The organism is Azospirillum sp. UENF 112521, assembly GCF_058780665.1.
On sequence record NZ_JBSNCI010000008.1, the window covers coordinates 173,015 to 288,357 of the forward strand.

At 66.7% G+C, this 115,343-nt stretch carries 83 protein-coding genes and 1 pseudogene (1 of these 84 cut by a window edge); 41 read left to right on the forward strand and 43 right to left on the reverse strand.

Annotated elements, in window-relative coordinates; translation table 11 throughout:
* The 4 genes from ACWPN8_RS31090 to ACWPN8_RS31105 form a co-directional block, all read right to left on the reverse strand.
* Positions 1 to 10,896 carry the 5' portion of an Ig-like domain-containing protein gene (locus ACWPN8_RS31090; RefSeq protein ID WP_492243593.1) on the reverse strand. It extends 942 nt beyond the left edge of the window, so the window shows 10,896 of its 11,838 coding nt (coding positions 1-10,896); its start codon is at positions 10,894 to 10,896; its stop codon lies off the left edge, out of view.
* A gap of 532 nt (positions 10,897 to 11,428) precedes the next feature.
* Positions 11,429 to 12,115 (reverse strand): phage tail protein, encoded by a 687-nt coding sequence (locus ACWPN8_RS31095; RefSeq protein WP_492243594.1) that lies wholly within the window; start codon positions 12,113 to 12,115, stop codon positions 11,429 to 11,431.
* Positions 12,116 to 12,192: 77 nt separating this feature from the next.
* On the reverse strand, positions 12,193 to 12,513 hold the full coding sequence (locus ACWPN8_RS31100) for a DUF6916 family protein (RefSeq protein ID WP_109095380.1): 321 nt from the start codon (positions 12,511 to 12,513) through the stop codon (positions 12,193 to 12,195).
* 110 nt (positions 12,514 to 12,623) lie between these two features.
* Positions 12,624 to 13,295, reverse strand: coding sequence for a phage tail protein (locus ACWPN8_RS31105; protein ID WP_492243595.1), 672 nt, complete (start codon positions 13,293 to 13,295; stop codon positions 12,624 to 12,626).
* Between the two features lie 421 nt (positions 13,296 to 13,716).
* Between ACWPN8_RS31105 and ACWPN8_RS31110 the strand changes: the two genes are divergently transcribed.
* The 3 genes from ACWPN8_RS31110 to ACWPN8_RS31120 all read left to right on the forward strand — a co-directional run bounded on the left by ACWPN8_RS31110 (position 13,717) and on the right by ACWPN8_RS31120 (position 17,477).
* Positions 13,717 to 14,286: a GNAT family N-acetyltransferase gene (locus ACWPN8_RS31110; RefSeq protein WP_492243596.1), complete on the forward strand. Its 570-nt coding sequence runs from the start codon at positions 13,717 to 13,719 to the stop codon at positions 14,284 to 14,286.
* A gap of 217 nt (positions 14,287 to 14,503) precedes the next feature.
* Positions 14,504 to 14,995, forward strand: a complete 492-nt coding sequence (locus ACWPN8_RS31115; RefSeq protein WP_492243597.1) for an RT0821/Lpp0805 family surface protein — start codon at positions 14,504 to 14,506, stop codon at positions 14,993 to 14,995.
* Positions 14,996 to 15,110: 115 nt separating this feature from the next.
* Positions 15,111 to 17,477, forward strand: a complete 2,367-nt coding sequence (locus ACWPN8_RS31120) for an HAD family hydrolase (protein WP_492243598.1) — start codon at positions 15,111 to 15,113, stop codon at positions 17,475 to 17,477.
* On the opposite strand, the gene ACWPN8_RS31125 is transcribed toward ACWPN8_RS31120, so the two are convergent.
* The 4 genes from ACWPN8_RS31125 to ACWPN8_RS31140 form a co-directional block, all read right to left on the reverse strand.
* Positions 17,478 to 18,833 (reverse strand): nucleotide sugar dehydrogenase, encoded by a 1,356-nt coding sequence (locus ACWPN8_RS31125; RefSeq protein WP_492243599.1) that lies wholly within the window; start codon positions 18,831 to 18,833, stop codon positions 17,478 to 17,480.
* Positions 18,834 to 18,904: 71 nt separating this feature from the next.
* Positions 18,905 to 20,029 carry a DegT/DnrJ/EryC1/StrS family aminotransferase gene (locus ACWPN8_RS31130; protein WP_492243600.1) on the reverse strand — a complete coding sequence of 375 codons (1,125 nt, stop codon included), beginning with the start codon at positions 20,027 to 20,029 and terminating at the stop codon, positions 18,905 to 18,907.
* Positions 20,026 to 20,610 carry an acyltransferase gene (locus tag ACWPN8_RS31135; protein ID WP_492243601.1) on the reverse strand — a complete coding sequence of 195 codons (585 nt, stop codon included), beginning with the start codon at positions 20,608 to 20,610 and terminating at the stop codon, positions 20,026 to 20,028. Before ACWPN8_RS31135 ends, ACWPN8_RS31130 begins: the two co-directional genes overlap by 4 nt.
* Before the next feature lie 13 nt (positions 20,611 to 20,623).
* On the reverse strand, positions 20,624 to 21,568 hold the full coding sequence (locus ACWPN8_RS31140; RefSeq protein WP_492243602.1) for a Gfo/Idh/MocA family protein: 945 nt from the start codon (positions 21,566 to 21,568) through the stop codon (positions 20,624 to 20,626).
* Between the two features lie 257 nt (positions 21,569 to 21,825).
* On the opposite strand from ACWPN8_RS31140, the gene ACWPN8_RS31145 reads away from it, so the two are divergent.
* Genes ACWPN8_RS31145 through ACWPN8_RS31170 form a run of 6 tightly spaced genes read left to right on the forward strand, consistent with a single transcriptional unit; the run spans position 21,826 to position 30,331 of the window.
* Entirely contained in the window at positions 21,826 to 23,592 is a 1,767-nt protein-coding gene (locus tag ACWPN8_RS31145; protein ID WP_492243603.1) for a glycosyltransferase, read from the forward strand.
* Positions 23,580 to 24,878: an adenylyl-sulfate kinase gene (locus tag ACWPN8_RS31150; protein WP_492243604.1), complete on the forward strand. Its 1,299-nt coding sequence runs from the start codon at positions 23,580 to 23,582 to the stop codon at positions 24,876 to 24,878. Before ACWPN8_RS31145 ends, ACWPN8_RS31150 begins: the two co-directional genes overlap by 13 nt.
* 8 nt (positions 24,879 to 24,886) lie before the next feature.
* Positions 24,887 to 27,241: a PEP-utilizing enzyme gene (locus ACWPN8_RS31155; RefSeq protein WP_492243605.1), complete on the forward strand. Its 2,355-nt coding sequence runs from the start codon at positions 24,887 to 24,889 to the stop codon at positions 27,239 to 27,241.
* A complete protein-coding gene (locus ACWPN8_RS31160) occupies positions 27,238 to 27,840 on the forward strand; it encodes a gamma-glutamyl-gamma-aminobutyrate hydrolase family protein (protein WP_492243606.1) in 603 nt (200 codons plus the stop codon). The genes ACWPN8_RS31155 and ACWPN8_RS31160 overlap by 4 nt, the downstream gene beginning before the upstream one ends.
* Positions 27,840 to 28,619, forward strand: a complete 780-nt coding sequence (locus ACWPN8_RS31165; protein WP_492243607.1) for a phosphocholine cytidylyltransferase family protein — start codon at positions 27,840 to 27,842, stop codon at positions 28,617 to 28,619. Before ACWPN8_RS31160 ends, ACWPN8_RS31165 begins: the two co-directional genes overlap by 1 nt.
* The gene (locus tag ACWPN8_RS31170; protein WP_492243608.1) at positions 28,616 to 30,331 is read left to right on the forward strand and encodes a hypothetical protein; all 1,716 of its coding nucleotides are present in this window, start codon (positions 28,616 to 28,618) and stop codon (positions 30,329 to 30,331) included. Before ACWPN8_RS31165 ends, ACWPN8_RS31170 begins: the two co-directional genes overlap by 4 nt.
* A gap of 12 nt (positions 30,332 to 30,343) precedes the next feature.
* Here the strand turns inward: ACWPN8_RS31170 and ACWPN8_RS31175 are convergent, their stop codons facing one another.
* From ACWPN8_RS31175 to ACWPN8_RS31185, 3 genes are all read right to left on the reverse strand, one after another.
* Positions 30,344 to 31,579: a tetratricopeptide repeat protein gene (locus ACWPN8_RS31175; protein WP_492243609.1), complete on the reverse strand. Its 1,236-nt coding sequence runs from the start codon at positions 31,577 to 31,579 to the stop codon at positions 30,344 to 30,346.
* Positions 31,580 to 31,956: 377 nt separating this feature from the next.
* A protein-coding gene (locus ACWPN8_RS31180; RefSeq protein ID WP_492243610.1) for an IS5 family transposase occupies positions 31,957 to 32,714 on the reverse strand; the annotation gives its coding sequence in 2 pieces (ribosomal slippage) (positions 31,957 to 32,381 and positions 32,381 to 32,714; 759 coding nt in all).
* Positions 32,715 to 32,823: 109 nt separating this feature from the next.
* Positions 32,824 to 33,606 (reverse strand): polysaccharide deacetylase family protein, encoded by a 783-nt coding sequence (locus ACWPN8_RS31185; RefSeq protein WP_492243611.1) that lies wholly within the window; start codon positions 33,604 to 33,606, stop codon positions 32,824 to 32,826.
* 244 nt (positions 33,607 to 33,850) lie between these two features.
* Between ACWPN8_RS31185 and ACWPN8_RS31190 the strand changes: the two are divergent.
* Positions 33,851 to 34,659, forward strand: a pseudogene (locus ACWPN8_RS31190) (IS5 family transposase).
* 142 nt (positions 34,660 to 34,801) lie between these two features.
* On the opposite strand, the gene ACWPN8_RS31195 reads toward ACWPN8_RS31190, so the two are convergent.
* Positions 34,802 to 36,142: an IS1380 family transposase gene (locus ACWPN8_RS31195; protein WP_492243612.1), complete on the reverse strand. Its 1,341-nt coding sequence runs from the start codon at positions 36,140 to 36,142 to the stop codon at positions 34,802 to 34,804.
* Positions 36,143 to 36,503: 361 nt separating this feature from the next.
* Between ACWPN8_RS31195 and ACWPN8_RS31200 the strand changes: the two genes are divergently transcribed.
* The gene (locus ACWPN8_RS31200) at positions 36,504 to 37,463 is read left to right on the forward strand and encodes a UDP-3-O-(3-hydroxymyristoyl)glucosamine N-acyltransferase (RefSeq protein ID WP_492243613.1); all 960 of its coding nucleotides are present in this window, start codon (positions 36,504 to 36,506) and stop codon (positions 37,461 to 37,463) included.
* Positions 37,464 to 37,539: 76 nt separating this feature from the next.
* Here ACWPN8_RS31200 and asnB read toward each other — a convergent pair whose 3' ends face one another.
* Complete coding sequence (asnB, locus tag ACWPN8_RS31205) at positions 37,540 to 39,447, reverse strand: asparagine synthase (glutamine-hydrolyzing) (RefSeq protein ID WP_492243614.1); 1,908 nt, start codon at positions 39,445 to 39,447, stop codon at positions 37,540 to 37,542.
* A gap of 444 nt (positions 39,448 to 39,891) precedes the next feature.
* Here asnB and ACWPN8_RS31210 point away from each other — a divergent pair, with 444 nt between their 5' ends.
* On the forward strand, positions 39,892 to 40,620 hold the full coding sequence (locus ACWPN8_RS31210) for a class I SAM-dependent methyltransferase (RefSeq protein WP_492243615.1): 729 nt from the start codon (positions 39,892 to 39,894) through the stop codon (positions 40,618 to 40,620).
* On the forward strand, positions 40,595 to 41,845 hold the full coding sequence (locus ACWPN8_RS31215) for a glycosyltransferase family protein (RefSeq protein ID WP_492243616.1): 1,251 nt from the start codon (positions 40,595 to 40,597) through the stop codon (positions 41,843 to 41,845). The genes ACWPN8_RS31210 and ACWPN8_RS31215 overlap by 26 nt, the downstream gene beginning before the upstream one ends.
* A 142-nt stretch (positions 41,846 to 41,987) precedes the next feature.
* Here ACWPN8_RS31215 and ACWPN8_RS31220 read toward each other — a convergent pair.
* Together ACWPN8_RS31220 and ACWPN8_RS31225 are read right to left on the reverse strand one after the other, a co-directional pair.
* A protein-coding gene (locus tag ACWPN8_RS31220; protein WP_492243617.1) for an IS5 family transposase occupies positions 41,988 to 42,751 on the reverse strand; the annotation gives its coding sequence in 2 pieces (ribosomal slippage) (positions 41,988 to 42,421 and positions 42,421 to 42,751; 765 coding nt in all).
* 243 nt (positions 42,752 to 42,994) lie between these two features.
* Complete coding sequence (locus ACWPN8_RS31225) at positions 42,995 to 44,083, reverse strand: 3-oxoacyl-ACP synthase III family protein (protein ID WP_492243618.1); 1,089 nt, start codon at positions 44,081 to 44,083, stop codon at positions 42,995 to 42,997.
* Positions 44,084 to 44,344: 261 nt separating this feature from the next.
* On the opposite strand from ACWPN8_RS31225, the gene ACWPN8_RS31230 reads away from it, so the two are divergent.
* The 6 genes from ACWPN8_RS31230 (at position 44,345) to ACWPN8_RS31255 (ending at position 48,083) form a co-directional block, all read left to right on the forward strand.
* Complete coding sequence (locus ACWPN8_RS31230; RefSeq protein WP_492243619.1) at positions 44,345 to 45,121, forward strand: SDR family NAD(P)-dependent oxidoreductase; 777 nt, start codon at positions 44,345 to 44,347, stop codon at positions 45,119 to 45,121.
* Between the two features lie 9 nt (positions 45,122 to 45,130).
* Entirely contained in the window at positions 45,131 to 45,799 is a 669-nt protein-coding gene (locus ACWPN8_RS31235) for a Rieske 2Fe-2S domain-containing protein (RefSeq protein WP_492243620.1), read from the forward strand.
* Positions 45,796 to 46,785, forward strand: a complete 990-nt coding sequence (locus ACWPN8_RS31240; protein ID WP_492243621.1) for an RHO alpha subunit C-terminal catalytic domain-containing protein — start codon at positions 45,796 to 45,798, stop codon at positions 46,783 to 46,785. Before ACWPN8_RS31235 ends, ACWPN8_RS31240 begins: the two co-directional genes overlap by 4 nt.
* Positions 46,782 to 47,345, forward strand: a complete 564-nt coding sequence (locus tag ACWPN8_RS31245; protein WP_109095190.1) for a GNAT family N-acetyltransferase — start codon at positions 46,782 to 46,784, stop codon at positions 47,343 to 47,345. Before ACWPN8_RS31240 ends, ACWPN8_RS31245 begins: the two co-directional genes overlap by 4 nt.
* A 73-nt stretch (positions 47,346 to 47,418) precedes the next feature.
* The gene (locus ACWPN8_RS31250; RefSeq protein WP_109095191.1) at positions 47,419 to 47,664 is read left to right on the forward strand and encodes a FitA-like ribbon-helix-helix domain-containing protein; all 246 of its coding nucleotides are present in this window, start codon (positions 47,419 to 47,421) and stop codon (positions 47,662 to 47,664) included.
* A complete protein-coding gene (locus ACWPN8_RS31255; protein WP_492243622.1) occupies positions 47,664 to 48,083 on the forward strand; it encodes a type II toxin-antitoxin system VapC family toxin in 420 nt (139 codons plus the stop codon). Before ACWPN8_RS31250 ends, ACWPN8_RS31255 begins: the two co-directional genes overlap by 1 nt.
* A gap of 139 nt (positions 48,084 to 48,222) precedes the next feature.
* On the opposite strand, the gene ACWPN8_RS31260 is transcribed toward ACWPN8_RS31255, so the two are convergent.
* From ACWPN8_RS31260 to ACWPN8_RS31275, 4 genes are all read right to left on the reverse strand, one after another.
* The gene (locus ACWPN8_RS31260; RefSeq protein ID WP_492243623.1) at positions 48,223 to 49,506 is read right to left on the reverse strand and encodes a DUF1501 domain-containing protein; all 1,284 of its coding nucleotides are present in this window, start codon (positions 49,504 to 49,506) and stop codon (positions 48,223 to 48,225) included.
* A 14-nt stretch (positions 49,507 to 49,520) separates the two neighbouring features.
* A complete protein-coding gene (locus tag ACWPN8_RS31265; protein ID WP_492243624.1) occupies positions 49,521 to 51,137 on the reverse strand; it encodes a DUF1800 domain-containing protein in 1,617 nt (538 codons plus the stop codon).
* 98 nt (positions 51,138 to 51,235) lie between these two features.
* Positions 51,236 to 52,354: an aromatic ring-hydroxylating oxygenase subunit alpha gene (locus tag ACWPN8_RS31270; RefSeq protein ID WP_492243625.1), complete on the reverse strand. Its 1,119-nt coding sequence runs from the start codon at positions 52,352 to 52,354 to the stop codon at positions 51,236 to 51,238.
* 70 nt (positions 52,355 to 52,424) lie between these two features.
* Positions 52,425 to 53,399 carry a sialidase family protein gene (locus tag ACWPN8_RS31275; RefSeq protein WP_492243626.1) on the reverse strand — a complete coding sequence of 325 codons (975 nt, stop codon included), beginning with the start codon at positions 53,397 to 53,399 and terminating at the stop codon, positions 52,425 to 52,427.
* 474 nt (positions 53,400 to 53,873) lie between these two features.
* On the opposite strand from ACWPN8_RS31275, the gene ACWPN8_RS31280 reads away from it, so the two are divergent.
* From ACWPN8_RS31280 to ACWPN8_RS31300, 5 genes are all read left to right on the forward strand, one after another.
* Positions 53,874 to 54,488, forward strand: a complete 615-nt coding sequence (locus ACWPN8_RS31280; protein ID WP_492243627.1) for an NUDIX hydrolase — start codon at positions 53,874 to 53,876, stop codon at positions 54,486 to 54,488.
* Positions 54,489 to 54,494: 6 nt separating this feature from the next.
* Positions 54,495 to 54,788 (forward strand): hypothetical protein, encoded by a 294-nt coding sequence (locus ACWPN8_RS31285; protein ID WP_109095198.1) that lies wholly within the window; start codon positions 54,495 to 54,497, stop codon positions 54,786 to 54,788.
* Positions 54,789 to 54,924: 136 nt separating this feature from the next.
* On the forward strand, positions 54,925 to 56,853 hold the full coding sequence (locus ACWPN8_RS31290; RefSeq protein WP_109095199.1) for a PhoX family protein: 1,929 nt from the start codon (positions 54,925 to 54,927) through the stop codon (positions 56,851 to 56,853).
* Between the two features lie 277 nt (positions 56,854 to 57,130).
* Complete coding sequence (locus tag ACWPN8_RS31295) at positions 57,131 to 57,355, forward strand: hypothetical protein (RefSeq protein WP_492243628.1); 225 nt, start codon at positions 57,131 to 57,133, stop codon at positions 57,353 to 57,355.
* A 57-nt stretch (positions 57,356 to 57,412) separates the two neighbouring features.
* Complete coding sequence (locus tag ACWPN8_RS31300; RefSeq protein WP_109095201.1) at positions 57,413 to 57,646, forward strand: hypothetical protein; 234 nt, start codon at positions 57,413 to 57,415, stop codon at positions 57,644 to 57,646.
* 4 nt (positions 57,647 to 57,650) lie between these two features.
* Here the strand turns inward: ACWPN8_RS31300 and ACWPN8_RS31305 are convergent, their stop codons facing one another.
* From ACWPN8_RS31305 to ACWPN8_RS31320, 4 genes are all read right to left on the reverse strand, one after another.
* A complete protein-coding gene (locus tag ACWPN8_RS31305; RefSeq protein ID WP_492243629.1) occupies positions 57,651 to 59,195 on the reverse strand; it encodes a glycosyltransferase in 1,545 nt (514 codons plus the stop codon).
* On the reverse strand, positions 59,192 to 60,226 hold the full coding sequence (locus tag ACWPN8_RS31310) for a lysylphosphatidylglycerol synthase transmembrane domain-containing protein (protein WP_492243630.1): 1,035 nt from the start codon (positions 60,224 to 60,226) through the stop codon (positions 59,192 to 59,194). Before ACWPN8_RS31310 ends, ACWPN8_RS31305 begins: the two co-directional genes overlap by 4 nt.
* Positions 60,227 to 60,526: 300 nt before the next feature.
* Positions 60,527 to 61,465, reverse strand: a complete 939-nt coding sequence (locus tag ACWPN8_RS31315) for a hypothetical protein (RefSeq protein ID WP_492243631.1) — start codon at positions 61,463 to 61,465, stop codon at positions 60,527 to 60,529.
* Between the two features lie 164 nt (positions 61,466 to 61,629).
* Complete coding sequence (locus ACWPN8_RS31320) at positions 61,630 to 63,513, reverse strand: right-handed parallel beta-helix repeat-containing protein (RefSeq protein ID WP_492243632.1); 1,884 nt, start codon at positions 63,511 to 63,513, stop codon at positions 61,630 to 61,632.
* 161 nt (positions 63,514 to 63,674) lie between these two features.
* Here ACWPN8_RS31320 and ACWPN8_RS31325 point away from each other — a divergent pair, with 161 nt between their 5' ends.
* Positions 63,675 to 63,932 carry a hypothetical protein gene (locus ACWPN8_RS31325; protein ID WP_492243633.1) on the forward strand — a complete coding sequence of 86 codons (258 nt, stop codon included), beginning with the start codon at positions 63,675 to 63,677 and terminating at the stop codon, positions 63,930 to 63,932.
* A gap of 494 nt (positions 63,933 to 64,426) precedes the next feature.
* Here ACWPN8_RS31325 and ACWPN8_RS31330 read toward each other — a convergent pair whose 3' ends face one another.
* The gene (locus tag ACWPN8_RS31330) at positions 64,427 to 65,479 is read right to left on the reverse strand and encodes a M23 family metallopeptidase (protein WP_492243634.1); all 1,053 of its coding nucleotides are present in this window, start codon (positions 65,477 to 65,479) and stop codon (positions 64,427 to 64,429) included.
* A 29-nt stretch (positions 65,480 to 65,508) separates the two neighbouring features.
* Between ACWPN8_RS31330 and ACWPN8_RS31335 the strand changes: the two genes are divergently transcribed.
* The 3 genes from ACWPN8_RS31335 (at position 65,509) to ACWPN8_RS31345 (ending at position 67,808) form a co-directional block, all read left to right on the forward strand.
* A complete protein-coding gene (locus tag ACWPN8_RS31335) occupies positions 65,509 to 65,862 on the forward strand; it encodes a type II toxin-antitoxin system RelE family toxin (RefSeq protein ID WP_492243635.1) in 354 nt (117 codons plus the stop codon).
* The gene (locus ACWPN8_RS31340; RefSeq protein WP_109095206.1) at positions 65,855 to 66,223 is read left to right on the forward strand and encodes a helix-turn-helix domain-containing protein; all 369 of its coding nucleotides are present in this window, start codon (positions 65,855 to 65,857) and stop codon (positions 66,221 to 66,223) included. Before ACWPN8_RS31335 ends, ACWPN8_RS31340 begins: the two co-directional genes overlap by 8 nt.
* 145 nt (positions 66,224 to 66,368) lie before the next feature.
* The gene (locus tag ACWPN8_RS31345; RefSeq protein ID WP_492243636.1) at positions 66,369 to 67,808 is read left to right on the forward strand and encodes a carbohydrate-binding domain-containing protein; all 1,440 of its coding nucleotides are present in this window, start codon (positions 66,369 to 66,371) and stop codon (positions 67,806 to 67,808) included.
* 68 nt (positions 67,809 to 67,876) lie between these two features.
* On the opposite strand, the gene ACWPN8_RS31350 is transcribed toward ACWPN8_RS31345, so the two are convergent.
* Together ACWPN8_RS31350 and ACWPN8_RS31355 are read right to left on the reverse strand one after the other, a co-directional pair.
* A complete protein-coding gene (locus ACWPN8_RS31350; protein WP_109095277.1) occupies positions 67,877 to 69,391 on the reverse strand; it encodes an HlyD family type I secretion periplasmic adaptor subunit in 1,515 nt (504 codons plus the stop codon).
* A 16-nt stretch (positions 69,392 to 69,407) separates the two neighbouring features.
* Positions 69,408 to 71,699 carry a type I secretion system permease/ATPase gene (locus tag ACWPN8_RS31355; RefSeq protein ID WP_492243637.1) on the reverse strand — a complete coding sequence of 764 codons (2,292 nt, stop codon included), beginning with the start codon at positions 71,697 to 71,699 and terminating at the stop codon, positions 69,408 to 69,410.
* Between the two features lie 288 nt (positions 71,700 to 71,987).
* Here ACWPN8_RS31355 and ACWPN8_RS31360 point away from each other — a divergent pair, with 288 nt between their 5' ends.
* From ACWPN8_RS31360 to ACWPN8_RS31370, 3 genes are all read left to right on the forward strand, one after another.
* Positions 71,988 to 72,980 carry a hypothetical protein gene (locus tag ACWPN8_RS31360; RefSeq protein WP_492243638.1) on the forward strand — a complete coding sequence of 331 codons (993 nt, stop codon included), beginning with the start codon at positions 71,988 to 71,990 and terminating at the stop codon, positions 72,978 to 72,980.
* A gap of 223 nt (positions 72,981 to 73,203) precedes the next feature.
* Positions 73,204 to 74,460, forward strand: a complete 1,257-nt coding sequence (locus tag ACWPN8_RS31365) for an arabinose transporter (protein WP_492243639.1) — start codon at positions 73,204 to 73,206, stop codon at positions 74,458 to 74,460.
* Positions 74,461 to 74,639: 179 nt separating this feature from the next.
* A complete protein-coding gene (locus ACWPN8_RS31370; RefSeq protein WP_492243640.1) occupies positions 74,640 to 75,878 on the forward strand; it encodes a glycosyltransferase in 1,239 nt (412 codons plus the stop codon).
* A gap of 240 nt (positions 75,879 to 76,118) precedes the next feature.
* On the opposite strand, the gene ACWPN8_RS31375 is transcribed toward ACWPN8_RS31370, so the two are convergent.
* Complete coding sequence (locus tag ACWPN8_RS31375) at positions 76,119 to 80,795, reverse strand: Ig-like domain-containing protein (RefSeq protein ID WP_492243641.1); 4,677 nt, start codon at positions 80,793 to 80,795, stop codon at positions 76,119 to 76,121.
* Positions 80,796 to 81,370: 575 nt separating this feature from the next.
* Here ACWPN8_RS31375 and ACWPN8_RS31380 point away from each other — a divergent pair.
* Positions 81,371 to 82,033, forward strand: coding sequence for an SGNH/GDSL hydrolase family protein (locus ACWPN8_RS31380; RefSeq protein WP_492243642.1), 663 nt, complete (start codon positions 81,371 to 81,373; stop codon positions 82,031 to 82,033).
* Positions 82,034 to 82,053: 20 nt separating this feature from the next.
* Here the strand turns inward: ACWPN8_RS31380 and ACWPN8_RS31385 are convergent, their stop codons facing one another.
* The 9 genes from ACWPN8_RS31385 to ACWPN8_RS31425 all read right to left on the reverse strand — a co-directional run bounded on the left by ACWPN8_RS31385 (position 82,054) and on the right by ACWPN8_RS31425 (position 92,774).
* On the reverse strand, positions 82,054 to 82,779 hold the full coding sequence (locus ACWPN8_RS31385; protein ID WP_492243643.1) for a hypothetical protein: 726 nt from the start codon (positions 82,777 to 82,779) through the stop codon (positions 82,054 to 82,056).
* A gap of 164 nt (positions 82,780 to 82,943) precedes the next feature.
* On the reverse strand, positions 82,944 to 83,537 hold the full coding sequence (locus tag ACWPN8_RS31390) for an IMPACT family protein (RefSeq protein WP_492243644.1): 594 nt from the start codon (positions 83,535 to 83,537) through the stop codon (positions 82,944 to 82,946).
* A gap of 16 nt (positions 83,538 to 83,553) precedes the next feature.
* Positions 83,554 to 85,962 (reverse strand): calcium-binding protein, encoded by a 2,409-nt coding sequence (locus tag ACWPN8_RS31395; protein WP_492243645.1) that lies wholly within the window; start codon positions 85,960 to 85,962, stop codon positions 83,554 to 83,556.
* Positions 85,963 to 86,061: 99 nt separating this feature from the next.
* Positions 86,062 to 86,358 carry a hypothetical protein gene (locus ACWPN8_RS31400; RefSeq protein ID WP_098734685.1) on the reverse strand — a complete coding sequence of 99 codons (297 nt, stop codon included), beginning with the start codon at positions 86,356 to 86,358 and terminating at the stop codon, positions 86,062 to 86,064.
* 140 nt (positions 86,359 to 86,498) lie between these two features.
* A complete protein-coding gene (locus tag ACWPN8_RS31405; RefSeq protein WP_109095215.1) occupies positions 86,499 to 88,064 on the reverse strand; it encodes a flippase in 1,566 nt (521 codons plus the stop codon).
* A 220-nt stretch (positions 88,065 to 88,284) separates the two neighbouring features.
* Positions 88,285 to 89,532, reverse strand: coding sequence for an aminotransferase class I/II-fold pyridoxal phosphate-dependent enzyme (locus ACWPN8_RS31410; protein ID WP_492243646.1), 1,248 nt, complete (start codon positions 89,530 to 89,532; stop codon positions 88,285 to 88,287).
* Positions 89,532 to 90,557 (reverse strand): UDP-N-acetylglucosamine 4,6-dehydratase (inverting), encoded by a 1,026-nt coding sequence (pseB, locus tag ACWPN8_RS31415; protein ID WP_109095217.1) that lies wholly within the window; start codon positions 90,555 to 90,557, stop codon positions 89,532 to 89,534. The genes ACWPN8_RS31410 and pseB overlap by 1 nt, the downstream gene beginning before the upstream one ends.
* Positions 90,558 to 90,796: 239 nt before the next feature.
* A complete protein-coding gene (locus ACWPN8_RS31420; protein ID WP_492243647.1) occupies positions 90,797 to 92,050 on the reverse strand; it encodes a glycosyltransferase family 4 protein in 1,254 nt (417 codons plus the stop codon).
* Positions 92,051 to 92,156: 106 nt separating this feature from the next.
* A complete protein-coding gene (locus tag ACWPN8_RS31425; RefSeq protein ID WP_492243648.1) occupies positions 92,157 to 92,774 on the reverse strand; it encodes a hypothetical protein in 618 nt (205 codons plus the stop codon).
* Between the two features lie 241 nt (positions 92,775 to 93,015).
* Here ACWPN8_RS31425 and ACWPN8_RS31430 point away from each other — a divergent pair, with 241 nt between their 5' ends.
* Positions 93,016 to 94,878 carry an ABC transporter ATP-binding protein gene (locus ACWPN8_RS31430; RefSeq protein WP_492243649.1) on the forward strand — a complete coding sequence of 621 codons (1,863 nt, stop codon included), beginning with the start codon at positions 93,016 to 93,018 and terminating at the stop codon, positions 94,876 to 94,878.
* Positions 94,875 to 95,402 carry a hypothetical protein gene (locus tag ACWPN8_RS31435; RefSeq protein ID WP_492243650.1) on the forward strand — a complete coding sequence of 176 codons (528 nt, stop codon included), beginning with the start codon at positions 94,875 to 94,877 and terminating at the stop codon, positions 95,400 to 95,402. Before ACWPN8_RS31430 ends, ACWPN8_RS31435 begins: the two co-directional genes overlap by 4 nt.
* A gap of 188 nt (positions 95,403 to 95,590) precedes the next feature.
* On the opposite strand, the gene ACWPN8_RS31440 is transcribed toward ACWPN8_RS31435, so the two are convergent.
* Positions 95,591 to 96,619 carry a replication protein RepA gene (locus tag ACWPN8_RS31440; protein WP_492243651.1) on the reverse strand — a complete coding sequence of 343 codons (1,029 nt, stop codon included), beginning with the start codon at positions 96,617 to 96,619 and terminating at the stop codon, positions 95,591 to 95,593.
* A 623-nt stretch (positions 96,620 to 97,242) separates the two neighbouring features.
* Between ACWPN8_RS31440 and ACWPN8_RS31445 the strand changes: the two genes are divergently transcribed.
* From ACWPN8_RS31445 to galE, 7 genes are all read left to right on the forward strand, one after another.
* Positions 97,243 to 98,730 (forward strand): mannose-1-phosphate guanylyltransferase/mannose-6-phosphate isomerase, encoded by a 1,488-nt coding sequence (locus tag ACWPN8_RS31445; RefSeq protein ID WP_492243652.1) that lies wholly within the window; start codon positions 97,243 to 97,245, stop codon positions 98,728 to 98,730.
* Between the two features lie 455 nt (positions 98,731 to 99,185).
* The gene (locus ACWPN8_RS31450; RefSeq protein WP_492243653.1) at positions 99,186 to 100,307 is read left to right on the forward strand and encodes a pre-peptidase C-terminal domain-containing protein; all 1,122 of its coding nucleotides are present in this window, start codon (positions 99,186 to 99,188) and stop codon (positions 100,305 to 100,307) included.
* A gap of 203 nt (positions 100,308 to 100,510) precedes the next feature.
* On the forward strand, positions 100,511 to 100,954 hold the full coding sequence (locus ACWPN8_RS31455) for a hypothetical protein (protein WP_492243654.1): 444 nt from the start codon (positions 100,511 to 100,513) through the stop codon (positions 100,952 to 100,954).
* A gap of 3 nt (positions 100,955 to 100,957) precedes the next feature.
* Positions 100,958 to 103,162, forward strand: a complete 2,205-nt coding sequence (locus tag ACWPN8_RS31460) for a peptidase domain-containing ABC transporter (RefSeq protein WP_492243655.1) — start codon at positions 100,958 to 100,960, stop codon at positions 103,160 to 103,162.
* Between the two features lie 4 nt (positions 103,163 to 103,166).
* Positions 103,167 to 104,675 carry an HlyD family type I secretion periplasmic adaptor subunit gene (locus ACWPN8_RS31465; RefSeq protein WP_109095225.1) on the forward strand — a complete coding sequence of 503 codons (1,509 nt, stop codon included), beginning with the start codon at positions 103,167 to 103,169 and terminating at the stop codon, positions 104,673 to 104,675.
* A 140-nt stretch (positions 104,676 to 104,815) separates the two neighbouring features.
* Positions 104,816 to 106,186 (forward strand): DUF2142 domain-containing protein, encoded by a 1,371-nt coding sequence (locus ACWPN8_RS31470; protein WP_492243656.1) that lies wholly within the window; start codon positions 104,816 to 104,818, stop codon positions 106,184 to 106,186.
* 165 nt (positions 106,187 to 106,351) lie between these two features.
* Positions 106,352 to 107,347 (forward strand): UDP-glucose 4-epimerase GalE, encoded by a 996-nt coding sequence (gene galE / locus ACWPN8_RS31475; protein WP_492243657.1) that lies wholly within the window; start codon positions 106,352 to 106,354, stop codon positions 107,345 to 107,347.
* A gap of 39 nt (positions 107,348 to 107,386) precedes the next feature.
* On the opposite strand, the gene ACWPN8_RS31480 is transcribed toward galE, so the two are convergent.
* The 6 genes from ACWPN8_RS31480 to ACWPN8_RS31505 form a co-directional block, all read right to left on the reverse strand.
* Positions 107,387 to 108,343, reverse strand: coding sequence for a UDP-glucuronic acid decarboxylase family protein (locus ACWPN8_RS31480; RefSeq protein ID WP_492243658.1), 957 nt, complete (start codon positions 108,341 to 108,343; stop codon positions 107,387 to 107,389).
* A 46-nt stretch (positions 108,344 to 108,389) separates the two neighbouring features.
* Entirely contained in the window at positions 108,390 to 109,253 is an 864-nt protein-coding gene (rfbA, locus tag ACWPN8_RS31485; protein WP_492243659.1) for a glucose-1-phosphate thymidylyltransferase RfbA, read from the reverse strand.
* A 12-nt stretch (positions 109,254 to 109,265) separates the two neighbouring features.
* On the reverse strand, positions 109,266 to 110,156 hold the full coding sequence (gene rfbD, locus ACWPN8_RS31490; RefSeq protein ID WP_492243660.1) for a dTDP-4-dehydrorhamnose reductase: 891 nt from the start codon (positions 110,154 to 110,156) through the stop codon (positions 109,266 to 109,268).
* Complete coding sequence (gene rfbB, locus ACWPN8_RS31495; RefSeq protein WP_492243661.1) at positions 110,153 to 111,220, reverse strand: dTDP-glucose 4,6-dehydratase; 1,068 nt, start codon at positions 111,218 to 111,220, stop codon at positions 110,153 to 110,155. Before rfbB ends, rfbD begins: the two co-directional genes overlap by 4 nt.
* Positions 111,221 to 111,302: 82 nt before the next feature.
* A complete protein-coding gene (gene rfbC, locus ACWPN8_RS31500; protein ID WP_109095231.1) occupies positions 111,303 to 111,854 on the reverse strand; it encodes a dTDP-4-dehydrorhamnose 3,5-epimerase in 552 nt (183 codons plus the stop codon).
* Positions 111,855 to 111,857: 3 nt separating this feature from the next.
* On the reverse strand, positions 111,858 to 115,292 hold the full coding sequence (locus ACWPN8_RS31505; protein ID WP_492243662.1) for a glycosyltransferase family 2 protein: 3,435 nt from the start codon (positions 115,290 to 115,292) through the stop codon (positions 111,858 to 111,860).
* Between the last annotated feature and the right edge of the window lie 51 nt (positions 115,293 to 115,343).

Here is a 115,343-nt window from a genome sequence, read left to right on the forward strand (position 1 = left end):
GCCCGAGGACGAGCCGTTGGAGGACGGGCCGTTCGACGAGGAACCGAGCGCCGAGCTGCCGGACTGTGACGGACCGTTGCCGCTGCCGGTGACCGGCGTGGTGATCGCCGGGCTGTTGGTCGTGTTGACGGTGGGGGTGGTCGTCGTGGTGGTGGTGGTGACGCGGGCCACCGCGACCGTCACCGTGGTCGCGGTGGAGCTGTTGCCGACGAGGTCGCGGGCCTGGATGCTGATCGACCGGCTGGTCGCCGTGCCGGTGAAGCTCGGGTCGCTGGCGCTCGACCGCAGCCCGATCGCCCGCACCGCCGCCTGATAGTCGGCGGCCGACGCCACGCCGGTCAGCACGATGCCGGCGCCGTCGCGGGTCGCGGTGATGCCGGCCGGCAGGGCGCCGATCACCAGCTCGTCGCCGCTGCGGGCGTCGGTCAGGGTGACCGTCACCCGGTTCAGCGAGCTGGCGTCCGACAGCGACACCGCGGTTCCCAGCGTCGCCGTGCCGCCGGCGGTCAGCGTCGGGGCAGAGCCGCCGGACACCGTCGGGGCCTGGGTGTCGACCGTCAGGCTCAGCGTGCCCGAACGGCCGATGTTGCCGGCGCGGTCGGTGGCGGTGGTGACCACGTTGTGGCTGCCATCGGCCAGCGGGGCGGTGACCGCGAAGCTCCAGCGCCCGTCGCTGCCAGTCGTGACTGTGCCGACGGTGACGCCGTCGACGATGACCGTGACCGTGCTGTTCGGATCGGCGCTTCCGGTCAGGGTCGGACGGCCGGTGGCGATGACGTTGGCCGAATTGTCGATACCGGAGATCGCCGGGGTCGACAGCACCGGCGCCGTGGCATCGATGGTCAGCGTCAGCGCCGCCGAGGTGCCGCTGCTGTTGCCGGCCCGGTCGGTCGCCCGGCTGGTGACGGCATGGGTGCCGTCGGCCAGCGGGGTGGCCGGCGTGAAGCTCCAGCTGCCGTCGGAGCCGGCGATGGTGGTGCCGACCGCCACGCCGTCGACCAGGACGGTGACGGTGGCCCCGGCTTCCGCCGTGCCGCCCAGGGTCGGGCGGTTGAGGCTGGTCACCCCGTCGGTGGCGGAGCTGCCGGTGTCCTGCCCGGGCGCCAGCACCGGGGCCGGGGGGGTGTCCGGCGCCACGGTGTCGACCAGGACGTTCTGCAGGCCCGGCAGGCCGGTCAGCGCCGTGGGCAGCGGGAGGCCGGCCTTGTCGGCGATGCCGCCGCCGTTGAGGTTCAGCCCGGTGACGGCGATGCCGTCGGCGTCGCTGTCGCCCGCCTGCACCACATAGTCGAAACGCAGGATCGTCCCGCTGCTGCCCGCGGGGGTGTAGACCGCCTGGCGGGTCTGGCCGCCGATGTCCAGCGTGATCGTCGGGGTGCCGTTGACGATCACCACCTCGCTGGCCTGGATGTAGAAGCTCAGCGTCTTGCCGAGGCCGTACACGCCGTCGTTGGGCACGACGACGCTGCGGATCGCCGGCGCCGTGGTGTCGATGGCGATGTCCTTGTTCAGCCCCAGCGACCGCGCGTCACCCGGCATCGTCAGGGTCAGGATGCCGGCGTTGCCGGCAATGTCCGTGATCGATCCCGCCAGGGCCGAGGTGCCGATGGCATCCAGGTCGGCGGCGGTGTCGCCGGCCTGCACCGTGTAGGTGAAGGTCAGCGTGCTGGTCCCGGCCCCGCTGCTGTAGACGGCGGTGCGGCCGGTGTTCAGCGCCAGCGTCGGCGTGCCGCTGACGGCCACCGCCTCGCTGAAGCTCACCTGGATCGAGATGGTCTGGCCGGTGGTGTAGGTGCCGTTGTCGGTGCTGGAGGTGACGTTGGTGACGGTGGGAGGGACGCTGTCGATGCGGGCGCCGCCGGTATCGGCGACGTTGCCCGGCGTCCGCACCGCGGCGTTGCCGGCCAGGTCGGTGATCGTGCCGCCGGTCAGGGCGGAGACCAGGCGGACGCCGTCGCTGTCGCTCAAGCCCGCCTGCACCGTGTAGCGGAAGGTCAGGCTGGTGCCGCCCGACCCCGACACGTAGGCCGCCTGCACCACCGTGCCGTCGTCCAGCGTGATCGGCAGGATCGGGCTGCCCGTCACCGTCACCGCCTCGTTGAAGGCGACGGTGAACTCCATCACATCCCCGGCCTTGTAGATGCCGCCGGTCGGCACCGACACCGAGGACACCGTCGGCGCCGTGGTGTCGATGACGATGTTCTTGGTGCCGCCCAGCGACGATCCGCCGCCGACCGCCGGCAGGGTCGTCGCCGCGTCATTGCCGGCGGTGTCGGTGATCGTGCCGCCGTTCAGCGCCAGCGCGCCGGTGGAGGCGTAGTCGAGGTCGGCGGCGGTGTCGCCGGCCTGCACCGTGTAGGTGAAGGTCAGTGTGCCGGTCCCCGAGCCGCCGCTGTAGGTGGCGGTCCGCCCGTTGCTCAGCGTGATGGTCGGGGTGCCGTTGACGATCACCGTCTCGGACAGGCTGACCTGGATCGAGATGGTGTCGCCGGCCTTGTAGCTGCCGTCGGCGGTGGAGGAGGTGACGCCCGTCACCGTCGGCGCCGTGCTGTCCACCGTCACCGACAGCCCGCCCGAGGCGGGGGAGACGTTGCCGGCTGCGTCCGTCGCCTTGACGGTGAGGGTGTGCGGCCCGGTCGACAGGGCGGTGGCGACGGTGACCGAATAATTGCCGGAGCCGTCCGCCGTGCCGGTGCCCAGCACCGTGGTGCCGTCGGTGTCGTACAGCGTCACCGTGCTGTTGGGCTCCGCCGTGCCGGTGATCGTCGGGGTGGTGGTCCTGGTGATGCCGTCGCTGGCGGAGATGCCGGTGTCGCTCGCCGCCGGCAGGACCGGCGTGCCCGGTGTCGCCGGCGCGCTGGTGTCGATGGTGACCGACAGCCCGCCCGAGACGCTGGAGACGTTGCCGGCCGCGTCCGTCGCCTTGACGGTGAGGGTGTGGGTTCCCGGCGTCAGCGCCGTGGTGGCGGTGACCGAATAGTTGCCGGAACCGTCGGTGGTGCCGGTGCCCAGCACCGTGGTGCCGTCGGTGTCGTACAGCGTCACCGTGCTGTTGGGCTCCGCCGTGCCGGTGAAGGTCGGCGTGGTGTTGCTGGTGACGTTGTCGGTGCTCGAGCCGCCGCTGTCGGTGCCCGCCGTCATGTCCGGGGCGGTCGGCGCGCCCGGCGCCGTGGTGTCGACGATGATCGCCTTGTTGGCGCCCAGCGAGTTCGCCGCCCCCGGCGCCGCCAGGGTGAGGATGGCCGCCAGGCTGGTGGAGCTGTCGGCGATCGTGCCGCCGTTCAGCGTCAGCGCAGCGGTGGAGGCGCAGTCGAGGTCGGCCGACGTATCGCCGGCCTGCACCGTGTAGGTGAAGGTCAGGGTCGTGCCGCCCGACCCGCTGGAATAGGTGGCCGTCCGCCCGGTGCCGAGCGCCAGGGTCGGCGTGCCGGTCACCGTCACCGCCCGGTTGAAGGTGATGGTGATCGAGATGGTGTCGCCGGCCTTGTAGCTGCCGTCGGCGGTGCTGGCGCTGACCGACGAGACGGTCGGGTTGACGATGCCGTTCAGCACCAGGTCGTTGCCGGTGCCGCCGGCATAGTCGACCGTATAGAGGTCGCCGTTGCTGGTCATGGTGGCGCCCTGCGCCAACCCCGACAGCGTGTTGGACAGCGTGCCGGCGCCGGTCTGGTCGATCACCCTGTAGCTGGCGTTGGTCGCGGCGAAGCCGTTGACGCGGGTGACGGTGATGGCGCTGGAGCCGCTGGACAGCGTGACGCCGCCGCTGACGATCACCTGGTCGTAGTCGGTGCCGGCGGTGGTGGTGCCGGCGATCTCGACCGCCAGGGTGCCGCTCAGCGACAGGTTGCCGTTGACGGTCAGGCTGCCGACGCCGTTGTTGGTCCCGGCGATACCGGGCGCCAGGGTGGCGCCGGACGCGACCGTCAGCGTGTTGGACGAGCTGGCGGCGAAGATCGAGCCGGTGCCTCCCAGCGTCGCCCCCGACGCCACCGAGACGGCGCTGGTGCCGCCGAGCGCCCCGGTCACCAGCAGGGTGCCCACCGACACGGTGGTCGGTCCGGCGTAGCTGCTGGTGCCCGACAGGGTCAGCGTGCCGCTGCCCGTCTTGGTCAGTCCGTCGTTGCCGCCGATGGCGCCAGACAGCGTCACGGCGACGCCGGTGTCGATGGTGGCACCGTTGACCCCGGTGTCGAAGGCGTTGTCGATGGTGCCAGCCCCGGTCACCGTCAGCGTGCCGCCGTTCAGCGTCACCGTGCCGGCGCCCAGGTTGTCGTCGCCGGCCACGCTCAGCGTGCCGCCGCTCCGCACCCTCATCTCTCCGCTGAAGCCGCCGCTGTTGGAGCCCGACAGCGTCATCGTGCCGCTGCCGTCGAGACTGAAGGCACCGCTGCCGGTCAGGGTGCCGGAGAAGGTGGTCGAGCTGTTGTTCACCCCGGTGGTCAGGGTGTTGGCGCCGATCGCCACCGTGCCGGATCCGCTCAGCGAACCGATGGTCTCGTCGCTCGACAGGGTCAGGGTGGTGCCGGTGGCGACGGACACCGCGCTGCTGTCGCCGATCGCCGACCCGCCCGACACCGTCAGCCCGCCGCCCGACAGGGTGGTCGCGCCGCTGTAGCTGTTGGCCCCGGACAGGGTCAGCGTGCCGCTGCCCGCCTTGGTGAAGCCGCCCAGTCCGCCGATCACGCCCGCCATGGTGGCGTTGCTGCCATAGGTGGCAGTCAGGACCATGCCGTTGTCGATGGTGACGTCGGTGGAGGCGCTGCTGTTGCCGGTCAGCGCGCCGACCGTCTCGCTGGCGCTGACCCGGAACACGCCGGAGCCGCTGAGGGTGACGGAGCTGGAATCGCCGATCGCCGACCCGCCCGAGGCGATCAGCGTGCCGGCCGAGATCGCCCAGTTGCCGGTATGGGTGTTGGTGCCGCCGAGCGTCAGGGCGCCGGCCCCCTGTTTCTCGACGGCGTTCGTGCCGGAGATCACCCCCGACAGCGTCACCGCGCTCGCGTTGGAGATGATCGCCGCATCGTTGTTGATGACGATGGCGTTGGTGACCGTGGTGCTGGCGCCGGTGATCTTCAGCGTCGTGTTCAAGGTGACGGCGCCGCTGCCCAGATTGTCCGAACCGGTCACCGAAAGGCCGTTCGCCCCGCTGACCGTGGTGCCGCCCGAATAGCTGTTGCTCCCGCTCAGCGTCAGCAGCTGGCCGCCGGTCTTGGCCAGCGACCCGCTGCCGGTGATGGCGCCCGACAGGATGGCGGCCGAGCTGGCGACATTGACCGTGCCGTTCGACGACCCCAGCGCGATGTCGTTGTCCACCGTGCCGCCGCCGAGGTTGCTGAGCAGCAGCGTGCCGCCGTTCAGCGTGACCGTGCCGGTTCCCAGATTGCTGTCGGAGCCGATCCCCAGGGTGCCCGCCGTGACGCTGATGGTGTTCAGCCCGGTGCCCGAGGTGCCGCCGGACGTCGTGTTGTTGGTGCCGCCCAGCACCAGCCTGCCGTCCCCGCTCTTGCTCAGGGCCGAGGTGACGGTGCCGTCGTCGGCCAGGGTGGAGTTGATCGTCAGCATGTCGCCCGTGGCGACGCTGATGCCCAGACCGCTGCCCAGCGTAAAGCCGTTGCCGGTGATGGTCAGCGAGCGGCTGTTGCCGCTGCTATCCATCGCCAGGGTGACGCCGTCGCGCACCGTGTAGGTGCCGCCCAGCGTGATGGTGCCGGACAGGCTGGAGGCAAACCGGATGGTGATCGGTCCGGACTGGTTGTTGGCGATGGCCAGGGCCTCGTACAGGTCGAGACCGCCGCCATCCGCCACGTCCGACGAATAGGTGCCGGTGGGGGCGCTGGAATCTATGGCGTTGACCGTCACCACCAGATCCCCGGCGACGGTGACGGTGACGGTCTGGTCGGTGGTGCCGCCATGGCCGTCATCCGCACGGACCACGACCGTGTAGCTGCCGGCCGTCAGGTTGGCGGCGTTGACCGCGGTCAGCGCGCCGGTGGACCCGTCGATAGCGAATTTCGCGAAATCACCGCCGCTGGAGACGCTGTTGACGCTGACCAGGCTGTAGCTGCGGGTGTCGTTCTCCGCATCGCTTGCCGCCGCGGTGATCACCGCGGCATTGGTTCCGTCATAGATGCTCAGGCTGGCGCTGGTGGACGAGGTGAAGACCGGTGCGCTGTTGGTGATGGCGGTGTAGGCCGAGGTCGCCGTCTGGGTGCCGCCCTGTCCATCGTTGGCGGTCACCACCACGCGCAGGTACTTGTGGCCGTCCGAACTGCTCAGCGTGTAGCTGGAACTCGTCGCGCCGCTGATCGCGGTCAGGTTGGTGCCGCTGTTGTCGTCGGCCCGGTACCATTGGTAACTGTAGGTCCGGCCATCGCCGTCGGCATCGCTCCAGGTGCCGTTGGTGGTGCTCAACGCGTTGCCCACCGTCGCCGTGCCCGACACGCTCGGCACCACGCTGTTCACCGGCGCGCTGTTGGTGATGGCGGTGTAGGCAGCGGTCGCCGTCTGGGTGCCGCCCTGTCCATCGTTGGCGGTGACCACCACGCGCAGATACTTGTGGGCATCGGACGTGGTCAGTGTGTAGCTGGCGCTGGTCGCACCGCTGATCGCGGTCAGGTTGGTGCCGCTGTTGTCGTCGGCCCGGTACCATTGGTAGCTGTAGGTCCGGCCATCGCCGTCGGCATCGCTCCAAGTGCCGTTGGTGGTGCTCAACGCGTTGCCGACCGTCGCCGTGCCCGACACGCTCGGCACCACGCTGTTCACCGGCGCGCTGTTGGTGATGGCGGTGTAGGCAGCGGTCGCCGTCTGGGTGCCGCCCTGTCCATCGTTGGCGGTGACCACCACGCGCAGATACTTGTGGGCATCGGACGTCGTCAGTGTGTAGCTGGCGCTGGTCGCACCGCTGATCGCGGTCAGGTTGGTGCCGCTGTTGTCGTCGGCCCGGTACCATTGGTAGCTGTAGGTCCGGCCATCGCCGTCGGCATCGCTCCAAGTGCCGTTGGTGGTGCTCAATGCGTTGCCGACCGTCGCCGTGCCCGACACGCTCGGCACCACGCTGTTCACCGGCGCGCTGTTGGTGATGGCGGTGTAGGCAGCGGTCGCCGTCTGGGTGCCGCCCTGTCCATCGTTGGCGGTGACCACCACGCGCAGATACTTGTGGGCATCGGACGTGGTCAGTGTGTAGCTGGCGCTGGTCGCACCGCTGATCGCGGTCAGGTTGGTGCCGCTGTTGTCGTCTGCCCGGTACCATTGGTAACTGTAGGTCCGGCCATCGCCGTCGGCATCGCTCCAAGTGCCGTTGGTGGTGCTCAATGCGTTGCCGACCGTCGCCGTGCCCGACACGCTCGGCACCACGCTGTTCACCGGCGCGCTGTTGGTGATGGCGGTGTAGGCCGAATAGGCGGTCGTCGTGTTGGAGTTGCCGTCGTTGGCGACCACCGCCACCCGCAGATATTTGTGCGCGTCGGACGTCGTCAGCGTGTAGCTGGCGCTGGTCGCTCCGCTGATCAGGGTCAGGTTGGTGCCGCTGTTGTCGTCGGCCCGGTACCATTGATAGCTGTAGCTCAGCGTGTCGCCGTCCGGGTCGCTCCAGTTGCCTGTTCCCCCGGTCAGGGCGTTGCCCACCGTCGCCGTGCCCGTCACGCCCGGCGCCACGCTGTTTACCGGTGGGCCGTTGCCCGCTGCCGCAACCTGCGACGAGTAGACCGACGTGGCCGTCTGGGTGCCGCCCTGTCCGTCGTTGGCGGTCACCACCACGCGCAGGTACTTGTGGCCGTCTGAGCTGGTCAGCGTGTAGCTGGAACTCGTCGCGCCGCTGATCGCGGTCAGGTTGGTGCCGCTGTTGTCGTCGGCCCGGTACCATTGGTAGCTGTAGGTCCGGCCATCGCCGTCGGCATCGCTCCAAGTGCCGTTGGTGGTGCTCAACGCGTTGCCGACCGTCGCCGTGCCCGACACGCTCGGCACCACGCTGTTCACCGGCGCGCTGTTGGTGATGGCGGTGTAGGCAGCGGTCGCCGTCTGGGTGCCGCCCTGTCCATCGTTGGCGGTGACCACCACGCGCAGATACTTGTGGGCATCGGACGTCGTCAGTGTGTAGCTGGCGCTGGTCGCACCGCTGATCGCGGTCAGGTTGGTGCCGCTGTTGTCGTCTGCCCGGTACCATTGGTAGCTGTAGGTCCGGCCATCGCCGTCGGCATCGCTCCAAGTGCCGTTGGTGGTGCTCAATGCGTTGCCGACCGTCGCCGTGCCCGACACGCTCGGCACCACGCTGTTCACCGGCGCGCTGTTGGTGATGGCGGTGTAGGCCGAATAGGCGGTCGTCGTGTTGGAGTTGCCGTCGTTGGCGACCACCGCCACCCGCAGATATTTGTGCGCGTCGGACGTCGTCAGCGTGTAGCTGGCGCTGGTCGCTCCGCTGATCAGGGTCAGGTTGGTGCCGCTGTTGTCGTCGGCCCGGTACCATTGATAGCTGTAGCTCAGCGTGTCGCCGTCCGGGTCGCTCCAGTTGCCTGTTCCCCCGGTCAGGGCGTTGCCCACCGTCGCCGTGCCCGTCACGCCCGGCACCACGCTGTTCACCGGTGGGCCGTTGGAGGAGCCGCCGCCGCCGACGGTGATCTGGCTGGTCCGCGCGGTGCTGGTCGTTTCGCCGTCGTTGACGGTGATCGTCGCGGTGCGGGTGCCCGCGGTGGCGCTGCCGGCGGTGTTCTTGTACTGGATCAGCTGGATCACCGCCTGATACCCCGCCACGCTGGCGGCGCCCCGCAGGGTGATCGTCGACGAGTCGTTGCCGGAAACACTGATTCCGTAGGTCTTGGCCGTCGCCACGGATGCCGTAAGCATGCTCAGGACTTCCGCCGCGCCGTCCGACGTGCCGGATAGGGTGATGGTGGCGCCGAGCAGGCGCGTGTCGCTGTCCGTCTGGGTCAGGGCGGCATTGGGAGCGATCAGCACACCGGAGGAGGGCGTGGAGGTGGTGACGGACTCCCCGGTACCGGTGCCCGCCCCGTTCAGGTCGACCGACGGCTCGCCCGCGTTCCAATGCACCTCATAGGCGCCGAGGTCGAGGGCGCCGTCGCGGATGCGGTCGATGCCGCGGATGTCGTAGCTGCCGCCGTAGCGGTTCGTGTTGCTGCTGTCGCCGGCGTTGAGGAAGGTCGTCGCGGTCGAGGCCGGACGATAGTCGCGCAGGCTCTTGGTGGCGTTGGTGGAGTCGACGAAGATCGCGTTGCCGGTTATGGCGCCCTGGTAATTGCTTCCTGTGTTGAGGGTGACCTTGCCGCTGTTGTAAATGATTGCGTTCGGGTCGGAGAAGTTCGTTGTGCCAAGTTTTCCCGAGTTTCCGGCAATGATCGTGTTGTAGACATTGACCGTGGCCGTGCCCGTCGATCCGCCGTAATAGGTGCCGATCGCCGCGGTCTGGATGGCGGCAGCCGCGGTATCGTTGTTGATGTAGCTGTTGTTGGCAATGGTGACGTTCCGGATATTGGCCGTAAAGGCCGACGTGGTGCTTTGCACCATGATGACGCCACCCGGATAAGAGACCGAGGCTGCGCCAGCATTCATCAGGTATGTGTTGTCGACAAAGAGGCTGTTTTCGATCGTGGTCGTTCCTGTCACCAATGACTTGATCGTCGAGAAAGCAGCGGTCCCGACCACAACGCTCGAATTCTCACGAAATACGGAATTTTTGACCGTCAAATCTGTCGCTGTATTTGCTGTGGCGATGATGTTGCTCAAATTATTTTTGAAGGTCACGCCATCCACTACGAGAGACCCGTTCTGCAACGTCAGAAGGCCCTGGTTACCAAGCGAGGTGTAAAATCGCTCGAAGACCAAATTCTTGACCGTCAGCGTCTTGCCTGTCGCGTTGAAGGAGATGCCCCGGTAGTCACTCGACGTTGTTGTATTGTCACCATTGTCGCCGGAGATCGTGATATCGGCGATACCGTCGCCATCCACGTCGCCGTTGATCGTGAAGTCCTGAGCCGCCGCCGCCACGAGGGCCGTCGTGTTGCCCAGGGAAACCGTGCCGGACGTCAGCGTCGAGCTGAACTCGATCACGTCCCCGGCGGCCGCGTTCACGATCGCGTTGTTCAGCGTCCCGGCCCCCGTTCCAGTCGCCGTGGTGACGACGACGGTTGTCAGGCGCCCGGCGAAGCTGTCCATGGAGGAGCGGGCGAAGGGATTCGTCGCCTCGATGGCTCCGCTCTGCACCTCCAGCGTCCAGTTCTGCCCGGCGGCGTTGCCGGTCTCGTCGTTGGACACCGCCACGTCGGCGCCGGTGAGCCGATGGACCGTCTGAACGAACTCCTGCCCCGCCTGTCCGGCGCCGACGTTGCAGGCATAGAAAAGAATGTCGCCGCCGGGCTTCAGCGCGGCGCCGATCGCCTGGAGATCCTGCCCACGGTTCGCCAAGCCGTCCGCCCAATAGGAGCGGCCGGAGATATAAAGATGGCCTTCGTTGCCGTGACTGACGACCTGGACCGAATCCAGGCCGGACATCCCGGACAGGGCGTCCGCCATCTGGCCCAGCGCTTCCTTCTGGGGATCGAGCAGGACGACCTTGGCATCGGGGGCGATGTCCTTGATCAGCGTCTGGTAGTCGGGCACCGACGTATCGACGAACACCACCGACCGGTAGCTTTGCTCGTTCTGCGGCTGCGCGTCCGAGGGCAAGCCTGAAGCGGGGAAAGACGCCCTGTCGGCCGCCGGCGCATCCGGTGCCTGTGGCGTCGCCGCGGCATCGGGTTGCAAGGCGTCGGTGGCATGCGGCTGGCTGTCAGGCGTCGGTTGGTCAGGCTGGACATGCTGCTCTGCCGCCGTCGCCGCACCGGCGGCGTCGAACATGAAGCGCGGCTCCAGCGCCATGGCAAACGATGGGGTCGGTTTGCGCGCCATGCCGGAACCCTTCTTCCCGCCAACGCCCTTCGCATTCCAAATCCGCATAGTATCCCCCACCGCTAGACCGCCCGGTCCCATGCCGAAATCGATTATCTATGAGTGTGCAAAGTGGGTAAAAATACCCTTTATCTGGCGCATAGCAATAGCTTGAAAATCCAAATTGAAGCTGTCATCCGGACATTTTTTGGATATCTGCACGCATGTTGTGTAAAGTTGTTTCATCAAGAGACAAATGGTTTTAAGTCCTATACATATGACAATTTTGTCATAATCGCGTCGGCCCATCATTGGTCGGGGTCTGGCTCAGGGTCTTTTCCGTGCTGCATCAGGCACTTGCAGTCACAGCGGCAAAACCGGATTTGGATTGGAAATCCCGATTTCCGCCATTCCGGCCGGATGAAAACCGCGTGGAAAAATGATTTGATATCAATGATTTATTCCGAGAGAGGCCCCCAATTGTACGGTAGGGATCGGGACGCCGCATGGGAGAAGCGCCCCGGTCCACCGGACGGAGCCGGGGCGCTCCGTATCAATCACGCGACGGGAAATAGCCCAGCATGAAGATGAAGAAGAACAGCGACTGGTAGGGTTGCAGGTTGTTGAGCGGGACCGGGGTGGACACGACGCCTCCTCCCGGGCTCACCTGCACGGTGGCGCCCGTGGGGCCTCCGCTGACCATAGCCTGCGTGGAGAGCGCCCCCATCAGCGAGCTTCCAGTGGGTGGCGTCGGCAGGTTGGCGGCGTGGATGTACGGTCCGTCGACGGTCACGTCGGTGCTCGGGTCGATGAACGGTCCGCCCAGCACGGCAGGAATGGAGGACGGGATGTTGCTGGTGCCGACCGCGGGGTTCAGCGGCACGGTGACTGTCGCGTTGAACGGAACGGTGCCGCCCGCGCTGCCGCCCTGGAAGGTGGCGCCGTGGGTGTGCGCCGGCAGGTTGTTTCCGATGATCCCCGTGAACTGCGAGCCGCCCGCATTGCCGGTGTTGATCGTGCTGCTGGTGTAGGGGCTGGTGCCCGGCCCCACCATCACGCGGCCGCGCAGGTCCGGCAGATTGAACGTCGAGTTGTTCGATGCGCTGCCGAAGGCCCCGGCCGTGATCGCCCACAGGGCCTGGTATTGAGCGGAGTTCACCGCCTGCCCCAGGCATTGCTGCGTGTTCACGGGGGCGAAATTGCCGGCGAATGGAAAGACGGATCCTATGTAGAAATCCATGGCGAAATCTCCGGTGGAAACGATGCGCTGGGACGGACGGTGCGCGGTGTCGTGCGAAGGCGCCTGGCTGCCGGGGCTCAGTTCAGGATCAGCTCGAAGCAGCCCCGCTCGGGGTCGCGCGGAATGACGCGCACGATGTAGAATGGCCCCAGCGGTCCCATCGTCGGATGGTCGATCTGGAAATTGCCGTTCCACAGCTGGCTGGGGCCGTAGGTTTCGAACAGAGCCGAAAAGGACGTGCGTTTCGCCCAGCGCGGCGTGCATTCCGGACGAACCGTCAGCTTCGTCAGCTCGACGTCCATGATCACGGACCCGTCTTCCGGGGCCAGGAAGCGGAACGTCTGGCCGAGATGCGGGGCGAACATCTCGTGAGAGATGGTGGCAATGTCGATGGTCATCTCAAAGGTCCGGGCTCAAGTTCTGAAATCACGGCTGTCGTTCCGGTCATGCGGAGCCAACGCGCCGCGTCCGTCCATCCGGTGTTCGACGATCGGGGAAGACGTCCGGATCAGTCGCGCATCGGGAAGATGCCGCTGGTGACGATCAGCATGGTCAGTGCCAGATAGGGCTGCATGTTGTTCACCGGAGACGGGTTGGTGACGCCGCCGCCCGCCGCGATGCTGACCGTGCCAGTCAGTCCGCCCATCGTAACGGTGCCGGTGGCCGAACCGACCAGGGCGGAGCCGTTCGGCGCGGTGCCGGAGCTGTAGGGGCCCTCCATGGTGATGCCGGAGCCGTTGGGGTCGTTGATTTGAAAGGCGCCCAGATAGTTGCTGCCGCTTGCCGGGATGTTGCTGCCGCCGACGACGGTGCTCAGCGGGATGGCTGCGGCGGCGGTGACGGTCGCGCTGGTGCTGCTGCCGACCGGAGTGAAGGTCGCGGCGTGTGTGTGTGCCGGCAGGTTCTGCTGGGTGAGCGTGTTGTTCGCGACGCCGCCGAAGTTCCCTGGATTGAGCGTCTGGTTGTTGAGATAGGGGCTGGTGCCCGAGCCGACCATCACGCGGCCGCGCAGGTCCGGAAGGTTGAAGTTGGTCGTGCCGTTGCCGCCATACATCGCGCCGGTGATCGCGAACAGGGCCTGATTCTGACCGACCTGCATCTGCTGGCCCAAGCACTGCGCCGTGTATTGCGGAGCGTAGGCTCCGGTGAACGGGAAAACCAGACCGAGGTAAACTTCCATGGCGAAACCTCCTGAATATGAAACCCGTTGCGACGAGCTGTGAGCGGCATCCCTTCGAGGACGCGTCACCACGTCGAATGCGATAAAAGCATGCAGACACACTCTCTTATCAGGTTGATGGGGTGGCAATGGCCGATACAAAAAGTTACTTTTCTTCACAAAAATTTTTGATGATCTCGCCCTGATTGCATACTTTGATATGTATAATGGGCCGCGGTGCTATCCGGTGAGCTATCCGGGGCGTCCCGCTGGGGGGGCCGTCCGTTTGTCTGTCCGGCAGCGCGGGAATCATTGCGCAGAGCGGCCGTTGCCTCCGTCGACCCGCATGGCGCGCCGATGGACCGGGTGGCGATTCTTGCGTTGGATGCGCGTCATCGGCTATGCAGAACCCTCGCATATGCTACCGGGAGGGGTGTGGCCGATGGCCGTTCTGAATGGGTCGCTGCCTCTGCTCGGCGGGCTGACGGTGCGTTTCCCGCGCCCGTCGGACGATGACTTCCTGCTGGGCCTGTTCATGGACGCGCGCCCCTGGCTGGGCAAGGCGCACCACGACCGCGACTTCATCCGGACGCTCTACGAACAGCAGTACAGCGCGCGGCGCATGGGGCAGGAAACCCGCTATCCGGAACATCTCGACTTCGTCGTCGAGAAGACGGGACAGCCGGTGGGACGGATCGTCATGGATCTCGGCCGCTACGACTGGCGGGTGTCGGAGGTGGAGATCCATCGTCTGGCGCGCGGCAAGGGCATCGGTACCGATCTGCTGCGCAGCTTTCAGGGAACTGCGGCGCAGATGCGCATTCCGATCACCCTGTCGGTGGCCGAGGTGGATACGCGCGTCCACTGGTTCTACCACCGGCTTGGCTTCGATCTCCTGGCGAAGACGTCTCCGTCGCTGGAACTGATCTGGCTTCCGCCGGGCCATCCCGGTATTCAGCACCTGCCGCCGCAGATCCTGCCCGCCCAGATGCGGCAGGGCGGAGCCTCCTGACCTGACCCCGACGGTCGGCAGTGACGGCCGGGCGGACCGATGTCGCGGAGGTTGAACGCACCCCCTCGCTCCATGGCTCCGCAAGCTGGGTGGAATTGATGAGGTCGACCTGGAACGCCGCTGTGCCCTGGTGGCAGGCGTTCCGCCAAGGACGTCTGCACAAACGGCAGCGCTTGCGCTATGATCGGGGAACAATCCTCGGAAAAGAGAGCCTCCGATGCGTGCCCACATCCGCCCCACCCGTATCGCTGCCGTCGCTGTGCTTGCGCTGTCCACCGCACTGGCCGGCTGCCAGACCGGCTCGATGGGGACCAAGGAGGGGGTCGGCACCGTCGGCGGCGCCGTCGCCGGCGGCCTGATCGGGTCGCGCTTCGGCGGCGGTTCGGGCAAGCTGGTGGCGGTCGGCATCGGCACGCTCTTGGGCGCCTTCGCCGGCCGCGAGATCGGCGCTTCGCTCGACCACGCCGACCAGCAATATGCAGACCGCGCCGCCTATCAGGCCTACAGCGCGCCCATCGGCCAGCGGATCAGCTGGAACAACCCGCAGTCCGGCAACCAGGGCACCGTCGTGCCGGTTCGCGACGGCTATGACGGGTCCGGCTCCTATTGCCGCGAGTTCCAGCAGACCATCGTCGTCGGCGGCCGCACCGAACAGGCCTTCGGCACCGCCTGCCGCCAGGCGGACGGGTCGTGGAAGATCGTGGGGTAGGGGAGCAGGAGGGAGCAACGGCTTTTCTGCGTCCGCTTGCCGACCTCCGCTTGACGAAGGAAGATGGGCGGCGCTTCCCGTCGCTCCCTCTGTCTAACGATCCCGGCCAGCTCCTATGAACCTGTCCACCATTCTCGACCGCCAGCCTCTGCTGGTGTCGTTCGACGTCTTCGACACCCTCCTGCTGCGCCGGTTGGAGCAGCCTGGCGACCTGTTCGAGGTGGTGGGAGAGCGGGCGCGCGCCGCAGGGCTGATCGATCCCGGATTGACGCCCGTGCTGTTCCGTCTGGCACGCGAGGAAGCGGAGCGCCGGGCAAGGACCAGGGGCGCAAGCGCAGAGGTGGGGCTCGCCGCCATACATGCCGAACTTCGCCACCTCCTGTCCAAAACGGCCGATCCGGCGATGCTGGCCGCCCTGGAACTGGAGGTGGAGGCCGAATGCATCTTCGCCAATCCTCTGCTGCTGACCGTGCTGCAAGACCTGTCGGCAGCCGGGGTCCCGGTGGTCCTGCTGTCTGACATGTATCTGGCACCTGCCGATCTGGCGCGGCTGCTGACGGGAGTCGGGATCGGGTCGGAGCTTTATGGCCACCTTCATGTCTCCGGTGCCGAGGGCTGCTCGAAACGGGACGGCGGTCTGTTCCGGTTGCTGCTGGCCACCCATCCCGGGATCCCTCCCGGACGCATCATCCATATCGGGGATGATCCGTTGGGCGACGTCGCCATGGCGCGCGCTGCCGGGCTTGAGGCGATCCATTACGTGCCGGGACCAGGACTGACGCGCTTGCGTGAGCGCGAGCGCGGCGTAATGGGGCTGGCGGGTGAGGCATCCCCCCCGCCCCGACGGCTGGCCGCACTGGCTGGACGGGAGGACGGGGAGGACGAGGCCTTCCCGCTGGAGTTCGGCGCCCTGGTGTTGGGACCGGCGGTGGCGGAATATTGCTGTTGGGTGGTCGAGGAATGCCGGCGCCAGAACATCCGCCGCATCGCCCCGCTGATGCGCGAGGCGGCGCTGTTCGCTCCGCTGATGCGCGACTGGATCGCCCATCGCGGCTATGCCATGGAGGTGGTGGCGCTCCACCTGTCCCGTCAGGCGCTGATGCCGCTGGAGTTGGCAGGGTTGGACGCCGCTGCGGCCCGCCGCATCCTGGGGGAAAGGCCGCATCTGCCCTGGGACGGGCTGCTGGTCCAAGCGGGTGGGACGGTGTCGGCAGCTTTGCTGGACCTCGCCGGACTGACGCTGGAAGAACTTCTGGCCAAGCCGGCGACGGATGGAGGGAGTGCCGTTGACCGGGTGCTGACCCTGTTCGATGATCCGGAGCTGCGTTTCCGCGCCGCACGTCTGGCGGAGGAGGCGCGTGAGCGGCTGCTCGACTATCTGGCGCAGGTTCTGGGGCGGGAAGAGCCGGTGGCGCTGGTCGATCTCGGCGCGCGCGGCAGCACGCCCGCCGCGGTGGCCCGGCTGCTGCCGGAGGGGCGGCGGCGCTGCCGCATCTTCCTGGCCTATGCGGTTGCCGACATCGTCGCCGCCCTTGCCGACGGCATCAGAGTCCAGATTTTTGCAGGACAGGACAGGACGGGGATGGTCCTGGGCCGTGTGCTCTATCGCAGTCCGCAAATCCTGGAACGGGTGCTGACCGGGCTGGACGGCACGACATTGGGTCATCGGCGGGATGCCGATGGACGGGTGGTTCCGCTTTTGGCCCAACCTCCAGCGGCTGGGGAGGAGCGGCAGCTTTTGGCTCTGCTGCAGCAGGGCATTCGCCGCTATGCCGGCCTGATGACCGCCGTCTATCCGGCGCGGAGAGAAATGGCGGTGACGGGTGTACAGGCCCTCCTGCCTCTCGCCGCGGCACTGCTGCGGCCAACTGCGCAGGAGGCTGACATCCTGGGCGGCCTTGCCTATGACCAGAATGACGGAACGGAGGGGGAGCGCGTCCTCTGCGACGCCACGGCCCTGGCAACCGTGCAGCCGTTGGCAGAAATGGGGGAGGGGCCGGTCCTGGCCCTGGCGTTGGGGGTGCGGCCGGCTCTCGCCCCCTGGCCGCAGGGCGCGTTGACCCGCCTGGTTCCCGGGATCTTCCACCAGCCGGCCGACAGGCTGGGGTTGGAGAGCGGACATGGCCCGGTTTGCCGTGGGCTGGTGGAGCGGTTGCGGGGATGGACGGACGGACGCTTCGGCATCTTGGCCGTGGGCGGCGACGGCGGGATGGGACCGGACTTCATCCGCTACGCCCGCGAGGCCGGGCTGGAGCCGGCGGCCTATGCCGACCTGATGGGCCATCTCGTCCCGCCACGCCTGTTCCATGGGGTGGCGGTGCGGGACATGGGCGAGATGGCTAGTCTGAACCTACCTCTGGTGCTGGTGACGCTGGGCTATGCCGACCGGCTGGCGGGACTGATGCGCGATCAGGCAGCGGCTGGCGGATTGCCGCCGCCCTGCCTGATCGCCTTGGGCCGGCCAGACTTGGAGCGGGGCTGATTAGGCGGAGATGATGGTCCCCCGGGCGTGCCGGCCGGCCATCACGTTGCGGGTGTCGACAATCAGCCCCGCATAGCCTTCCAGCAGCCCGTAGTCGACGGCGTCATGGTCGGTGCAGATCAGCACCGCCCCATAGCCAGCCAGGGCCTCTGCGGTCAGGGCAACGCTGCGGCGCCCGGAATACTGGGCATGCTCGCGGGTGGGCGGGATCTCCGGCACATGCGGGTCATGATAGTTGACGACCGCTCCGCGCTCTTCTATCAGGGACAGCAGGGCGAAGGCTGGGCTTTCGCGCACATCGTCGACATTCTTCTTGTAGGCCATGCCGAGCAGCAGGACCCGGCTACCCCTGAGCGCCACGCCAGCATGATCGTTCAGAGCGTTCTGCAGCACCCCCACCACATAGCCCGGCATTTGGGAGTTGATCTCTCCCGCCAGTTCGATGAAGCGGGTGTTGACGTTGAATTCCCGGGCCTTCCAGGTCAGGTAGAAGGGGTCGATCGGGATGCAGTGGCCGCCCAGACCTGGGCCAGGATAGAAAGGCATGTAGCCAAAGGGCTTAGTCTTGGCGGCGTTGATGACTTCCCAGACATCGATGCCCATGCGGGAATAAACGACCTTTAGCTCATTGACCAAGGCGATGTTAACGGAACGGAAGATATTTTCCGTCAATTTGACCGCCTCCGCCACCTGAGTGCTGCTGACCGGCACCACCTCGCCGATGGCCTGGCGGTACAGGGCGGCAGCCATGGCGGTTGCCATCTCGCCGTCGCCGCCGACGACCTTGGGAATGGTGCGGGTGGAATAGCGGGCATTGCCCGGATCCTCGCGCTCCGGCGAATAGGCGAGGAAGACATCGCGCCCGGCGACCAGACCGCCCCGCTCCAGAATCGGGCGCATCACCTCCATCGTCGTCCCAGGCCAGGTGGTGGATTCCAGCACCACCAACTGGCCCGGCTTCAGATAGGGCTCCAGGGCCGCCGCGGTCTTCTCGATATAGCTGAGATCGGGTTCGCGCTGTGCCGTCAGCGGGGTAGGCACGCAGATGATGGCGGCGTCGGCGCCGGCCAGATCCGCCATTCTGGCGGTGGCCTTCAGCCTGCCGGAATCCAAGAGTGAGCGCAGCGGGGTGGAATCGATGTGCTGGATGTAGCAGTCGCCGCGCATCAGTCGCTCCGCCTTCTCCGGAGCGATGTCATAGCCGATGACATTGAAGCCGGCCTGCCCGAAAGCCAGGAGAAGCGGCAGTCCGACATAGCCCAGCCCGATGACGGCGACGGTTCCCCGGCGAGCCTCGAAACGTTCGGTCAGCAAGGCCGGATCGGGAAGGGAATGCTGTGGCGTCATCATGCTCATGTGGCGTTGTCCGAGGATAGGTCCCGATCATGCCCGCTGGCACAGCGGGGGAAAAGCAGCCTGTGATCCGGTCATGCCGCCAAGGTGTCGCGGACGGTCCGGATGATGCGGTCCTGCACCGCCGGCTCCAGATAGGGGTGCATCGGCAGACTGAGCACCTCCGCAGACAGGCGGTCGCTGACCGGCAGGCTGCCGACGGACGGAAAAGCGCAGTAGGCCGTCTGCCGATGCAGAGGCTTGGGATAATAGATCGCCGTCGGAACGCCTGCGTCCTTCAGCCGAGTCGCCAGCATGTCGCGCCGGCCGCCGCCGACGCGTACCGTGTATTGCGCCCAGACCGAGGTCATGCCGTCCGCTGTTGCAGGCACGCAGAGGGCATCGCCCAGTCCTTCGGCATAGCGGTCGGCGATGCGGTTGCGCGCCTTGATCTCGTCGGGGAAAATCTCCAGCTTCTCCAGCAGGATGGCGGCCTGAAGCGTGTCCAATCGGGAATTCAGTCCGACTCGGGCGTTGTCGTATTTGTCGCCGCCCTGACCATGCGCCCGCAGGCTGCGGAGCGTCCGCGCCAGATCGTCGTCGTCCGTAAACAGCGCGCCACCGTCGCCGTAACAGCCGAGCGGCTTGGCCGGGAAGAAGCTGGTCGTGGTGATCGTCCCCAGCGTCCCGACCTTTCCCTTGGGATGGATGCCGCCGAAGGACTGGGCGGCATCGGCGAGAATCCAAAGCCCATGCCCGGCGCAGACGGCGCCGATCCGCCCATAGTCGGCGGCTTGGCCGAACAGATCGACCACCACCGCCGCCATCGGCCTCAGCCCCTGGGCACGGGCGGTTTCAAGCCCCGTCTCCAGGCTGGCGGGGCAAAGATTGAAATCCTCCCCCACATCGACGAAGACCGGGGTGGCGCCGGCCAGGACCACGGCTTCGGCGGAGGCGGCGAAGGTGAAGGATGGCACCAGGACGGCATCTCCGGCCCCGACCCCCTTGGCCATGAGGGCGAGCACCAGGGCATCGGTCCCGTTGGCGCAGCCGATGGCGTGGCGGGCACCGCAGAACCCGGCGAGACGGCGTTCAAGCTCCTGCACCTCCGGACCCAGGATGTAACCGCCATGGTCCAGGACCCGCTCCATAGCCCGGTCCAGGCGCGCACCCAGCCGGCGGCGCTGGGCGGCCAGATCGATGAAGGGGATGGCCGTCATGGCATCGGCTCCAGCTGCTCGGGACCGGAAAAGCGATAGCGCGTTCCGTCGATCGGACAGACCAGATCGGCTCCCAGCCGCGCGCCGGCCCTGCTTATCCAGCCGTCCCGGCGGGCCGGCACCCCCACCATCAGCGCATAGTCGGGCACATCGCGGGTGACCACCGCACCGGCCCCGATGAAGGCATATTCGCCCACGGTGACACCGCAGACAACGGTGCAGTTGGCCCCCAGCGTGGCGCCCCTGCGGATCAGGGTATCGCGGTATTCATCCTTGCGCGGCATCTCGGCGCGCGGGTTGACGACGTTGGTGAACACGCAGGACGGTCCGCAGAACACGCCGTCTTCCAGAACCACGCTGTCATAGACCGAGACGTTGTTCTGGATCTTCACCCGGTTGCCGATGCGCACCAGGTTGGCGACGAACACGTTCTGCCCAAGAGAGCAGTCCTCGCCGATCACAGCACCGCCGCACACGTGCGTCCAATGCCAGATGCGGGTGCCCGCGCCGATCCGCGCACCGTCGTCGACGATGGCCGAGGAATGGGCGGTCCAGCCAGTTTCAGTCAGGGATTCTGTCATGGTTCGAGCCCCGTCAACCGAGCTGCCGGGCAAGCGGATGGTAATCCCCTTCCAAGCCAAGAGGTTGGCCATTGCGGATCGCATGGACCAGTTCGATGGAAGGACGGGCGTCCTTCAGCCCATAGCCCCGTCCGGCCAGGATCTCGGAGTAGCTGACGGTGTGCAGATCGGTGAAGCCCTCGCTGAACTCCAGTTCCGTCCCGTCGATGGTGATCGAGCGCCACGTGCGCTGTCCCCTCGCCCTGGCGGCATCGGGCAAATGATCGGCGTTGATGGACAGGAACCAGCGCACCCGGGCACGGGAGAACTCGAGCAGGCCCGCCGCCGCGTCGGGCCGCAGCATATGCACTCGATTGGCTCGGCTAGGCCCGAAGATCCAGCCCAGCATGTCGAAGAAATGCACGCCGATGTTGGTGGCGATGCCTCCGGACTGGTCGTCCCGCCCCTTCCAACTGGCGAAATACCAGTTCCCGCGCGAGGTCAGATAGGACAGGTCGACATCGAACACCCGGCCGGGCGGGGCTGCCGCCACCCGGTCGCGCAAGGCCAGGATCGCCGGATGATGGCGCAACTGTAGGATGGTGTGGACACGCCGTCCGGACTCCGCCTCCAGGTCGACTAGACCGTCGATGTTCCAAGGATTGAGCACCAGGGGCTTTTCGCAGATGGCGTCAGCGTGGCTGCGCAGGGCGAAGCGGATATGTGCGTCGTGCAGGTAGTTGGGGGAACAGATGGAGAGATAATCGATCCCCCGGTCGCTGCGCCGGAGCTTGTCGAGATGCCGGTCGAAGCGTTCGAACTCAGTGAAGAAATGGGCATCGGGGAAATAACTGTCGATGATACCGACACTTTGATTGGGGTCCAAGGCAGCGATCAGTCGGTTCCCAGTCTCCTTGATTGCCTTCAGGTGGCGGGGGGCTATGTAACCGGCAATACCGGTAAGGGCAAAATTTTTCATGCTGAAAGTCTTTCTTTGCCATCCGCCCCGCAAGGGCATCTGAACGTTCTTGGCAGGACCTGCCCCATCCTGTGTAGGGCGCTGCTGACAATAGTTACGCGGCCCGGAGCCGAGTTTCCAGAGTTACATGCAAGCGGATATTCAGTCCACGAGGGCAGATCACTTTCCTCTTGCCGAGGGGGAGCTGAATCAAGATGCTGACCCAGTTTAGGCCAAGCACAAGGCTAGGCTTTCAGGTCACTCTCGGAAATTGCTCCATGAACCCAAACGGTTTCCAAGCGATGAGGCGGCCCCCGACCGTTTGGTTGGTAACGCATGAGGGACATGGCGGCGGCCGTATTCTCGCCCCGATTGCCGCGTTTCAGGAATTGGGCTGGAATGTTCAGTTGTTCCATGATGTTGTCTTGCCGTCGCGAATCCAGCAACGGCAGAGGGATATTCGAGCCCCCGCATTCTCGTGGGAGACCATATCGCTTCGGTTCCGGTCGTTTGATGATTGCCCGTTCGCTAGTGTTACCCGTCTCCTGTCACCGCTCCGTCAGGCTATAAAGCGCGGCTCCCAAATTAATGCTTTAGAAAGATATATTAACACAGGGTGGTCATTTAGCAGTTTTTTCAAAAATGACGGAACAGTTCTGGTTTTTATTAATAAGCTACGCAGATTTTCGCAGGACTTTGTTTCCGTTTTTGTTTATGATTCTATTTCTGATAATATCGCCCTGATCAATGTTGCGGCAAGCCGCCTGCATCAGGGGGCGGCGGTTTTCTATGCCGTAAAAGAACTTCGCCCTGATTTAATTAGCAGAGCTTTTGCCAATTGGTGCTTCGATTGCCCCGTCAGTTTTCGTGAGAAAGGCCTCCTGTCCTCACAGAATGGAAAGCGTTGGTCCTTTGACCCAGCCAGCGGGCAGGGGAGTGTCGACGGCCGTCCTTTGCAAATCGTCAATCCTGATATTTTCCAGCATTCCTCTGAGGTTGACCAAGCCTATGATCTGATCTGGAAAGACCTCCCGGCCTCCCGGCCAATTCGCCGCTTGGCGGCGCATTTGATGCCCAGCAACGAATTGTCCCCTCCTGACCTCGTGCTGGTGGCGGATTTGCCAATGCTGGCGGCGGGGGTGCATGTATCCCGACGTTACGGATGTCCACTGATTTATGATGCCCATGAATGGTGGGCTGAACAGGAACGGGTGTGGAATTCGCACAACAGACAACGGCAGGAGGCCATGGCGCAGTTGGAGCGGCTTCTTTATCCCGAATGTGATCATCGGCTGACCTGCGGAACCCATCTGGCGACAGCCATGGGGGCGGAAACCGGGACATATTTCGCATGTCTCTATACGGCCGCTAGCCTGCAAAGAAAACTTACTCATTCTCCTCCCCCTGATGAAAGCGACTTGGGCAGGTTCTGGCAAGAGTGCGGGTTGCAGGCGAATGCGCAGGTTGCACTTTTCGTTGGCAACCTGACGGCTGAACGAAGTCTGGAAGATCTCATGGAGGCCAGTGCCCACCTGACAGACGGTCAATTTATAATTGTTATAGGGGACGGCTCCTATCTAGCTCGGATGCGGGAGGCATTGAACACAAGAGGAAACCCTGATCGGGTGAAATTTCTTGGAGCCATGAATTTCGAGCGGATGGCCGCCTATCTGAGACATGCCCATGTCGGCGTGATCCCGTACCAGCCAGCGGTTGTCGCGCGACCTGCGTATTTTTCAATGGGAATGCCCAGCAAGTTTTCCGACTATCATGAGGCTGGATTGCCCATCCTGGTGCATGCGGAAATGCGGGAATGCTCGGATATCGTCCGCGCGCAAGGAATCGGGTTGATATGGGATGGCGGCGGGGGTGCTGATCTGGGGCGGGCGGTGCAGAGAGCCCTGTCCAATCACGATGCTTTGCAACGATACCGTGTTGCCTATTCGGCCGCACCACCCCTTTTCAGTCTGGAGAGACTCATTGAGGAACTGAGATCTTTACTGCCGCTTCACCAGCAGAATACGGTATCCGCATGCATCCGCTGATCTCCGGTACTGTTTATTGGATTACAGGACTGTCGGGAGCCGGAAAAACAACCCTAGCAGGAAAGTTTGCCGACTGGCTGCGAGAACGCGGACGTTCGGTGGTGCATCTGGATGGAGACGCCTTGCGTGACCTGCTGGGGCAACGGGGAGACTATTCCTGGGAAGACAGGCGAGCGCTTGCCAGACGATATGCAGGCCTGTGCCGGGAAATTTCTCGCCAAGGGATGGATGTGGTCTGCTCTACCATCTCCATGTTTCATGAAATACACCGGTGGAACCGGGCGAATTTCCCTGACTATGTGGAGATTTTTCTATCTGTCCCGTTGGACGTCCTGAAGTCGCGAGATCAACGCGGAGTATATCAGTCGGAAAGTCCGGTGATGGGGATGCATCTGGCCCCGGAGCTTCCGGACAGCCCTGACATTGTGATATACAATCATGGCGATACCGATATTCACAGGGCTATGATAGAGCTTTTGCGGTCACTTAGCAAAATCAAACCAAACCATCCCCTTTTTCGTGAAAGAGACTTGAGCATGTCTGTTGCATGGGATTACACGACTTTGGCACCTGAGTATTCAAAGCGCCCCCCTTACGCTGATCGTGCGATTGACGACCTGATTTCCCTTGCTGGGCTGAAAGCGGGTACGGCTGCCTGCGACATTGGTGCCGGTACGGGACACCTGACCCTTGCTTTGGCTGCCCGGGGACTATCTGTTGCTGCGGTGGAGCCGAACGATGCGATGCGAGCGATCGGAATTGATCGCACCTCATGTCTATCCAATGTCCGCTGGCATGTCGGGACCGGAGAGGTGAGCGGTCAACCGTCGGATAGTTTCGACTTGGTAACCTTCGGTTCTTCCTTCAATGTCACCGACCGTCATGCCTCTCTCGTCGAAGCGGCGCGATTATTGCATGCCGGAGGCTGGTTTGCCTGCATGTGGAACCATCGCGATCTGTCCGATCCATTACAGGCCCGGATCGAGACAATGATCGCAGAAACTATCCCAGGCTATGATTACGGACTGCGTCGTGAGGATCAGACCGGCATCATCGATGCCAGCGGCCTGTTCGGCCCCGTGCATCGCCTTGAGGCCTGCTTAATTCAGCGTGTGCCGCTTGCAGATTGGCGTGACGCCTGGCGGAGTCATGCCACCTTGCAGCGTCAGGCGGGGGAACAGTTTCCGAAGATCCTGGCCGCCATAGATTCCCTTCTTGATGAGTTGAAGCTGGACGAAATACAGGTCCCCTATGTCACCCGCTTGTGGGCGGCGGAACGTCGGTAACGCAAAGCATGGCCGGTTCCGAAAAACCGATTTTCATGACTGGGAAAGCAGCAACGCTGGAGGCGTTGGCCTCCTGCCTCACCGGGGCGGAAATTCTGCCCATTTTTCGTTTCCCGGTGGAGGACTGGCAGGCCAATGCCGCAGTTGTCATCGACCGGCTGGCGGTATTGCCTTGGGCCCAGAAGTCTCTGATCGTTCGCAGCAGTGCGGGAAACGAGGATGGGGCGTGTGGATCGAATGCCGGGCACTATAAATCCATCAAGAACGTGAAGATTACGGACCTGCCATCGGCGGTATCAGACGTAATCTCTTCCTATGGACAGCCGATCCCCACTGGATCAGAAGTGTTAATTCAGCCACTCTTGATGGCGGTTTGGTTGAGTGGTGTTGCATTCAGTCATGATCCGGATACAGGCGCTCCTTACACCATCATCAACTATGATGAGGGGGATGATGCCTCTTCTGTTACTGGTGGACAAGGTCAGGGGCTGAAAACGCAGGTGATTTCCGTTGGGGCCGCTCCGGTCCGTGGACCGCTGGAGCAGGTCCGGACTCTTGTCGGGGAAGTGGCCCGTCTGACGGGCGGCGGGCCTGTTGATATCGAATTTGCGCTGACAAAGGGGAAGGAGGGCGAGCGCCTGTTCCTGCTGCAGGCCCGCCCTCTGGTGCTGCGGACAGGAAAAGAGTTGGACCCGGACAGCCAGAAGCGATCCGTCGCCGGCATTGCTGCAAGCATCGACCATGCAACCAGGCCACACCCTTATCTGCATGGCCGTCGTACTGTATTCGGAATAATGCCAGACTGGAATCCGGCGGAAATCATAGGGACACGGCCCCGACCGCTTGCCCTGTCGCTTTACCGTGAGATCATCACAGACTCGATATGGGCTTATCAAAGACACAACTATGGATACAGGAATCTTCGGAGCTTTCCGCTTCTGGTTAGTTTCTGTGGACTTCCCTATATTGATGTCAGGGTAAGCTTTAATTCATTCGTTCCCGCAGATATTGAGCAGCCTTTGGCGGAGAAACTGGTCAATTTCTATATCGACTCTTTGATTTCAGCCCCTCACCTGCATGACAAGGTTGAGTTCGAAATTGTCCATTCCTGCTATACTTTCAACATCGCGGATAGGATGGAGACTCTGAAAGCCCAGGGATTTACCCAGGAGGATGTGGAGTCGCTGACCGACAGTCTGCGCCGTCTAACCAACCATGTCATCGACCGGGAGCAGGGCCTGTGCCGACAGGATCTGAACCGTATCGAGACGCTAGTTCAACGACGGCAAACCATCATGTCTTCCGATCTGGACGATGTGGCTCGGATCTACTGGTTGTTGGAGGATTGCAAAAGATACGGCACATTGCCATTTGCCGGTCTGGCGCGTGGGGGGTTTATCGCCGTGCAGATGCTGGCTTCGTTGGTCACCATCGGAGTCTTATCACCAGAGGCGCAACAGGAGTTTATTGCCGGTCTGGACACGATATCGGCCCGTTTGGGTCGGGATCTGCAATCTTTGGATCGGGAACGGTTCCTGGCGCGCTACGGTCATTTGCGACCCGGAACCTATGATATTCTATCCCCCCGCTATGATGAGGCTCCGGATCTTTATTTCCCCTCTTCTTTCCCAATGGGGGAAGGAGTTACTCACCAGCCATCTGCTCCGCCTTTCCAACTCTCACTGGCACAACTGCGCCAGATCGGAAAATTGCTTCAAGATCACGGATTGAAAGGTGATGTGGTCGCCCTGTTCGACTTTTTGGAGACTGGCATCCGCGGGCGTGAGTATGCGAAATTCGTCTTTACACAAAGCCTTTCTGATGCCCTGGCGGTATTGGGACGGTTGGGTCAGCGATTTGGCTTCAGTCTGGATGATCTCTCGTATCTGGACATACATTGTTTGTATGATATCCATACTGGCAATCTGGATGTTTCCGAGGCTATGGCCCGCTCCATCCGACAGGGGCGTGAGATGTATGGCCGCACTCAGGAGCTGCGTCTTCCACCCCTGATCACTGGGCCAAAGGATGCCTGGGCATTCGAGTTGAAAACAGACCAACCCAATTTCATCACCCGCAGCCGTGTCACGGGCCATCTGACCAGCGTGGACCAACCGGAACGCATGCCCGGCAGCATCGTCATGATTCCCAGCGCGGATCCGGGATTCGATTGGATTTTCCATCGAGGGATTCGTGGTTTCATCACCGCCTATGGTGGTGTCAATTCGCATATGGCGATCCGGGCTGGCGAACTGGGTATTCCGGCGGTAATCGGGGCTGGCGAAGTCCTGTTTCGCCGCTGGTCCGCTGCCTCCGTCCTCGAGATTGATGCCGCCAACCGTCTCGTTCAAGTGATCCGATGAAGAGCATTGCCATAACCCAGCGTGTGGATATCCATCCTGGCCATGGAGAGCGCCGCGACGGGCTGGATCAGCGCTGGTGGCCGTTTCTGGCCAGATGCAATTTCACTCCATTGATTCTGCCCAATCAGCCTGAAGCCGCTCTGGCTCTGGTTGACAAAGCGGCTGGTCTGTTGCTGTCTGGGGGCAATGATCTGGTCGCCTATGGGGGCGACGCGCCGGAAAGGGATGCAACGGAATACAGGCTTCTGGACAAGGCCCTGGCCAGCGGACTGCCGGTATTCGGCATTTGTCGTGGCATGCAGGTGATCCTTGACCATTTTGGAGCCCCCCTGGTACCGATAGCTGGCCATGTGGCCCGCAGCCATACGATCTATTGGACAGATGGCCATACCCAACCGGTGAATTCCTTCCACAAAAGGGCAGCACTGGACCCAGGCCTCTTCCTGGAGGCGACGGCCCGATCGGCAGATGGCGTGGTGGAGGCGGTTCAGCATCCGACCCTGCCCTGCGCCGGCATCATGTGGCACCCTGAGCGGGAAAGTCCCTTTCACTTGGAAGATATCTCTATGCTGGTCAGCTTTTTCGGAAAGGACGGCTGATGCGCGCGATCTTGCTGGCGGCGGGCCGTGGCAGCCGCATGGGAAACCTGACAGAGGGCAGGCCCAAATGCCTAGTCGAACTGGGCGGCCATTCCCTGCTGGATTATCAGATTTCAGCCCTGCATGCTGCTGGAATTGAAGAAATCTGGGCAGTCCGGGGATGGAAGGGGGAATGCCTGGAGGGGCGGGGACTGTATCTGATCGACAACCCTGGCTGGGCACAAACCAATATGGTGGCATCCCTGGCACTGGCCCGCGATGTGCTCCGGCAGGCGCCCTGCATTATCAGCTACACCGACATTTTCTACACGCCGGAAGCTCCACGCCTCCTTATTGAGGCTCCCGCTTGCCCCCTTGCCATGACATATGACCCCGCTTGGCAAGCCCTCTGGACAGACCGTTTTGGGGATCCGCTGGCGGATGCGGAGACATTCCAGTTGAATGCCGATCGGACCCTCCGTGATATCGGGCGCAAGCCAACCAGTCTGGTCGAGGTAAATGGTCAATATATGGGATTGCTGAGGTTCACTCCCGAAGCCTGGACCTTGGCCGAGGAATGCCGGCATGCTCTGCTATCCGATGCGGCCGCCCGGCTTGACATGACCTCCTTGGTGCGCATGCTGATACAACGGGGCCTGCCGGTGACGGCCCTGCCTATCGGAAGTTCCTGGGGCGAAGTGGACAGTGCCGACGATCTGGCACTTTATCAGGCCCGAATGGACACGCCCCACCCCTTGCCCTTCAGAGGATTTTCCCAGTCTCGACACGAGGAGTCATGAGTAGCAGTGCGTCCGTGGAGATCCCGGATTTTGACCCCACCCTGTTGCCCTGGGGAAGCCGGCTTTTCATTTTCGGTACCGGGCGGGGTGCCCGCCTAGTGCATGATTCCCTGTGGCAGCGTCCAGATATCGTCATTGAGGGATTTGTTGATCGTAGCGCTACGGGACAGTTGCGCCAGCTTCCCATTTTTCGGCCGCAGCAAGTGCCAAAGCGGCATGATCGTCCGATCGTCATTGCCAGTAGTCATGCACCACAGATTGCCGCCGACCTGCGTCGCCAGGGGTTTCCGGCCCTTTGGGACGGTCGCGCTTCCATTGTCTATCGGCTGAGTACCCCCGCTGGTCGTTTGCTCGACTGGCATGACGTGCCGCCTTTGGACCGGATCCGGCAAATTCTGGACCGCTTCCGACTAGATGGGGGCGCGTCTGATGCCATTGACCTGCTCGTTCCCATGCCGATGGAAAAGGCAAGCCCATTGCACAGGCCCGAGCGGGTAAATCGGATCGTCGCGGTCGGCTTATGGGGACGCAGCGGTTCTTATCTGTTGTCGAACTTACTGGATGGTCATCCGCAGACCTTGGCATTGCCGCCCCACAGTTCGCACTGGATGACACATTTCATCGCCCTGTTTCTGGTCAGGGCAGAGGAGGGGGAGTTTGGCGAGGGCTGCCTGCTCGACCCATTTGTGACAGAGTTCTGTAACTGGTTCCCCAACCTGTTCAGCGACACCCAAGAAGCGCGGGCGGCCGATTACATCCGGTTAGGTCCTTTCGGCGAATGGCCGGCAGGCGTGCCGCGGGCGCAGTTCCGGACGCAGTTCCGGCAGGCTCTGGCCGGTTTGGCGGAACGGGGGGCACTGACGCCACGGACCATGTTCGCCGCGATCCACACCGCTTATGCCGCCGCTGGACAGATGAGAGTCGAACCAGATCCAGTTATAATCTGGCAGGCTCATAATGTTCAAAACTATCATTGGGAATTCTATGAAAATATCCTGGGACCAATTCAAGTACTTATGACAGTGCGAGAGCCGTTGCGCACCTATGATTCCTGGTTGTCCGCCACGCTCGACAGCCTCCCCTGTCCGCCCACCACAGTGACTGCACCCAGACTATTCCTGGACTACCTTCGGCTTACCGGCCATAATTCTCCGGCTGCCGCAGATCGGAACATCCGCGCCATTCGATTCGAGGATATGCATAATCGAACCGAACAGGTCATGCGAGCCATCGCCGAATGGATCGACATCCGCTGGGATCCCCTTCTGCTGGAGACCACATCCGACGGTAAGATCGTGTGGTTCAAAACCGGAGCCCGGCAAGTTACCGGCACGCGGCCGATCCCCCAGGTCCAGGCGATGCCAAAATTTTGCGGATGGCTTGACAGGTTGGCTCTGCAGATACTATTCGCCGATGCTTATGCCGCTTGGTATGGACGAAAAAACAGCCTCCTACGGGCAATCCGGCGACCGTTGATTGGGCTGCTTGCCTTGTTGGTACGGTTGGGCCTGTGCTTGTCTGGCGGACACTTTCAAGCACAGGTGATGGCAGTTCAGGTCGAAGGCGAGCCTTGGTCTCTCGCAGGACGATTGATTAGGGGCGAACGCCACAATCTATCCCGGCTGGTCTGGGCCCTGCGCGCGCACCACCGGCCCGTTCCCCTGCTGGCGCTTGGCGGTCCGCCGGAAGCGCAGGGCATCGCGCCGGGGTAAATGGCGGTAAACTTAGCCCAAATCCAGACAAATCCCTTCCGCGGCAAATCCGGCACGCAGTTCTGGCAGGATGCTTGGCCGCAGTTGAGCCAGGAAAGCGGCCCATTCGGGCCTGCGGCGGGCGATTTCACGAAAGAAGGGGGCGGCCTCCTGCGGGCGCCCCATGCGGCGCAGGAAGGCTCCCAGGCAACTGGCCGCCCAATCATCCGATGGAGCCAAGGCATGGGCGGTACGCAGGGCGGTTTCGGCGAGCGCCAGATTTCCATCCTGCAACCGGATCAGGCCCAGAATCGATGCCGAGAAGAACTGCTCTGCCGTCCAACCAGAGGCGTCCTGCTTGGTAATGCCAGTCCGCTCCACGGTCTGGCTAGCCGCCTGCAGATGCCCAGCCGCCAACTGCACCAGCGCCAGGGAATTGAGGGCGCGCCGAACAGGATCATCGCTGGTCAGAGTTACCGCCTGCTCACAATAGCTCAGTGCCGTGGAGATATCGCCGCCTGCCAAATAGGTTTGGCCAATATCCGTCAGAAGGTTGGCGTCGTCTGGGGATTTCTTGAGCCCGTCTAGAAAAAAATTGATGGCCTCCTGGAGATGGCCGGTTGCCTGCCCCAGGAAGGGCAACATCTTGAGGATATCTGCTTTCCCGGACTCAAATTTCCGTAGGGATAACAAGACGATCCTGGCTTCTGCAAGCTTGCCATTGTTGATCAATTCATTGCCGCATATCTCAAGATACTCCTGTATTTCCATGGGAATATGCGAGAGCTCCAGGTCATCGAGAGCCTTGAGGGATGTTTCCGCCGCGGCTACCTTGCCGCACCTTGCTGCGGCAGGAATATGCACCAGCAGGGCATGGATGTCGGTCGGTGCGATCGCCAGGGCAAGATCAGCTTCTGACAGAGCTTCGTCGCGACGGTCTTGCTGCAAGAGCGAGAGGGCCAGGGTGATTTGGCCGATCCGAGCAAAGTCCGGATCAATTCGCTGTCCAGCAGCACTCAAATCCCGTCCGCGTGGGGAGGTCTCCCCCAGAATCCGGATCAAGCGTTGCCGGCAGGCATGGTGCGCTGGCCAATGTGTCAGGGCCTTCTCAAGTTGCTCCATTGCCCGCTCTGTTTCCCCCGTGCGTGCCAAGGCCAATCCCATCTCGAAATGGTAATTGGCAAAGGTGGTTTGACGCACGGCCTGACGCCAGGCATCCACCTGACCGGCATCCGGCATCTTGGTTTCAGGCTGGGACATGACGGGCATAGGGCTGCCTTTCGTGCAGATTCCGATGAAGCGGGCCGGGTATTCCAATTTGGAGGCGGCCACCGTTCCGAATTGAAGCCCGCCAGGGTTCCGAAGCAAAGCGGCCGGGGTGGTTTATTCCCTCGAGGCGTTTTTCTGTCGCATGACCATAGCCTCGGGTCAAGCCGCGATAATCATATCGAGGTGAAGGATGTGCCCCGGCATTCCCTGGAACTTCGGAAGCGCCCAGCGGTCTCTGAGTTCCCCTTTGGCCAGAGTTGGCGACGTCGATCATGTCTCAGCATTTGGTGTAGCGGCGACAGGATTTTTACCATTGGCCGAGGTGGCGGTCATGCCCAAGTCCACCAAATCACCTCAAGCAAGATTAGGGTCCGGACTCATAACCAGTATGCGACGGTTGCAACGATGTGGACGGCGGCCATGCAGTTGATGGCGGACCGGTCGTAACGGGTGGCGATGCGCCTGAAATCCTTGAGGCGCCCGAACATGCGCTCGATGACGTTACGGTTCCGGTAGAGGTAGGGAGAGAAGCAGTTTTTCCAGCGCTTGTTGGCGCGTGGTGGAATGTTAGGCGCGGCTCCCGCCTCTTCGATCTTCCGGCGAACGGCGGCACTGTCGTAACCCTTGTCGCCGTGCAGGAGATCTGTGGCGGGCATCCAGTCGAGCAGACGGTCGGCGGCGGTGCAGTCGGCAACCTGACCGCCGGTCAATAGGAAAGCGAGCGGCCGACCGCGCGGATCGCTCAGGGCGTGGATTTTGGTGGTTCTCCCACCTCTGGACCGTCCGATGGCCTGGGCGCGCTCCCCCCTTTCCCGCCGCTCGCCGAACGATGGGCGCGGACCGCCGTGGAGTTGATCATCACCTGGGCCGGTGGGCCACCTGCCGCTGCCAACGCATGGAAGATGTCCTCCCACACGCCCTTGGCCGCCCAACGGACGAAGCGGTTGTAGAGCGTCTTGCGGGGGCCGTAGACCGGTGGAGCATCTGCCCAACGCCCGCCCGACTTCAGCACATGGACGATTCCGCTGATCACACGGCGATCATCCACGCGCGGCTTGCCGCGGGTGTCGCGCGGAAGGTGCGGCTCAAGCCGCCCAAACTGCTCCACCGTCAACCAGAACTGACCGTTGCTCATCGCATAGCCCCTTTCCAGAGCGTTGAATCACAACGGCTCCCTGGCGGAAAGGCTCTTTATGGGTCCGGACCATAAAACAATTGAAAATCGCAGCATACGATCTCCAAATTTATACCGCCTTGACAGACACTGTATTGAAAGGATCTGTTCGTGGTCGATAAGATTTGCAGTTGCGAGACAGTTCAGCCGTGAAATTCTCAATGCTGTTGTTGACATACTGGTCCAGGGCGTCTTGCGGTACGGTAGCTATGCCCGGCTGCCACCAGATCGGATGGGTCACCAGATGCAGGGCGCGTCCGGCCTGAACCGCCGGATGCTGCCAGGGAGGACCAAATCGCCAAGCGCCTGTACTGTCAGCGCAATATCCCATTTCCTTGAAATAGGCGGGAGCATAGCTATTGACCATCCCAGCGATCCGTTGCTGACTGCCAAGAAATCCGGAGGTTGGCCGATGGAAACTCACGCTTTCTACCGGACGGCCAAGGGCGGTGGCCAGCAGGGTCTTTTCCCAAGCGGCCATTGTCTCCAGGTCATGGGGCCTATCTCCATAGAGGGCGGCATCGAAATGTAGCCCGATACGATGTCCCAAGCTGGCGATCCGCTGCAGGCTGTCCAGATGGCGCGGCTCCAGCGGGTTATAGAGCGCACTGCGGACCAGCGTGAAATAGGTCGCAGCAACCCCCAGATCGGTCTCGACCTCGGCCATTGAGAGAGCGAGGCTCGGCGACATATCGATATCATGCCGCAAGATAAGATGCTGGGCTGTTGGGTCAGCCTTACCATAGTCAACAGCTTGGTATCCTTGCTCCAGGAACCAAGTTAGGAGAGCCTGATAGCCATCCAGAGAGAAGCAAAACTTGGCGGCCATTTCCGGATCGTAAAATTCAGGCATGGTCCATTGCTCCAGTCATTTCAATCTATCTCCCAGACGAGATTCCCAGCACAGATACCCGTGATGCTTGATATCCAATCTGCCTATGCTCAGCTTATGAAGAAAGAAGGGTCGGTGCGAGGTTAATTCCTGCCGTTTGTTGAGGGTCGCGGCAAAGGGTCGGACAATTCCGATAGCCCTGTAGTTGCGACTAGGTCCTGTTCTCAAAGTGCGTGACGGTTTATCCCTGCGCTGTTGAAGGGGTATGGCACGATCAGAATTGAGCAATGAGCAGCTTCAGCATCTTCTGGCACTGCTGCCGCCGGACCGCCCGAAGACGGGCCGTCCAGCGCGGGACCTGGAGCGGACGGTGCGGGCAATCCTATGGGTGAACCGCACCGGTTCTCCCTGGCGCGATCTTCCGGGCGAGTTCGGCCCTTGGCAGACGGCGGCGAACCGCTTCTACCGCTGGCGCAAGGCCGGGGTATGGGAACGTGTGCTGGAACTGGTCCAAGCCGAGGCCGATGAGGCGGGTAAGCTGGATTGGAGCCTGCATCAGGTCGAAAGCACAGTCGTGCGTGCCCATCAGCACGCCGCCGGCGCAAAAGGGGGCAACTGACCCAGGCGCTTGGCCGCTCGCGTGGTGGCTTCTCGACAAAGATTCACCTGCGTGCCGACCGTCACGGCCTGCCGCTTGCCTTCGTACTGAGCCCAGGGCAATCGGCCGACCAGGGCGCACTGACGGCGCTGATGGAAGCGGTGGCGATCCGCCGAACCGCGGGTGGACGGCCACGGCAAAGACCCGAACGCGTCGTCGCCGACCGCGCCTACTCCAGCCAAGCCATTCGCACCTATCTGCGCCGGCGCGGGATCGGCCCGGTCATTCCGCAACCCTCCAGTCAGAAGCCCTGCGCCCTGGTGGATTGGACCGCTTACCGGTCCCGTAACGCTATCGAGCGCCTGATCAATCGTCTCAAGCAGTTCCGTCGCATCGCAACCCGCTATGAGAAGCTCGCCGCCAACTACCTCGCCATGGTCCACATCGCCGCCATCCGCATATGGCTCAGAGTTTGAGAACGGAACCTAGCCCGGATCATTCATCAATGTTTTGGAACGGCTGCCCGAAGGCACGTCGATGGGTGGCGCCAATAGCGCGGCATGACTGGGCTGGAGGGTTGCGGGGACAGGTTCGTTCAGGGGCACGTCGCCCCAGCAGTCACGGCGGCAGCTTGGCGGCGCGGGCGGCCAGCATCGCGAGGCTTTCCTGGTAGGGGAAGCTGGTCGGCAGCGACACCTTGATGCGGGTCTTCATCTCGGTGACCCGCGCCGCCACCTTGATGAGGCCGAGTCGCAACGTGTCGAACTGCGCCTCGCGCCAGAACGACGCCTTCGGCGCCAAGCCGCGCAAGCTGTGCAGCAGCCAGTAGGCGGCGGTGTGGATGAGCAACTGGAACTGATTGGCGGTTGCCTTGCTGCACGACGTCCGGTCGGAGGCGAGATGCAGCTTGTGCGCCTTGATCAGGTTCTCCATCTGGCCGCGGGCGCAGTAGATCGTCTCGTACAGCGCCCTGGGCGTGCCCGCCAGATTGGTGACGATGAAGCGTGTGTCGGTGCCCTGGGCCGACGCCTCGGTCCGGGCGATGACCCGCCGCTCGACCTTCCAGGTGCGGGCGGTGTAGCGGAACTCGCCGAAACGCCGAACCTTGTCCGCCTCCCCGCCAAGCCGGCCCATGGCGGCGTCCTCGGCCAGATCGGTAATGCGCCCGAGCAGGACCGTGTTGCCGGCCAACCCGAAGACGTAGCCGATGCGGTTGTGCTCGCACCAGCTCATCGCCTCATGGCGGCCGTAATGGCTGTCGCCGCACACGAAGATATCGACGCGCGACCAGCGGGCGCGGATGGCGCGCACGACGTGGCGCAGCACCAACGCCACCTCGGCGCCGTCCGGCGTCTTGCCGGGCCGCAGGATGACGGCGACCGGCTTGCCCGTCGTCGCCTCGTAGATGTGCATCGGCAGGAAGCAGCGCCCATCGTAATGGGCGTGGAAGAGGGACAACTGCTGGGCCCCGTGGACGCGGTCCTCGGTGTCGTCGATGTCCAGAACGATGCGCCGCGGCACCGTGGCAAAGCTGTCGCAGAACAGGTCCAACATGGCGGCCATCATGCGCTTGAGCGCCAGCGGGCCGGGCAGGTTCTCCAGTCGGCTGATGATCGGTTGCGAGCACAGGTCGCCTCCGCTCTCCTGCAGCCGGCCGACCACCATCTTGAAGGCGGGATCGCTGCGCAGGGCGTCGCAGTCGTTGGCGTCCGGGTAGCCGGCGGCGATCAGCAGGGCACGGAAGCGGATCATCTCGGCCAGCGTGTGCCGAACGCGCTCGGGCGCGCGGGGATCCTGTATACAGCGCGCCAGACGCTCGCAGATCCCAAGCCGCCGGTCGATCTCGGCCAGCAGCAGAACGCCGGCGTCGGAGGTGAGGCGACCGCCATTGAAGGCGATGATGACCGGATTGCCAGCAACCGGTGACAAGCCGGGCAGAACCCCGGTATTCTCGGCCATAGCGGGCGTGAACTCCGTTGATCCGTGGTGAGACTGTTTCAGCACCAGAATCATACACGAATTCAGCGGCTTAACCTCGCGCCTGCCGCCGCAGCTTCAGCTCTGGTGAATTATCCGGGCTAAGAGCGCGGATCAAAACCGAGTAGGACCGAGGAAAATCAACGGATTCAGCCCACTCCGCTGGGGTTTTGATAGGAACTCTAAAACCCTGATTCAGTGTTCTCACAGCGTCTTCAGGCGAACGCTAAAATAGCTGGCGTGCACCGGAATCAGGGTAGATAGTACTACATAAATTCATATCCGAAAGAGTCGACAGAAAATAGTTGCGGGTTCCATGAAAGAAAAGGAAGGGAGGAGCGCCATGGTCAGTGCTGGTCCCGATTACACTGCGCAGGATGTCATTGCGTTGTTGGAAGGGGAAATATTGTCCGTCTTTGGAGATATGAGGCGGTCGTTCCGGCATCCCAGGTCGTTGTCGGAAGCTGATGAGCAATCTCTGACATTCTGCCGCAACCCAAACTCCGCTCTGTCTTCCTGCCCAGCCGCGGTTGTAATCACCACGACCGCCGCGCCTGATTATAAGGGAGGGGCAACCCTGATTCGGGTGGCAGAGCCACGTCTTGCCTTTATCCGCGTTCTGCAATCCCTGTTCGCTCCAGTTCGCCCCTCTGGAATTCATCCCAGTGCTATCATTGATTCAACCGCACAGATCGCCACTGATGTCTATGTTGGGGCCCATGCGGTTGTGGGGCGCTGTTTAATCGCGGCGGGTTGCGTCATTCATGCCGGGGTTATTCTCTATGACAATGTCCGAATCGGACGAAATGTCACTATCAACAGCGGAACGGTGATTGGGGCCGATGGATTCGGCTATGAGCGGAACGACGCCGGTGAGATGGAGAAGTTCCCCCATTTCGGCGGGGTATTGATTGAGGATGATGTGGAAATTGGATCTAATACAAGCATAGACCGTGGAACCCTGGGAGATACAAAGCTGCTTCAGGGGGCGAAGATCGATAATCAAGTTCATATTGCGCACAATGTGGTGGTAGGACGGCATGCCGTCGTCATCGCGCAAGCCATGATCGGCGGCAGTGTTATGATCGGGGACGAAGCATGGATTGCTCCCAGTGCCTGCATTCGCAATGGCATTCGCATCGGAGCACGGGCCACCGTAGGCTTGGGGGCTGTTGTCGTCAAGGATGTACCGGACGGGACGACAGTCATGGGATCCCCAGCCCGCAACGCGGCGGAATTCAAGGCCCTGACCGGGCTTTTCAATAGCATGATCCGGGACGGCGGCAGAGATTCTACCCTCTGAAGAAGATATTGCCTCGCATCTCAAAGTGAGGGTTTTACACTGTCGGCCCTGGTATTCAGCCAGGGCCGAGCGGGGATTACGTCATCTTCCGCGCAGTAGTGCGGGCCATGGCAAACAGATCCAGGACCCGGGATGCATGAATGAACGGCCAGAAATACAGCAGGGCTAACCCATGCTCGTCTTTCAGGGCCTTCTCCAGCAGATCACGCACCCGAGGGCCGTCCCAGTAGGGGGATTGTTGGAAGCTGGCAGAGGCTGCCGTATCCCGCATATAAGCGGCCAGCGGGCTGACCACCCAATCGAACACCGGAGTGACAAATCCCAGCTTCTGGCGCCGATCCCTGACGAGGGGCGGGAGCAGATCGCGCAACGCGTCCCGCAGAATAAATTTGCCAAACCCATGCCGCACTTTCGTATCCGGAGGAAGTGCAAAGGCCAGACACACCAGCCGCCAATCCATGAAGGGAGCTCTGATCTCTACCCCATGGGCCATAGAGCATCGATCAAAATTGCGCAGGATCGTTGGCAAGGTGGTGAAGTGCAGGTCGGCGTAAGCGCAGCGTGTCAAAGGATCGAACCGGTTAAAGCGCTCCAGATCCTCGTCACGTCCGGGAAGTTGGGGCGGTCTGGGAGGAGAGGCCACCAGGGAGGCGCGCGGCACCCAGTCACCGGCGCTGCCCTGACTGTATCCGGGAACAGAAAATCCGGTCAGAGCTTCCTGGTATTCAGCTCGGAGAGCGGGATCGGACATTTCGGCCAAAGCAGAATTCAGCTGCGAATGGTAACCGATAAAAAGTTCATCCCCTCCATGGCCATCCAGAGAGACGACGACACCATCCTGTCGCATTCGGCGGTACAAAATCCAGGGGGCAGAAATATTCTCGATGACTTCCTCAATATCGAATATAATCTGATCCGCATGGCTGGAGACAGCGTTTACTGCGATATTCTCAATGATCCCCTGAGCCCCGGTCTTTGCAATCACCGCCTCTGCAAAAGCCCGCTCACTTTGCAGGCTTCCAGCATAATCGGCAACATAGGCCCGTTGCCAATTGGTTGTCGTGCGCGCGCCGCCGCCATGCTGCATCAACTCGGCAAGCGCACAATGAACTGAACTGGAATCGAGGCCACCACTGAGAGCGGTGGCGATCGGAACGTCACTGCGCATTCGGATACGACAGGCATCCAAAAAAAGGGACCGGACCAAATCACGTTGATCTTCGTAGCTGTTAGGAATGGATGGAAGGTGATTCAGTGTGTTCCACCACCGGAAAAGCTGCGGTGGGCAACCCGGCTCAACAACAAGATGATGTCCGGCCGGGAGTCGGCGGATGACCTTGAACAGGCAATCTTCCGTTCCTTCCAGACGGCTGGTGAAGGTGATGCCCACAGCCAAGGCATTGGCATCGACTTCCCAGTCCATCCAGGACAGGGGCAGGAACCCTTTCATGACAGAGGAAAAGGCGAAGCATCCGTCTTTCCAGACATAATGCAGGGGCTTGACCCCGAACCGGTCGCGCGACAGGAAGAGCCGACGCCTTTCAGCATCCCAAATGGCGAAAGCCCACATGCCGTTGAATTTGAGCTGACATTCCTCTCCCCACTCGATGAAGGCTTTCAGAAGAACTTCTGTGTCGCTATTGCTGCTGAATGACCAGCCATGCTGTTGAAGTTCTTCCCTAATCTCGAGGAAATTATAGATTTCCCCGTTAAATGTGACCCAATAGCGGCCCTCTGGGCATGACATGGGCTGTTTGCCGGCCGTCGTCAAATCCAAGATTGCCAGTCGCGTATGGACCAGACCGGCACTTCCAATGATCTCCGCACCCCATCCGTCCGGCCCTCGAGTCTTGAGTTGTGCAGCCATTCCGGCCAGTTCTGCCTGATCTGGTCGCGCGTATTCGGGGAGCAAGACCCCGGCAATGCCACACATAGTTCTTCCCCAGGTTGATGCCCTTGTCCGGCATGAAGAATGAGCCCCCATCAACGGAGGGCATAATATGCAACTTTAACATCCGAGCCTGAGCCCGGGGGTAGGAGCGGGTGGCTGCGAAGGCGGAGTTTGACGACCCGGGTTTCTGCTTCTCACCAGTCCAGGGCTGATGATACCTATTTCGTATGCTCCTTGGAAAGACCAGAGAGAGGGCTTGGGATGGGGCCAAATGCCGGTACGCCGGTCTTGATGGAACCGATGACGTCGACGGCTGTGCCGGTGGAAATGGCTGCCAGTCTGTGCGGCGATGGGCCGGGACCCAGTTGCATCATCTGCCGACGTCTCTATCCGGAAGGACGGGAAATCCGGCGCTGCCCGGCCTGCGGTCATCTGTGGCGGACGGAATCCAATGCCGTTCCGCAACCATCAGCACCCATCTCTCTGTCTGAGATCCAGGTCCCATGGATAGCGCCGGCTCTCCACCTGAGGCCAGGGATGACCGTGCCTGCTCAGCAAGGGCTGGCCTACGGTTTGGTCGTCCTGGATGACGTGCTGACCTTTGTGGCGCAACCGCGCGCCCTGCTACGGCAGATACGTCGGCTATTGGCACCGGCAGGCTGGCTGTCAATTACTGGGGCGGACAGACCAGATACGGAGCCACTGACCTTGGACGCCGGCGCTTGCCGCCATTTCACTTCTCAGCAATTGGAACGCCTCACACACACCGTGGGCTTTCAAAGCCAGGATCTGCGTCGCCTGGGCGGCCGGTTTGTCCTAACGCTCAAGCTGTTGGAGGAGGTCACCCCAGCCACCATAGCGACGGGGTTCATTGCCGCGTTGAGGCACCGCCGCTGCTTAGCAGCGGAGCGCTGCAGAGCGGTAGCACTACAGGCCGATCAAAGTGCCGTGTGGGGCCTGGGTTCGGATTGGCAGGCCATGGTATCGGAGGAGCCCACTCTGCTCGATGTACTGAGCGGAGGGCGGCTGTCGTTGTTCGACCAATCTCTGGCTGGAAGTCAGGCTTGGGGCCGGCCTATTCTTTCGCCAATGGAATTGCCAGGATTTAGCGGTCCGATCTTGATAACCCCCAGTGTTCCACGCATCCGGGAAGAAATGTGTAATCGTGCCTTGACGGCCGGCTTTGCGGACCGGCTGTTTGACCCGTATGACAGCGACCTAGTCCAACCCGGAGATAGCAATGTACAGACTGGCTGTCATCACTGATACGTTTCAACCATATCAGACCTATTACAATCAGTATCCGGATTTGAAGGATCAGGATTATGAGACGCAAATAAATTACTTTCGCAACCTCCCCCCTGGGTCCTATATGCCCTATGATTACTATTTGCGCGAAATGGGAGTAGATGCCAAGTGCTTTTTTTTCGATGCAGAATATATGCATCGAACATGGGCAAAAGAAAGAGGTATTACCCTTGACCAAACATTGACATGGACGCAACAAGCGCCCGGCCTTTTACTTGGTCAATTGGCTGAATTCAGACCTGATGTGGTTTTTATCTACGCCCTTCGCTGGCGTAGCGATGATTTTCTAAATGCACTGAAAGATAATATTAGATCGATTAGAATTATCGCTGCACAGGAAGGGGGTATTCTGCGGCCAGGAAGTCTTCGTGACCTTGATCTATTGTTTGTCTGTGTCCCGTCCTATGTCGGAATGGGAAAACAAATGGGTGTCAGAACCGAACTTCTCTATCATGCATTCGACACCAGAATTCTTGATTATGCCCCGAACAGGTCAGCGGATCAACGGGACATTTCTTTTAGCTTCTCTGGTGCATCAGGCTATGGCATGGGACCTTTCCATCTACCTCGCTTCTGGGGGCTGCTGGACCTTTTCCAAAGAACCCCGCTGGAGGCATGGCTAGATGAGGCTGCGCTTTATCAACCGGAAATGATGCCGACAGCGTTAGAGATCGATGCGCGGATTTCCAAAGCATCGGATCTTATTGGAAAATATAAATCTGGCACTGTTGCAAATAATCTGCGAGCAGTATTTCAGCAACCCGGACACTCTCCACCTTTTCCCCTATCCCGCTTGTTCCCAAATCGATGCCATCCCGCCGTTTTTGGACTACCGATGTTCGAGCTATTGGGACGGTCCCGCCTGACCTTCAACATGCATTCAACTCCTCCCGGCAAAAATGTTGGGAATATTCGCCTGTTTGAGGCCACGGGCATGGGAGCATGCCTTATTACCGATTCGGCCGATAATTTAGCCGATCTCTTTGTCGAGGATGAGGAGGTGGTTTCATATAGGAACATCGATGAGGCGACAGATAAAATAAACAACCTCCTTATGAACCCGGGACTGCTGCGTAAGATCGCTGCTGCAGGAAATAAAAAAGTCAAATCTTCTCATTCATATATGAATAGGTCGGAGAAAATCAATGAGATTTTCATTGATTCAATATCAAAATCTATCTAAGACTTTGATCTTATAAGCATTAGAACATTTTCCTGTCGCTCGGAATTAAAGGGGTATTCGCGAGAAGAGTGAAATCTGATTCAAGACGAGGGCTGGGGAAGACCAGCCCACATGACAGCACCTCTTTTCCTAGGCCGTAAACTCATAATCCCTGGCACCATAGCCTGACGGCGACGAGCTTCACGGCCGCCAGGAAATTTTCGGGTCGTTTGTCGTATCGGGTGGCGATACCTCTGAACTGCTTGATCTTGTTGAAGAACCTTTCGACAAGGTTCCGCTGACGATAGACCCAGGACGAGAAGACGAAGCTGCCCTTGCGGTTGGTTTTGGGCGGAATGTTGGCCCAAGCCTTCCGCCCGGCGGCTTTGGCGCGGATGGCATTGCTGTCATAGCCTTTGTCGGCCAACAGGATGGCCCCCTCGCCAAGATCCTCCGTCAGGGCGTCGGCTTCGGTGCAGTCGGCAACCTGCCCGGCAGTCAGGCGCAGACGGACGGGGCGGCCTTCCGCATCGACGAGCGCGTGGATTTTGCTGGTGAGGCCCCCACGGGAACGTCCCATGCCGCCATCGTCTCCAGCCCCCTTTTTCCCGTGGCCGCGTGCTGGTGCACGCGAACACAGCTGCTGTCGATCATCACGATGTCGCCGTCGTAGGCTGCCGATACCGCTTCCAGAAGCCGATCCCAGACCCCGGCCTTCCGCCATCGCACGAACCGGTTGTAACAGGTCGTCGAAGGACCATACCGTTCCGGTATCTCCGCCCAGGGCGATCCGGTGCGGAACCGCCACAGAATACCATTCAGAACCCGGCGATCATCCACACGCCGCACACCGCGCGGCTTGTTCGGCAGTAGCGGCGATAGGATCGACCATTCCTGGTCCGTGAGTTCGTAGCGGCGGCGCGTCATCAAGGGCTCCTTCGGGAAACCCTTAAATCACGACACCACTCTCTAGGCCAAGACGATTTATGAGTTTACCGCCTAGGTGACGTCGTGGTGATGGACAATCTTCCCGCTCGTCATCAGGAACGCGATGGGCAGCCGATGATATCGGTCAGAGCGGAGATCGTCACCATATCCTTCCACCGCTGGACCTTATGATGGCTTAGCAGCGCTCCACATTTTCCACCGGAGGCATAGCGGTGTTTGCCTTTACACCGCCAGCACCGGATACCCCTCCGGCAAATCCACCACCTGCGGCTCCGGCATCGGGCCCAGCTCCGCCACCATCGCCCCCCAGGACCAGCCCACCCCGAAGCCGGCCATCAGCGTCTTCACCGGCCCGGCAGCCAGCGGCGCGCCCATGGTGTGGCAGATCGCCAGCGGGATGGAGGCGGAGCTGGTGTTGCCGAAGCCCTGCATGTCGATGATGAACTTCTCCGCCGGGACCTTCATGCGCTTGCGCAAATGCTCCAGCATGAAGGCGTTGGCTTGGTGCAGGACGAAGCGGTCGATGCCATCGACATCGGTGCCGGCATGCTCCATCGCCTCGCGCAGCAGCGGCGGCACGGCGCGGAGCGTGAAGGAGAACACCTCCGCCCCGTTCAGCGTCAGGCGGGAGTCGCGCTCCAGCTGGGCGGCGGCCTCGGCGATCCGGCCGGCGGTGCCGACCGGCGGGATCAGGCTATGGCGCTTGCCGCCAGCCTTGACGAAGATGTGCGGGGCGCCGGCGCCGTCGGTGCCGATCACCACAGGGATGGGGGATGCTGCCGGGTCCACCTCCAGCGCGGTGGCCGATCCGGCATCGCCGAACAGGGGCAGGGTGGCGCGGTCTTCAGGATGCAGGTGACGGGTCGGGTTGTCGCCGCACAGCACCAACGCGCGTCTGGCCGAGGATCCGCCCAGCAGCTTGGCCGCGATCCACAGGCCGTAGACATAGCCGGAGCAACCCAGCGGCACGTCGAAGGCCGCCGCACTGGTCGGCAGCCCGAGCCGGTGCTGCATGATGCAGGCGGTCGCCGGCAGCACGTAATCGGCGTCCTGCGAGACGAAGACCAGCACCTCCACCGTCGCCGGTTCCCAGCCCAGCTGCTCCATCAGCCCTTCCGCCGCCGCGAGGCAGAGATCCGACGCGCAATAGGGAGGCGGCAGCACGCGGCGCTCCTGGACGCCGATGGTGGCGGCCAGCTTCTTCGCCTCCTCCACCGTGAACATGCCCGGATCCTCGACGAAGGAATGACGCTGAGGCGGCACCACCGCGCGCAGGCCGGCGATCCGGATGCCGTCGATGATGGCTTTCATGGCTGTCCTGTCCTTCGCGTCTTCGCAGCCCGGCAGGGGCGCTTGTCTCGGTCGGTGTCCGGCACCATAGCGCACAGTGACGCCGGATTGGTTTCCGAAAGATTGATTGCGCCGCATGGCTCCACCGTCACCGCTGCCGCCAATTGGGAAAGGGGCATGGCGCCCGGCACCAAAAGGCCGCAGCCCCGGACGCACTGATGTCGGCCGGCCGTCGTGCTATGGTCCACGTCCCGATCCGCCACCACCCTGGATTTCCCCGCCATGACCGCCCGCTCCCCGGCCGCCTACAACCCCATGGACCTGACCGGCCGCCGCATCCTGGTGACCGGGGCGTCGGCCGGGATCGGCCGGGCGACGGCGGTGGTGCTGGCGAAGCTGGGCGCCCGGCTGGTGCTGAACGGCCGCGACGAGGAGCGGCTGGCAGAGACCGCCGACCGTCTGGAAGGAGACGACCACGCCATCGCCCCCTTCGACCTGTCGGACCTCGAAGCCGTGCCCGGCTGGGTGAAGGGGCTGTGCGCCGACGACGCCCCCTTCGACGGCATCGCCCACTGCGCCGGCATCCAGACCTTGCGGCCGATCCGCATCTTCTCAGCCGCCTTCTTCGACGAGGTGATGCGGGCCAATCTGGGCAGCGCCTTGGCACTCGCCCGCGGGCTGCGGCAGAAGGGCTGCCATGCCGAGCGGGCGGCAATCGCGCTGATCTCCTCCACCGCCGCCACGGCGGCCTCGCCCGGCAACGTCGTCTATGCCGCCAGCAAGGGCGGCATCATTGCCGCCACCAAGGGGCTGGCGGTGGAGCTGCTGAGCGACGGCATCCGCGTCAACTGCGTCGTTCCCTCCATCGTCGAGACCGAGCTGATCGAGCGCGGCAAGCAGAAGCTGACCGCCGAGCAGTACGAGCATCTGCGCACGCTCCAGCCGCTGGGCTTCGGCCATCCCGACGACATCGCCCACATGATCGCCTATTTGCTCGCCGACACCAGCCGCTGGATGACCGGGTCCATCGTCACGGTGGACGGCGGCCGCACCGCCTGAGGCCCCACGATGCCGAACGAAGCTCCCGAAAGCCGCCGGCCCGAAACCCGCTGGTTCCACCTTTGCCTGGCGGACAACCTCGCCAGCCCCAACGCCTTCGTCACCACGCGGGTGGGGGCGGTGCCGCTGGTGGCGCAGAACATCAAGGGGCGGGTGGTCGCCTTCCGCAACGTCTGCACCCACCGCTTCGCCGTGATCCATGGCGAGCCGGCGGGCTGCGGCCCGCTGCGCTGTCCCTATCACGGCTGGAGCTTCGACGCCGACGGCCTGCCGGTCGGGCTGCCCTTCAACCCGACCGACTTCCAGCTGGAGGCGGAGGGGCGCCGGCGCCTGGCCCTGCACCCGGCCTCCCTGGCCCGCTGCGGCCGGCTGGTCTTCGTCCGGGTGGCCCTCGACGGTCCGTCGCTGGAAGAGGAGTTGGGCGCCGACCTCTTCGCCCGGCTGGCCGCTTTGTCCGACGCCTTCCCCCACCGCGGCGTCGCGTTGGAGCCGGCGGACGGTTGGGAACGCATCGAAGCCGCCAACCTGCGCATCCATCGGGCGCCGGACGGTGCTCTGGTGCTGCACAGCGCCGCGCCAGACGGTGCAGACAGCCGCTTCTCCCGCACCGTCACCCTTTATCCCGCCACCGCCCTCACAACCGCCCCAACAACCGCCGATGCGGAGCTGCCGGCATGAGCGCACATTCCGTCCACAGCATCGTCCCCGAAAACGGCGCCTTCCTGCCCCACAGCCATTTCTGGACAGAGGAAGCCTTCGCGCAGGAGCGTGAGCGGCTCTTCGGCCGCTGCTGGCTCTACATGGGCGTGTTCGACGCCACGAATGTCCTGACCGCCGAGATGGCCGGGCTGTGCTTTGAACTGCGGCGCCAAGGCGAGGCCATGGACGGCGTCTGCCGCGACGGGGATCGGGTGCGGCCCCTGCAGATCGACCGCTGCGGCGCCCTGGTCTTCGCCCGCATCGCACAGGACAACGGTCCCACCCTGGCTGAGCATCTGGCGCCCTATGGCGAGCGGCTGGTCATGATGTCGGCCAACTGCCTCAACCCGCAGGCCCCGGTCGGCATCGCCTTCCAGGCCAACTGGAAAGCGCTGGTCGAGAACACGATGGACGATTTCCACGGCTCCACCGTGCATCCCGACACCATCCATCCCGCCGTGCATCCCGACTGGCAGAACGGGCTCGTCACCGAACGCCATGGCGCCAACAGCGACTCCCACTGGCTGCTGGCCGACGGCACCGCCGGCTGGTGGGCGAAGCTGGACGCCAAGCTGCGCCTGCGCCGCTTTGCCGAAGAGCCCGTCTACCGCCACATTTTCATCTTCCCGAACTTCTATCTGGCGACCTTCTACGGTGCCACGGTGATCCCGCACCGGGTCGATCCGGTCGCTCCCGATTCCGCGGTCCTGCGGTGGCAGCTGTTCCTGCCCACCACCCGGCTGGAAACGGCGCGCGAGCAGGCCTTCCACCGCTCCACCGCCGCTTATCTGATCGAATCCGCCAGCACTGTAATCGCCGAGGACCGCCCGGTCTGCGAGGCGGTGCAGCAGGGCCGCCCGGGCATCGCGGACCTTCCCCACATCACCGGCATCTACGGCCGGCGCGAGCGCCGCATTCTCGACTTCCATCAGGCGATGCTGCGCCAGTTGGGAGAGGCTGCATGAGCGGAACCCTCACCTTCATCGAGCCGACGGAGGACCACGCCCAACTTATGCTCGACTGGCGCACCCGGCCCGACATCGCCGGCCAGATGCTGAGCGTCGTACCCTATGACGTGGAGCGCCAGAAGGCATGGCTGCGGCGCTGTGCGGAACGGGACGACTATGTCCACCGCATCCTCTGCGTCGACGGCGTGCCGGCCGGCCATGTCTCCATCACCATCACCGAACCGGAGTGGCGGATCGCCACCATCGGCGTGCTGATGGGCGAGCGGGCAGGGCGGACGGGGGCGGCCCCGCTGAACTTCGCCTACATGCTGAACCACGTCTTCTTCACGCTGGGGCTGCGCAAGGTGGTGAACCACATCCTGGGCACCAACAGCCCCCGCCTGCTGAAGGGCCAGCCGATGATCGGCTACCGCCCGGTCGGCGTGCTGAAGCGCCAGGTGGTGAAGGACGGGCAGGAGATCGACCTGCACATCTTCGAAATGCTGGCCGAGGACTGGCTGGCGGTGCGCGACCGGTTCAGGGTCTATCAGGACATGGACGGGCGGGAGTGGCGGTGAGGGGGAGAACGCTATCATTGAAATCGATGCAATCACGACCTAACCTTCTTCCCAACATGCCGAGGAGCACAGGATGGCCAGCCTCACGATCCGGAACCTTGAGGATCCGTTGAAAGCCCGGCTGCGGATCCGTGCCGCCCATCACGGGCGTTCCATGGAGGATGAGGCCCGCCACATTCTGCGTGCAGCACTTACGGAAGAGCGGCAGCCGGTTCCGGATCTCGGCGCAGCAATCCACCGGCGCTTCGCGCGGCTCGGCGGCGTCGAGGTAACGGAGGCAAGACGGGAAGCCCTGCGACCTCCGCCCAGCTTCGACTGATGATCGTCCTCGACACGAACGTGCTTTCGGAACTGATGCGCCCGGCCCCGTCCGAAGCCGTACTTCGCTGGTTCGCCGGACACCCCGCCGCCACCCTGTTCACGACGACGATCACCCAAGCGGAGATTCTCTTCGGTCTCGCCCTGCTGCCGGAGGGGCGGCGGCGAAGCGACCTGCTAATGGCGGCGGAGCAGATGTTTGCCGAGGACTTCGCCGGCCGGGTGCTGCCCTTCGACAGCATGGCGGCAAAAGCCTTCGCGCCCATCGCTGCGGGACGACGGCAACAAGGCCGGCCAACCGGGGCCTTCGATGCGCAGATCGCTGCTATCGCTGCATTCCGTGGCGCTTCCTTGGCAACCAGGAACGTGGCGGATTTTCTGGATTGCGGGGTGCCAATCATCAATCCGTGGGAAAGTTAAAGTCAGCCGCCCTGCCAGACCGCGACCATTTTCCCCTCAACTCGCTGCCCCCGGATGCGGAGAAGCGGCGCAGCGCCGACATCCAGAATGTTCCCGTCGATCCGCGGCTCTTCACACCAATGTCGGCGGACTGACCGCCTTACCCCCGCAGCACCCCCAGCGGCGCCCCCTGGAATCCTGGAAAGCCGCGCGCCGCCGGTGCGCCGATCAGTTCCGACAGCACCGTCCGGTAATCGGTGGTGACCGCCAGATCGACGCCGCGGTCCAGCTGGTGGCTGGCCAGCCCCGGCCAGCGGCCCAGCATGCGCCCGCCCGCCACCCGGCCGCCCAGCACCAGCATGGCGCCGCCATGGCCGTGGTCGGTGCCCTGGCTGCGGTTGCCGCGCAGGCGCCGGCCGAACTCGCTCATCACCACCACCGTCAGGTCGCGCTCATAACGCCGGGTATCGGCATGGAAGGCGGCAAGCGCGCGCGACAGCTGACCGGCGGCACTGGCGAAGCGCCCCTGCTGGTTCTCGTGTGTGTCCCATCCGCCGACATCGACGCAGGCCGCCCGCAGGCCGATGTCCATCTTCAGCACGCGGGCCACCGTCTGCAACGCCCGCCCGGCCTCGGTCTCCTCATAGACGGCCCCGCCCTCTGCATCATATGCGGCGACCTTGCCGTCGGCCCCGCGCGGCAGTCGGCCATCGACCGCCGACAGCCCGTCGAGCGCCGCCCGCGCCGCCCGCTCATAGGCGCCGTCTCCCTGCCGGCAGAGCGCCGCCAGCACCGCCGCCGCCTGCGGCCCGCCGGGAGGGGCCAGCCCGCCGCGTAGGTCGGGCACGGCGAGCGCGCCACCCATACCGGCCAGGGCGGCGGCCGGAGCGGCGGCGGTGCCGATGGCCGGAACGCGTCCTTGCAACCCCTCGGCGTGCCCGCCCTCGCCAAGCCAGCGGGCAACCCAGCCGCTGCCGGTGCGGGCGAGGTCCTCCTCGCGGGCGATGCCGCGCTCCATCAGGTCCTGGGCGACGAAATGGCTGCGGGTGCCGTCGGTCAGCCCCACCGCATGGACGATGGCGAGCCGGCGGGCGGCATACAGCTCCGCCAGCGGGGCGGCGTCCGGATGCAGGCGGAAGTCGAGGGAAGGGGCCAGCGTCTGGTCCAGCCGGATGCCGGCCTTCGGCCCCTCCGCCATCACCCGCAGCTCCGGCGTCCGCGCGGCGCGATAGTCGGGGTCGTCGGCCGGCGCCACCAGTGCCAGCATGTCCGCCCCGCCGCGCAGGAACACCACCACCAGCGTGCCGGCCGGCGCTTCGGCAGAAAATCCATCGGCGGCAAAGGCGAGGCTGCGGACGCCGGGCAGCCCCGTCAGCACGCTCCCGGCCAGCCCGAGTCCGGCCGCCAAGCCGCCCTGCATCACACCGCGGCGTGAAATCGTCATGGCTCAAGCCTCCCTCAACGCTGGTTGAAGCGTGGCGCCATCGCCACGAAGGCGGCGATCCGCCGCAGCCGGCCATCGTCGGTCTTGGCGCCCGCCGTCGTGCCGGGCGTCAGCATCGCGTCGGCCGCCAGCCCCATGCCGGTCAGGATGGCGGCGGTGGTCGCCCGATCCGGCTCGCGGCCATGCAGGATCTCCTGCCAGCGGTCCACCGCCGCCGCGGCCGACAGCGGGGCCGGGAAACGGGCAGCGAGGTCGATGGCCCCGGTCTCCCAGCGGTTCTCCGCCAGCCCGAGCAGCAGCGACCAGCGCCGGCGCATGGCGGCGGCTCCCAGCCACGCCTCCATCCGGTCGGGATGGCCGACCGGGGCGGGCCAGCCGAACAGCCGCTGGCCGCTGCCGTCCAGCTCACCCAGCAGGGCGTTGGTGGGGACGAGATCGATGCCGGCGCCGCGGGCGAAGGACGCCACCAGCTCCAGCGGGCGCTTCACCTTGGCGTCGCGGATCCGGGCGAAGTCGGGGGAGAGCGCGATGGCGCGGACGACGCGGGCGATCTGGTCCGGCTTGCTGCGGCTCTCCGTCCACACCCGCGCCGCCAGGGCGACCAGCCCGGCCGGCGGATCGTCGGCGACCAGCCGCCGGCACAGCGCGGTACAGAGGTTGCGCGCTGTCGCCGGATGGTCGGCAACGAGGTCGAGCACGCGGCGCCCGTCGTCCATCGGCGACTGGAAGGGGTCGAACTCCCGCCCCAGCACCCGCTTCTGGTAACTGTCGTGCCAGCCCTCGACATAGGTGAAGCGGCCGGTCACCGGCAGCCTGGCGTCGCCGCCCAGCCCGGCGCCGTCCTCCAGCGTCCAGCCGGTGAAGGCGCGGGCGGCCTCGTAGACATCCTGGTCGATGTAGCCGTCGGGGGCGCCGCGCAGCGCCCCCGGCACGTCGCGCCAGCGGTTGTAGAGCGCGTTCAGATAGGCGTCGCGCCCCAGCCCGTGCAGCTCGAACAGCTCGCGGGCGTAGTTCTCGTTGGCGGCGCCGGCACGGGACGAGCGGTTGTTCAGATAGACCTGCATGGCGCTGCTGGTCGCCACCGCCTCCAGGAAGGCGCGGAAATTGCCCAGCGCATGGCGGCGGATCACGTCGCGGTCATAGACGGGGAGGGCGGCGGCCACCGCCGGCTCGCCCGCCGCGTTGACGTTGAAATGGTTGTGCCAGAAATCGACCAGCACCTCGCGCAGCTGCCAGCGGCTGTGGACGGCGCGGATCAGTGTGGCGGCTGCGGTCTCCAGCCGCGGCCTCTGCCGCTCCGGCCCGGCGACCGCCGGACGGTTGGCGGCCAGCGGCCACAGCGCCTCGATGGGTTGGCCCAGGCAGGCCAGCGGCCGGTCCTCGTCCACCGCCTCCCAGCCGTCCCCGGCGGGATAGCGGATGCGCAGCCTGGCAGCTGCGAGATGGCGCTCGACCTCGGGGTCGTCATGACCATCGGAGGAAAGATCGGGAGACAGCTGCCGGTCGAGCCAGCGGGCCAGCCAGTCGGGCCGGCCGGTATCGATATCACCGGCGCCGATTTCCGCGGTTCGTGGACCGAAGGCAAGCCGGCCGAAAACGACGGCAGGGGGAATCGTCATGGTGCCGCCCATGGTGGATGAACCTCCGACGACCAAGCCCCCTGCCCGATGATGACAGACCCCCAGTTCCCCGGACAGCGACAAAAAAGCGGCGGCAGGGGGAGACGGCGTCAGCCCATCATTCCCCGCCACACCGCGTGGAACTGCTGGATGCGCTCCTCGTTCAGGCCGAGCATCGCCGGGCGGTCCGTCTGGCGGCACCCCCGGAAGGCCAGCTCCGACGCCTCTTGGTCCTCGCGCAGCAGGGCGACGTTGAGATCGCGGGCACCCTCCTCGATCAGGCGGCGGGCGGCGGGACCGCCCCTGCCGGCATCGCCGTCCGGATCGGCCAGGAACAGGCGGAGGCTCAGCGCGCAGCGGTCGGGGCCCCGCGGATCGTAGGTCTGGACGCTCATCACAGCACCGCGGGTGAAGCCGATCTCCAGGTTGGGGAAGATGTGCAGGTGGTCGTACTCGCGCAAAGCCGGGCTGGGGCGGAAGCCCAGCCGGTCCGACACGCCGTCCCACCAGCGGGCACTCCTGTCCGACACCGACGTGACGCCGCGGGAGTGGGCGCCGTCATAGTCGCAGCGCCAGTCGCCCTTCACCAGCTTGCGGAAGGTGGTCGGGTGGGTGAGGTCGGCGTGATAGACCTCCAGCACGCTTTCCACCCCCATCTTCCAGTTGGCGGCCCACTCCATCGACTGCTCGTCGAAGGGGCGGACGAAGATCTCCGAGGCATGGCGCAGCACGTCGGCAGTGACGCCCAGCCAGTCGTCGAGATCCGGCCCCTCCGCCGCCACCCGCAGGAAGACGAAGCGCCCGCACACCCCCACCGCCACCGGGGTCAGGGAGCGGCCGCAGCGGCCCTCGCGGTCGAGACCGAAATTCGCCTCGTTGCCGGGGATGCCATAGGGCACGCCGTCGCGGTCGAAGGTCCAGCCATGATAGCCGCAGCGCAGCATGCCGTTGCCGCGCTGCGCCCGGTGGATCAGGGCGAAGCGGTGGGTGCAGACATTGCGGAAGCCCCGCAGTTCCCCCTCGAAATTCTGCACCAGCACATCCAGCCCGCCGATGCGCCGGGTCAGATAGTCGTTGGGCCGGGCGAGGTCGTCGGTGAAGCCGGCGAAAACCCAGGACCGGCGGAAGACCCGCTCCTCCTCCGCCCGGAAGATCTCCGGGTCGTGGTAGGCGGCGGGGGCGATGCCGGGAACGGCCTTGGCGGCGAAGAAGGGGAGGGGGCTTTCCATGATGCAGGAAGGGTAGCCTGCGCCCCGCCGGCCGGTCCAGGGCACAGCGGGTCGCAGGCACTCTCTCCCCTCACGGCCGGAACAGCGTCGCCTCGATCCCGCGCAGCCCCGTGGCGTCGCAGATGTAATAGGCGACCATGGCACGGCCGTCCGGCAGCACCGCCGCCCAGGGATATCCCAGATCCGGTGCCGGCCCGTCGTCGCGCAGCACCAACTCCGTCCCCTCGTCCGGCTGCTGGCGGCGCGGGTCGTAGAGGCGGGCGCGGACTCCATAGGGCGCATGGCGGTAGCCGCCGGCGAGCAGCAGCCGGCCATCCGGCAGCGGGCAGGCGTCATAGGGATGGCCGACCACCGCATGGCGCCGCCAGGGCTCCCAGCTGTGGCCCATGTCGGTGGAGCGCGAGGTCGCCAGATGGTCGTCCAGCCCGGTGGTGCGGTGGAAGGCGTGCAGCACGCCGTCGGCGTCCAGATGCAGCGCCGTCTCGCAGAAGCCGGCCCTGGCCTCGGGATCGATGGCGATGACCGCCCGGTGCCCCCAGCTTTCCCCCCGGTCGGTGGAGGCGAAGAGATGGCTGGCATAGGTGCCGGTGGAGGGGTGGTGGGTGTAGCCGGTCTGCAGGATCGTGCCGTCCGGCGCCTCCACCGCCCGGCCGCGCACCGCCCCGCCATGGAAGGGCCGCCGGCCCGGCACGATGTCGGGATGGCCGGGCAGCGGGGGCAGGTCGCGGTGCGCGGTCCAGCTCCGCCCGCCATCGTCGCTGTGCCGGCTGTAGCCGCCCCAGAAGATGTAGAGGTCGCCGGTCTTCTGCGGGTTGCCGGTCAGCCCGATCCCCAGCGCGCGCAGCGCGTCCCCCTGGGACGACGGCACCGGATACCAGCGGAATCCGGTCAGCAGGATGCGGCCGTCGCGAAGAATGAGCAGGCTGGCGTCCTGGTCGGCCGCCTGCGGATCGGCGGGCAGGGCCGTTTCCTCTCCCAGCGGCTCCGCATCGGGGCCGAGCCGCAGCAGGACGGTTCTGGGAGCGGGAATCGAGATGGTCGACATGGTTGAACCCGGTCTCTCCCGCCCGGTATTCTGCCCCGCGCAGCCAGCGATGGTCGCGGGCCCGCCGGAAGGCCAGCAGCATCGTTCCCTCCTGTCCCGGCACGGTCGGGGCCAGCGACGGGAAGGACGCATAGAAACGCGGGTCGCGGTACAGCACGCGATGCTCGACACCGGTCATGGCCATCGGGTTTCCCTGCCTTCTTCAGTCCTCACAAGACCGCAAGGCTTATAACCCGTAACGCCGCGCCTCGGCAGCAGAGCGGCAAGGCGAAGGCCGACGGTTCCGGCCCGACGGCCCGCAGGGGCTGGAGGCGGCGGGAGTTTCGGCGGACGGGCTGGCCCCTTCGTGAACCGGCTCTCCGCGGCGGCCTGAAGCCCCATCCCGGTCCTTCCCCATGAGGGGGACTGGACGCCGGTGGGCGGGGGCTGATAGGCGATAGGGCCAACCGCACCCGACACAGAACAGCCCAGCCGATGCCCGGACACCGCCCCTACCGCCTGCACCGCCCCTGGACCGTGCTGGGCAGCCGCGAGCTGCTGGACGCCGATCCGTTCCTGAAGGTCCGGGTCGAGACGGTGGAGCTGCCGGACGGGCGGCGGATCGACGATTACTACCAGTTCGACCAGCCCTCCTTCGCCTGTATCTTCGCCGAGACGGCGGACGGGCGGATCGTCACCTACCGCCAGTACCGCCACGGCCCGCGCAAGGTCGGGCTGGTGTTTCCAGGCGGGCATCTGTCGCCCGGCGAGGATCCGCTGGCCGCCGCCAGGCGCGAACTGATGGAGGAGACGGGGATGGAAGCGGAGGCCTGGACCGACCTCGGCGCCTACATCGTCAACGCCAACCAGGGCGGGGCCTGGTCGCACATGTTCCATGCCACCGGCTGCCGCCGGGTCGCCGATCCGGTCTCCGACGATCTGGAGGACACCGAGATCCTGTTCCTGACGCGGACGGAGCTGCAGGAGGCCATCGGCCGCGGCGAGATGCATCTGCTGACCCAGATCGCCCTGGTCAGCATGGTCTGGCAGGCCGAGATCGCCCGGGCGGTCTCCCGTCCCCAGTCACCGGACACAACCAGCCAAGGATAAAGCCGGATGATCCGCTCTCCCCATATGCCCCTGATGGCCGCCCTGCTCCTGGCCGCCGCCCTCCCGACCGCCTCGCCCGCCGCCGCCGAGCCGATGAAGGGCCGCTACGAGCTGCGCTGCCAGGACCCGCAGACCCGGCAATGGACGGTCGCCGGCCAGGTCACCGACCCGGAGATCGCAGAACAGCCGGCAGCCGGCGGGAAAGCCGGCGGACGCGTGGTGCGCGGCACCGGGGCGGACGGCAAGCCGGTGGCGCTGCCGATGCCGTCGGACCGCACCTGCATGCTCAGCGCCCGCTGACCGTCAAACTGTAACATCCCCGCGGTAGCTTCCCGACGCTCGCCAAGAACAAGGCTGCGCCGAACGGGCTCCCATGGCCCGGCGGCGCGCCGCATGCCAGCCGCTTGCCCTGATGAGGGTTCGGGAGACATCCGCCATGACCGATCTGTCCGTCCATCTGCCTGAAACGTCGCGCCGTTCGGTGCTCCGCGCCCTCGCCGGGCTGCCGCTGCTGCCGGTCGCCGGCATCGGCGCCGGCGAGCTGCTGTTCGCCTCGGGCGCCGAGGCCGCCGCCGCCAAGGGTGCGCCGGTCGCCGTCGAGTTCGTCGGCATGGCCGCCCCCACCGCCGCCGCGGCGCAGGCGAAGACCACGGTCGAATCCAGCATGGTGGTGACCTGGGCCGACGGTTCCAAGCAGAGCTTCGCTCTCGGCTACCAGCCGCTGTTCATCACCGGCGATCACGTTCCGGACGGCAAGGGCGGCACCATCCTGGCCGGCGGCTACGTCGACATCGCCGGCAAGCCGATCCTGGACGCCTCGCTGGCGACCCCGTCGCAGTTCTTCTCCGACTGCCCGGACGGCTGCAACCTGCTGGCCCCGATCCCCGGCGCCAAGGTGGCCGGCGTCACCGGCAACACGCTGTTCGCCGTCGTCCAGTTCGAATACACCACCCGCGATTCCAAGGACGCCTCGATGTACGGCAAGCTGCCGTCGCCGATCGCCGTCCTGACGCTGGACCAGAACAAGGAGACCGGCGCGCTCAAGCTGGTGCAGTACCACAATGTCGACACCAGCGGCGTGCACGGCCTGTGGATCACCTGCGGCGCCAGCCTGTCGCCCTGGAACACCCACCTGTCGAGCGAGGAGTACGAGCCGGACGCGGCCGCGCTCGACGACCAGTTCCGCGCCTACAGCAAGAACCTGTTCGGCGACGAGACCAAGGCCAACCCGTACCATTACGGCCACCTGCCGGAAGTGACGGTGAACCTGGACGGCACCGGCAGCATCAAGAAGCACTATTGCCTCGGCCGCATCTCGCACGAGCTGGTGCAGGTGATGCCGGACGAACGCACCGTGCTGATGGGCGACGACGCCACCAACGGCGGCCTGTTCATGTTCATCGCCGACAAGGCCAAGGACCTCTCCGCCGGCACCCTCTATGCCGCGAAGATGGAGCAGGAGGCCGGCAAGGATCTCGACAAGGGCGGCGCCTTCGGCCTGAAGTGGGTCAAGCTGGGCCATGCCACCAGCGCCGAGATCGAAAAGCTGGCCGACAGCCTGAAGGCCGCCGACATCGTCGAGGTGAAGAAGGAGGATCCGAAGGACCCGTCCTTCACCCTCATCCCCTTCAGCGGCAAGACCCAGTGGGTCAAGTTCAAGCCGGGCATGGAGAAGGCCGCCGCCTTCCTGGAGACCCACCGCTACGCCCCGACCGTCGGCGCCACGCTGGCGCTCACCAAGCTGGAGGGCGTCACCGTCAACGCCAAGGACAAGACCGCCTACATGGCGGTGTCCTACATGTACAAGTCGATGAGCGACGGCAAGAGCGGCATCAAGGTCGACGCCATCAACGCCGGCGCCGTCTATCAGCTGCCGATGAAGGCCGGCCAGACCGACATGGCCGGTGCGGCCATCGACAGCGAGTGGGTGCCGGTGCATTTCAGCGCCGTCCCGGCCCTGGTCGGCCGTGACCTCGCCACCCCGGACGCCATCGGCAACACCGCCGACGCCGACCGCATCGCCAACCCCGACAACCTGAAATTCTCCGAGAAGCTGCGCACGCTGCTGATCGGCGAGGACAGCGGCGCCCACGTCAACAACTTCCTGTGGGCCTACAACGTCGACACCAAGCAACTGTCCCGCCTGCTGTCCTGCCCGGCGGGCGCGGAGTCGACCGGCCTGCAGGCGGTCGACGACGTCAACGGCTTCTCCTACATCATGAGCAACTTCCAGCACCCCGGCGACTGGGAGAAGGGCCTGCACGACAAGGTCAAGGACAGCGTCGCCGGCCTGATCGACGATGCCTACCGCAACCGCCGCAGCGGCGGCGTCGGCTACATCCACGGGCTGCCGCAGGCGGTCTGAGAAACACAGCCGGGCAGGGTCTCTGCGGGGGCTGGACGGGCAGGGAAGAACGCGGCCGGGCAACCGGCCGCGTTTTTTCATGCCTGCATCGTTCATGGCCGGATCGAAAGAAGTAACACTACCGCCAAATCGCGCAGCTGCGTTTTTCTTGGAAGAGGTAATCACCAATCGACCTAGGACCAATCGGTGATCTTAACACCTCGTTAACTGGCGGAATGGCTCAATAAGCTCATCAGAACGGGCAAGAGCCTCCACCTCGAATACAGGGATCGCCACCATGTCCAAGATCGAATGCGCCGCCAGCATCTTCGCTTCTGCTTCCCTGCACCTGGATGTGGTCGATGAGTTCATCGCGATCACCCAGTCGAAGCTGGACGGCAGCACCAGCGATTTCACCCGCGACAGCCTGGCCGACCTGCTCGCCGGCCTGACCGAGCAGCGCGAGACCTACCGCTCGGTTCTCGCCGCCGCCGAACCCGCCATCACCGCGCTCGCCGCCTGATCCGGCCGTTCCGGTCCGCTCCCGCCGCCACCCTCTCTTCCGCGAAAGACCGCCATCATGACCGCCCAGAACGCTGCTCCCACCGCCGCTCCCATCGCTCAGGACGTTCTCGCCTCCGCCACCCTGCACCTGGACGTGCTGGAGGAGTTCATCGCCGTCGTCCGCCGCCGGCTGGCCTCGACCACCGACATTTTCGCCCGCGACAGCCTGACCGACCTGCTGCTGAACCTGACCGAACAGCGCGACGGCTATCAGGCCTTCCTGCCGCTCGCCGCCGCCGAACCGGTGTGAAGGCTCAGAAAGCCTTCAGCTTCTTCCAGGCGAACACCACCATGCGGGCCAAGAGCCAGCCGTGGGTGAAACGGGAGATTTGGGTTTCGCCATAGCTGCGGTCGGCGTAGCGCACCGGCACCTCGACGATCTTCAGGTTCTGCTTGGCAGCGCCGAAGATCAGGTCGAAGTCGCCGAACGGGTCGAAGTCGCCGAAGTAATGGCGGTTGGCGACGATGGTCTCGTAATCCTTGCGCCACAGCACCTTGGTGCCGCACAGCGTGTCGGTGAAGCGCTGGTTCAGCAGGAAGGAGAAGATGCGCGCGAAGGCCCGGTTGGCCAGGAAGTTCAGGAAGCGCATCGCCTCCGGCGCCATCGGGTAGACGAGCCGCGTGCCGTTCACGAATTCGCCGCGCCCCGACACCATCGCCTGGTAGAATTTCCCCATCGTCTCCGGCGGCACCGTCAGGTCGGCGTCGAGGATGATCAGGATGTCGCCGCGCGCCACATTGAAGCCGGCGCGCACCGCGTCGCCCTTGCCCTTGCCGGGCTGCTTCATGACCTTGATGTCCCAGTCGGGATAGGCGTCGCGGACGCGCAGGCATTCCTCGTAGGTGTTGTCCTGGCTGTTGCCCTCGACATAGATCACCTCGACGTCGGGAGCGAAGCGGGGCAGCCGGCGGATGGCGTTCTCGATGTTGCCGCGCTCGTTGCGGCAGGGGATCAGCACGGTGACCGAAGCCGGCTTGCCGTCGACCGTCACCGCCTCGACGGTGGGCTGCGGCCGGGCGACGACATAGTTGCGCACGCACAGCCGGCGGATGCCGGGCAGGGGGGCGATGTAGCGGTTGACCAGCGTGCCGAGCCCGAGCAGCCGCTTCGGGATCAGCTGGCGCCATTCGCGGCGCACCGGCTCCCAGCCGGCCAGATCCAGCAGGTTGACGATGTCGCTGGTCGACAGCCAGTTCTGCTTGCCCTGCGGCATGCGCATCCTGAGCTTCTCCGCCGCCCACAGAATCGGTTCCCAGACGCGCGAATGGTAGCTGACGATGATGCGGGTCTTCGGCGTCGCGACCCGGCGCAGCAGGCGCAGCGTCTCCTCGATGTCGTCCAGGAAGCCGATGGTGCCCGACAGCAGGATGTGGCTGAACGGCCCTCCAATGGCCGCTATGCTGTCGATGGTCGCCGGATCCTCGGCGTCGGCGGCGATCAACTCCAGCTGCGGATGGCGGGCCTTGGCCTCGGCGATGGTCGCCGGGCTGAGGTCGATGCCGACGCCGCGCGCCGGCTTCAGCGCCGCCAGCGTGTCGCCGACGCCGCAGCCGATCTCCAGCACCGTCGCCCCTTCCGGAATCAGGAAGCGCAGATAGGCGCGGTCGGCGTCATGGAAGGCGCGGTTGCGCTCGGCCCAGCGGTCGCGCAGGGGAGCCATGGCGTCGAACAGCGAACGGATGCGCTGCTGGCGCGGGGAGAGGCCGCGCGTCCCGGCAGCGGCGTGGGGCGTGGCATCCGGCATGGCAGCCGTCACGGTGACGGGCTGGGAAAGCGTCGAGGTCGGCTGGTCGGTCATCGCGAAAAATCCGTGGGAAAGGCCTCAGCCCCGCCGGGAGCGGTCTGAAGGGACGTTTGGTCGGCCGTTTGGGACGGTGTCTGGGCCGGTGTCCGGTGGTCTGGCTGGATGGCAGTCTCGTTGCGCAGCAGCAGCCAGAAGACGCCGCCGGGCAGCGACAGGATGGCAATCGACAGTCCGATCAGCAGCGAGACCAGAAGGGCCGCGTCGGCATTGAAGCCGAGCAGCGCGAAGCCGGCGACCATCGCGCCCTCGCGCACGCCCCAGCCGCCGAGCGAGACGGGCAATGCCGCGGCGACGATGGCGGCCGGCACGATGGCCAGCCCGTCGAGCCAGCCGACCGGCAGGCCGACGGAGCGGGCGAACAGGATGGTGGCGCCGATGGTGGCGAGGTGGACACCGATGCTGTGGCCCAGCGCCGCCCAGGCGGCCGGGTTGCCGCCCATGGCGCGCAGCTGCGCCACGGCGGTCCACACCGTCCGCCCCAGCGCCCCGTCGCGCAGCCGCTTCGGGATCGGCAGCCGGTCGCGCGGGATGCGCCCGGCCAGCAGCAGAAGCCCCATGGCCACCGCCAGCACCAGCGCCCCGGCCAGCACGGTGGCGGCGACGGCAGGCGGTGCCACCGCGGCCAGATGCGGCAGCCCGACCAGCCCGATCAGCACGACGCCCAGCAGGGCCATCAGCCGGTCGACCAGCAGGGCCAGCATCACCGGGCCTGCGGGATGGCCGAGCCGCCAGGTGAACCAGCCGCGCAGCAGGTCGGCCCCAACCGATCCCGGCAGGATCTGGCCGAGGAATCCGCTGGCCATCTGCAGGCGGAAGGCGGTCCAGCGGGTCAGCGAGAATCCGGCGGCGCGGCCGACCGACCGCCACCGCTGCGAGGCGAAGGGGAGGGTCAGCGCCTTCACGGCGAAACCGGCGGCGAACAGCAGGGGATCGGCGGCCGACAGGCGCGCGGCGATGCCGGACCAGTCGGCTCCGGCGGCGAGCGCGCCCAGCACCGCGACCGTCACCGCCAGCTTGACCAGCACCGGCCACCGCCGTCCGGCCGGCTTCTCCGGACCCGGTTGGCCCGAGCTGGGTTGCCCTGGGCTGGGTTGCCCTGGGCTGGGTTGCCCCGGACCGGGAGCCGGGCCGGAACCGGGCTTCGCCGATTGGGCGAAGGGGGTGTCGAGCAGAGCCTGGGCCATCATTCCCGCATGGAAATCCGGGTGCCGCGGGACAGCGGCGCCGAACGGGCCGTTGTAACGGCTCACGCCCGGCTTGTCACCCGGTCAGGCGGGAGAGGGGGCTGGCGGGAGAGGCGGGCAGGGGGGCTGGCGGAAGGGAAATCAGCCTGCCGTGCGCCCGGCCGCCCCTTCCTTGAGGATCGACATGACCGTATCGACCAGCTTGCCGGCATTCTCCTGGACATAGCCCGGTTCGCTTCTCGACTGGATCATCAGCCAGGGCTGGGCGCTCGTCCCCTGCTCGGGATCGAAGAAGCCGAGCCGAGCCTTGGACTTCTGGAATTCCGAATGGTGCTCGCTGTCAGCCCGCATCGCGGCACCGAACGCACCATTGTCCACCGCCGCCTGCGACGCCGCGGCATCGGGACCGTTCAGCATGTCGACCAGACCGGCCTTGACCTCGTCGGCCGACATCTTGCCCAGCTTGTCGAAGGCCCGGTTGTCCAGCCAGATCTCCACCTGCTTGTCGTCGGTTCCCTGGGATCCTGGCAGGAACAGCGTGATCAGGGAGGATTTGTCCCAGCCTTCCGGCGGTACCGACGCTCCCGATTGACGTTTGGCTTCCCAGTCCTTCACCTCCTGGGATTTTTCCGGCATGGCGATGCCCCTCGACACCGCCTGCCGCTCCACGACCTTGCCGATCTCGCCACTCAGCAAGACGTTGCCGGTGCTTTCGCCCTCCGCCTCGAAGCCGAACTGGCTGCGCAGCGACTGCATGCTTTGTCGGATGAAGTCTCCTCTCGCCAGGTGATAATCCATGACCTTCTCCATGCGCGCACTCATCGCCTTGAAATCCGCGAAACTGAGGTCGCCTTCGATCTTCAGCTGGACCGGCGGTGCGGACGGACCTCCCGGAGCGTCGGCTGCCCCGGTCATCTGCGAGATCGCCTGTGCCGACAGCGACACCGTATCGCCCGCAGTCTTGGTCTGGGGCGAGGCTGGCGACGCGGTCTTGAAGGATGCGGGAGAGGAGGATGGAGCAGGAGGAGGCGCAGAAGGCGGTGCCGACTTCAGCTTCGTCAGCAACGAGAGCGGCGACATGGCGCCTTCCTGTATAACCTTGGCAACCATGTTATCCCCCCACGAAAGGATGTATCCGTGGAAGGATAACGTCGTTACCGGCTAATAATTAATTAATTCCTGCAATCTGCGGTAAACGCCCCTCTCGGTCGAAGGGTGCCCCGGACCGATGATGCCGTGCATGCTCACCCCATTCCGGCGGCGGCCAGCATGGCGCTGTCCGGCAACAGGCCCGCCGCCGCCGCGCGCGCGGGAGCAGGGCTCAGCGCCCGGCCTTCCAACCGGCCGTTCAGGATGTAGTGCCGCATCGCCGCCGTCAGGTCGCCGCCGGTGGCCGCCGCCACGTCGGCGTTGGCCGCCAGATAGGCCGAGGCGTCGAAGCCGGTGCTCCGCCCCTCCGTCCGGCCGCTGCCCAGGTAATGCAGGTCGGCCCGGGTGGTGTCGGTGCCGAAGGCGGCGGCGAGGTCGGCATTGGCCGCCAGATAGGACAGCGGGTTGAAGCTGACCGTCCGCCCCTCCGCCCGGCCGCTGCCGATGTAATGCATCGCCGCCGCCGTCCGGTCGGTGCCGAGGGCGGCCGTCAGGTCGCCATAGGAGGCGATGTAGGCCAGCGGATCGAAACTCACGGCTCGCCCCTCCGCCCGGCCACTGCCGATGTAATGGGCGGCTCCGGCATCGCCGTTGGCACCGAAGATCGCCGACAGGTCGCCGTAGGAGGCGATGTAGGCGAGCGGGTCGAAACTCACGCTCCGGCCTTCCGCCCGTCCGCTGGCCGCGTAATGCGCCGCACCGGCGGCGGCGTTGGCGCCGAAGGCGGCCGACAGGTCGGCATAGGAGGCGATGTAGGCCAGCGGCGAGAAGGCCGGCCCGGCCGCGGCGGCGGGGGTGTTGCCCGTGCCGGTCGCCGGGGCGGTCCCGCTTCCCGATCCTCCACCGGCGCCGGGGCTGGGAATCCCCGGCACGGTCAGTGGAGCGAAGCCCATCCGGCCCCAATCCAGGTCATGGATGCCCAGCGCTGCCGCAGCACCGCTGCCCAGCCGGAAATCGCCGGCCGCCGGGTTGGCGAACAGGCCGGACGACAGGGTGTCGCCGCCGTTCAGCCCGCGGATGCCCTGCAGCAGGTTGCCGCTGACGGTGTAGGAGCCGGGGGTCCAGAACTCCCAGTAATCCGTCCCGGTGGAGGAGGAGATGACGTTGCCGGTCACCCGGTTGTTGCTGAGCAGCCCGATGGTGCCGGCGCTCGGCACCCATTCCAGCCGGATGAAGCGTTCGCGCGGGTTGGACAGGGTGGCGAAGTTGTTGGTGACGGTGTTGGAATCGCCGCCATGGATGAAGACGCTGGCCCAGCCGGTGTTCTGGATGAAATTGTCCTGGACGGTGACGCCGTTGGCCATGTCGTCCAGATAGATGCCGAAGCTCTTCTGGCGGTCGAGCCAGCCCGACCCGTCGGTCGCAAGCCCGCCGACGTTGCGGATGTCGTTGCCGCGGATGACCGTGCGGGTGTCGACGTTGGACCGGCCCAGCATCTCGATGGCGCCGCCGTCGGCGGTCTCGGTCATCGTGTTGTAGAGGCGGTTGTATTCCACCACCGTGTCGGTGTTGACGGTGGCGCCGTCCCAGTTCTTGATCGAGATGCCGTAGCGCGTGCTGTTGCGGATGTCGTTGCCGGAGATCAGCGTGCCGCTGGTGCCGTAGAGCTGGATGCCGGCGACGTCCTTCAGCACTTCGCCGATGCCGTCCATGCTGTTGGCGCTGATGCGGTTGCCGTTGCTGCCATAGGTGACCTTGATGCCGCTGGCTCCCAGATGCTCCATCCGGTTGGCTTCGATGGCGTTGGCCGACGATCCGGTCAGCGTCATCGCGGTGCCGACATTGACGAAGCGGTTGCCGGCGACGCTGTTGCCCGACGCGTTGGTCAGCGTCAGGGCCGAGCCGTCCCACGTCGTGTCGGCGAAGGTCAGCCCCTGGAGGGTGACGCCGCTCGCCCCGTTCAGCGAGATGAGCGTTCCCAGCCGCGCCACCACGGCACCCTGGCTCAGCAGGGCGCCGGGGTCCTGCGGCTTCACCACCAGCCGGCCGGTTCTCGGCGCTCCAGGCGAATTCGCCGGCATCGCGGATGAAGGCGTCGTCGTTCAGCAGGCGGTAGGTGCCGCCGCTGCGCAGGGCGTATTTCGCCGCTTGCGTGAAATTGACGGTCCGGCTGCCGGCATCGATGGAGGCGACGCCGACGATGTTGTCGGACAGCCGCTCTGTGTCGAAGGTCTGGACCATCGTGCCGGGCTGCACACCGGCGGCCAGCACCGCCGCCATCGCCCCGTCGCCGGCGCCGATGCGCAGGCTGGTCCTGCTGGCGCCGCCGGCCGCCGCCTCCAGCACCGACCAGCCGGACTTGGCATCGCCGGCATTCCAGTCGCCGGTCTGCGCCACCTTCTGCCGCACCCCGCCGATGGAGAGGTCGAGGCCGGTCGCAGACGTTGCCGCGGCATAGAGCCCGCCGCCGATGGCGGTGAAGCCGCCGACCCGCTCGCCGCCGCTGAAGACCGGCGTCTCGCCCGGAAAGGCCATGATGCGCACGCCGTTGTCGGCCGCGGTCAGCGTCACCGTGCGGGCCATGGCATAGCTGCCGCCGCGCACATAGGTGTCGCGGATGCCGGTCGCCCGCATCGCGCTCTGCGCGCGTTCCAGCGTGGCGAAGGGACCGTCGGTGCCGTCGGCGTTGGGTGCCGCCAAACGCCCCGACCAGGAATCGTTGCCGTTGGTCGCGACGTAGAAAGCCTGCTGAGTGTCTGTCATTGCCGGATTGCCTTGCCGATACCGGGCAATCTCACGGCAGAAACACTTAATAAGGAGGTAGCCTCATCCTTTCGGAGATACTCTTTCGTACGAAAACGCGGTGTTCATTTCGTGACAAATGGCCGCGCCGCCGCAGTTGTCACTTGCCTTGTCTTTTTCGGTGTCTGCGCCGGACTTTACTCAACCCGGTCAGCGCAGCTCGACCCTCCGCTCCTCCCGCAGCACCGTTTCTTCGCCATGGCTCAGCGTCACCGTCACCCGGTAGGAGCCGGTCGCCCAGGGGGCAGGGGCGGGTTTCTTCACTTCGGTGCCGAAGAAGAGGACGGCCAGCGGACGCGGCACCGCGCCCTCTTTGCGGAACAGGCGGCGGCCGTCTGGGCCGGTCACCTCCAGCGTCACCCGGTCGCCCTGCCGCCCGCCCATCAGCTCCGTCCACACACCCAGCACGGGCGCGTCGACCGGCACAGGCTTGCCGCCATAACCGCCGTTCCGGGCCACCTCCGCCTTCGGCGCCTCGGGCGCCAGACCGGCGCCGAGCACGGCGCTCGGCCGGTAGGCGAGCGTCCGGCGCGCCTCGGCGCTCCACAGCGTGCCCGACGGCACCGGCGCGGCGCCCTGATCGGCGGTGCAGGCCGGCGCCTCCGCGGCCCCGACCTCCTTGCCGGTATAGGGGTCGAGGGTGCGGCCGTCATGGCGGATGCCGAAATCGACATGGGGGAATTCGGTGTTGCCGGACAGCCCGACCTGGGCCAGCGGCGTGCCGGCCTCCACCCGGTCGCCCGGCTTGACCGCGATGCTGCCGCGTTTCAGGTGGCTGTACTGGGTCTCCCAGCCATTGCCGTGGTCGACCACCACCGCATTGCCAGCCTCGCGCCCGGCCGGCGCGCCGCCGCTCTGGCGGATGCTGACGTCGTCCATCCCGTCGCGCACGCGCGCCACCGTTCCGGGAGCGGCAGCCACCACCGCCACCCCGCGCCGCATCGCCTCCAGATCGGGCAGCCGGAAATCGGTCCCCTTGTGCCCGTCATAGGTCAGCCGCCCGCAGGCGAAATCCCGCATCCCCGGCCCCGGATCGGCATCGACGTAATTCTGGACGAAGCAGTCCGTCCCGATCCGGCAGCGCACCGGAACCTCCAGCGCCGGTGCCCCGGCGGGAGCGGTGGGGGGAGACTCGGCGAAGGCCGCCGATGGCAGCAAGGCCAGGGCGGCAAGACCCCAGCGGTAATGGACCGGCACCCTCATCCATCCCCCTCGCACAATACGGCTCCCTCTTGCTTGATCGCATCCAACAGGTGGGATGGCTGAGGACATGGGCCAATCTCTGCCGGCTTGCCATTGCAATGTACATTACAAAAAGCAATAATTCTGCCATGCACACGATCAGATACACTGCCGCGGCCTTGAAGGCTTTGCGCCGGATACCGCGCAACGTCGCGGATCTGATCCGTCAAAAAGTGCAGGACGTGGCGGCGGACCCAGCGACAGCCCGAAACGTGAAGAAGCTCAAGGGCCGCGACGGCTACCGGCTGCGCGTCGGAGACTGGCGGGTCGTCTACGACATCGAGGATGGGGTTCTGGTGTTGATCGTGATCGATGTTGGACCGAGAGGAGGCATCTATGACTAGCCCGGCGCAGATCATCCGCGACGGCAACGGCAAAGCCGCCTTCGCCGTGCTGCCGATTGCCGAATATGAACGCCTGCTGGAGGCCGCCGACGAAGCCGCCGCGATCCAGGCTTACGATGCCTACCGGCATTCCTCACCGGAAACTTTTCCCGACGAGGTCGCGGAACGACTGCTCGAGGGAGAGCACCCTGTGAAAGTGTTCCGCGACCACCGCGGCCTGACGCAGACCCAACTCGCCGAAGCCGCCGGCCTCAAGCAGTCCTACGTCTCGCAGATCGAGGCCGGCACGCGGAAGGGCTCGGTAGACGCCTTGAAGCGCATCGCCGAAGCGCTACGCGTGGAGTTGGACGACCTGACCTGATCTCCATGCGCCCCCTATGCGCCGTCGCATAAGGGGCACCACGCCCGAAATCCGCCCCGTCCTTATCATCCGAAGGCCACATCGTCAGCCCGCATACTCCGCCCCGCATCTTCATCGACGACGGCAGCAGGACGGGACCGACAGCATGGCGAACAGCACCTATACCGGCCGGGGCGAGACGGTCGTCGTCATCGACAGCGGCTGGTCGCCGACCTGGGAATCCGCGTCGCGCATCGTCTATCAGCACGACTACGCCAACAACGACGCCGATGCGCGCAACCCCAACGCCGACACCCATGGCGCCCTGGTGACCTCCAGCATCCTGTCGCAGGCGCCGGACCTCAACATCGTCGCGCTGAAGGTGATCCCGGACGGCACCTCAACCGCGTCGGGGGCGGCGATCGAGCAGGCGCTGCAATGGGTCGTGGCCCATGCGTCGGACTACAACGTCGTCGGCGTCAACCTGTCCCTGGCCGGCGGCTCCGCCGCGTCGGAGATGACGACCCTGCTGTCGGACGAGTTGGCGAGCCTCGCCGCCAAGCGGGTGCTGGTGTCGGCCGCCGCCGGCAATGCCGGGCAGAACGGGACGGCGACCGACGTGTCCTATTTCGCCGCCGACCACAACACGATCTGCGTCAGCGCGTCGGGCGGCGACGGCACCATGCCGGGCTGGGCCCAGCGCAATCCGGGCATCACCGACCTCTGCGCCGACGGCACCGACATCCGGCTGACCGATCTGGCCGGGCGGACGGTGACGGCCAACGGCTCCTCCTTCTCGGCCCCTTCGGTGACCGCCGCGGTGGCGCTCGCCCAGCAGGAGGCCATCGCGCTGCGCGGCAGCGCCCTGACCCAGGACGAGTTCCTGTCGCTGGCGAAGCAGACCGGCACGCCGATCGCCGGCACCGGCTACACCGACCTCAACACCCAGGCGCTGCTGGCGAAGATCGGCCAGCTCTATGGCACGACGGCGACGCCGACGGTACCGGATCCCGGAACCGGCGCCCCCGCCACCACCACGGCCGCCATCCTGGTCAACGCCAAGGGCACCGCGGCGGCCGGCGTGAATGCCCATTTCACCCTGCTGGTCGACGGCCATGCGGTCGGCAGCGCCACGGTGGGTGCTGCGGCCAAGAACTACGCCTTCACCGCCACCGTGTCGGCCGACAGCGCCCACACGGTGCAGATCCAGTACGACAATGACGGCTTCTCCGGCGGCCAGGACCGCAACCTGTTCGTCAACAGCGTCAGCGTCAACGGCCACGGCTATGCCGCCACCGACGCCGCGGTGACCTACGACAAGGGCGCGCTCGACGGGCACGACGTGGTCAAGGGCCAGAGCGGGATGTGGTGGAACGGCACGCTGGTGGTCGCCGCCGACAAGAGCCTGTTCGGGGTGCAGGCCCCCGCGCAGGCGCAGGTGGCGGAGCTTCAGGCCGGCGACCTGCTGGGTCACGCCGTGTCGGCCGATGCGGCCACGCCGGTGGCAGCCGACGGCGCCGGCTGGACGCCGGAACTGCTCCCGGCCTTCGAGTATGCCGGCCACGGCCTGCACGCCTGGTACGACACGCACGACATGGCGGTGTAAGGAGCCGAGACCGGAGCGTATCCCCTCTCCCCGGGAGGGAGAGGGGGATCCCCGAGAAGGCACACATCTCACCGCTCGTGCATGGCCTCCTGGGCGCTGCGCGACAGGGGGGAGAGCAGATAGTCGGCGATGCGGCGGCGGCCGGTCTTGATCTCGGCACTGACCGTCATGCCCGGCTGCAACCGCGTCTGCTTGCCGTCCACCTCCAGCGTGTCGCGGTCCAGCGCGATGCGGGCGGCATAGACCGATCCCGCTTCCGGCGTCTTCGCCGTGCTCTTGTCCGTCCCCTTGTCGGCCTGCTGCTGCTGTTGCACGGCGTCGCTGGACAGCGAGGCGACGCGGCCGGGGATCAGCCCGTATTTGGTGAAGGAGAAGGCCTCCACCTTCACCTCGGCCACCTGTCCGGTCTGGACGAAGCCGATGTCCTTGTTGGGGATGAAGGCCTCGACCTCCAGCCGGCTGTCCTCCGGCACGATGACCATCACCGGCTGGGCGGTGGTCACGACACCGCCCACCGTGTGCACGGCCAGCTGCTGGACATAGCCGTCCACCGGTGCCGTCAGCCGCAGGAGGTCGACCTGCTGCTCGGCCTTGGCCAGCTCCTGCTCCAGCGAGGCGGCCTTGCGCTCGGCCTCGGCGAGGTTGGTGTAGAGCTGGCGGCGGAACTCGGCCTCGGTCTGGCGGCGCTGCTCGGCGGTGGCGGCGATGGAGGCGTCGGACTCCGTCAGCTTGATCTTCTGGACCAGAAGCTCCTGCTCCTGCCCGACCAGATCCTGCTGGAGCTGGAGATACTGGAAGCGGGACGAGGTGCCGCGCTTCGACAGGTCGTACAGCGCCTCCGCCCGCTCGCGGATCAGCGGCAGGGTGGCGTTCAGCTTGGCGATGGTCTGCACCACGGTGGCGCGGTCGGCCTCGCGCCGGGCCTGCTCGCGGTCGAGTGCGGCCAGCTTGGCGCGCTGCTCGGCGATCTGGCTGGCGAGGAGCTGGCCCTGCATCCGCGCCAGTTCAGGCGACAGGCCGGCCGGGGCGGCGAATTCGGCGTTTGGGTTGCCGTTCACCACCTCCAGCGCCGCCCGCAGCCGCGCCGCCTCAGCCCGCGCCGCCGACAGGTCGGAGCGGATGCGGCCCCGGTCGGCCACCGCCTCGGTCGGGTCGAGTTCGATCAGGGTCTGGCCGGCCTTGACCAGCTGGCCGTCCTCCACGGCGATGGCGCGGACGACGCCGGTCTGCATCGGCTGGATGGTCTTGGTCCGGCCGCTCGGCACCACCCGGCCCTGCGCCACCGCCACCACGTCGACATGGCCGAACCAGGCCCAGGCGCAGGCGGCGGTGAAGGCCAGCATGATCACCGCGGTGAAGGTGCGCGCGGTGGGGGAGGGCGGACGCTCCAGGATCTCCAGCGCGTCGGGCAGGAAATCCATCTCGTCGCGGCGGCGCTTCTGCAGCCGGCCCTGGGGTTTGGTCGGCGGACGCGGGCCGCCGGGCGTGCCCGGCGCGTTGGCGGGCGGCTTGATGCCGGGAGGGGTGGAAAGAGGGGCTGTTCCGGCAGGGGTGGTCTGCACCGCGGCGGTCGTCTTGCTCATGGCGTTCATTCCCCCGTTAGCCCGCGGCACGCTGTTCGATCAGCCCGTCGGCGGGCGGCGGGTTCGCACCCGGCAGCTGCCCCATCTGGCCCCGGAACAGCGTGGCGTAACGCCCGCCGCGGCGCAGAAGCTCGTCGGGCGCACCGTCCTCGACGATGCGGCCGCGCTCCACCGTGACGATGCGGTCGGCGATGGCGACGGTGGACAGGCGGTGGGCGATGATCAGCACGGTGCGGCCGGCGCAGATGCGGCGCATGTTGGCCTGGATGATCCGTTCCGATTCATGGTCGAGCGCCGAGGTCGCCTCGTCGAAGATCAGGATGCGCGGGTTGGTGACGAGCGCGCGGGCGATGGCGATGCGCTGCCGCTGCCCGCCGGACAGGCTGGCACCGCGCTCCCCCACCACCGTGTCGTAGCCGTCGGGCAGCTCGACGACGAAGTCGTGGGCGCCGGCCAGCTTGGCCGCGGCGACGACGCGGGCCATGTCCATGGTCGGATCGGTCAGCGCGATGTTCTCGCGGATGGTGCCCGAGAACAGGACATTGTCCTGGAGGACGACGCCGATCTGCCGGCGCAGCCACACCGCGTCGGCGGTGGAGAGGTCGGTGCCGTCGACCATCACCCGCCCGCGCTCCGGCACATGGAAGCGCTGGAGCAGCTTGGCCAGCGTGCTCTTGCCCGAGCCGGACGTGCCGACGATGCCGACCACCTGCCCCGCCGGGACATGCAGCGACACGTCGCTCAGCGTCTCCGGCCCGTCATGGCGGTAGCGGAAGGTGACGTGGTCGAAACTCAGGTCGCCCTTGATCGCCGGCATGGCGGCGCGGCCGGCGCTCTGCAGCGGTTCGGGTGCGGTGTTCAGGATGTCGCCGATGCGGTGCATCGACAGCCGCACCTGCTGGAAGTCCTGCCAGAGCTGGGCAATGCGCAGCACCGGTTGGACGACGCGGCCGGCGAACATGTTGAAGGCCACCAGCTCGCCCACCGTCAGGCTGCCCTCGATCACCAGCTTCGCCCCCAGCCACAGCACCAGCATGGTCGAGATCTTGGAGACGAACTGCACCGACTGGCTGGCGACGTTGTTCAGGTTGCCGGCGCGGAAACCGGCGCGGACATAGCCCGAGAGCTGGTCCTCCCAGCGGCGCTGCATGCGCGGCTCGACCGCCATGGCCTTGACCGTTTCGATGCTCGACACCGTCTCGACCAGGAAGCTGTGGTTCTCGGCGCCGCGGGCGAACTTCTCGTCCAGCCGGCGGCGCAGGATCGGCGTCGCCACCAGGCTGATGGCGACATAGACGGGGAAGGAGGCCGCGACGATCGCCGTCAGCATCGGGCTGTAGACCAGCATGACGCCCAGGAAGACCACGGTGAACAGCAGGTCCAGCACCAGCGTGATGGTGGAGCTGGTCATGAAGTTGCGGATCGTCTCCAGCTCGCGCACCCGGGCGACGCTGTCGCCGACCCGGCGCGAGGCGAAATAGCCCATGGGGAGCGACAGCAGCCGCTGGTACAGCTTGGCCCCCAGCTCCACGTCCAGCCGGTTGGCGGTGTGGGCGAAGGTGTAGGTGCGCAGGCCGCCCAGCACCGCCTCGAACAGGATGACGGCCAGCATGCCGGCCATCAGCACGTCGAGCGTGCCCAGGCTGCGGTGCACCACCACCTTGTCGACCACCACCTGGAAGAACAGCGGCGTCACCAGCGCGAACAGCTGGATGAAGAAGGAGGCGAGCAGAACCTCGCCCAGGATGCCGCGGTATTTCCAGGCGACCGCGCCGAACCAGCGGGCGTCGAAACGCGGCTGGCCCATGCCCATCGTGCCCTTGCGGCCCAGGCAGATCAGCCGGCCGGTCCACAGCGGCTCGAACCCCTCGCGGTCGAGGATGCGGGTCTGGTTGGTCGCCGCGTCATGCACCAGCACGCGGTCGCCGCCGGCCTTGGCCAGCACCAGGAAGCCGCCGTCCGGGCCGGGGACCAGCGCCGGCAGCGGCGTGCGCTCCAGCCGTTCCCATTTGGTCTTCACCACCCGGGCCTTGGCGCCCAGCCGGTGGGCCTGGCGGACCAGCCCGGTCAGGTCGGGGGATTCGCCGCCGCAGGCATGGCGCACGCCGTCGTAATCGGCCGGAATGCCCAGGATGCGCAGCGCCGACACCAGCCCGGCAATGCCGGGATCGAGACGGGGCCCAGGGTTGGAGCCGGGGTTGGGGCCGGTATTGAGACCGGGGCTTGGACCTGCCTGGGCTCCAGGGGGAGGAGGGGAGGAGGGGTCCCGCGCCGGATCGGCCGGCGACCCGTCTCGCATCTGTTCCATGAAGGCTTCCCGGTTCCGAAACTCTAAGGGGTGCCGCCGGACGGCTGCGGCCAACCGAAGGTGAGGATCGCGTCCCCGCGCGGCCACCCGAACGATGGGGTACCCCGCATCGTCGGTGTGCGAAGGGAGGGAGCCGAAGGGCGGCCAGGCGCTCTTCCGGGGTTTCCCCGATGGTCCGCCTCGACAGGCTGCTTTTTCTAGACCCGGTGCGGTGCTTGGGAGTAGGCATGCAGGACAGCCGGGCCAGCGGGACCGGCGCCGTTTTCCCTACACCGGACAAAAGCCGCCTTGTCGCCGATTCCCCAGCTCCTGCGCCTTCTGATCCTGCTGCTGACGCCCTTCTGGCTGTCGCTGGCGGTGGAGGGGCTGGGCCTGTACGGGTCGATGCCGTCGCTGCTGTCCAGCTGGCGCCGCCCCGCGGACGTGGACACCGCCACGGCGCAGCCGACCGGCTGGCGGGAACGCGCCTATCTGGCCGCCAATCCCGACGTCGCCGCCGCCGTCCGCAGCGGGCAGCTCTCCAGCGGCTACGCCCACTATGTCCAGCAGGGCCGCGCGGAAGGCCGCCGCGGCGGCTTCGTGGAGCAGGTCAGGAAGCCGGCGGAGGCGCAGCCCGCCGCAAGCCAGCCGGCAGAGGCGCCGCCGTCGGCGCAAACGGCTGCTCCCGTTCAGGTGGCTCCGGCCCCTGCCCCCGTTCCTGCCCCCTCTCCCGCCTCCGTCCCGGCTGCCCCGCTGCCGGCGGCGAAGCCCGAACCGCAGGACGCCGCCCCCGCTCCGCGGACGGAGCCGGCGGTGGAAATCCTGCGCCCCGGCGTCAAGCCGGTCCCCGACGCGCCGGCCCGGCCGGCCGGCATCCAGACCGTGGCAAGCACCGCGGCCCCCCGCACCGTGGAGCGCATCCGCACCGCCAACGGCGGCGACGGGCTGCGCGTCGTGATGGATTTCGACCAGGAACCGCGCTTCGAAACGCCGGTGCGCCGCCCCGACGGCCGGCTGGAGCTGACGCTTCCCGGCACCCAGTGGCAGGCCCCGGCGGCGGGCCGCCTGCCGGCGACGGCGCTGGGCTACCGGGCGGAGCGCACCGGCAGCGGCACCCGCCTGCTGTTCAGCGACGAGGATGGCGGAAGCGACGGCAGGGGAGATGGCAGGGGGGATGGCAAGGGCGAAGCGGTCCGGCTTCTCGCCGTCTCCACCCTGGCCCCCGACAAGGACCGAGGCCACCGTCTGGTGATCGATCTGATGCTACCCTCCACGGCGAAGGCCGACCGCAAGAGCCGCTGAAACACCCGCTGGGCGGGCTGTGCCGATGGCGCTTGGCCGCGGCCATACCCCCATTGCCTTCGGGGTTGTGCTGCTTGACCGGATCGGTTAGCTGTCTGTCAGTCGTCAGTCACACTGGCCGTAAGCGTTCAACGTCAACCAACGCACTCAACGATCCCCAGCGGTCGGAGTGCGTTCGCTTGTCCGGAACGCGCGTCGACCGCGGACCAGTGTGGAGCACACCATGCGTCCCCAGCCGACATACGATCCGGCACGCGGCCAGCCGCAAAATCCCTCGCACGACACATCGCCGGACCGGTCCCAGGCCCGCCTGTTCGTCCTGGCCGCCATCCTGTTCGTCTCCTATCTCTGCGTCGCCATTTCCCTTCCGGTGACGCCGCTGTTCGTGACCCAGACCCTGGGACTGGGCAATTTCTGGGCTGGGCTGGGCGTCGGCAGCGCCTTCCTCGCCACCATCCTCACCCGCAGCTTCGCCGGCAATTTCGTGGACGGCGGCGGCGCCAAGCCGGCGGTCGCCCGCGGACTGGCGCTCTACATCGCCGGCGGGCTGGTCTCGCTCGGCGCCGGCATGCTGCCGCACCTGCCTTGGGCCGGCCCCTGGACGGCGTTCGCCGTGCTGGTGGCCGGGCGCCTGCTGATCGGGCTGGGCGAGAGCCTCGTCGGCGTCGGCGTGATCGCCTGGGGGATCGGCATCGTCGGGCCACAGCGCTCGGGCAAGGTGCTGGCCCTGGTCGGGGCGGCGCTCTATGGCGCCTTCGCAGCGGGCGGGCCGCTGGGTCTCTTGCTGCTGGACGGCATCGGCTTCGCCGGCACCATGGCGATCGGCGCCCTGCTGCCGGCGCTGGGGCTGCTGGCGCTCCGCCCGATGACGGGGGTCGCGGCGCATCCCGGCGCGAAGCGCCCGCCCTTCCGCAGCGTGCTCGGCCGGATCTGGCTGCACGGCGCCGTCGTCAGCCTGCAAGGCATCGGCTTCGCCGCCATCGGCGCCTTCTTCTCGCTGCACTTCGTCCATGAATCCTGGCCGTTCGCCGGGCTCGGCCTGACCGCCTTCGGGGTCGGCTTCGTCCTTGTCCGCTTCGCCTTCGGCCATCTGCCGGACCGCATCGGCGGCCTGCCGGTGGCGATGGGATCGCTGGCGGTCGAGGCGGTCGGCCAGCTGCTGGTCTGGAGCGCCGGCGACCCCACGCTGGCCCTGGTCGGCGCCTTCCTGACCGGGCTCGGCTGCTCCCTGGTCTTTCCCGCCATGGGCCGGGAGGTGGTGCATCTGGTGCAGCCGCATCTGCGGGCGACGGCGCTCGGCGCCTTCGCCGCCTTCCAGGACGTGGCCTATGGCCTGACCGGCCCGGTGGCCGGGCTGCTCGCCGACCGGGCCGGCTACGGCAGCGTCTTCCTGCTGGGCGGGGCCGCGGCGGCGGTCGGCTTCCTGACCGCGCTCCATATGCGCCGGACCCTGGTCGCCGCCGGCCCCCCGCCGGCCTGAAAACGCCGGCTTGAAAAGGCCGTGTCTGGTCGCGCGAAACCGGATCCATCCAGAAGCGTGGGAGGCGGAATTTATCAGCACTTCACATCGAATGCGGGAAATTCCGGCGGGGACTTGCCGCTGCCCCGTGGCATGATCGCCCCCTTCGCAGCCTTTTCCGCCGGACCGTGACGCCCTCCATGAAGATCCTGTTCATCCATCCCAGCTTTCCCGGCCAATTCAAGGCTCTGGCCCCGAGCCTGGTGCGGCGCGGACACACGGTGCATGCCCTGAGCCGGACGATGGAGGTGCCGTCCGGCTGGGGCGGGATCACCGTGGCCGCTTACGCACCGTCACGGGCGCCGGCCTTTGGCGTCCATCCCTGGGCCACCGAATTCGAAATCAACACGATCCATGGCGAGGCCCTGTTCCAACGGGCGCTGACGATGAAGGCGGAGGGCTATGGTCCCGACGTGATCGTCGCCCATCCCGGCTGGGGCGACAGCCTGTTCGTGAAGGACGTCTGGCCGCAGGCCCGGCTCGGCATCTATTGCGAATTCTATTACCGAATGGAGGGCGCGGATGTCGGCTTCGATCCCGAATTCCCGTCGCAGGATGTCGGCGAGCCGTGCCGCCTGCGCCTGAGAAACGCCATAAACCTGCTCCAGTTCGAGACCGCCGACGCCGGCCTGTCTCCCACCCGCTGGCAGGCGGACAGCTTTCCCCGTATTTTCCGCGACCGCATCACCGTGGTGCATGACGGCATCGACACCGGGACGGTGACCCCGAACCCCGATGCCCAGGCCATCCTGAACGGCACCCTCACGCTGACGCGGGCGGACGAGGTGGTGACCTTCGTCAACCGGAGCCTGGAGCCCTATCGCGGCTATCACAGCTTCATGCGTGCCCTGCCGCGGCTGCTGGCCCAGCGCCCCCGGGCCCATGTGCTGATCGTCGGCGGGGCCGGCACCTCCTATGGGGTGCCGCCGCCGTCTGGAAGCTGGCGGGACATCTTCATCGAGGAGGTGCGCGGCTCCATTCCGGACGCCGACTGGGCACGGGTGTTCTTCCTGGGCAACCTCCCCTACGACCACTTCATTCCTCTGCTCCAGCTTTCCTCCGTCCACGTCTATCTCTCCTACCCCTTCGTGCTGAGCTGGAGCCTGATGGAGGCGATGAGCGCGGGCGCCGCCGTGGTCGCCGGCGATACCGCTCCGATCCGCGAGATCGTCGAGCATGACCGGACGGGGCGGCTGGTGGACTTCTTCGACCATCGCGGACTGGCCGACAGCGTGGCCGATCTGCTGGCGGACCGGGCGGCGCGCGACCGGCTGGGCGCCGAGGCCCGTGCCTTCATCCGCGCCAACCACGATCTGCACAGCGTCTGCCTGCCGCGCCAGTTCGCCTGGATCGATGAATTGGCGGACGGGCGGGGCTAAGGAGCTCCCCCATATATTCATGAAATCATTATATAGAATAATGAATGTAAAACTTGATCATGCCGGTTCTTTTCCGCCTGGACGGGAAGCGCTGAAGCATTCGCGCACCCGCATCGACTGAGACGGAAGGCTCACAAAAAAGAAGGGCGGCTTGCCGCCGCCCTCCATGGTTCCACCCCGATGGGTCCATCCCTTGTCCGCCGGCGACCATGGGCTGCCGGCGGACAGGCGGGAGGGAGGTTACGCGGGAAGCTCCGTCCGCTGCCGGGTGGACAACCCGCCGTCGCCCGCCGCCAGCAGGCCGGACGCCGTGCCCGACGAGGCATCGTGGAAGCCGCCGTCGATGCCCAGCGACTGCGACCCGGTCATCCCGGCCGCCAGCATGGTGACGGCGATGGGCGCCTCTGCGTTGGCCGCTGCCACGGCCTCCGCCGCGGTGGAGGTGCTGCGCTTGATGTAGGCCAGCTCGACCGCGGCGGCGCTGGTGCCGAACTCCGCGGCGATCTCCGGATTGCTCGCCAGATAGGCCGCCGGGTCGAAGGCGGTCAGCGACCGGTTCTCGGCATAGCCGCTCTGGACATAGTGGATCTCGGCCGCCTGGACGTCGGGACCGAAGGCCTGGATCAGGTCCGGGTTGCTGGCGATGTAGCGCAGCGCGTCGAAGCCCTGGGCCGGCCGGCCCTCGGCCTGGCCATGCTCGATGTAGTGGCGGGCGGCGGCATCCGCGTTGGTGCCGAAGGCGACCGCCAGGTCGCGGTTGGCCGCGAGGTAATTGTAGCCGTCGAAGGTCGTGCTCCGACCCTCGGCATAGCCGCTCTCGATGTAATGCCGGGTGCCGGCATCGGCGTTGGCGCCGAAGGCCGCCGACAGGTCCGGGTAGGAGGCGATGTAGGCGAGCCCGCTGAAGTTGGGGTGCCGGCCCTCGGCATAGCCGTGCTCGATGTAATGGCGGGCGGCGGCGTCCGTGTTGGTGCCGAAGGCCGAGATCAACTCGGGATAGGAGGCGGTGTAGGCCAGCGGGTTGAAGCTCACTGTCCGCCCCTCCGCCTGCCCGGCCTGGAGGTAATGCTGGGTCGCGGCGGCGGTGTTGGTGCCGAAGGCGGCGATCAGATCCGGATAGGAGGCGATGTAGGCGAGGGCGTTGAAGCCGGCCGGCAGGCCGCCGGCGGCCGGCGGGGTGGTGGAGGCGGGATCGGCCGCCGGCACCACCTGCAGGGCGATGCTCTGCGCCGCGACACCGCCATGGCCGTCGGCGACGATGTAGGAGAAGGACCCGGCATCGCCGGCAGCACCGGCGGCGGCCAGGAAGGTCAGCCCCGGCAGGTCGGCCGCCGTCAGGGTCTGGTTCGCCGTCACGGTGCTGCCGTCGGCCATCCGCACGATGCCGCCACCGGGCAGGCCGGCCACCGTCACCGTCAGCGCGTCGCCGTCGATGTCGGCGGGGGCCGCGATGCCGAGCGACACCGCCGTCCGGTCCTGGGCACTCACCGTCTTGTCGGCCTGCACCGTCGGAGCATGGTTGACGGCCGGCTCCACAACGGGATCCACGACGGGATCCGGCGAGGAGGTGACGGGCGGCGGCGGGGGAGGAGGAGGCGGGGGCGGCGAGACGACCGGCGCGGCCTCCACCGTCAGGGCGACGCTCTGGGCCGCCGTGCCGCCATGGCCGTCGGCGACGCTGTAGGCGAAGGAGCCGGCGTCGCCGACCGTCCCGGCCGCCGCGGTGAAGGTCAGGGCCGCGAGCTGGGCGATGGTCAGGCTCTGGTTCGCCGTCACCGCCGTGCCGTCGGCCAGCCGGACGGTGCCGCCGGCCGGCAGGCCGGTCACCGTCACGGTCAGGGCGTCGTTGTTGGCGTCGGTCGGAGCGGCGATGCCAAGCCCGACCGTGCCGCCGGCCTGGGCCGTCATCGTCTTGTCGGCCTCCGCCACCGGGGCGGCGTTCACCGTCAGGGCGACGGTCTGGGCCGCCGTGCCGCCATGGCCATCGGCGACGCTGTAGGCGAAGGAGCCGGCGTCACCGACCGTGCCGGCCGCCGCGGTGAAGGTCAATCCTGCGAGCTGGGCTGCGGTCAGGCTCTGGTTCGCCGTCACCGCCGTGCCGTCGGCGAGCGCCAGCGTGCCGCCGGCCGGCAGGCCGGTCACCGTCACGGTCAGGGCGTCGTTGTTGGCGTCGGTCGGGGCGGCGATGCCGAGCCCGACCGGGGAGCCGGCCTGCGCCGTCACCGTCTTGTCGGCCTCCGCCACCGGAGCGGCGTTCACCGTCAACGCCACGGTCTGGGCCGCCGTGCCGCCATGGCCGTCGGCGACGCTGTAGGCGAAGGAGCCGGCGTCGCCGACCGTGCCGGCCGCCGCGGTGAAGGTCAATCCTGCGAGCTGGGCTGCGGTCAGGCTCTGGTTCGCCGTCACCGCCGTGCCGTCGGCGAGCGCCAGCGTGCCGCCGGCCGGCAGGCCGGTCACCGTCACGGTCAGGGCGTCGTTGTTGGCGTCGGTCGGGGCGGCGATGCCCAGAGCGACCGGGGAGCCGGCCTGCGCCGTCACCGTCTTGTCGGCCTCCGCCACCGGAGCGGCGTTCACCGTCAGCGCGACGGTTTGGCCGGCGGTGCCGCCATGGCCGTCGGTGACGGTGTAGGCGAAGGAGCCGGCGTCGCCGGCCGTGCCGGCGGCGGCGGTGAAGGTCAGGGACGACAGCTGGGCGAGCGTCAGGCTCTGGTTGGCGGTGACGGCCGTGCCATCGGCCAGCTGGATGGCGCCGCCGGCCGGCAGGCCGGTGACCGTCACGGTCAGGGCGTCGCCGTCGGCGTCGGTCGGCGCGGCGATGCCGAGAGCGACCGGGGCGCCGGCCTGCGCCAACACCGTCTTGCCGGCCTCCGCCACCGGGGCGTTGTTGGCCTGGACGATGGTGACGCTGCCGCCAGTGCCGACCTGGAACTGGCTGGCGGCGAAGCTGCCGGTCAGCGTCACTGCCAGATCGGTGCCGACCCGCAGGGTGGTGGAGGTGGCGCCCGTCTCGACCTGCATGGCGGTCAGATCGGCGCCCGTCATCACCAGCCGGTCGCCGACGGCGGCATCGGCGATGGTGACGGAACCGGTGGTCCCGGCGGCGATGCGGATGACGTCGTTGCCGCCATTGCCGGTGACGGTCGCCCCGGCCCCGACGGTCAGGTCGTCGGCCCCGGCGGTACCGGTCAGGGCGACCCGGTCGAAGCCGGTGGCGCCGGACAGATCCACCGAGGCCCCGGTCCCGGACGCCGTCACGGCGAGCGCGTTGCCGGTGCCGGTGCCCGTGCTGGTCAGGGCCAGCCCGGCCAGCTGCGAAGCGGCGAGCGTCAGGGTGGCGTTGCTGCCGGTCACCTCGATGGCCTCGATGCCCGACATCGCCACCCCGGACAGGTCGGCGCTGCCGGCGATGCGCAGGGTGTCGGACGCGGCACTGCCGGCGATGACCTCGAAGCCGGCCGCCTGCGCGCCGGTCAGGGTGACGTCATGCGCCTTGCTGCCGGTCAGCTCCAGCCGCTCCACCCCGGTCAGCGTCATCCCCGTCAGGTCGATCGCGGGGGAGGCGACGGCGGTGTAATATTCCAGGTCGTAGCCGTTGTAGCTGCTCAGGTCGTCGGAGTGGATCTCCAGCGTGTCGGTGCCTTCGCCGCCGTCGAAGCTGACGGTGCCGGCATCGTACTGGCTGACCACGATGTAGCGGTCGTTGCCGGCCTCGCCGAAGATCTGATCGGCCTGGAGTTGGCCATAGCTGCCGGCGCTGACGATGCCGGCGAGGATGGTGTCGTCGCCGTCGCCGCCATGGATGGTGTCGCGTTCCCAGTCGCCCTTCAGCAGGTCGTTGCCGGCCCCGCCATAGATCAGGTCGGCACCGCCGCCGCCGGCCACCGTGTCGTCGCCGGCGTCGCCGTGCAGCTCGTCATTGTCGGCGCGGCCATAGATCAGGTCGTTGCCGCCGCCGCCGAACACGGTGTCGTTGCCGTCGCCGGCCTCCAGCGTGTCGTTGCCGGCCCCGCCATGCTCCAGGTCGTTGCCGCCATGGCCCCAGAACCACACGGCGGTGTCGCCGGCGGTCAGGCTGTCGTCATGCTCCGACCCGACCCAGCGCTGGATGTCGACGAAGGTGTCGCCGGCGGCCTCGCCGGTGTTGTTGGCACCGTTGGTCAGGTCCAGCGTGATGCCGGTGGTGGCGTTCTCGTAGGTGACGATGGTGAAGCCGTTGCCGCCGACATAATGGTCGGCGCCCAGCCCGCCGTTCAGCGTGTCGCCGGCCGACTGGCCGCTGTTGCCGCCGCCGACCAGCGTGTCGTCGCCCGCCCCGCCGATCAGGCTGTCGTTGCCGGTGCCGCCGACGATGCTGTCGTTGCCGGCCCCGCCATTGATGGTGTTGCCGGTGTCGTCGCCGATCAGCGTGTCGTCGCCGTCGCTCGGCGTGCCGGTGTAGGCCAGCCGCTGGACCCAGGCGCCGGTGTCGGAGACGGGCAGGGCCGCGGCGATGGGCCCGGTGGTCACGTCGAGGTCCCAGGAGGCGCCGAGCGACGGATGGCCGACCGGATGGCTGGCGGCGGCGACGCGGGCGCCGGTCGCCTGGGCGAGCGCCTGGGCGAACCGGCCGCCGTCGGCGCCGGTGTCGCAGGCATGGATCAGGATCTCGGTGTCCGGGGCCTGCGGCCAGGACCGTCCATCCGCCTCACGGCCGGACAGCGCCGCGATGTCGAGCCGGCCTGCACCCAGCCGGACCGCGCCCGGCTCGCCATGGGCCAGCAGATGGATGGCGGCGGGACGGTCGGCGAGTGCGGCGGCGAGAGCCGCCCCGCCATCCTCATCGGCCGCGACCCGGACGATCCGGACATCGGGCCGGCAACGGTCGAGCAGCAGATCGAGATCGTCGAGGCTGGCGTCCGCAATCAGTACGTCGCGCACGGATGATCCTCCTTGATGGCGGCAGGGCAGAGGAGCTGGGACAGGGCAGTCCATCGGCCGTCGGTCCACACCGCACTCCGGTGATGATTATTGAGGCCAATCGGCCGTATTCACCCAAATGTGAGGAGGAAGACGCCACTAACAACTCAATAAAGCGGAGTATCTCCGGCAAGAATGGGGGAGACTTGCAGTTAAATAAAAAGAAGGCAGCCTCATACGCAGTCGGGTATTTCGTCTTTTCTCCATACCACCCAGAGATATTCCAAAAAATCCGCCTTCTGATAGGGAACCTTTTTTCCCACACGAAAAAGTGGTAGGGCGGCTCCGGCCGAAGGCCTGGCCCGGAACCGCCGCAAGGCGGACCGCGACAAGAGGAACCGAAATAAAGAGGGGTCCGCGACAAGGCTCCAAGTTCAGCGGCGCAATGTTCAGCCTCAACCCCATCGGGGGTTGCGCAGGCGACTTTCCCCCACATCACATCGCCGGCCCTGGCCTCCGATCCGCAACCCGGATCGTTGGCTTCCGCCAGGATACCGGTATGGTGGGCGGCGAGGCGGGCAGGGGCAGGGCAGGCGATGCACAGCTGGTATTTCGTCGGTGACAGTCATGTTCAGGCCTTGGAAATTGCCGCCACGTTCGGGCTGTTCCGCCGGCCGTCCCGGTTCCTCATCGTCCCCGGCGCCACGGCCGTCGGCCTGCGCAATCCTGAAAGCCACACCCAGGCCATCACCCTTTTCCGGGAGGGGCTGCTGCCCGCCCTGCCGGACGTCGTGCCGGTCATCCAGCTCGGCGAGGTCGATTGCGGCTTCGTCATCTGGTGGCGGGCGCAAACGCTGGGCGAGTTGGTGGAAACACAATTGGCGGCGTCCATAGAGGCTTACGCCCGTTTCATCGACACGCTGATCGATGCCGGCTACAGCCGGGTCGTGGTGACCGGAGCCGTCCCTCCCACCATTCCCGACGGTCATCGCCAAGGTGCCGTGGCGCGCGCCCGCCACATGGTAACCGCAAGCCTGCGCGACCGCACCGAGCTGACGATGCGCTACAACCGGCTGCTTGCGGCGGAAGCGGCCCGGCGGCGGCTCCCCTATACCGACATTTCAGCGCATGTCCTCGATGCCGGAACCGGGCTGATCGCCGACGCCTACCGCAGCCCCAACCCACGCGACCACCATCTGCATCCGATCCAGGGCGCCTATGCCTGGGCCGAGGCGATCAACGGCCTGGAGGCCCGGTGAACGGACATGGCGGACAATTCTCAGACCGCGCCGCGCCGTGACGGCCGGCGGGTCTCCACCACCGCGAAGGCGATCAGCAACCGCCGCTCACAGGGAGCCGCAACCGGCTCCACCCCATGGAACGAGCGGTCGGACGGCGCATAGGCCAGCAGATGGTTGGGGCGGTAGGGAGCCTGGGCCACCAGCTCGAAATCCGCGCGCCGGTAGCGCTCCACCCCCCGTCCGCGGAAATCGGGATCGCGGGGCCGGTACAGCGCCGTGCCCAGGGACGATGCCTGCGGGTTGGACGGGCCGCCGTCCGCCGGCATGTAGAGCAGCATCGAGAACATCGTCGCCTCGATGTCCGTGTGCGGCAGCATGGCGTGGCCGGTATGGTCCTCGATGATGCGCATGTTCAACACCGGCGGCGCGTCGACCCAGCCCAGCTTGTCGCGGACCTGGGGAAAGCGCTCGGCCATCGCTGCGACGATGTCGGGATTGAACAGGCAGTCGCGCACGTCGCACCAGACCGCCGCCCGTTCCCCGTCGCACCGGGCCAGCCAGCTTTCGGTCAGCGGCACCTGATGGCGCGACGGCAGCTCATCGGGTTGAAGGATGCCGAAGGCAGCGGCATCCGGCCATTGGGCGCAGGCCCGGGCATAGAGGTCGGCGGGCAGGAAATCCGGCACGACCAGATGGGGGAAAGGATCGGTGCTGATCGCCGTATCGGACAAGCGGTTCAGAGCGTGCAATGCGGCGTCGGTCATTCATCCTCCGGATACTACCGGGGAAACAATAGCAACCCATGCTTGGGCGGGCAACGCAACCGCCCCGCCACGTCATGCACGCAGAAGGACGGAATTTCGGCCCCCTGCCTTCCAGGCAGGAGAAAACACATAAGAATGCTTATGGAAAAATATACGTCAGCCGCTCATTCCCCGCTGCGCTCGACCACCGCCTGCCCGCGGGAAATGTCGGTGACCAGCCGGACGAAGGCATCCGCCCGGTCCTGGGGAAGCGTGACCAGAAGCTGGACCCCGTCGGCGGTGAAGCCGGTGGTCTCCACCCGCGTGCCGGGGAAGCTGCCGAGGCTGGAGCGGATGCGCGCCTCCTCGGCGAATCCGCAGGCGACCGACAGGGTGGCATAGGCGACGATGGGCTCGCGCTCCGCCGCTTTCAGGCAGCTTGCCGCCGTGCCGCCATAGGCGCGCACCAGCCCGCCCGCCCCCAGCAGGATGCCGCCGAACCAGCGGCTGACCACCACCGCCACCCGGTCCATTCCCTGCCCTTCGATGGCCTGGAGGATCGGCCGCCCAGCGGTCCCGCCCGGTTCGCCGTCGTCGCTGAAGCGATAGACGTCGCCGACCCGCAAGGCCCAGCAATTATGGCCGGCATCCGGCAAGCTGCACGCGGCGATGAAGCGGCGCGCCTCCTCCTCGCTGCCGGCCGGGGCGGCCTGGGCCAGGAAGCGGCTTTTCTTGATCTCCTGCTCGAACCGTTCGGTCCTGACGAGGGTGAACATCATGAGGGTGACCGCCGGCCTACAGCACGAAGTCGAAGGCGGAGAAGCTGTAGTTGGCGATGTTGACCTGGATGCGGAAATCGGCCGTCCGGTCGCCGTTCACATCGCCCTCGATCAGCGTCACCGAACCGGAGGACTGGTAGCGCAGCTGGCCCGCCGCGCTGAAGGCGGCGGTGCCGATGAAGGTGAAGGCGTCGTTCGCGGTGGTGCCGGCGATGGCGTCGATCTCCGATAGGTCGATGCGGTCGCCCTCGGCGCCGGCGGTGGCATAGCTCGCCAGCCCCTTCAGCGCCGCCGCCGCCACGACGGCACCGTTGAAATTGACGATCACGTCGGGGGCGGCGAGGGTCGATTCGTTCAGGTTGCGGATGGAGAAGACATCCGCCCCGGCACCGCCGTCCAGCAGGTCGGCGGCGTAGCCGCCGATCAGCGTGTCGTTGCCGTTGCCGCCCAGCAGCACGTCCTCATAGCCGGTGACGGTGTCGTTGGGGTTGACCGAGATCTCGTGGCTGCGGTCGGAATAGACGTCGCCGAACAGCACGTCGTCGCCGCTGCCGCCGCGCAGCACGTCGCTGCCCAGCCCGCCATAGAGCGTGTCGTTGCCGGCGCCGCCGTCCAGCCAGTCATTGCCGGCCCCGGCGTCGAGCCAGTCGTTGCCGTCCTCGCCCAGCAGGGTGTCGTTGCCGACGACGTCGATCACGTCGCCGCGCATCAGGTCGTCCCCCGCACCGCCGAACATCAGGTCGTTGCCGGCCCCGCCCTCCAGCTGGTCGGCGCCGTCGCCCCCCAGCAGGACGTCGTTGCCGGCATTGCCGAACAGCGTGTCGTTGCCGGCCAGTCCGGCGATGGTGTCGTTCCCGGCGCCGCCGCCGATGGCGTCGTTCTGGAGGCCGCCCACCAGATAGTCGTTGCCGGTGGTGGCCGCGGCCGAGACGGTCAGACCGCTCAGCGAGGGCTGGGAGAAACCGACCAGCGACCCCAGCGGATAGACCCCGTCGGTGGCCTGCAACAGCTCGATGCCGGTCAGCGTGTCGGTGCCGTCGGGACCGCTGATCTGCAGGGTGCCGCTGCCGTCGAAGGACAGGCTGTAGGAGGCGAGCGCCCCGGTCAGCACGAAGCTGTCGATCCCGGCAAGCCCATCCACCGCATCGCTGATCGGGTTGCCCAGCGCGTCATAGGCGGCGCTGCCGCTCAGCGTGTCGTTGCCGGTCGTGCCGGTCACCACCACCGGCGCCGCTTGCGGCAGCAGCAGGTCCGCCGCCCAGGCGGGAGCGGCCTGCGCCATGGCCAGCCCTTCGGCGGCAGCCGTCACCGACCGGCCGGGCGCCGCCCGCAGCGGCCGGCCCTCCCTGCGGCCGAAGGAGAGGTAATGGAGCTTGGCCGCGGTGGCGTCGCCGCCGGTGGCCGCCGCCACGTCGGTGTTGGCCGCCAGATAGGCGGCGGCATCGAAGGTGACGCCACGCCCCTCGCTCCGGCCGAAGCGGGCGTAATGGACCACCGCCGCCGCCGGATCGATGCCGACAGCGGTCAGCACGTCCGGGTTGGAGGCGAGATAGCCCAGCGCGTCGAAGCCGGCGGTCCGCCCTTCGCGGGCGCCATAGGCCAGATAATGCCGGATGGCGGCCCCGGCATCGAGACCGACCGCCGCCAGCACGTCCGGATTGGCCGCCAGATAGCCCAGCGCGTCGAAGCCGCTCAGGCTGCGCCCCTCGTTCCGGCCGTTCCAGGCGTAATGGGCAGCCGCGGCGATCGCGTTGTCGCCGAAGGCGGCGGCAAGGTCGCGATTGGCCGCCAGATAGCTGCGCGCATCGAAGGCGAAGGCCGCCGGAGCGGCGGTGCGTCCGTCGACGGTCAGCAGCTCGACATCGGTCAGGGTATCCGTGGCGAGGCTCGACACCACGGCATAGCGCCGGCTGTCCAGCGCCACCACCACCGGCGTCTCCGCGCGGTAGCTGCCGCCCTGGGCGGCATAGCGGCGCGGGTCGGCGGTGTAGATGGCGCGGTCGGTGCCGGCACCGCCATCGAAGCTGCGCCCGCCGGGAATCCCCAGATAGACGCTGTCGTTGCCGTCCGCCCCGACGAAGCCGTCGATCTGCTGGAAGATGCGGGCGCCTAGCCGGTCGAGCGTCCCGCCGGTCAGGGCGACATCCAGCCCGTCGATGCGGTAGCGCAAGAGCCCAGCCGCATCGCGGTCGGTCAGGCCGGTGAAACGGACGGATGCCGCCGCCCCGCTGCCGGCGGCGGCATAGTCGAGCGTGGCGGCATGCGCCCGGCCGGCGACCGTGCGGGTGACGGCCAAGCTGCCGGCGCCAGCGGCGATGGAGGAGGCATCCGGCACGGTGGTGAAGGCATCGGCGACGAAACCGTTCGCCAGCCGGGCCTCATCCAGATCGAGGGCGAAGCCCTGCCCCGCCACCAGCCGTGCCATGCACGCTCCCCCAAACCCCTACCGCAGGACGGCACCGGCCGCCGGGTCAGGGCCGATCAGGCAACGTCAACCGGATGACTGAGATCAGATGACCTCTGATCAGATGACCTGGAGATAGGCCGGGTCGAGCGCGCCGTGGCGGAACGGGATCCAGTCCTTGTGGTCGGCGCGGTACTGCAGGCCGTAGGGGTTCTTGAAGAAGATCTTCTGCAGCGGCTGGCCGCCCTCGGCGCGGGTGCGCTCCAGGTCGATCAGCGCCGACGAGGCGAACACCTTTTCCCACAGCTCGGTGTTGTCCACCTCGCGGCCGGCGTTCTTCACGTAATCGCGCGCGGTGTCGCTGAGCTGCCAAGCCTCTTCGACCATCGCGTAATAGTCCACAGTACCCTCGGCCATGGCCTTCGAACTCCAACCAGCGTTGCACAGAGTTTCCGCTCACATAGCGCATTTTCGGCGGCAAAGGAACCACCTGCGCGCCGCAGCGGCCGGGCATGGCCCCCCCCGTCCGGATAGACGGCCATGCCCCGACCGGGATGTTACGGGCGGTCCGCCGCCGCTCCGTCGATGGCCTGCCCGTTCATGCGGGGGGCCGGCAGCGCGGCGGGCAGCGGGACCGCCCGGTTCTTGCGCAGCGGTGCCGCCAGCTTCTCCCAGGACCGGGTGCGCAGCAGCCGGCCGGCGACCCCCAGCCCGACCGCCAGCAGGCCGGCCAGGCTGATCGCCGCTCCCACCGGCCCGCCGACCAGGAGGCCGGCCAGCCCGGCGACCCCGGCCAGCAGGGCGCGCAGGCCGATGGTCAGCGCCACCGTGCCCGTCCCCGGCGCCACGCGCGGCAGCAGCACCAGCAGCAGCCCGCAATCGACCGCCGTGCGCAGGCTCCAGGCCGCGGCGGCGCCGACCGCGCCATAGCGCTCGGCCAGCAGCCACAGCACGCCGAGATAGACCGGCAGCTCGGCAAGCTGCAGGCGCGCCGTCACGTCGACGCGGCCGACGCTCTGGATCAGCGTGTTGGGCACATAGGCGGTGGCGTTGAAGAAGACGCCCAGCATCAGGATCGACAGCACCGAGGCGCTGTTGGCGGCGAAGGCCGGCCCCAGCCACAGCTCCAGCGCCGTCTCGCCGCCGACGATGGTGGCGGCCTGCATCGCCAGGAACACCGCGAGCGTCAGGTGGCCGCCGGCGTCCAGGATGCGGCCCAGCGCCGGCGGATCGCGCCGGAACAGGCTGGAGGCCAGCGGGAACAGCGCCAGCGACAGGGCGCCGGGGATCACCATCAGCCGCGACAGCAGCTCGAACGGGGTGGTGTAGAAGGCGACCATCGCCGCCGGCACCAGGCTGAGCAGGATGAAGCGGTCGGCATAGAGCATCGCCGGGCCGACCAGATTGTTCAGCATCATCCAGGCGCTCATGGTGAACAGCCCGCGCAAGGACGGGCGGCCCCAGCGGCCGGGGCGCAGCAGATCCGGCACTTGGCCCACCGCCAGCACGCCATAGCCGACCAGCCCGATGAAGCGCCCGACCGCGATGGCGGCGATCACCGGCACCAGGCTCTGGCTGAAGGGCAGCACGAAGAGCGGGCTCAGATAGTTCAGCACCCCCACCGTCATCCGCACCAGGCTGATCGGGCGGAAGCGCTGGTGCGCCTCCAGCACGCCGCGCAGGCCGGCGGAGACCAGGGCGATGGGCACGATGGCCGCCGCCACCAGCAGGCTGAACCGGATCTCGTCCGGCGAGGTGCCGGTCTCCAGCTGGAAACGGTCGGCCAGCAGCCCGGCGCCCAGCGCGACCACCCCGCCGGTCAGGAGGCCGATGGCCCCCATCAGGGCGATGGCCGGCCCGGCGATCCCTGCCGTGTTCGCAGAGCCCTCCCCCTGCCCGTCCCCCTGCCCACCGGCATGGCCGATCCGGTCGGCGACGACCTGCACCAGCGACCGTCCCAGCCCGAGGTCCAGCACGCCCAGATAGCCGAGCAGCGCCCAGATCAGGGTCAGCGCGCCGAAGCGCTCCATCCCGACGGCGGAGATGAGCCACGGAATCGACAGCAGGGCCGCCGCCATGGGCAGCCCCTCGCCGAGCAGATTCCAGAGCGTGTTGCGAAGCAAATTCGGAGGTCCGTACGCGAAACACTGTGAAACGGCATTCGGGACGACCCGACCTCGGCCATCCGGCTCTCCAGCCGTTCGACCTAGGTCTATGCCCTCCTGACGACGCCATTGTTATCGGTCCATCCCGTCCAAAACGCTAACGGAATCGCTTGGGCGAAATGGTCATGACTCTGAACGGCCACCTGAACGGCCGCACGCGTTCCGGGCTGGGCACCCGTCAGGACAGGACCCGCTCCAGCGCCGCGGCGACCCGGTCGACGTCGCCGTCGGCCATGGCCGGGAACAGCGGCAGCGACAGCGTCTGGGCGTAATGGCTCATGGCGCCGGGCAGGGCGAGGTCGCCGTAGCGGCGGCGCCAGTAGGGTTGGCGATGGACCGGGATATAGTGCACCTGGGTGCCGACGCCCAGGGCGCGCAAGGCCGCCATCACGGCCGAACGGGTCCGCCCGGCCGCTGCGAAATGGATGCGCGCGGCGCACAGGTGCCAGGCCGGCCGGCACCAGGGCACCAGGGCCGGCGGCCGCACCAGCGGGGCCAGCGGCCCCAGCCGTTCGGCATAGAGCGCCATCAGCCGAGCCCGCCGCTCGACGAAGCGGTCGAGCCGGCCGAGCTGGCTCAGCACCAATGCCGCGTGGATGTCGGACAGGCGGTGGTTGAAGCCCGGCTCCGCCATCTCATAGTACCAGGGGTTGGCGTTCCCCTCCGCGTCCAGGGCGGCGCCGGGATCGGCGAAGCCCTCCCCCGGCCCGGGCTCGCGCATCATGCCGTGGTTGCACAGGCGCCGTACCCGCGCCATCAGCGCCGGGTCGTTGCCGGTGACCGCGCCGCCCTCCCCGGCCGCGATGGTCTTGACCGGATGGAAGGAGAAGACGGTCAGCGATCCCGCCTCGACCTGCGGCCACCCGGCGCCCACCGGCCTCTCGGCTCCCTCCGACAGATCGCCCCCTGATGAATAGGCCGTGCCGATGGCGTGGCAGGCATCCTCGACCAGCGCCAGCCCCTCCGCCTGCGCGAGCGCCGCCAGCCCATCCATCGGCGCGGTCTGTCCGGCATAATGGACGGGGGCAAGCGCACGGACGCGCCAGCCGGCGTTGCGGGCGCGGGCGATGGCGGCCTCGGCCTCGGCGACGCCCATCAGGCCGCTGTCGGGATCGACGTCGGCGAAGGCGACCTCGGCCCCGGCATGGCGGGCGGCCGACGCCGTGGCGAGGAAGGTGTTGGACGGCACAACCACCGCGTCGCCCGGCCCGATGCCCAGCGCCGCATAGGCCAGCCGCAGCGCCGCGGTGCCGTTGGCGCAGGCCACGGCGTCTGCCGCCCCAACCCTCGCGGCGAGCGCCCGCTCGAACCCGGCGACCGCCGGCCCCTGGGTCAGCCAGTCGCCGCGCAGCACCGCCGTCACGGCGGCGACGTCCTCCTCCTCCACCGACTGGCGGCCATAGGGGAGGAACGGCAGATCCGCCATCAGGGCGCTTCCGCCAGCAGGTCGCGCAGCCGCTCGCCATCGAGCCAGTCGTCGTTGCCGTCGCTGGCATAGCGGAAGCCGTCGGCCACCGGGCGGGCATTCAGCCGCTCGTACGGCGCATGCTGCCAGAAGGTGAAGGCCGGCTCGATGACATAGCGGTCGGCCAGCTCGTAGGTCTGGCGGGAATCGTCCTCGGTGATCATCACCTCGTGCAGCTTCTCGCCCGGCCGGATGCCGACGATCTTCTGCGGCAGGTCCGGCGCCATGGCGCGGGCGAGGTCGGCGATGCGCAGGCTGGGGATCTTCGGCACGAAGATCTCGCCGCCCTGCATCATGGCGAAGCAGGACAGCACGAAGTCGACGCCGTGCTGCAACGTGATCCAGAAGCGGGTCATCCGCTCGTCGGTGACCGGCAGATGGTCGGCGCCCTCGGCGATCATCTTGCGGAACAGCGGCACGACGCTGCCGCGCGACCCCACCACATTGCCGTAGCGCACCACCGCGAAGCGGGTGTCGAGCGCGCCCGACAGGTTGTTGGCAGCGATGAAGATCTTGTCCGACGCCAGCTTGCTGGCGCCATAGAGGTTGATCGGGTTGGCCGCCTTGTCGGTCGACAGCGCGACAACGCGCCGCACCCCCATCGACAGCGCCGCCCGCACCACGTTCTCCGCCCCGTAGACGTTGGTGTGGATGCATTCCATCGGGTTGTATTCGGCGGCCGGCACATGCTTCAGCGCCGCGGCATGGACGCAGAAATCGACGCCGCGCATCGCCAGCTCCAGCCGCTCGCGGTCGCGCACGTCGCCGATGAAATAGCGCAGCGTCGGCGCCCACTCCGCCGGCATGCGCTGCTGCATCTCGTACTGCTTGAACTCGTCGCGGGAGAAGATGATGACCCGGCGCGGCCGGGCGTGGCGCATCACCGTCTCGACGAAGCGGCGCCCGAAGGAGCCGGTTCCCCCCGTCACCAGCACCGACCGGCCGTCCAGCATGCGCAAGCCCGCCTCGAGCCCGGTGCCCGGCATGTCGGCCCCATCCGCAGGGATCCCCGGCTTCGTCGCGCCCGCCTTGCTGGAATGTATCGTCACCGCCGGTTCCGTCCTTTAAAGCCGCATCGCCCGAAGCCGCCGCACCCGGTGCCCACCGGCCCGATCCGGAGCGGGTGCTGCGTCGGGATCGAAATGAACCCCGACCGTAACCGGTGCTTTCTGATGATCGGGTTAATTCAGGATGTCCCCCGGCGCAAGGTCTGTTGGGACGCGGATCAGGCCGGCGGCATCCGTCCCGCCTGCAAATCCTCCAGCAGGCGGATCTGCGCCGGCAGGCAGACGGTGGCGAGGTCGAACCGCTCCACCGCCGTCCTCCTTGCCGCGGCCGACAGGGCGGCACGCAGTTCCGGATCGTCCAGCGCCGTCTCCACCCGGTCGGCGAGCGCCATGGGATCGTGGAAGCCGGTCAGCAGCCCGTTCACCCCGTCCTCGATCACCTCGGCGACCGGCGGCGTATCGGACCCGACGATGACGGCGCCGCAGGACATCGCCTCCAGCATCGACCATGACAGGACGAAGGGGAAGGTCAGGTAGATGTGGGCGCGCGAGATGCGCAGCACCGACAGGTAGCTGTCATAGGGCAGCTTGCCCAGCACATGCAGCCGCGACGATTCCGGCCTGGGAGTGCCGGAGGCGTCCAGCATCGTCTCCCGCCACATCGTCTCGCGCCAAGTGCCGCCGCCTTCCGGCGCCGCGCCATAGCTGACCTCGTCGCCGCCCACCATCAGGATGTGCAGCTTCGGCCGGCGCCGCAGCAGCTCCGCCGCCGCCCGCATGAAGGTGGGAAAGCCGCGGTAGGGTTCCAGGTTGCGGGCGACATAGGTCACCACCTCGTCCCCGCGCGACAGGGTGCGGCCGTCGGGCAGGGTGACGGTGGCGGCCGGATCCGGCCGGCAGACCGCGGTGTCGACCCCGTCATGAATCACCGAAATGCGTGGGCGGAAGGGCTCGGGATGCTGCTGGCGCTGCCACAGGGTCGGGCTGACGCCCCAGTCCATCGCGTCCAGCCCGGTCAGCAGCGAGGCGTTCTTGGTGCGGATGCGGCAGCGCGTCTCCAGCGTCACCGGCTTTTCCGGGTCGAAGCCGACATCCGACCCGTCGGCCCGGTAGAAGAACTCGCAATAGAGCAGCAGCCGGGCGTCCGGGAACAGGTCCTTCAGGAACAGGGCCTCGCCCCAGCCGGGATGGGCGCAGATCACGTCGGGGGTGAAGCCCTCCTTCTGCAGGGCAAGCCCGGCGCGCACGGCGCCCTGCCCATGCAGGACCTGCCCCTCGAACATGCGGATATAGGGGTGGGTGTTTTCCCCCGCCTCGCGCGTCGGCCGGTAGAGCGCCATCTGCACGCCGCCCGGCAACTCGCGCCGGACCTTGCCGATGAAGGCGACCTGGTGGGCCGGATCCGCCGCGAAATGGCGGACGAGATGCTTGTACTGGCCGGGGGTGTTCTGGTGGACGAACAGGATCCGCATGGAAAGACAATGCCCGGAAAACGGAGGAACGGGGCGACAGCCTGCAACCATCCGTCGCCGCTGTCGATGGCTAAGACCATCCGCTTAGTCAGGGCGCTTCGCCTTCTTAACGGCTGCGGACCAGCAGGGCCTCATAGCGCCGGACGGTCTCCCGCATCTCCTCCAGCAGCAGGCGCTGCTCTTCGGCCGCCGCCCGTGCCCGCTCCGCCTCGGTCCGCGCCTGCTCGGCATAGAGACGGGCCTCCTCCTGGAGGCGCCGCGCCCTCTCCTCGGCCTGGCGCGCCTCTTCCGCCTCACACCTCGCCTGCTCTCCCGAGCGCCGCCTCTCCTCGTCCTCGATCCGCCAGTCCTCGGCTTCCTGCCGTTGCGCTTCGCCGGTGATCCGCCCTTCCTCGACCATCAGACGGGCGCCCTCGGCCTCCATGTGGTGGTCGAACGCCGCACTGCGCTCCTCTTCGGCCTTCTCGCGCCTCAGCTCGGCGGCACAGCGGGCCTCCTCGCCCCTGTTGCGGCGCGTTTCGCTGCGCCGCCGCCAGTCTTCGGCATCGGTCCGCCGGCCCTCGGCTTGCTCCAGGGGTGACTGGCCTGGGGGGACTGGTCCGGGGGGAGGTGTATTCGGGGCATGCTGCTTACCCTCCATCAGGCGATGGGACGCCGTCAGCGCCCTTTCGGTCAGGCGCAGGCGTTCGAGGCTCTGGTCCAGCAGGTACCGCCTTCGTTTCAACGACTGACGGAGGACCGCCTGCAGGGCCTTGAGGCGTTCGAGGGTTTCCATTCCACCGTCAACAGGCGAACCCGGCAACCCGCTCAAGGGCATAGACACAGGCCGTGAAATGGCCGGAGAGGGACCGTCCGGAGCAGGGTCCGCCGGAAGGACCCGTTTCCCCCTTGCCGCCTTGCGCCTATAAGGTCCTCTTGTCCGCCGGCGCTGCCCGGCCCATCGCGCGACGGAGCGCCGACGCCCCTTGCCCTCTTCCCGACCCTCGTCCTCCCTGCCCTCCTCGCCCTGGCGTTTCCTGTGGATGTTCGTGCGCGACGGTTTCCTCGGCCGCGCCATCCTGCTGAACCTCGCCGCCGCCGGCGGGATCGGGCTGATGGGGATGGAGCCGGTGGCGATGCGCGGCCTGGTCGATGCGCTCACAGGGATCTCAGGGGCGGGGATCTCGGGGAGCCAGCCCTCCGGCTCCCCCGCCTGGACGGCGGAGGTGATGCGCTGGTTCCTGCTGCTGGGCGGGCTGTGGATCGCGTCGGCCCTGTTCAACCGCCTGCGCGAACTGGTCGACCTGCACACCTCGCCGGCCTTGCGCCATGCCATCCAGCTCCGGCTGTTCGATCACCTGATCGACCATTCGCCGCGCTACTTCCAGGACAATTTCGCCGGCAACCTGGGACAGAAGGTCAAGCAGGCCGGGCAGAGCGCCATCCAGATCCTGGAGATCCTGACCAACGACATCATCCGCATCGTCGTCATCCTGGCCATCGGCCTGACGCTGCTGGCCTCGGCCCAGACCCTGTTCGCCGGGCTGCTGGTCGGCTGGACCGTGGCGCATCTGGGCCTGTCGGCCCTGCTGGCCCGGCGATGCCTGCGGCTGTCGCACGCCTTCTCCGAGGAGGTGTCGTCGACCACCGGCCGCATGGTCGACATCATCGCCAATGCCGAGCTGGTGCGCGCCTTCGCCCGCCGCCGCCAGGAGCTGTCCGGCCTGTCCGACGCGCTGACCGGCGAGATCGACCGGTCGAAGGAGCTGCGCTGGTTCCTGACCAAGATGTGGTTCTGGCTGTTCAACGCCCTGCTGGTCTTCCAGATCATCCTGATCGGCCTCGCCGTGTCGGAGGCGATGGCCGGCCGCATGAGCATCGGCGATTTCGCCATGATCTTCTCGCTGGCCAGCATCGTCGGCGCCAATGTCTGGGGCCTGTCGACGCGCATGCTGGGTTTCTTCGAGCAGCTGGGCATCCTGTCCGGCGCCCTGGACCTGATCGTCCGCCCGCACGAGATCCCGGACCCGCCCGGCCGCCCCGACCTGACCGTCGGCGACGGCGCCATCCGCTTCGAGGAGGTCCGTTTCGCCCATCCCGGAAACGGGGCGGTGTTCGATGGCCTGTCCCTGACCATCCGGCCGGGGGAGCGGGTGGCGCTGGTCGGCCCGTCGGGGGCGGGCAAGAGCACGCTGGTCCGCCTGCTGCGCCGGCAGTTTCCGTTGCAGGGGGGCCGCATCCTGATCGATGGGCAGGACATCGCCGCGGTCAGCCTCGCCTCGCTCAACCGCGCGGTGGCCGAGGTGCCGCAACTGCCCAGCCTGTTCCACCGCTCCATCCGCGACAACATCGCCTATGGCAGCGAGGAGCCAGATGGAAAGGGAGTTGCCGACGAGGCGATCCGCGCCGCCGCCGCCCGCGCCCATTGCGACCGCTTCATCGAGGGCCGCGCCGCCGGCTACGACACCGTGGTGGGGGAGCGGGGCATCCAGCTGTCGGGCGGCGAGCGCCAGCGGGTCGCCATCGCCCGCGCCTTCCTGAAGGACGCGCCGATCCTGGTGCTGGACGAGGCGACCTCCTCGCTCGACTCCGAGACGGAGCATCTGATCCAGGACGCGCTGCTCGGCCTGTTCGAGGGCCGCACGGTGATCGCCATCGCCCACCGGCTGTCGACCGTCACCGGCATGGACCGCATCCTCTATATGGAGAAGGGGCGGATCCTCGAGGACGGCGACCACGCCACCCTGCTGCGCCGCGACGGTCCCTATGCCCGGCTGTGGCGCCGCCAGGTCGGCGGTTTCCTGCCGGACGATGCCGGCTCCACAGCCGATCTGGAGGAGACGCGATGAGACGCATCCTGGGACGGTTCCGCCCGATACTGCCGCTCGCCGCCAGCCTGTTCATCCTCGCCGCGGAGGCCGCCGCCATGTCGCCTGCCCTTTCGCCTGCTCTTTCACCCCTGCCCTTCTTCCAGCGGGTCGAGCGCGTCGGCCTGCTCTGCGCGGTGGATGCCGAGGGCGGCCCGGCCACCGATGTCGGGGATGACGCGCTGTGCGGCCGCGCCGCGGCGATGCTGTCGGGGCTGCTAACCTCCGGTCCGGCGGTCACGGCGCTCGCCCCCAACGATGCCCGCATCGCCGAGCCGGGCACCCTGCTGGTGCTGGTCCATGCCACGCTGCGGCATGAGGAGGGGCGCCGTCTGCTGGCGCTCGCCGCCACCCTTCAGCGCAGCGGAACCGCCGGCGACGCCCCGTTCTTCATGATGCCGCCCCAGGCATTGGCCCTGTCCGGCAGCCTCGATGAAAGCCTTCTGGATGCAGCGCTCCACCGCCTGCTGACCCCGTTGGGCGGAGCGCTGCGCGCCAATCCCTGAGCGGTTGGGCTGCTGCGGAGTTTGGAGTCTTGTCGCAGGGGGGTGGAAGCGACAGCCTGAACGGGAATTTCCATGAGCTGTCCTTCCCGTGAAGGCGGGAATCCAGCCATATCAGTCACTTATACAGAAACGCCGATCCCCACCTTTGCGGGGATCGGCGTTCTACGGGCGGTGGGTGCGTTTCGCCGTCACCGGCAAAGCTGTGCGAACTTGCGCTCCGGGATCGGCGGCGGCGAGGGATGCAGCATCAATCCCTGCTCTTCCACATCGACCCGCGCGTCCGGATAGACCGCAAGCGCCAGTTGGAGCGCCTCGATGAAGCGCTTCCTGAAATCGCGCAGGCGGCTGTATCCGGCGCCGAACTGCTCGAAAACCGCCGGCCAGGTGATCGGGGTGGAGCGGTTCAGGCTGTGCAGCCGGTAGGCCAGCCAGATATAGATGTCGATGCTGGTGCTGTTGTTCTGGATGTGGCGCAGCGCCGGCTCCCAGATCGGCACCGGATGGGCCTTCAGCTCGCGGAAGAAGGCCTCGGACAGCAGGACGCGGTCTTCCCACAGCGACCCCTGGCCCGGTTCCGCCCCGGCATTGGTCGAGAAATGGATGCCGCCCTTGACGATCGACCCCTTTTCGAAGCCGATGCTGTGGGCGTCCTCCCAGGCGAAGGTCAGGTTGCAGGCGGCGATGCGCGAGGCCTGCTCGCGGATGTCGCGGTAGGTCTGGCCGCCCACCGACAGGCCCATGCGGTCAAGCCATTCGTGCATGCTGCGGCCCAGCTCGACCTCGCGGCTGTCGGTCTGGATCGCCCGGGTCTGCAGATACAGGAGGATCATCCGCGCGCGGCTGCCGTACGGAACGCCGTAAAGCTTAAAGCCACCGTTGCGGATCGGCAGTCGTCCAGGCTCGATCAGCAAGCGGATTCTATGTCCGCGACGCTCCCACGGCTGGTCATCGGGAAGACGACGATGCGGAAGGGCCGTCAGCGCAAAACCCGAATAGGTGATGCCAAGCTCCTGCCGCTCCTCTTCGAGGACGGCAGCAGCCACATCGACTAGCGAACGCTGATCCGGATCCGTCTGGAGCGCCTTCGCCTGGTCGCGTCCCAGCTGGGTAATCAGGGTGTGTATCTGTCCCATATCGAGCTGACCTTGGCACGACTTTGCGGTCAACGCTATATCACGGTCGGTTGGTGCCCAGCAATTTGGAGTCTTGTCGCTCAAACTATTTGTACGGTTATTTGATTCAGTTAATAGTTTGCGCGACAAGACTCCAGTAGAGAATCGCGAGTCGCGCGACAAAACTCCAGAACTCCCGCGACAAGACTCCAGCGGATAGTCCGTGTTGCCTGTGGATTTTTCGGCAGACGCGACAAGACTCCAGCCGGGACATTTCGATTCGACCCCGAATCGCTTCCGATTCGTCGATTTCCGAGTCGTGGAGGCCAAACGACCACGACTCGCCGGTGATTCGCCCCCCTGCACCGATGCTGTCGGCAGCCGGATTTGGAGTTCTGTCGCGCCCCACCCGGCCCAACCTTCCCCCGATTGCCGGCCGGAACCGCCTCCGGCCGCCGTCCGCCCCTGTCCGCGGCAGACGGACGGCAGGGGGGCGCGACAAGACTCCAACCTTGACCCTGGCCTATCGCCGCCGCAGGGGAGGGTGTTTGGAGTCTTGTCTCGCCCCCCGCCGGAAGAGGCGCTCCGGTCGGGTGGGTCTCGGAGGGGTGCTTGTGAAGGGCGGAAAGCGCGGTCTATAACGAACCGCCATGGCGCCGGCCCTCAGCTTTTGCCCCTGTGCGGCTGCCGGCGCCTGACCACATGCTCACACAACAGATGGCGGCAGGATGAACGGCAATTCCGCGCAGAAGATCGTCCCGGTGCTGCTGTCCGGCGGTACGGGGTCCCGTTTGTGGCCCTTGTCGCGCGAACTGTATCCCAAGCAGTTTCTGCCGCTCTGCTCCGACCGGACGATGCTCCAGGACACCGCGCTCCGGGTCAGCGCGCAATCCGGCTCCACAGGGTCCGGCTCCCCGGCTGCTGCCGGGGCCGCCGCGGAGGCCGTCTTCTCGGCTCCCCTGGTGATCTGCAACCAGGAACACCGCTTCCTCGCCGCCGAGCAGCTGCGCCAGTCGCGCTGCACGCCGCGCGGCATCATTCTGGAGCCGGCCGGCCGCAACACCGCCGCCGCCTGCGCGCTCGCCGCCCTGGCGGTCGCGGCGGACGATCCGGACGCGCTGCTGCTGATCCTGCCGGCCGACCACGAGATCCGCGACGCCGAGGCCTTCCGCCACGCCGTTGGTATCGCCGCCCGGGCCGCCCAGGCCGGCCGGCTGGTCACCTTCGGCATCGCCCCGACCCGGCCGGAGACCGGCTACGGCTATATCCGCCGAGGCCACTCGATGGACGAGGCCGACGGCGCCTACAATGTCGCCGCCTTCGTCGAGAAGCCGTCGCTGGAGGTGGCGGAGCGCTACCTCGCCGAAGGCACCTATGCCTGGAACAGCGGCATGTTCCTGTTCCCGGCCTCCCGCCTGCTGGCCGAGCTGGAACGCCATGCCCCGGCGGTGCTGGCCGCCTGCCGCGAGGCGCTGGAGCAGGGCTCGAAGGACCTCGACTTCTTCCGCCTGGACGCCGCCGCCTTCGCCAAGGCGCCCAGCATCTCCATCGACTATGCGGTGATGGAGCGCACCGACCGCGCCGCCGTCGTCCCCTGCGAGATCGGCTGGACCGACGTCGGCGCCTGGTCGGCGCTGTGGGACGTCGGCAACAAGGACGGCGAGGGCAACGTCATCGTCGGCGACGTGCTGCTGGAAGGCGCCCGCGACTGCTATGTCCGCAGCGAGAACCACCTGACCGCGGTGGTCGGGGTGGAGAATGCCGTGGTGGTGGTGGTGGACGACGCCGTTCTGGTCGCCGACCGCTCCCAGGCGCAGGACGTCAAGCGCATCGTCGACCGGCTGAAGGCCGAGGGGCGCAGCGAGTCCGTCAGCCACCGCCGGGTCCACCGCCCCTGGGGCTCCTACCAGTCGCTGCACACCGGCGAGCGCTTCCAGGTGAAGAGCCTGACCATCGCCCCCGGCTCGCGCCTGTCGCTCCAGAAGCACCATCACCGTGCCGAGCATTGGGTGGTGGTTAACGGCACCGCGCTCGTCACCCGCGGCGAGGAGCAGGTGATGGTCTACGAGAACCAGTCGATCTACATCCCGATCGGCACGGTCCACCGGCTGGAGAACCCCGGCAAGGTGCCGCTGACCATCATCGAGGTGCAGTCCGGCTCCTATCTGGGCGAGGACGACATCGTCCGGCTCGAGGACGTCTACGGCCGCAACTGAGCGGTCCCACCCGGACTTTCGACAGTCTGCCCGGCTCTTCCGGTCCACAGCCCTTGATGCTCGTTCATCAAGGGCTGTTTTCTTTTCAATGCAAATGATTCGGGAGATGGCTTGAAACTCCATCCCCAAAGACTTCCCCAAGGGAAAAAATGAAATTATATTATATTAAAGTGGCATTGAGCGCACTAATACAATCAACACATAGATTATTTTTGAAATACAAATGAGTGTATTTCAGAATAACTTCTTTAAAAAATATGAACATAGAATTTATCAAGAGTTAGATGCGTCATAATATGAGATTGATATCGTTTAATTATCTAAAAATAAGATTTCACGTGCTGCACATCCGAAAGGATCGCGGTAAAACTCTTTAAGGGGGTAGAGGAATGCCTATCGCCGGATTTGATGCTGCGACTTATTTGGCTGCCAACCCTGACCTTATTCGGGCCGGTGTGACCCTGAGCAATGCCGAGAGCCATTATCTCGCTGCGGGTCGCACCGAAAATCGCTCCACCACCTTCGACTCGTCGAGCTATCTCGCTGCGAACACCGACCTGCTCCGGGCCGGGGTGAGCACGAGCACGGCGGTCCAGCACTACATCTCCGTCGGCTATCGCGAGACCCGCAGCACGACCTTCGATGCGTCGAGCTACATGGCCGCGAACACCGATCTCAGCTTCTCCTCGTCCTCGCTGGCGGTTCAGCACTACATCACCTTCGGGTATCGCGAGACCCGGACCACCAGCTACGACTTCTCCAGCGTCGACATCTCGTCCTACCTGACGACCAACACCGACCTGCAGGCGGCTTTCGGCAGCAGCAGCAGCGACCGGTATCGCGCGGCCCTGGACCATTACCGGAACTTCGGCATTTACGAAGGGCGCCGCATCGTTCCGATCCAGTCCGCGAACCCGGCCACCGGGACCCCGACGCTCCCGACCACCGGCACCCCGGTCACCGACTCGCTCAGCATTGTCGGTGAAACCGATACCTATGCCGTGACCCTGCAGCGGGGTGTGCTCTATACGCTGCGCGAGAACGGTGCCAGCTCCAACAGCGGCACGTTGAGCGACCCCTATCTGCGTCTGTTCGACAGCAACCGGAACGTGGTGGCCCAGGACGATGACAGCGGCACCGGACGCGATGCGCTGATCCAGTTCCGCCCGACCCAGACCGGGACCTATTACCTGTCCGCCGGCAGCTTCGCCAGCGGCGGCACGGGCACCTATCAGGTCAGCGTCAGCCAGGCCAGCCAGACGGAGGTCTTCCCGCCGGTGTCCGACGTCCTGTCGTTCCCGTATGAGCGCGACAGCTTCAACGTGGCCCTGACCCGCGGCACCCGCTACCAGATCGACGTGGAAGGGGCGGACACCAACCGCGGCACCCTGACCGATCCCTATCTGCGTGTCTTCGACAGCAGCGGCACGCTGCTCCGCTACGACGACGATTCGGGCGCCGGTCTCAACTCGCAGCTGACCTTCACCCCGACCACGACCGGCAACTATACCCTCCAGGTGGCGGGCGTCGGTTCCCGCTATGGCACCTACACGCTGTCGGTGACGCAGCTCGGCTGATCGTCCTTCCCGTCGGTTGGGCATCGGTCATCCCGCCTGTCGCAAGCGGGCTTTGACTGTATTGTGACTTCTCCGTGCCGGGACTGTCCTGCGGGCGCTCTGACTTGGTGGTTTTCCCGTCTTTCGGGTAGAACGGTCAGGGCGCCTCCAGGCTTTTGCCCTCCCAGGTTTTTCCTTCGACCTCACTCCTCGCCGAGACACGCATGACCATCGATCCGCCGCCGGACGACCGTATCCCCGAACTTTACGCCGACGGGGTCTTCGACATCGGCTTCGGCAACGGCATGGTCCGCATCGACCTGTTCAGCCTGTCGGCGCTGCGCAAGGACGGCAACGGCCAGCCGCTGCCCGCCATCCGCCAGCGGGTGGTGATGAGCCTGCCGGGATTCCTCGCCAGCCTGTCCGCGCTGGAGGGCATGCGCCAGCGGCTGGAGGCGGCCGGCGTGCTGCCGCCCAATTCCGGCGCCATGCCGGCTCCCGCTTCCCCTCACGGCTCTCCTGCCGCTCCGGCCTTCCAGGGCAATGCGCAGGCTCCGGTGCCGGGGGCGGTGCAAGGGGGGGTGCCGGGGGCGGTCCAGCCGGCTTCCCCCTCCCAGGCGCCCCCGCCCGCTCCACCCACCCGGCCCCGCTCGCCGAATTTCGGCTGACCGATGCCGGACGCCAGCACCACCGTCGCCGCCCCGCCCCCCGGTCCGGAGGCCGCGCCGAACCACGACGAGAGCACCGCGCTGCGCTGCCTGACGCTGGTGGCGCGCCATCACGGCCTGTCGGCCTCGCCGTCCGCCCTGCGCGCCCGCGTCGCCCCCGGCAGGGGGGAGCCCTCCACCGCCGACCTGCTGCGCATCGCCGCCGCCACCGGCTTCAAGGCGACCGCCCGCCGGCTTGACTGGAAGGGCCTGCAATCCCTCCCCCCCGTTTTCCCGCTGCTGGCCCGGCTGTCCAACGGCAACACCGTCATCCTGATCGGCCTGTCGCGCCCGACCCGTCCCGACGAAGAGCCCATGGTCGGCGTCGTCGATCCGCTGGCCGACCGGCTGGAACCGATCGACGTGCCGCGCGACCGCTTCCTGGAGCGCTGGGACGGCGAGCTGGTCTTCCTCAAGCCGCGCCACGGCCTTGCCGACCCGCGCCAGCCCTTCGGCCTGCGCTGGTTCGTGCCGGAAGTCCTGCGTCAGAAATCCGCCTTCCGCGACGTGGTGGTGGCGGCGCTGGTGCTGCACGCGCTCGCCCTCGTCGTCCCGGTCTATTTCCAGATCGTGATCGACAAGGTGCTGGTGAACGAGACCGTCGCCACGCTCCAGGTGCTGACCATCGGTGTGCTGGGCGCCCTGCTGTTCGAGGCGGGCTTCCGCTTCCTGCGCCAGTTCATCCTGCTGGCGGCGGCCAACCGCATCGACATCCGCCTGTTGAACCGCACCTTCGGCCATCTGCTCGACCTGCCGATCACCTTTTTCGACGGGCATTCGGCCGGCGTCACCGTGCGCCACATGCAGCAGGTCGAGCGCATCCGCGAGTTCCTGACCGGCAACCTGCTGTCGACCGTGCTCGACAGCCTGGTGCTGCTGGTCTTCCTGCCGGTGCTGTTCTTCTATTCGGTCAAGCTGACGCTGGTGGCGCTGCTGTTCGCAGGATTGATCGCCGGCGTGGTGGTAGCATTGGTGCCGGTCTACCGCAGCCGCTTGCATGACCTCTACAACGCCGATGCCGAGCGGCAGGCCATGCTGGTGGAGACCATCCACGGCATGCGCACCGTCAAGTCCTCGGCACTGGAGCCGCAGCAGCGCCGCAGCTGGGACCGCAAGGCCGCCCGCGCGGTGACCAGCCATTACCGGGTCGGCCGCATCTCCATCGCCGCCCGCACGGTGACCGAGTTCCTGGAGAAGGCGATGATGGTGGCGGTGGTCGCCGTCGGCGCCTTCGACGTCTTCGACCGCCAGCTGTCGGTCGGCGCGCTCATCGCCTTCCAGATGCTGTCGGGCCGGGTGGTGACGCCGCTGGTCCAGATCGTCTCGCTGATCCACCAGTACCAGGAAACGGCACTCTCGGTGCGCATGCTGGGCGAGGTGATGAACCACCCGGCCGAGCCCAGGCGCGAGGGCAGCGGCGCCTGCCCCGCCCTGATCGGCCGCATCGAGATCGAAGGGCTCGGCTTCCGCTACGACCGCAACCGGCCGGCGGCGCTCGACGGCGTCACCCTGACCGTGCCGGCCGGGTCGGTCGTCGGGCTGGTCGGGCGCAGCGGCTCGGGCAAGAGCACGCTGATGCGGCTGCTCCAGGGCTTCTACCCGGTGCAGGAGGGCAGCATCCGCTATGACGGGCTCGACATCCGCGAGTTGGACCTGGCCCATCTGCGCCGCTCCATCGGCGTGGTGCTTCAGGAGAATTTCCTGTTCCGCGGCACCATCCGCGACAACATCGCCATGACCATGCCGGAGGCCAGCCGCGAGGAGATCGTCGAGGCCGCCCGGCTGGCCGGCGCCGACGAGTTCATCCACCGCCTGCCCGACGGCTACGACACGCTGGTGGAGGAAGGGGCGAGCAACCTGTCCGGCGGCCAGAAGCAGCGCATCGCCATCGCCCGCGCCCTGCTGCCCCAGCCGCGCCTGCTGATCCTGGACGAGGCGACCTCGGCGCTCGACCCCGACAGCGAGGCCATCGTCATGGCCAATTTGCGGCGCATCGCCCATGGCCGCACCGTGCTGATCGTCACCCACCGGCTCTCCACCCTGACCGGCTGCGACACCATCGCCGTGCTGGAGCAGGGCCGCCTGCTCGACCTCGCCCCCCATCCCATCCTGCTCGACCGCTGCGCCGAATACCGGCATCTGTGGCAGCAGCAGAACCGGGGGCGCTGAAGCCATGCCCGACACGCAAATGCCCGAAGCAGGGGTGCCCGAAATCGACAGCCGGGACGCGGCACCGGCGGAGACCGGCCGCGAGGTCGTGCCGGCCAAGGCCGAGCCCCCGCCCGCTCCCGCCCCTGCGCGCCGTCGCCCTGCCCTGCCCGCCCCGTCGTCCCCCCCGCCGGGCTTCGCGCTGGACTATCTGCCGGACGGGGCGGCCATCGAGCATGCGCCGCTGCCGCGGGCGGCGCGCTCCACCCTCTATGTGCTGGCCGGGCTGCTTGTGGCGCTGGTGCTGTGGGCCGGCTTCGCCCAGGTCGACCGCATCGTCACCGCCGGCGGCCGGCTGGTGACCACCGCACCGCTGGTGGTGGCCCAGCCGCTGGAGACCGCGGTGGTGCGCGGCGTCGACGTGCAGGTCGGCGACTTTGTCCGGGCCGGCGACCGTCTGGCGACGCTCGACCCCACCTTCGCCGCGGCGGATCTGGCCGACCTGACCGCCAAGCTCGCCAGCGTCGAGGCGCAGATCGGCCGGCTGCGCGCCGAGCTGGACGGCGGCGATTTCATTCCCGCCAACAACCCGGATGCGGCGGTGCAGGCCGCCATCCTCGAGCGCCGCCGCGCCGAATACCGCTCCCGCCTCGCCTCGCTCGACGAGAAGGCAGGCCAGCTGGACAGCGCCATCGCCGCCGGCCGCCGCGCCCAGGCCGGGCTTGCCGAGCGCCTCGCCGTGGTGGGCGAGGTCGAGGATATCCGCCGCCAGCTCCAGGAGCGCCAGACCGGGTCCCGCCTGACCTGGCTGGAGGCGCGGGTCGAGCGGCTGCGCATGCGCGATGAGCTGACGGCCCTCCAGGACCGCGAGCAGGCGAGCGCGCACGAGCTGCGCGGCGTCCAGGCCGACCGCGCCGCCTTCATCGACGAATGGAGGCGCAAGACGGCGGAGGAACTGGTGGAGCAGACCCGCCAGCGGGCCACGCTGGTCGAGCAGATCGCCAAGGCCGAGCGCCGCCGCTCGCTGGTCACCCTGACCGCCCCGGTCGACGCGGTGGTGCTGGAGGTGGCCAAGCGTTCCGTCGGCTCCGTCATCCGCGAGGCCGAGCCGCTGGTCACGCTGGTTCCCGCCGACGTGCCGCTGGAGGTGGAGGCGGAGATCCCGTCGCGCGACATCGGTCTGGTCCGTGTCGGCGACTTCGTGCGGGTGAAGCTCGACGCCTTCCCCTTCCAGCGCCACGGCACCCTGCCCGGCGAGATCCGCACCATCAGCGCCGACGCCTTCACCCACGATCCCTCGGGCGCCCAGGCCGCCGCCGCCATCAACCCGGACGGCCCCCGTCCAACTGCCGGCGCCGTCTTCCGCACCCGCATCCGCCTGACCGACACCCGGCTGGAGGGGGTGCCCGCCGGCACGCTGCTCAGCCCCGGCATGGTCGCCTCGGCCGAGATCCGCGTCGGCACCCGTTCGGTCCTGTCCTACTTCCTCTACCCCGTCATCCGCGCCCTGGACGAAAGCATCCGCGAGCCGTAACGGGCCGGGTCCGTCCCCAGTCCCTTCCCTGCCGCGTCAAAGTTTCCAAGTGGCGCCTGTCCGGCGGATGGGGTACCCACCCACCAGCCCCTTCAGCGACAGGTCTGGTGATGCAGCGGATAGGTCCTTTCCTCTTTGCCGTGCTGGCAACCATCTCGGCATTCTTTCTGGTCTGGAGCCTGCCGCCCTTCCAGACCGCCGACGAGCCCGCCCACATCTACCGGGCCAACATGATCACCCACGGCTTCTGGGTGGCCGCCAAGGTGCAGACCGACGGCCGGATCGCAGCGGGCGGCCCGTCCGACGTCGCGATCATCGAGGCCTATTTCCCCTTCCACCATGTCCCCTTCAAGCCGGACGAGCGGGCCAACCTGGAGGATTTCGTCAAATCCTTCACCGCCCGCTGGGACGGCCGGGTCTTCAACGTCGCGGCGGAGAACACCGCCCCCTATCCGCCCTTCTTCTACCTGCCGCAGGCCGCCGCCATCGCGCTCGGCAAGGCCATCGACCTGCCGGTGGTGCAGACGCTCTATCTGGCGCGGGCGGCCAACGCGCTGACCTGCATCGTCGTCGGCTTCTTCGCCCTGCTGCTGGCCGGCCGGGCACATCTGCCGCTGTTCGCGGTGCTGCTGCTGCCGATGTCGGTCTCGCTCTACGCCTCGATGAGCCAGGACGGGCTGGTCATCACCGTCACCGCACTCGGCATCGCCTTCCTGGCCCGGGCGCTGTCGGAAGGTCGGCCGCTGCGCGGCGCGGAGGTCTGGGCCAGTGCCGTCTGCTTCGCCCTGGTGGGTATGACCAAGCAGCCCTACGCCCTGCTCTGCCTGATGCCGCTGGCGGTCCCGGCCGAGCGGGCGGCGGTGAAGCGCCTCGCGGTCGCCGCCTCGCTGGCCGCCGCCGTCGGCTGGGCGGTGTGGATGGCGCTTGCCGTGCAGACGCCGCTGATCCGTCAGGATGCCCCGACCGACGCCATGGGGCAGCTCCGCTTCCTGCTGGGCGACCCGCTGGCCGTCCTCACCATCGCGGTGAAGACCTTCCAGGTCTGGGGCGACGAGTATTACCAGCAGTTCGTCGGCATCCTCGGCTGGGTCGATACAAGGCTGCCCAGGCCCTATTACGCCGCCGCCTATCTGGTCCTGCTGCTGTCCTTCCTGCCGCTGCTGCTCGGCCGCCGGGCGGTGGACTGGTATTCCGGCGCGCCGGCGCGGGCCTCGGCGGTGACCGCGGCCATCGTGCTGGCGACCGGGGCGCTGCTGTTCGGGGCGCTCTACATGGTGTGGACGCCGGTCGGTCAGCTGTGGGTCGACGGCGTGCAGGGACGCTATTTCCTGCCGTTGGCGGCCCTGCTGCCGCTGGCCTTCGTCAGCGGCCGGCAGGAGGCGGGAGCCGGCTGGTCCTCCGGTGTCGCGGGCGTGCTTGAGCGCGGCCTGACCTGGATGGTCTGGCTCTTCCCGATCGTCAGCATCCTGGTGGTCCAGCGCACCGTCATCCTGCGCTACTACCTCGACTAGCACGTCCCCACTCCCCATCCGGCCCGCCCATCGGGGTGGGCCGGGGCGTTGGAGGCCGTTCCAATGATGTCGCCCGTTCGGCGGAAAAGCCCGCAGTGCAGCATGGGCGGGCGACTATCTTCCGACTCTGCCCCAATCGGCCCCAATCGAAGACGAAGAGCGGACATGACCACGAGCGACAACGCGACCGTGCTGGTGACCGGCGGCGCCGGCTATATCGGCTCCCATGTGGTGCTGGCCCTGCGCGACCAGGGACGCGCCGTCGTGGTGCTGGACGATCTCTCCACCGGCCGGCGCTCGGCCCTGCCCGATGGGGTGCCGCTGGTCGAGGGCGATGTCGGCGACAAGGCCCTGCTGGCCGACATTTTCGCCCGCCACGGCATCGGCACCGTGATGCATTTCGCCGGCAGCATCGTCGTGCCGGAATCGGTGGAGCGGCCGCTCGCCTACTACCGCAACAACACGGTGAAGAGCCACGCCCTGGTGGAGGCCTGCGTCGAGGCCGGGATCGGCCGCTTCATCTTCTCCTCCACCGCCGCCGTCTACGGCATGCCGGAGCGGCTGCCCATCGATGAGCAGACGCCGACCAGCCCGATCAACCCCTACGGCTCCTCCAAGCTGATGACGGAATGGATGCTGCGCGACACCGCGGCGGCGCACGATCTGAGGTATGTGGCGCTGCGCTACTTCAACGTCGCCGGCGCCGATCCGCAGGGCCGCTCCGGCCAGGTGTCGAAGGTCGCCACCCATCTGATCAAGATCGCCGCCCAGACCGTCACCGGCCAGCGGGCGGAGCTGCAGATCTTCGGCGACGACTACGACACGGCGGACGGCACCTGCGTGCGCGACTACATCCATGTCAGCGACCTCGCCGACGCCCATGTCGCCGCACTCCGCCATCTGGAGGCGGGCGGTGCGTCCGAGGTGATGAACTGCGGCTACGGCCGCGGCTATTCGGTGCGCGAGGTGCTGGCGATGGTGGAGCGGGTGACCGGCAAGCCGCTGCCGATGCGCATCGGCCCGCGCCGCGCCGGCGATCCTCCGGCCCTGGTGGCGGGCGTCGAGCGCATCGGCCGCACGCTCGACTGGACGCCGCGCCACGCCGATCTGGAGACCATCGTCGCCTCGGCGCTTGCCTGGGAGGAACGGCTGGCCCGATAAGGAAGCCCGCTCTCCCGCAAGGGAGAGCAGGTTTTTCCTTCAGGCGAAGAAGCGCCCGCGGAAATAGGCGATGGTGCGGTCCAGCCCCTCGTCCAGCGGCACGGCCGGTTCCCACTGCATCATGGCGCGGGCCTTGGCGATGTCGGGGCGGCGCTGCTTGGGGTCGTCCTGCGGCAGCGGCATGTGCTCGATCGTCGAGGCCGAGCCGGTCAGGCGGATCACCTTCTCCGCCAGCTCCAGCATGGTGAACTCGCCGGGGTTGCCCAGGTTGATCGGGCCGGTGGCGCCGGCCGGCGTGTCCATGAAGCGCAGGAAGCCTTCGATCAGGTCGTCGACGTAGCAGAAGGACCGCGTCTGCTGGCCGTCGCCGTAGATGGTGATCGGCTCGCCCTTCAGCGCCTGGATGATGAAGTTCGACACCACGCGCCCGTCGCTGGGGTGCATGCGCGGGCCGTAGGTGTTGAAGATGCGGATCACCTTGATGTCCAGCCTGTGCTGGCGGTGATAGTCGAAGAACAGCGTCTCAGCGCAGCGCTTGCCCTCGTCATAGCAGGCGCGCGGGCCGATGGTGTTCACGTTGCCCCAATATTCCTCGGGCTGCGGATGCACCGCCGGGTCGCCATAGACCTCGGAGGTCGAGGCCTGCATGATCCGCGCGTGCACCCGCTTGGCCAGCCCCAGCATGTTGATGGCGCCGATGACCGAGGTCTTGGTCGTCTGGACGGGGTCGTGCTGGTAATGGATCGGCGAGGCCGGGCAGGCGAGGTTGTAGATCTCGTCGACCTCGACATAGAGCGGAAACGTCACGTCGTGGCGCATCAGCTCGAAATGCGGGTTGTCCAGCAGGTGCAGGACGTTGTCGCGGCTGCCGGTGAAGAAGTTGTCGACGCACAGCACGTCGTTGCCGGCCGCCAGCAGCCGCTCGCACAGGTGCGAGCCCAGGAAGCCGGCGCCGCCGGTGACGAGGACACGCTTGCGGTTCGTCAGGGCCTGCATGGCGTCCATCCTGTCCGGTCGGCCAGTTTGTCCGGCTGGAACGGCATCAGCCCAGCAGCCCGAGCAGATAGCGCCCGTAGTCGTTCTTCTTCAGCGGTTCCGCCAGACGGCGGACCTGCTCGGCGTCGATCCAGCCGGAGGTGTAGGCGATCTCCTCCGGGCAGGCGATCTGCAGGCCCTGGCGGTGCTGGATGGTGCGGACGAACTCCGCCGCCTCCAGCAGGCTGTCGTGGGTGCCGGTGTCGAACCAGCCGTAACCGCGGCCCATCTGCTCGACCGACAGCCGGCCCAGCTCCAGATAGGCGGCGTTGACCGAGGTGATCTCCAGCTCGCCTCTGGCCGACGGCTTCACCGCCGCGGCGATGTCCAGCACGTCGTTGTCGTAGAAGTAAAGCCCGGTCACCGCCCATTTGGAGCGCGGGGCGACCGGCTTCTCCTCGATGCTCAGCGCCCGGCCTTGCGCGTCGAACTCCACCACGCCGTAGCGCTCGGGATCGCGCACGGCATAGGCGAAGACGCTGGCGCCCTCGGTCTTCTCGCCGGCGGCGCGCAGGATGTTGGTCAGGCCGTGGCCGTAGAAGATGTTGTCGCCGAGGACCAGCGCGCAGCTGTCGTTGCCGACGAACTCGCGGCCGATGATGAAGGCCTGGGCCAGCCCGTCGGGCGAGGGCTGGATGGCATAGGTCAGGTTCAGGCCCCACTGCGACCCGTCGCCCAGCACCGTCTGGAACAGCGGCTGGTCGTGCGGGGTGGTGATGACCAGGATGTCGCGGATGCCCGCCAGCATCAGGGTGCTGAGCGGGAAATAGATCATCGGCTTGTCGTAGATCGGCAGCAGCTGCTTGCTGATCGCCCGCGTCACCGGGTAGAGGCGGGTGCCGGACCCGCCGGCCAGGATGATGCCCTTCATGGTCTTACGCCCTCACGCCTGCGGCGGGTTGGTGAACAGCTCGTCGATCACGCGGTCGACGCTCTCCTGCCACGGCGGGCAGGACACGCCGAGACGCTCCCTGGCGCGCCCACAGTCCAGCCGCGAATTGGCCGGGCGGCGCGCCGGGGTCGGGTAGTCGGCCGTGCCGATGGCGGTCAGGCGCGGCCGCTTGCCGGTGCGCTCCTCCAGCCGTTGGAAGATGTGCTCGGCGAACTCGTGCCAGGTGGTGTAGCCGCTGCCGGTCAGGTGGTAGGTGCCCCAGGCGGCGCTGCCGGTCTTCTCGATGGTTCCGGCGATCTGCACGATGGCGGCGGCGAGGTCGGCGGCGGCGGTGGGCGAGCCGTGCTGGTCGGCGACCACCCGCATCTCCTCGCGCTCCTTGCCGAAGCGCAGCATCGTCTTGATGAAGTTGTTGCCGTAGGCGCTGTAGACCCAGGAGGTGCGCAGGATGACGTGCTGCGGCGTCGCCGCGCGCACCGCCTCCTCGCCCGCCGCCTTGCTGGCGCCATAGACGCCCAGCGGGTTGATCGGGTCGTCCTCGGTGTAAATCCCGTCCTTCGTCCCGTCGAACACATAGTCGGTCGACACATGGATGAAGGGGATGCCGCGCGCGGCGCAGGCCGCCGCCATGGCGCCCGGCCCGTCGCGGTTGATCGCGAAGGACAGGTCGACCTCGCTCTCGGCCTTGTCGACGGCGGTGTGGGCGGTGGCGTTGACCAGCAGGTCCGGCGCGTGGGCGGCGACCGCCTTCTCCACGTCGCCCGGCCGGGTCACGTCGAACTCGGGATAGGGCAGGCCGACCACATCGGTGCCCGGTGCCCATTGGGCGCGCATCAGCTCGAAGCCGAGCTGGCCGTTGCTGCCCAGGACGAGAACCTTCATTGCGCGGCCCCCTCTTCCTTCAGGCCGAGCCGCTCGCCCTGGTAGGAGCCGTTGAGGATGGCCTGCCACCAGTCGCGGTTCTCCAGATACCAGGCGACCGTCTTGCGCAGCCCGCTCTCGAAGGTCTCCTGCGGGGTCCAGCCCAGCTCGCGCTCGATCTTGCCGGCGTCGATGGCATAGCGCTTGTCATGGCCGGGGCGGTCGGTGACGAAGCTGATCAGGCGGTCGTGCGGGGCGCCGGCCGGGTCCATCTCGTCCAGATGCGCGCAGATGGCGCGGACGACCTCCAGGTTGGTGCGCTCGTTGTGGCCGCCGATGTTGTAGCTCTCGCCGACCTTGCCCTTCTCCAGGACCAGCCGCAGCGCGCGGGCATGGTCCTCGACATAGAGCCAGTCGCGGATGTTGTCGCCCTTGCCGTAGACCGGCAGCTTCTCGCCCGCCAGACCCTTCAGGATCATCAGCGGGATCAGCTTCTCCGGAAAATGGTAGGGGCCGTAGTTGTTGGAGCAGTTGGTCAGCACCACCGGCAGCCCGTAGGTCTCGTGCCAGGCGCGGACCAGATGGTCGCTCGACGCCTTGCTGGCCGAATAGGGCGAGTTGGGACTGTAGGCGGTGGTCTCGGTGAAGAAGCCGTCGTCGCCCAGCGTGCCGAACACCTCGTCGGTCGAGATGTGGTGGAAGCGGAAGCGCTCCTTGCGCTCCGCCGGCAGGGCCGACCAGTAGCCGCGCGCCGCTTCCAAGAGGCGGAAGGTGCCGACCACGTTGGTCTGGATGAACTCGCCCGGCCCGTCGATGGAACGGTCGACATGGGATTCGGCGGCCAGATGCATCACCGCGTCGGGCTGGTGGGTGTCGAACACCCGCCGCAGCTCGGCGGCGTCGCAGATGTCGACCTTCTCGAAGGCGTAGCGCGGATTGCCCTCGGCCCCCGGCAGCGAGGACAGGTTGGCCGCGTAGGTCAGCTTGTCGACATTGACGACGAAGGCGTCGGTTTCGGCGAGAAGCTGGCGGACCACCGCCGAGCCGATGAAACCGGCGCCGCCGGTGACGAGAATGCGCGTCATCAAACCACCTTACCGCCGAAAAGCGGGGCCGCCCGCGGCCCCCGTTGTGCGAAGAATGTCGTCTTGAGGCCCGGAACCGCCGTCAGAACAGGTCGGTCAGCTGCGCCAGGGTCGGATGCTTGTGGTCCTTGTCCGACAGCCGGGCCTTGTCCGCCGACACCGGCCAGTCGATGCCGAGCGCAGGGTCGTTCCACAGCAGGCCGCGGTCATGCTCGGGCGAATAATAGTTGGTCACCTTGTAGATGACCTCGGTGTCCGGCTCCAGCGTGCAGAAGCCGTGGGCGAAGCCGACCGGCACCAGGATCTGGTTCCACTCCGCCGCACTGATCACCGCGCTGACATGCCGGCCGAAGGTGGGGGAGCCCTTCCGGATGTCGACCGCCACGTCCAGGATGGCGCCGCGCACCACCCGCACCAGCTTGTCCTGGGCAAAGGGCGGCAGCTGGAAATGCAGGCCGCGGATGGTGCCGACCTCGGCCGACAGCGACTGGTTGTCCTGGACGAAGTCGTAATGCAGCCCGGCCGCCTCGAAGGTCTTCTTGGTGTAGGTCTCCGAGAAGAAGCCGCGATGGTCGCCGAACTTCTTCGGGCGGATGATCTTAACGTCGGGAATGTCGAGGGAGACGACGTCCATGGCTCAGATGCTTTCCTTCAGGCGCTCTTTGCGCAGCTCGGGGCAGGACTTGCGCAGCCAGGGCTTGACCGTGCGCGGCGGGAAGGCCAGCCCGAAATTCTCGGCGTCCAGCGTCAGGTTCGGGTTGTAATAGGGATCTTCCAGCAGGCTGTCGCCCCAGCGCTCCTGCATGTAGGCCACCTCGCCCATGAAGCGCTTGACCTTGTCGGGGGCGGTGTCCGGCCCGCGCGAGGCCGATTCCAGATGGTACAGCTCGGCGAACGGCGTCCAGACGACCAGATGGCCCGCCTCGCGGATGCGCAGGCAGAAATCGACGTCGTTGAAGGCGACGGCCAGCTTCTCGGAATTCAGCCCGCCGACCTCGTCGAAGATCTCCTTGCGCAGGATCAGGCAGGCGGCGGTGACGCAGGACAGGTCCTGGGTCAGCTGGGCCCGGCTGAAATAGCCGTAGGCGTCGCGGGTCAGGCCCTTGTGGACATGGCCGGCCACGCCGCAGATGCCGGTGACGACGCCGGCATGCTGGATGGTGCCGTCGGCGTAATAGAGCTTGGCGCCGACGGCGCCGACCTCCGGCCGCAGGGCGTGGGAGACCATCTCGGCCAGCCAGCCCGGCTCCATCACCTCGATGTCGTTGTTGATCAGGCCCAGCACCGTGCCGGTCGCCTCGGCGGCGGCGAAGTTGTTGATCGAGGAGTAGTTGAAGGGCGCCTTGTAGGTCAGCACCCGTACCCGCGGCTCGTCCTTCAGCGTGTCGAAATAGGCGAAGGTCGCCGCTTCCTCGCTGTTGTTGTCGACGATCAGGATCTCAAGGTCCGGATAGTCGGTGCGGTGCAGCAGCCCGTCGACGCAGCCCTTCAGCAGATCGGCCTTGTCGCGCGTCGGCACGATCAGCGACACCCGCGGCAGCTTGGCCGGCAGGGCGTAGCGGATGCGGGTGAAGCGGGCGGTCGACGGCGAGGTCTCGACCGTGGCGTCGATTCCGCGGCGCTGGAAATGCTCGGTCAGCGCCTTGTGGGCGGCGGCGGTGGCGCGCGGCAGATCGACGGTGGAGAAGGCCGCGGATTCCGGGAAGACGCGCCAGTGGTAGAGGATCGCCGGGATGTGGCGGATGCGCGCCGGTTCCGTCGCCTCGACCGCGCGCAGGGTCAGGTCGTAATCCTGGCTGCCCTCGAATCCCAGGCGGAAGCGCCCGGCCCGCTCGATCAGCGAGCGGCGGAAGACGCCCAGGTGGTTGACCATGTTCTGGCCGTGCAGCAGGTCCAGGTTGAAGCCAGACTTGAAATGCGGGTCGTAGCGCTCGCCGTCCGCATCGATCTTGTCCTCGTCGGAATAGAGGATGTCGGTGTCGGGATGCTGCGCCAGCTCGGCGGCGACGGTGTAGAGCGCGTGCGGCGGCAGCCGGTCGTCATGGTCCATCAAGGCCACGAAATCGCCGGTCGCCAGATCCAGCGCGCTGTTGCTGGCGGCGGAGATGTGGCCGTTGGTCTCGCGCCGGACGATCTTGATCCGGTTGTCGCGCGCCTTGTACTCGGCCAGCACCTTGCTCACGTGGGGGGCGGTGGAGGCGTCGTCGGCGATGCACAGCTCCCAGTCCGGGTAGAACTGGGCCAGCACGGAGTCCAGCGCCTCGCGCAGGTAGGGCTCCGGCGTGTTGTAGACCGGCATGACGACGGAGAAGCGCGGGCGCGCCGGCAGGCGGGCGATGTCGGCCTTGATCGCCGCCGCGTCCTCCGGCGTCAGGGTGTCGTACATCCGCACCCACGACTTGTAGTCGGCCGACCAGCGGTTCGGCTGCAGCTCCTGCAGGACGCGCTGCTTGGTCGCCTGCCAGCCGTGGCGGCGCAGGTAGTCCAGCACGCGCCCCGGCTGGTTCTGCCGGACATAGTCGACCAGGATGTTGGTCTTGCCGATCTCGCGGATGGTGAAGTCGGCGATCTCGAAGGACACCGGCCGGGTGGCCGGGTCGAAGCGCAGCGCCTTGACCGTCTGCGGCAGCAGGGCCAGCTGGCGGAACTCGCCCACCGTGTCGACCGGCAGGCGGATCATCGTCCGCTCGTCGAAGCCGTTGCCGTCGTCGACATAGATCACCGGCACCAGCGGGGCCGAGGCGCGGACCACCCGGTAGGAGATCACGCACCAGTGGCCGGGCAGCCGGCCGCGGTCGGACCGCAGCAGGAAGGCGGGGTCGCTGCCGGTCGCCTCGTAGCCGCCCTGCGGGCTCGGCACCACGTCGTGCAGCGGCTCCAGCGTGATGCTGTGCAGGCGGCGGCGGTAGAAGCGCCCGGCCTTCTGGGTCAGGCGGCCCAGCTTGCGCACCGGCGCCGACAGCTTCCAGGAGGTCGAGTTGACCAGGCTGTGGATGTGCTGGTCGCGGCTGGCCACCACGCCGTGCAGATGGGCGATGGCCTGTTCGCGGGCGACCAGTTCGCGGGCATGGGCGGCGAGGTTGCGCTCGCGGTCGGCCAGCTCGTGCTCGCGCTCGGCCAGCTCCTGCGCCATTCCGGCGAGCGCATCGCCCTGGCGGCGGATTTCGGCCTGATGGTCGCCGAGCCAGCCCTGGATGACGCCGATGTCGCGGTCGCGCGTCGCGATCATGCCCTTCAGATCTTCGCTGTGGGCGATCTGGTCGTCCAGCACCTTGCGGACCATCGCCACCTCGGTGCGCAGGTGTTTCTCCTGCTCTTCCAGGCGCTGGATGGTCTCGGTCTCGATGGCGGCGTCGCCCAGCCGGTCGAACCAGCTGCGGACGGCCCGCAGCCCCTCGCCGCCGGCCTTCTGCACGGCGAACAGCTCGCGCACCGCGTCCGGCAGATCCTCGCCGACGCCCAGCACGCCGAGGCCGTTGGAATGCAGGAAGCTGAAGGACGGGCGGTCGCGGGTGATCTCGTCCCACAGGCGCCAGACGCCAAAATCGTCCTTGCGCACGTTGATGTCGTGGAACAGCACCACGCCGCGGCGGCTCATCTTCGGCAGCCACGTCTCGAAATCGTGGCGCACCGCCTCGTAGGTGTGCAGCCCGTCGATGTGCAGCAGGTCGACGCTGCCGTCGGCGAAATGGAGCAGCGCGTCGTCGAAGGTCATCCGCAGCAGGCGCGAGAAGCCGGCATAGCGCGGGTCATGATAGGCGGCGAGCGTGTTGTAGATGTCGTCGCCGTAGAAGCCGGCCTGCGGGTCGCCGGCCCAGGTGTCGACGGCGTAGCAGGAGGTCGGCAGCCCGACATGGCGGACCGCCTGGCAGAAGGCGGCATAGGAGTTGCCGGTGTGCGTTCCCAGCTCCACCAGGCTGTCCGGGCGGAGCGCCTCGACGATCCAGAAGGCGAAGGGGACATGGCCGAGCCAGGAGGCCGGCGCCGTGACGAGATCCGGGGTCAGGAGCGTGATCGGCCGGCAGATGCGACGGAGAGCGTCCGATCCCTGGTCCTTCAAAAACGAATCCACCTGTGCCTCTTCTTCTGCCTGGCTTCGCGGCGGGGTGCGGTCCATCGGGAC

What these genes read in the sequence shown, in the direction of transcription:
- ACWPN8_RS31300 (WP_109095201.1), top strand. Translation starts at nt 57,413, where the DNA reads ATGACCGCCCAGAACGCTGCTCCCACCGCCGCTCCCATCGCTCAGGAC.
- ACWPN8_RS31390 (WP_492243644.1), bottom strand. Translation starts at nt 83,537, where the DNA reads ATGATGTTCACCCTCGTCAGGACCGAACGGTTCGAGCAGGAGATCAAG.
- rfbA (WP_492243659.1), bottom strand. Translation starts at nt 109,253, where the DNA reads ATGAAGGGCATCATCCTGGCCGGCGGGTCCGGCACCCGCCTCTACCCG.
- ACWPN8_RS31340 (WP_109095206.1), top strand. Translation starts at nt 65,855, where the DNA reads ATGACTAGCCCGGCGCAGATCATCCGCGACGGCAACGGCAAAGCCGCC.
- ACWPN8_RS31145 (WP_492243603.1), top strand. Translation starts at nt 21,826, where the DNA reads ATGAACCCAAACGGTTTCCAAGCGATGAGGCGGCCCCCGACCGTTTGG.
- ACWPN8_RS31130 (WP_492243600.1), bottom strand. Translation starts at nt 20,029, where the DNA reads ATGACGGCCATCCCCTTCATCGATCTGGCCGCCCAGCGCCGCCGGCTG.
- ACWPN8_RS31185 (WP_492243611.1), bottom strand. Translation starts at nt 33,606, where the DNA reads ATGCCTGAATTTTACGATCCGGAAATGGCCGCCAAGTTTTGCTTCTCT.
- ACWPN8_RS31150 (WP_492243604.1), top strand. Translation starts at nt 23,580, where the DNA reads ATGCATCCGCTGATCTCCGGTACTGTTTATTGGATTACAGGACTGTCG.
- ACWPN8_RS31330 (WP_492243634.1), bottom strand. Translation starts at nt 65,479, where the DNA reads ATGAGGGTGCCGGTCCATTACCGCTGGGGTCTTGCCGCCCTGGCCTTG.
- ACWPN8_RS31120 (WP_492243598.1), top strand. Translation starts at nt 15,111, where the DNA reads ATGAACCTGTCCACCATTCTCGACCGCCAGCCTCTGCTGGTGTCGTTC.
- ACWPN8_RS31135 (WP_492243601.1), bottom strand. Translation starts at nt 20,610, where the DNA reads ATGACAGAATCCCTGACTGAAACTGGCTGGACCGCCCATTCCTCGGCC.
- ACWPN8_RS31250 (WP_109095191.1), top strand. Translation starts at nt 47,419, where the DNA reads ATGGCCAGCCTCACGATCCGGAACCTTGAGGATCCGTTGAAAGCCCGG.
- ACWPN8_RS31175 (WP_492243609.1), bottom strand. Translation starts at nt 31,579, where the DNA reads ATGCCCGTCATGTCCCAGCCTGAAACCAAGATGCCGGATGCCGGTCAG.
- ACWPN8_RS31365 (WP_492243639.1), top strand. Translation starts at nt 73,204, where the DNA reads ATGCGTCCCCAGCCGACATACGATCCGGCACGCGGCCAGCCGCAAAAT.
- ACWPN8_RS31165 (WP_492243607.1), top strand. Translation starts at nt 27,840, where the DNA reads ATGCGCGCGATCTTGCTGGCGGCGGGCCGTGGCAGCCGCATGGGAAAC.
- pseB (WP_109095217.1), bottom strand. Translation starts at nt 90,557, where the DNA reads ATGCCGGGCACCGGGCTCGAGGCGGGCTTGCGCATGCTGGACGGCCGG.
- ACWPN8_RS31465 (WP_109095225.1), top strand. Translation starts at nt 103,167, where the DNA reads ATGCCCGACACGCAAATGCCCGAAGCAGGGGTGCCCGAAATCGACAGC.
- ACWPN8_RS31480 (WP_492243658.1), bottom strand. Translation starts at nt 108,343, where the DNA reads ATGCAGGCCCTGACGAACCGCAAGCGTGTCCTCGTCACCGGCGGCGCC.
- ACWPN8_RS31435 (WP_492243650.1), top strand. Translation starts at nt 94,875, where the DNA reads ATGAGACGCATCCTGGGACGGTTCCGCCCGATACTGCCGCTCGCCGCC.
- ACWPN8_RS31275 (WP_492243626.1), bottom strand. Translation starts at nt 53,399, where the DNA reads ATGTCGACCATCTCGATTCCCGCTCCCAGAACCGTCCTGCTGCGGCTC.
- ACWPN8_RS31400 (WP_098734685.1), bottom strand. Translation starts at nt 86,358, where the DNA reads ATGGCCGAGGGTACTGTGGACTATTACGCGATGGTCGAAGAGGCTTGG.
- ACWPN8_RS31105 (WP_492243595.1), bottom strand. Translation starts at nt 13,295, where the DNA reads ATGGAAGTTTACCTCGGTCTGGTTTTCCCGTTCACCGGAGCCTACGCT.
- ACWPN8_RS31385 (WP_492243643.1), bottom strand. Translation starts at nt 82,779, where the DNA reads ATGACCGACGCCGCATTGCACGCTCTGAACCGCTTGTCCGATACGGCG.
- ACWPN8_RS31245 (WP_109095190.1), top strand. Translation starts at nt 46,782, where the DNA reads ATGAGCGGAACCCTCACCTTCATCGAGCCGACGGAGGACCACGCCCAA.
- ACWPN8_RS31355 (WP_492243637.1), bottom strand. Translation starts at nt 71,699, where the DNA reads ATGGAACAGATGCGAGACGGGTCGCCGGCCGATCCGGCGCGGGACCCC.
- ACWPN8_RS31225 (WP_492243618.1), bottom strand. Translation starts at nt 44,083, where the DNA reads ATGAAAGCCATCATCGACGGCATCCGGATCGCCGGCCTGCGCGCGGTG.
- ACWPN8_RS31110 (WP_492243596.1), top strand. Translation starts at nt 13,717, where the DNA reads ATGGCCGTTCTGAATGGGTCGCTGCCTCTGCTCGGCGGGCTGACGGTG.
- ACWPN8_RS31370 (WP_492243640.1), top strand. Translation starts at nt 74,640, where the DNA reads ATGAAGATCCTGTTCATCCATCCCAGCTTTCCCGGCCAATTCAAGGCT.
- ACWPN8_RS31155 (WP_492243605.1), top strand. Translation starts at nt 24,887, where the DNA reads ATGGCCGGTTCCGAAAAACCGATTTTCATGACTGGGAAAGCAGCAACG.
- ACWPN8_RS31100 (WP_109095380.1), bottom strand. Translation starts at nt 12,513, where the DNA reads ATGACCATCGACATTGCCACCATCTCTCACGAGATGTTCGCCCCGCAT.
- ACWPN8_RS31265 (WP_492243624.1), bottom strand. Translation starts at nt 51,137, where the DNA reads ATGGGCGGCACCATGACGATTCCCCCTGCCGTCGTTTTCGGCCGGCTT.
- ACWPN8_RS31235 (WP_492243620.1), top strand. Translation starts at nt 45,131, where the DNA reads ATGCCGAACGAAGCTCCCGAAAGCCGCCGGCCCGAAACCCGCTGGTTC.
- ACWPN8_RS31460 (WP_492243655.1), top strand. Translation starts at nt 100,958, where the DNA reads ATGCCGGACGCCAGCACCACCGTCGCCGCCCCGCCCCCCGGTCCGGAG.
- ACWPN8_RS31270 (WP_492243625.1), bottom strand. Translation starts at nt 52,354, where the DNA reads ATGGAAAGCCCCCTCCCCTTCTTCGCCGCCAAGGCCGTTCCCGGCATC.
- ACWPN8_RS31230 (WP_492243619.1), top strand. Translation starts at nt 44,345, where the DNA reads ATGACCGCCCGCTCCCCGGCCGCCTACAACCCCATGGACCTGACCGGC.
- ACWPN8_RS31290 (WP_109095199.1), top strand. Translation starts at nt 54,925, where the DNA reads ATGACCGATCTGTCCGTCCATCTGCCTGAAACGTCGCGCCGTTCGGTG.
- ACWPN8_RS31260 (WP_492243623.1), bottom strand. Translation starts at nt 49,506, where the DNA reads ATGACGATTTCACGCCGCGGTGTGATGCAGGGCGGCTTGGCGGCCGGA.
- ACWPN8_RS31305 (WP_492243629.1), bottom strand. Translation starts at nt 59,195, where the DNA reads ATGACCGACCAGCCGACCTCGACGCTTTCCCAGCCCGTCACCGTGACG.
- ACWPN8_RS31420 (WP_492243647.1), bottom strand. Translation starts at nt 92,050, where the DNA reads ATGCGGATCCTGTTCGTCCACCAGAACACCCCCGGCCAGTACAAGCAT.
- asnB (WP_492243614.1), bottom strand. Translation starts at nt 39,447, where the DNA reads ATGGGGGCTCATTCTTCATGCCGGACAAGGGCATCAACCTGGGGAAGA.
- ACWPN8_RS31140 (WP_492243602.1), bottom strand. Translation starts at nt 21,568, where the DNA reads ATGAAAAATTTTGCCCTTACCGGTATTGCCGGTTACATAGCCCCCCGC.
- ACWPN8_RS31295 (WP_492243628.1), top strand. Translation starts at nt 57,131, where the DNA reads ATGTCCAAGATCGAATGCGCCGCCAGCATCTTCGCTTCTGCTTCCCTG.
- ACWPN8_RS31350 (WP_109095277.1), bottom strand. Translation starts at nt 69,391, where the DNA reads ATGAGCAAGACGACCGCCGCGGTGCAGACCACCCCTGCCGGAACAGCC.
- ACWPN8_RS31380 (WP_492243642.1), top strand. Translation starts at nt 81,371, where the DNA reads ATGCACAGCTGGTATTTCGTCGGTGACAGTCATGTTCAGGCCTTGGAA.
- rfbD (WP_492243660.1), bottom strand. Translation starts at nt 110,156, where the DNA reads ATGAAGGTTCTCGTCCTGGGCAGCAACGGCCAGCTCGGCTTCGAGCTG.
- ACWPN8_RS31195 (WP_492243612.1), bottom strand. Translation starts at nt 36,142, where the DNA reads ATGGCCGAGAATACCGGGGTTCTGCCCGGCTTGTCACCGGTTGCTGGC.
- ACWPN8_RS31160 (WP_492243606.1), top strand. Translation starts at nt 27,238, where the DNA reads ATGAAGAGCATTGCCATAACCCAGCGTGTGGATATCCATCCTGGCCAT.
- ACWPN8_RS31325 (WP_492243633.1), top strand. Translation starts at nt 63,675, where the DNA reads ATGTTGTCGGACAGCCGCTCTGTGTCGAAGGTCTGGACCATCGTGCCG.
- ACWPN8_RS31285 (WP_109095198.1), top strand. Translation starts at nt 54,495, where the DNA reads ATGATCCGCTCTCCCCATATGCCCCTGATGGCCGCCCTGCTCCTGGCC.
- ACWPN8_RS31455 (WP_492243654.1), top strand. Translation starts at nt 100,511, where the DNA reads ATGACCATCGATCCGCCGCCGGACGACCGTATCCCCGAACTTTACGCC.
- ACWPN8_RS31345 (WP_492243636.1), top strand. Translation starts at nt 66,369, where the DNA reads ATGGCGAACAGCACCTATACCGGCCGGGGCGAGACGGTCGTCGTCATC.
- ACWPN8_RS31280 (WP_492243627.1), top strand. Translation starts at nt 53,874, where the DNA reads ATGCCCGGACACCGCCCCTACCGCCTGCACCGCCCCTGGACCGTGCTG.
- ACWPN8_RS31210 (WP_492243615.1), top strand. Translation starts at nt 39,892, where the DNA reads ATGACCGTGCCTGCTCAGCAAGGGCTGGCCTACGGTTTGGTCGTCCTG.
- rfbC (WP_109095231.1), bottom strand. Translation starts at nt 111,854, where the DNA reads ATGGACGTCGTCTCCCTCGACATTCCCGACGTTAAGATCATCCGCCCG.
- ACWPN8_RS31410 (WP_492243646.1), bottom strand. Translation starts at nt 89,532, where the DNA reads ATGGCGGATCTGCCGTTCCTCCCCTATGGCCGCCAGTCGGTGGAGGAG.
- rfbB (WP_492243661.1), bottom strand. Translation starts at nt 111,220, where the DNA reads ATGACGCGCATTCTCGTCACCGGCGGCGCCGGTTTCATCGGCTCGGCG.
- ACWPN8_RS31315 (WP_492243631.1), bottom strand. Translation starts at nt 61,465, where the DNA reads ATGTCGCCGCTCTCGTTGCTGACGAAGCTGAAGTCGGCACCGCCTTCT.
- ACWPN8_RS31255 (WP_492243622.1), top strand. Translation starts at nt 47,664, where the DNA reads ATGATCGTCCTCGACACGAACGTGCTTTCGGAACTGATGCGCCCGGCC.
- ACWPN8_RS31125 (WP_492243599.1), bottom strand. Translation starts at nt 18,833, where the DNA reads ATGAGCATGATGACGCCACAGCATTCCCTTCCCGATCCGGCCTTGCTG.
- galE (WP_492243657.1), top strand. Translation starts at nt 106,352, where the DNA reads ATGACCACGAGCGACAACGCGACCGTGCTGGTGACCGGCGGCGCCGGC.
- ACWPN8_RS31445 (WP_492243652.1), top strand. Translation starts at nt 97,243, where the DNA reads ATGAACGGCAATTCCGCGCAGAAGATCGTCCCGGTGCTGCTGTCCGGC.
- ACWPN8_RS31095 (WP_492243594.1), bottom strand. Translation starts at nt 12,115, where the DNA reads ATGGATTTCTACATAGGATCCGTCTTTCCATTCGCCGGCAATTTCGCC.
- ACWPN8_RS31395 (WP_492243645.1), bottom strand. Translation starts at nt 85,962, where the DNA reads ATGGCACGGCTGGTGGCGGGGCAGGGCTTCGCCCTCGATCTGGATGAG.
- ACWPN8_RS31115 (WP_492243597.1), top strand. Translation starts at nt 14,504, where the DNA reads ATGCGTGCCCACATCCGCCCCACCCGTATCGCTGCCGTCGCTGTGCTT.
- ACWPN8_RS31215 (WP_492243616.1), top strand. Translation starts at nt 40,595, where the DNA reads ATGTACAGACTGGCTGTCATCACTGATACGTTTCAACCATATCAGACC.
- ACWPN8_RS31170 (WP_492243608.1), top strand. Translation starts at nt 28,616, where the DNA reads ATGAGTAGCAGTGCGTCCGTGGAGATCCCGGATTTTGACCCCACCCTG.
- ACWPN8_RS31200 (WP_492243613.1), top strand. Translation starts at nt 36,504, where the DNA reads ATGGTCAGTGCTGGTCCCGATTACACTGCGCAGGATGTCATTGCGTTG.
- ACWPN8_RS31240 (WP_492243621.1), top strand. Translation starts at nt 45,796, where the DNA reads ATGAGCGCACATTCCGTCCACAGCATCGTCCCCGAAAACGGCGCCTTC.